A 115,343-nucleotide genomic window follows, 5' to 3' on the forward strand; every position below is an offset into this window, starting at 1 on the left:
TGCTGCCCGAGATCCTTCCCAGTCGTCATGAACGCCACGCCCACCCCGGCGCGCGAGTCGAACTCGCCGCGCTTCCTGCTGTTCCTGATCTGCCTGTTTGCGTCCGCCGGTCAACTCGCCATCGACATTTACGTGCCCGCGCTGCCCGACATGGCACGTTCGTTCGCGACCACGCCGCAGGCGATCCAGTCGAGCGTGTCCGGCTACATGGCGGCCTATGCGCTCGGCCAGCTGATCTTCGGGCCGATCGCCGACGCGTACGGCCGCAAGCGCGTGCTCGCGTTCGGGCTCGTGATCTACACGATCGGCTGCCTGCTGTCGCTCGGCGCGCCGAATCTCGAGACGTTCATCCTGGCGCGCTGCCTGCAGGGCTTCGGGATCGCGACCACCAACCTGCTGGCGAAGGCGATCATCACCGATTCGTTCTCGGGCCAGGCGCTGATGCATGCGTTCACGTACATGTCGATCGCGTGGGGGCTCGCACCGATCATCGCGCCGGTGATCGGCGCGCACCTGCAGGAATGGTTCGGCTGGCGCGCGTGCCTCGTGTTCCTGCTGGTGTATTCGCTGGCGATGTGGGCACTGCTGTGGCACTACCGCGAAACCTTGCCCAAGCCGGTGCATCTCGAGCCGCGCACGCTGATGACGAACGCGGGCAAGGTGCTGGCGAGCCCGGTGTTCCAGAGCTGCTTCCTCGCACAGGGGCTGTGCTACAGCATCCTGCTCGTGTTCAACATCGTCGGGCCGTTCATGGTGCAGACCACGTTGCAAAAGCCGCCGACCTTCTTCGGCTATCTCGCGCTCGGGATCGGGCTGATGTACTTCCTCGGCGGCCTGTCGAACCGAATTCACGGGCGCGGGCTGCCGAGCGCCGAGCAACGGCTGCGCATCGGCGCGCGCGTGATGGCCGGCGCATCGGTCGCGATGCTGGTGCTCGCGCTGACCGTCGGCCTGCGCGTGTGGACGCTCGCGACGCCGGTGCTCGTGATGGGCTTCTGCGCGGGCGCGATGTATCCGACGCTGATGGCCAAGGGCAATTCGCTGTTTCCGCATATCGCCGGGCTGACGAGCGCGATCCTCGGCTGCGCGCTGCTGCTCGTGTCGTCCGCGATGATGGGCCTCGCCGGTTTCGTGTCGATCCACGTGCTGACGCCGCTTGCGGTGTTCTTCGTCGCGCTGTCGTTCATCGTCGTGTGGATGGTGACGAAGCTGCTGCGCTACCTGTCGCAGCAGCAGGCCGCGCCGGTCGCGTGCCGGAGCGGGGAGGCCGCGCAAGCGCTGCCTGCCGACCGATGAATCGAATCCTGCTGAACCGCGTCGCCCGATCCGACGCCGCCGACCTGATCGCCGCCAACCGCGCGAGCCGGAGTCATCATCTGCCGTGGGTCGACTCGTTCGTCGACCAGGCGGGATTCGACCAATGGTTCAACCGCTGCCTGACGGGGCCGAACGTCGGCCTCGTCGCGCGCGATCGGGCTTCCGGCGTGGTGGTCGGTGTCGTGAACCTCAACGAGATCGTCGGCGGCGTGTTTCAGAGCGCGTATCTCGGGTACTACGGGATGGCCGATTTCAGCCGCAAGGGGCTGATGACGGATGCGCTGCGCGCGGCGATCGCCGTCGCATTCGGCGAGCTGGGACTGCATCGGCTCGAAGCGAACATCCAGCCCGGCAACCACGCGTCGATCGCGCTGGTGCGGCGGCTCGGCTTTACGAAAGAAGGCTTTTCGCCGCGCTATCTGCGTATCGGCGGCGAATGGCGCGACCACGAACGGTGGGCGCTGCTGGCCGACAACGAGAGCGCGGCGGACGCGTGAAGCCCGATGCCGCTCCCGCTCCCGCGTCAGGCCGCTTACAGCGGATGCGCGGCGCCGGCCTGTGTCAGTAACGACACGGCGGCAGGATCCGGCTGCCCGTTCGAATCGATTGCGCCGGCCTTCGCCAGCGCGACGAGGTCGCTGTCGACGCCCGGTTGCCCGACCACGAACGATGTGGTCAGGAACGCCGGCGCCGCGAGCGTGACCGCATAGCGCTGCTGCAGGTTCGACACCACGGCCGATTGCGCGGCCTGGACCGCGTTCGGATCGTTCATCACCTGCTGATCGTGCAGGCTGCCCTGGAAATTGCCGATCAGCCCGGCCGTGTTCGTGCCGAGCTGCGCCGCGAGATAGACCAGCATCAGCTCGGTCTCGGGCGTCGTGTTGAAGGTGCCGCCCGCATAGGCAAGCGAATGCAGGCTCGTGCCGCCCGACGCCACGGTGATGACGCACGGCAGCGTCGCGTTGACCGTCACGCGGTAGTTGCCGCCGCCGTCCGTCAGCGTCGTCGCCGAGCCGGCCGCGCAACTGACCGTTACCTGCGCGCTCGCGAGCGCGTTGCCCGTCGCGGCCGTACCCGACAGCGCGACGGTCTGCGTGTTGTTGTTGAAGCAGGCATCGACGCCGAAGCAGGCATCGCCGTTGCACGCCTGGAGGGCTGCGAGCGTTGCAACGCACAAGGCGCCCAGCGCGGGGCGGGTGAAGCGTTCGTGGCGAATGTTCATGGTCGCGTGCAGTCGGGAGAATGGGGCAACCGGCGAGCGTCGGGAATACGGCGCTGTTCTCATTCTATGTCCCGAATCGGCGCGCTGCTTGGCTGTTCGAATGGTTGGCGGCTTGACCCGCCCAGTCGGGCGATCGGGTGGCAAGCGATCCGGCAGCGTGGGCAGGCAGCGCTCCAAACAACCGCCTGGGCACTCGACTCCTACGCCCAGCCGCCGAACGCGAACACGGCCGGCCAATAAGGCCGGCTCGCCGGCTCACGGCTTGCGCGCGGCCGCTTTCGCGAATGCGCCGCGCACCTCGAAGCTGATCGTATCCGCGACGTTGCCGCGCGCATCGACGAGTTCCAGCCGGTGCCGGCCCGGCCACGGCAGCCACGCGATACGGTCGGCATGCCCGATCACCTTGTCGTCGAGCCGCCACGCGAACTTCGTCGCGCGTCCGGCCGAGCGCTCGAACCAGATCCGCTGATTCTTCGGCGGAATGTCGGGGTCGATCGCGAAGATCGTGCCGTCGGTCGGCGCGCCGATCGTCAGCGGCGCGCGCGCACCGTCCTTGCCCGGCGTGACGGGTGCCGCGAGCTTGATCGTGTCGACCGCCGTCCCGGCGAGGAACCACTCGTTGCGTGCCGGCTCGATGTCGCGCTCGAACGCGATGCGGCGCGTCTCGACGCCGGCCGGCGCGCGCGGCGCGTGGCTCGGCAGGTCGCGGTGGAGGTAGCCGACGACAGCCGACCACACGGGCGACGCGCCCGTGACGCCAGACACGTCCCACATCGGCGAGCCGTCCGCATTGCCGACCCACACGCCGACCGTATAGCGCGACGTGTAGCCGACCGTCCAGTTGTCGCGCATGTCCTTGCTCGTACCGGTCTTGACCGCCGAGAAGAAGCGCGTCGCGAGCGGGTTGTCGAAGCCGAACGTGCGGACGCGCGCGTTGTTGTCCGACAGGATATCGGTGACGACGAAGCTGGCCGCCTCGCTGAATACGCGCGTGCCGCCGTCCACCCGTACGGGGGCCGATGCGCCGGACGCCGGTGCCGGTGCGGGCAGGTCGACCACCTGGCGCGCGACGCCGCCGTTCGCAAGCGCGCGATACGCATTGGTCAGGGACAGCAGCGTGACGTCCGCACTGCCGAGCGCGAGGCTGAAGCCGTAGTAGTCGCCTTCCTGCGCGAGCGGCAGGCCGAGCGCGGTCAGCGTGCGCGCGAAGCGGTGCGGCGTGACGAGCACGAGCGTGCGCACGGCCGGCACGTTCAGCGAGCCGCCGAGCGCGCTGCGCACGCTCACCCAGCCCTTGAAATCCTTGTCGTAGTTCTGCGGAATGTAGAGGCCGCCGCCGGCGGCGAGGTTGATCGGCGCATCGTCGAGCAGCGACGCGGCCGTCAGCCGCTTTTCGTCGAGCGCCTGCGCGTAGAGGAACGGCTTGAGCGTCGAGCCGGCCTGGCGCGGCGCGAGCACGGCATCGACGTCGCGCGCGCTCGACAGCGCACCCGACGACCCGACCCATGCGCGGATCTCGCCGGTCGCGTTGTCGATCACGACCACCGCGCCGTCCTGCACGTTGCGCCGGTGCGCGGGCGCGTTGAGCTCGGTCAGCGCGCGCACCAGCGTGTCGCGCGCGAAGCGCTGCAGCGGCGCATCGAGCGTCGTGCGCACCTGCGCGCCGGCCGCCGGCTTGACTTCGGCCGCGATGCGACGCGCGAAGTGCGGGGCGAGGGCGGCGCCGTCGTCGCGCACCGCGTTGGCCGGGCGCGCGACGACGAGCTGCACGTAGCCGTCGAGTGATGCGCACGCCTGCTCGGCATGCATGTCGCGCAGGATCCGGCACGCACGCTCGGCGATCTTCGCGGGCGCCGCGTTGGGCGCGCGCACGAGCGCGGCCGCGATCGCGGCTTCGCGCGCGTCGAGGCCCGACGGCGCCTTGCCGAACAGCACCTGCGACAGCGCACCGAGCCCCACGGTCTCGCCGCGGAACGGCACCAGGTTCAGGTACGCCTCGAGGATCCGGTCCTTGCGCCAGCCGCGTTCGAGCAGCAGCGCATTCATCGCCTGCGTGGCCTTCTGCGGCAGCGAGCGCTGGCCCGAGCGGCGCGGCGAATCGCTGAGCAGCCCGGCGAGCTGCATCGTGACGGTCGACGCGCCGCGCGTGCGCTCGTTCCACAGATTGCCCCAAGCGGCGCCGGCGATCCCGCGCCAGTCGACGCCGCTGTGTTCGTAGAAGCGCTTGTCCTCGGACACGACGATCGCCTCGCGAAACGCGGGCGAGACATCCGCGAGCGACACCCAGTCGCCACGCCGTTCGGTGAGGTCGACGCGCGTGCGCTGCAGCGGCGTGCCGTCGCGCGCGAGCAGCACCCAGTCGGAACTGCGCCAGTTGCGGCGCACGTCGTCGTAGCCGGGCAGCGCATGCGCGACCAGCGGCGCCGCCAGCACGACGGCGACGAATACGCGGCCGGCGAAACGCGCCGGCCGCGGCCATGCCAGATCGATCATCACGTTCTCGTTACTTGCCCGCGTCGGCTGCCTTCACGGTCATCGGCGGGTTCGGCCACAGGCCGTACACGGACGGTGCGTACAGCGCCTCGACGCGCGTCGGCGGCAGCCCGAACGTGCCGACGTTGTTCAGCCGTACCGTGTACTCGACCGAGAATTTGCCCTTCGGCAGATAGTCGTAGTACGCACGGTAGCCGTCGAAATCGCGCTCGATGAACGCCGGCCACGCGCCGTCCAGCGTTTTCTCGCCCTGCGTCGCCGCTTCCGAATCGCGGCCGAGCCCCGAGCCGAGGATCGTCGCGCCGGCCGGGATCGGATCGTTGACGACAACCCACGTCATGTCGCTTTGCGCATCGATATCGAGATGTACGCGTACGACGTCGCCGCGCGTCAGCACACCCTTGACGGCCGGCGACACGGGCGTGACGGTCTTCGTGATCCGGTAGCCGGCCGCGAACGGCGAGCGCAGCGGCACGGCCGCGAGGCTCTCGACCGTCGCCCACGGGCGCCCCGTGCCGTCCTGCGTGACGGACAGCGTGGCCGGCCCCTGCGACGCGCGCGGCCACGGCAGCATCACGCTGCGCGCGGCGGCGGCGCGGGTCGCGGGCGTGGCCGACGCGGACGTATCGGCGGGTGCGGCGGGTGCGGCGGGTGCCGCTTGCGACCACGAGATCGAGCGCTCGTCGCCGCCCAGCGCGACCTTCGTCGCGCCGGCGACCGGCGTGCTCTCGTAGGTACGCGAGAAGCGCTCGACCGCGAGCAGCCCGAGTGCATTCGACGTCGTCGTCTGCCATGCGCCCTGGCGCTGCAGCGCGAGCAGGCCGGCCGTGACGCGCGGCATCTCGTCCTTCCATGCCGGGTCGCCCGCGAATTCCAGCGCGAGACGGGCCGCATTGGTCTCGTTGCTGGTCATCAGCCACCACAGGTCGTCGTCGCGCGCGGTCGAGAACACGAGCTGCGTGCCCTGGTACGTGAGGCGCGCACGCAGGATCTGCTCGACCTGCGCGCGTTTCTCGTCGCGTTGCGGGATGTCCTTCACGCGCGTCAGGATCGCGTGATAGTCGATCACGGCCGACGTCGGCCACTGGTTCGGCGCGATCTCGATCGAGCCGAGCATGCGGCCTTGCGCGGCACCGTAGCGCGACAGCGCCTCGATCGCGGCGAGCTTGCGCAGGTCGCGATCCTGGCGCGGCGCCCACGCGTTGCGCTCGATGCGGCCGTCGACGAAGCGCGCGAGCCCGGCCTCGAGCTGCGTGCGTACATCCTCCGGCAGCGCGAAACGCGGATCGAGGCGGCTGGCTTCGTCGGACACCACGAGCAGATATGACGACAGCGTCGGGCTGCCGTGGTGCGAATCGTCCGACGACGGCGGGAAGTAGCTCGCGAGCCCGTCACCGTCGAGGTAGACGGGCATGCGGGCGACCAGCGCCTGCCATTGCGCCGGGTCGCGCAGGCCGATCGCGCGCGACGTCTGCTGTTCGAGGCAGCGGTACGGATAGCGCTCGAACCAGCGCCGCACGCCGGGCAGGCCGTCGGCGAGCTTCGACTGCAGCGACACGGCGATGCCGCCGCGCGGTGAACCTTGCGCGTTGTTCACGGCGCCGGCCGGGGCCGACACGGGCACCGTCAGCGTGCCGTCGACCTGCGCGAGCGTCGCCTGCTGCACCGTTACGGGCAGCGCGGGCACGACCTTCTGCGCGACCGCCAGCGCGTCGGACGCGCGCTTGCCGCCTTGCTCGGTCGCCTCGATGCGCCAGTTCAGCGCACCGGCCGCGTCGAGCGCCTGCTCGGGCACGGTGATCGTCCACGCGACCTCGGTCGCCGTATTGGCGGCGAGCGACACGGTCTGCGGCGCGACCTCGAGGCCCGTCACGCGCGGCGTCACGACGACCTGCATCGCGCGATCGGTCGTGTTGCGCAGCGTGACCTGCGCGCGGAACGCGTCGCCTTCGCGCACGAGCGGCGGCAGGCCGGAGATCAGCTGCAGATCCTGCGTGCTGCGGATCGACGTGCTGCCCGTGCCGAAGCGGTCGGGGCCGACCGCCGCGATCGCGACGATCCTAAAGCGCGTGAGCGCGTCGTTCAGCGGGACTTCGACCGTCGCGCTGCCGTTCGCGTCGAGCGTCACGCGCGGGTTCCACAGCAGCAGCGTGTCGAACAGCTCGCGCGTCGGCGCGCTGCCGCCCCCGCCGCCGGCCGGCACGGCCTTGCGGCCGAAGTGGCGGCGGCCGACGATCTCCATCTGCGCGGTGGCCGTCTCGACGCCGTACGCGCGCCGGCGCAGCATCGCGTCGAGCAGGTCCCAGCTGTTGTTCGGCATCAGTTCGAGCAGCGCCTCGTCGACGGCCGCGACGGCGATCTGCGTGCCGGCCGGCGCGGGCTGGCCGTTCGGCAGCGTGACCTTCACGTGCGCCTGCGCCTTGCTGCGTACCGTGTAGCGCGTCGCGTCGGTCGTCACGGTCACGCCGAGACGGTGGACGCCCGTGCCGACCTTGATTTCGCCGAGGCCGTAGCGGAACGCGGGCTTCGACAGGTCGACGAACGCGGTCGGCGCTTCATAGTGACGGCCTTCGCGCCAGAACGCGCGCGCCCATTCGACCGGCGCTTTCCAGCCCCACGTGAAGAACGAGTACCACGGCACCTCGCGAATCCGGCCGCGCAGCGCGAGCACCGACACGTAGACGTTCGGCCCCCACGATTCGCCGACCTTCAGGTCGACGGTCGGGTTCTTGCCGTTCAGCTCGACGATGTGCGTTTCCATCACGCCGCCGCGTTCGACCGCGACGAGCGCCGTTGCATAGCGGAACGGCATCCGCACCTGGAAGCGGGCCGTTTCGCCCGGTTCATACGACGTTTTCTCGGGGATCACGTCGATCCGGTCGGTGTTGTCGCCGCCGAACCAGAGCTCGTCCTCGCGCGTGACCCACACCGACGTCGATGCATTCGACGTGCGGCCGTCGCCGTCCTTCGCGACCGCGATCAGCTGCACGTTGCCGGCCTGTTCGAGCGTCGCGTCGCAGGCCATGCGGCCCTTGTCGTCGGTCTTGCCCGAGCACAGCACGCCGAGGTCGCGCGTGTCGCTCTTGTTGTCGTATGCATAGAAACCGCCGACCATCCGCTTGCGCGACGACGTCGTGATGTGCGCGACGCCCTTGATCTCGATCGGCACCGAGGCGCGCGGCTTGCCTTGCAAATCGACCGCCAGCGCCTGCACCGGCACGCGCTGGCCGACCGACACCCAGCGGCCGGCCTTGATGCCGGCGACCACCGCGGCCGGCCACAGGATCGTGTCGCCGCGGATCGTCTGCACTTCGCCGTTCGGGTCCGCGAACGTCGCTTCGAGCGCGATGCGCTTCGGCGCATCGACGTCCGGCAGGCCCTTGAGCGTGACCGAGCCGGCGCCGTTGCGGTCGAGCGTCAGCGGCAGCTTGTCGGCGATCAGCTTCGTCGCATCGGGGTCGTGGTTCGAAGACGACGATGCGTTGTCGCCGTCCTGCGAATCGTCGTCGGCGTTGCCGTCGCTCGCGTCGGGACGATACGGCGTGAAGCTGAAATCCTCGAAGCGATCGGCGAACGGCGGCGATGCCCACTTCATCAGCGCCGACACCTGCACGGGCAGGTTCGATGCGCCGCCGCCCGACACGTAGTCGATCTGCACCGCGAGCGGCGCTTCCTTCACGGCGACGAGCGGGCTCGTCTGCGCGTCGCGCGCGCCGATCGAGCCTTTCAGCACCGGCAGGCGGAACGCCTCGACGCGGAAGCTGCCGCTGTAGTAGGTGGCGGTCGGTGCATCTTCCGGGCCGCCTTCGAGCTCGACGCTGTATTCGCCGAGCTTCGCGGCGGCCGGCAGCGTGAACTGCGTGTCCGCGCTATGGTCGGCCGCCCACGTGAGCGGCAGCTTGTATGTCTGGCCGGTGCCGAGATGGCGGATCGTCACGCGCGTCGGGTATTGCGACGGGAACGCGAGGCTCTGCAGCGTTTCGGCGCGGATGAAATGCTTCATCGACACGGTTTCGCCGGCGCGCAGCAGCGTGCGGTCGAACACCGTATGCGCACGCACGGTCGGCGCGCTGTCGGTATCGGTCGGCACGTTGAAGCGCCACGATTCGATCCCGCGGTTCCAGCCCGAGCTGACGAACGCCATGTCGGGGCCCGTCTTCGGATCGTCGACGCGGGCCGACACGAAGTAGTCGTCGTAGCGCTGCTCCGACGAACTGCACGCGCGCTTCGGCTCGAACGGCCCGTCGATCTTCAGCAGGCCCTGCGCGTCGGTCTTGCCGGCCGCGATTTCATCGCCGTTGCAGTCCGACACGCGGATCTGCGCGTTCGGCACCGGCTTGCCCTTGTCGAGCGTCGTGACCCACACGAGATTGTTCTCGCGGCCCTGTTTCAGGTGCACGCCGAGGTTCGTGACGAGCACGGTGGTGCGCACGTACATGCTCGACGGCTTCGCGAGCAGCGAGCGGCCGAGCGCGGGTGACGCGAGTTCGAGCACGTAGAAGCCGGGTTTGTCGATCGGCACGCCGACCACCTCGAACGGGCGCAGCGTCTTCGGGTCGGCCGGCGGCAGCGTCATCGTTTGCGCGCCGGGCTCGCCCTTGAGCAGCGACAGCGAGCGCACGTCGATGCGGCGGTTCTTCGGCGCGGGCTGCTTTTCGCCGGCCTCGAGCGGCACGTAGACGGGGTGCTGGCCCTTGCGGTCGAGCAGGCCGGGAATCTGGCTGTCGATCGAGCCGGCCGTCATCGACCAGTTGTCGAAGCGGTCGACGGTGCGCATCCACTGGCGGATCGCCGTGTCGTTCTCGACCTTCAGGTTCGCGAATTGCGCGCCGCCTGCGTTGAGGCCCGCGATATGCAGGTCGGCTTCGACGTTGCGCAGCGTGACGGGCACGAGCGCGGGCGTATCGGGTTCGGCGAAGCGCTCGACGATCCCGAAGGTGCCCGACGAGAATTTCGCGAGCGGCGGCATCGGCGCGGTGCGCGTGGCCAGCGGGAATAGGTCGGCATTGGACAGCGAGCGGTCGGTGATGTCGCGCAGGCCCGACGGCAGTTCGATCGTCAGGCCGGCCTGCGCGGGCAGCGGCGGGTTGAACGTGACGGTCGTCACTTCCTCGCTGTGGTCGTCGGCCGCGAAGGTCGGGTTCAACGTGCCGTCGGGGCCGCGCAGCTTGATCGCTTCGGCGTTCTTGCGCGAGATCGGCGCGTTGAACGACAGCGTGAGCGGGCGCAGCGGCGTGCAGGGCGCCTTCGCGTTCTCGCGTTCGCACGAGAAACTCGCGGCGAACGGCGCGCGCACGGTGAAATCGAAGCGTCGCTCGGTCTCGTTGGCGATGCCGCTCGGGCTCGCGACGCCCTTGCCGTACACGAGCTGCATCTTCGCGCTCGCCGGCAGCGCCTGCGAGCACGACAGCGTCAGCACGCGCGCCGCCTCCTTCTTCAACCCGAAATGATCGAGCAGTGCGTTGCGTGCATCGTCGTCGGCCGCCGTGACGGGAATGCGGTTGCCGATGCCGGCCGCTTCGCACCAGACGTTCGCGAGTGCCGAACGCGGCTCGGCCGGGCCGTTCAGCTTCATGACGAAGACCTGGCGTTCCTCGATCTCGCGCGAGCCGGGGCGCACCGACACCGGGAACGGGCCGCCCGTCTGGAACGTGAAGCGGCGCGGGCCGCTCGCCGCATTGCCGGCGACCGAGCGCAGCGAATCGTTGAGCGCAACCGAGCAGCGCACGCCGGGCGGCAGGTCGTTTTCGAAATCGTAAACCCAGGTTTTGTCGTCGAGCCAGTGACCCTGGCCGCGCGCGGCCGTCGAGTCGTTGCAGGTCACGCGTGCGGGATTCGGCGCAGAGGCCGAGCCGAACGCGACCATCGGTTCGTCGAACTTGACGACGCTCTGCCGGACTTCGGTGACGGTGCCTTGCGGCGATACGCTCACCGTGCGAGCCGCGCCCGCATGCAGCGACAGCGCCGCGGCGGCGCCGAGCACCGCGACGGCGCCGATGCGCCAGAGCAGCCGGGTGGTGTGGTTGGTTCGATTTGCTTTGTTGTGTTTGTCGCGCTGCTTCATCGCTCGATTGCCCTCGGAGGGAAGCTTTCTGTTTGATTGCACGCGATTCTAACCGACCGTCAGGCACGCGCATCGCGGTGCGCAGAGTGTCGCCCGCACGCGACACGGGGGCCGGTGCCGCAGATTTGTCGCGCCGACGACACAAAAATGCAGCGAAATGTCGATTGTCTCGGATTGCGGAACATTTAATGGACTATAAAAAGATTGTTCGATCCGATTTGTGCGCGTACATTTCAGGTCCGCGCCAATGTTTGAGAAATATCAAGCGTGGTTTTCCCGAATCCGGTGTTCGAGAGAAGGAAACATGCACAACGACAACACTCCCCACTCGCGTCGCGAAAGCGACGCAACCACAAGCGGCATCACGCGGCGTCAATGGCTGCAGGGCGCACTGGCGCTGACGGCGGCGGGCCTCACGGGCTCGCTGGCGTTGCGGGCCCTGGCCGACGACCCCGGCACTGCGCCGCTCGATACGTTCATGACGCTCTCCGAAGCAGTGACCGGCAAGAAGGGGCTGAGCCGCGTGCTCGGCGAACGCTTCCTGCAGGCCTTGCAGAAGGGCTCGTTCAAGACGGCCGACAGCCTGCCGCAACTCGCCGGCGCACTCGCGTCCGGTTCGCTGAATCCCGATCAGGAAGCGCTCGCGCTGAAGATTCTTGAAGCGTGGTATCTCGGCATCGTCGACAACGTCGTGATTACCTACGAAGAAGCACTAATGTTCAGCGTCGTATCCGATACGCTCGTGATTCCCTCGTATTGCCCCAACAAACCCGGCTTCTGGGCCGAAAAACCGATCGAGAGGCAAGCCTGATGGCCGATACCGATACGCAAAAAGCCGACATCGTCGTCGTCGGATCGGGTGTCGCAGGCGCGATCGTCGCCCACCAGCTCGCGATGGCGGGCAAGTCCGTGATCCTGCTGGAAGCCGGCCCGCGCATGCCGCGCGGGGAAATCGTCGAGCGCTTTCGCAACCAGGTCGACAAGACCGATTTCATGGCGCCGTACCCGTCGAGCGCATGGGCGCCGCATCCGGAATACGGCCCGCCGAACGACTACCTGATCCTGAAGGGCGAGCACAAGTTCAACTCGCAGTACATCCGCGCGGTGGGCGGCACGACGTGGCACTGGGCCGCGTCGGCGTGGCGCTTCATCCCGAACGACTTCAAGATGAAGACGGTGTACGGCGTCGGCCGCGACTGGCCGATCCAGTACGACGACCTCGAGCATTACTACCAGCGCGCGGAGGAAGAACTTGGCGTGTGGGGCCCGGGCCCCGAGGAAGACCTGTACTCGCCGCGCAAGCAGGCGTACCCGATGCCGCCGCTGCCGCTGTCGTTCAACGAGCAGACCATCAAGAGCGCGCTCAACGGCTACGATCCGAAGTTCCACGTGGTGACCGAACCCGTCGCGCGCAACAGCCGCCCGTACGACGGCCGGCCGACCTGTTGCGGGAACAACAATTGCATGCCGATCTGCCCGATCGGCGCGATGTACAACGGCATCGTCCACGTCGAGAAGGCCGAGCAGGCCGGCGCGAAGCTGATCGACAGCGCGGTCGTCTACAAGCTCGAGACCGGGCCGGACAAGCGCATCGTCGCCGCGATCTACAAGGACAAGACCGGCGCGGACCATCGCGTCGAGGGCAAGTACTTCGTGATCGCCGCGAACGGTATCGAGACGCCGAAGATCCTGCTGATGTCCGCGAACCGCGATTTCCCGAACGGCGTCGCGAACAGTTCCGACATGGTCGGCCGCAACCTGATGGACCATCCGGGCACCGGCGTGTCGTTCTACGCTAACGAGAAGCTGTGGCCGGGCCGCGGCCCGCAGGAGATGACGTCGCTGATCGGCTTCCGTGACGGCCCGTTCCGTGCGACCGAAGCCGCGAAGAAGATCCACCTGTCGAACATGTCGCGCATCAACCAGGAGACGCAGAAGATCTTCAAGGCCGGCAAGCTGATGAAGCCCGCGGAGCTCGACGCGCAGATCCGCGACCGTTCGGCGCGCTACGTGCAGTTCGACTGCTTCCACGAAATCCTGCCGCAGCCCGAGAACCGCATCGTGCCGAGCAAGACGGCCACCGACGCGGTCGGCATCCCGCGGCCCGAGATCACGTATGCGATCGACGATTACGTGAAGCGCGGCGCCGTGCACACACGCGAGGTCTACGCGACGGCCGCGAAGGTGCTCGGCGGCACCGAAGTCGTCTTCAATGATGAATTCGCGCCGAACAACCACATCACGGGCGCGACGATCATGGGCGCGGATGCACGCGACTCGGTCGTCGACAAGGACTGCCGCACGTTCGACCATCCGAACCTGTTCATCTCGAGCAGCTCGACGATGCCGACCGTCGGTACGGTGAACGTGACGCTGACGATCGCGGCGCTGGCGCTGCGGATGTCGGACACGCTGAAGAAGGAAGTCTGACCGTGCGGAAATCTACTCTCACCTTCCTCCTCGCTGGCTGCCTCGCGCTGCCGGGGCTCGTCCGTGCGGCCGATTCGGCCGATCCGGCGCAGGTCAAGCGCGGCGAATACCTCGCGGTGGCCGGCGACTGCATGGCCTGCCACACCGCGAAGGGCGGCAAGCCGTTCGCGGGCGGCCTCGGGATGCCGGTGCCGATGCTCGGCAAGATCTACACGAGCAACATCACGCCCGACCCGGACACCGGCATCGGCAACTGGACGTTCGACGACTTCGAGCGCGCGGTGCGTCACGGCGTCTCGAAGAACGGCGACAACCTGTACCCGGCGATGCCGTACGTGTCGTACGCGAAGATCAACGACGACGACGTGCAGGCGCTGTACGCGTACTTCATGCACGGCGTCGAACCGGTCAAGCAGGCGCCGCCGAAGAACGAGATCCCCGCGCTGCTGAGCATGCGCTGGCCGCTGAAGATCTGGAACTGGCTGTTCCTGAAGGACGGCGTGTACCAGCCGAAGCCCGCGCAGAGCGCCGAGTGGAACCGTGGTGCGTATCTGGTGCAGGGCCTCGCGCACTGCAGCACGTGCCATACGCCGCGCGGCATTGCAATGCAGGAGAAGTCGCTCGATGAAACCGGCGGCAGCTTCCTGTCGGGTTCGGTGCTCGCGGGCTGGGACGGCTACAACATCACGTCCGACCCGAACGCGGGGATCGGCGGCTGGACGCAGCAGCAGCTCGTCCAGTACCTGCGCACCGGCAGCGTGCCGGGCCTCGCGCAGGCGGCCGGCCCGATGGCCGAGGCGGTCGAGCACAGCTTCTCGAAGATGACCGAAGCCGACATCGGCGCGATCTCGACGTACATCCGTACGGTGCCGGCCGTGGCCAGCGGCGACGCGAAGCAGTCGCGCTCGTCCTGGGGCAAGCCGGCCGAGGACGGCCTGAAGCTGCGTGGTGTCGCGCTCGCGTCGTCGGGTATCGATCCGGCGCGGCTGTACCTCGGCAACTGCGCGACGTGTCACCAGATGCAGGGCAAGGGCACGCCGGACGGCTATTATCCGCCGCTGTTCCACAACTCGACGGTCGGCGCATCGAATCCGACCAACCTCGTGCAGGTGATCCTGAACGGCGTGCAGCGCAAGGCCGGCAGCGAGGACGTCGGGATGCCGGCGTTCCGCCACGAGCTGTCGGATGCGCAGATCGCCGCGCTGACGAACTACCTGACCGGGCAGTTCGGCAATCCGGCCGCGAAGGTGACCGAGCAGGACGTCGCGAAGCTGCGTTGATGCAGCGCGCGACGCAGCACGGCGACGACAGACAAGAGGAGGCGCACAGCACATCGGGCGGGCCCGATGCCGGTTGTTGCAGAGCGGGGCGGGCGGCGCAGGCGGCCGCCCGTCCTGGTTCGTTGGCAATCCGGTGCGCGCAGGCCGCGCATCGCTTTCGTTGATCGAGACCATGACACCGAATCAACCGTTTCTCGCGTCCCAGCGCGATGTGCTGCTGCTGCTGTCCCGGATCCTGCTCGTGATCCTGTTCGTGATGTTCGGCTGGAAGAAGATTGTCGACTTCTCCGGTACGATCGCGTTCATGGGCTCGGAGGGTGCGCCCGCGCCGATCATCTCGGCGGCGATCTCCGTCGTGATGGAGCTGTTCGTCGGCATCGCGATCCTCGTCGGCTTCCAGACGCGCCCGCTCGCGCTGCTGCTTGCGCTGTATACGATCGGCACCGGCATCATCGGCCACCATTACTGGACGATGACGGGCGGCGAGCAGATCAACAACATGATTCATTTCTACAAGAACATCGCGATCGCGGGTGGCCTGCTTGCACTGTGCGCAGCGGGCCCCGGTCGATATTCGATCGATCGCGGATAGGCGGACCCTGGGCGCGCGCATGGGGCGCGCGCGGGAAGGTCGAGACTCCGAGGGGGCATCATTTTGCGACTTAAACATTTCGCATGGCTGATTGCGGCTGCCACACCGGCGGCCGCCTTTGCACAGACGAGCGTGACGCTGTACGGCCGGATCGACGGCGGCATCGAATACCTGAACCACATCGCGACGCCGAACGGCAGCAAGTCGCGCTGGAGCGCGGAAGGCGGCGACTGGGGCACCAGCATGTTCGGCCTGAAGGGCTTCGAGGATCTCGGCGGCGGCCTGTCGACGGTCTTCAACCTGGAAACCGCATTCCAGGTGATGAACGGCACGACGGGCGGCGGGCGCATGTGGTCGCGGCGCGCGTACGTCGGGCTGAAGAGCGACACGTGGGGCCAGCTGCAGGCCGGCCGCAACCTGTTCATCGACAGCGACGGCGTGTGGGAATTCGACCCGTTCGTCCAGCAGGCGTTTTCGTCGGCGTCGCTCGTGCGCGGCCGCAACTGGCAGCAGAGCAGCAACAACATCGAATATCACAGCCCGGTGATCGGCGGCTTCGACGTGCAGGCGCAATATGCGTTCGGCAACCAGTCGCGCGGCTTCAACTACGGGGCGGCAGACGATTTCGGCCGCTCGGACGGGATCATGATCTCGTACCACTCGCCGGTGCTCGACTTGCGCGGCATCTACGACGAACTGCGTGACAACAACGGCAAGTTCAGCAACATCTTCACGGCGTCGCGCGAGTACTTCGTCGGTGCGAACGTGAAGGTGTCGAAGTTCAAGATCCAGGGCGCGTATACGCACTATCAGGCGCCGGACAGCCCGGCCGGTGTTGCCGATCGGGCGGATCACTACTGGCTCGGTGCGACTTATGCGGCTACGCCGCAGTGGGCCGTGACGGGCGGCGGCTATTACGTGAAGGTGGGCGACGGCGGCAGCGATGCGTCGCACGATCCGTCGGGCCACGCGATGATGTACGTGCTCGGCACCACGTACAACCTGTCGAAGCGTACGTTCCTGTATGGAACGGTCGCGTATGTGCGCAACGGCGGGAATTCGAACTTCTCGCTGCTCGCGACGCCGCGGGATGCGACGTCGGGAACGAGCCCGCTTGCGGGTGAATCGCAGACGGGTGCTTATGTGGGGATGATGCATACGTTCTGAGCGCGGGCAGCGCCAGATACGCAAAAGGCACGGGTGATGGAGCCCGTGCCTTTTTCATTTGCGACCTGCGGCAACTTCGGCCGCATCGGCCGCCATTCAATCCAGCGCCTTCCCGGCTTTCTCGTCCATGCAGCGAATCGCGAGCAGCGTCATCGCGCCACACGCGATCGCATACCAAGCCGGCGCATTCGGATTCCCGGTTGCCGCGATCAGCCACGTGACGAAGAACTGCGCGAAGCCGCCGAAGATCGCGACGCCGACGCTATACACCAGCGCACCGCCCGTCGCACGCACGGCCCGCGGAAACAACTCACCGAGCATTGCCCCCGTCGCACCGATGTTGATCGCATGCACGATCGACAGCGCGGCGATGATCGACAGCAGCGACGTGGCGCCCGGCCAGCGGTTCAGCGCGATGAACGCCGGGTAGATCGCGGCCATCAGCACGATGCGCGTCCACCAGACGATCCGGTTGCGCCCGTACACATCGGACAGGTGGCCGCCGATCGGCGTTACGAGCATCAGGATCGCGCCGGCGACGCAGCCGGTCGTCATCGACAGCCACGTCGGCAGGTGCAGCACCTGCACGCCGTAGATCGCCATGTAGAACACGATGATGTAGTGGATCGACGTGCCGCCGATCGTCACGCCGAGGCCCGCGAACACGGCCTTGCCGTGATGGCGCAGCACGTCGGCGAGCGGCAGCGATGCAACTGGTTCGTCGTGCGCTGCGGCGGGCGAGGGCGCAGCCGCCGGGACTTCCTCGACGGTGCGGCGCAGCCAGTAGCCGAGCGGCACGAACAGCGTGCCGATGATGAACGGCACGCGCCAGCCCCAGCTTTCGAGCTGCGCGGCGGTCAGTGTCGACGTCAGCGCGACGCCGGTGAGCGCGCCCGCGAGCGCGGCAAGCCCCTGGCTCGAGAACTGGAACGACGCATAGAAGCCGCGACGATGTTGCGGCGCCTGTTCGAGCAGCAGCGTCGTCGACGCGCCGACTTCGCCGCCCGACGCGAACCCCTGCAGCAGCCGCGCGAGCACGAGCAGCAGCGGCGCGGCGATGCCGATCTGCGCGAAGGTCGGCGCGACCGCGATCGTCGCGGTGCCGAGCGCCATCAGCAGCAGCGTGAGGATCATCGCTTTCTTGCGGCCAGCGCGGTCGGCATACATGCCGATCACGAGCCCGCCGAGGGGGCGCGTGACGAAACCGACGCCGAAGCTTGCGACCGCGAGCATCAGCTGCCCGAACGACGAATGCACGGGAAAGAACAGCTTGCCGATCAGGATCGCGAAGAAGCTGTAGACCGTGAAGTCGTAGAACTCGAGCGCGTTGCCGACGGCGGCTGCCGCGATCAGCCGGCGTTTCTTCGCGGCGGCGCGGGCATCGACCGGCGTGCCGGCGAACGGAAGGGCGGACGTTTCCATGGGGTTCCCCCGGTTAAGCGCGAAACTGTGTGGTGAAAGGCCGTCAGGCCGCGAGCCAGGCTTCGGCGACGCGAACCCAGTAGCTCGCGCCGATCGCGAGGATGTCGTCGTTGAAGTCGTAGCCGGGGTTGTGCACCATGCAGCCGCCCTTGCTGCCGATCCCGTTGCCGATGAACGCGTAGCAGCCGGGACGCGCCTCGAGCATGAACGCGAAATCCTCGCTGCCCATCAGCGGCGCGGCGTCGGTTTCGACGCGCTCGGCGCCGAGCATCTGCTGCGCGATCTCGGCCGCGAACGCGGTCGGTTCCGCGTGATTGACGAGCACCGGGTAGCCGTAGTCGTAGTCGACTTCCGCGGTGATGCCGAAGCTTTCGGCCTGGCCTTTCGCGAGGGCTTCGATGCGGCGCGCGAGCAGCGCGCGCACGTCGGCGTTCAGCACGCGCACCGACAGCTTCATCACGACGGTTTCGGGAATGATGTTGAAGGTCTCGCCGGCCTGCACGCTGCCGACCGTAATCACGGCCGCATGCTGCGCATCGACCTCGCGTGCGACGATCGTCTGCAGCGCGACCATGATGCTGCCCGCGGCCGACATCGGATCGCGCGCGAAATGCGGCATCGCGCCGTGGCCGCCGACGCCGCGCAGCGTGATCGTCACGCGGTCGGCCGATGCCATCGCGGCGCCGGTGCGGAATGCCATGTCGCCGGCCGCGCGGCCCGGCATGTTGTGGATCGCGAAGATCGCGTCGCACGGGAAGCGGTCGAACAGGCCGTCGTCCATCATCGCCTTCGCGCCGCCGAAGTTTTCCTCGGCAGGCTGGAAGATCAGGTTCAGCGTGCCTGAGAACTGGCGCGTGGCCGAGAGGTGGCGCGCCGCGCACAGCAGCATCGCCGTGTGGCCGTCGTGGCCGCATGCATGCATCTTGTTCGCATGGCGGCTCGCGTACGGCAGACCCGTGGCTTCCGCGAGCGGCAGCGCGTCCATGTCGGCGCGCAGCCCGACCGTGCGCGTGCCTTGCCCTTCGCGCAGTACGCCGACAACGCCCGTCTTGCCGATCCCGCGATGCACGTCGTAGCCCCAGCCGGTGAGCAGCTGGGCGACGAGATTGCTCGTGAGCGTCTCCTCGAACGCGAGCTCGGGATGAGCGTGAATGCGGCGGCGCACCTCGACCAGTTCGGGGGCGATCGCGGCGATGCCGGGGATGACGGGGTTCACGGCTTGCAGCATGGGGTCTCCTGTGGGGCAGGTGGAGCGTTTGACGTGCATATGACGAGCAAGCATATAAATTTCTTTCGGGTACCAGAAGCTGCTAAATTGCTTTGGTGCACACCGTCGGTTGCCGCTCGGGAATACCCTGAGCCACTGTGCCGCGCGACGCACAGGGTTTCCACGGATCACGCATTGCCGCCATGAAATACCATCAGCTGAAAGCGTTCGTCACCGTTGCCGAAGAAGGCAGCATCCGCGCGGCCGCGCGGCGTCTGAACGTGTCACCGGCGGCGTTGACGAAGGCCGTCAAGGAACTCGAGATCGCACTCGGCGTGTCGCTCGTCGTGCGTACCGCACGCGGCGTGCAGCTCACCGCGTTCGGCCAGCAGCTGCAGGTGCGCGCGCGGCTGATCGTCGCCGAAATGCAGCGTGCCCGCGACGACATCGAGCAGGCGCAGGGCGCGATGACGGGCTCCGTCGCGGCCGCCATCACGCCGGCGGCCGCGGTGACGATCCTGCCCGACGCGTTCCGCGCGTTCCGGCGCCGCTTCCCGGTGGCGCGCGTCAATCTGGTCGAAGGGTTTCCGGGCGTCGCGCTGCCGCGCCTGCACGACGGTTCGCTCGATTTCGCGGTCGCCGTCGTCGTGCCCGAGCTGCTGGCGGCCGAGTTCGATCATGCGGAGCTCTACGCGAGCCGTTCGCTGATCGTCGCGCGCAAGGGGCATCCGCTCGCGTCGGCTACGTCGCTCGCCGATCTCGTCGACGCCGACTGGCTGATGAATCCGTCGCCGGAAAGCTCCACGCAGGTACTGTTCAATTCGTTCGTCGCGTATGGGCTGCCGGTGCCGGCGCGCGTCGTCGAATGCCCGAGCTTCGGGCTCGCGCACAGCCTGATGACGGGTTGCGACCTGATCGCATCGATGCCCGAGCAATTGCTGCAGGGCGAGTGGGCGCGCGACCAGCTCGCGGTGCTGCCGATCCGCGAGCGCCTGCCGGGCGTCTCGGTGCAGGTCGTCACGCGCCGCGACAGCCCGCTGACGCCGGCCGCGGCAATGCTGCTCGACTGCCTGCGCGATTCCGCGCGGCGCAAGGGACTGCGGTGAACCGGCGCCCGACGAAAATCATGTAGTCATCCTGACGATGATCGTGCCGACACGCGGCGAGCGGTACGCCATTCCGGCGCATGCCGCGCGAGCCGGTATGATATCGGCCGGCCCGCCGCTGCGGCCGGCCGCCAACCACTCTCGCCATCCGGCATCCAGCAATCAGAGGCATCACATGACCAGTGCAACCCAATTCGACAACGTATCGGTCGTCAAGCGCGCGAACGTCTATTTCGACGGCAAGTGCGTGTCGCATACCGTGCTCTTCCCGGACGGCACGCGCAAGACGCTCGGCGTGATCCTGCCGTGCGCGCTCAACTTCGGCACGGACGCGCCCGAATTGATGGAAGTGCAGGCCGGCAAGTGCCGCGTGAAGCTCGACGGCAGCAGCGAATGGCAGACCTATGGCGCCGGCGAATCGTTCTCGGTGCCGGGCAAGAGCCGCTTCGACATCGAAGTGCTCGAGACACTCGATTACGTCTGCAGCTACCTGTAAGCGCAGGCGGCAGAAAAAGAAAAGCCCCGCCGAAGCGGGGCTTGTCGCAAGCGGATGGCGCAAGGCCATCCGGAGCGCCTGTTCTCGTTACAGGCAGGCGTTGATGTCGCCGGCCGACGATGCATCGCCGCCGCGGAAACCGACCCAGGTCTTCGCGTTGCCGGCGTTGGCCGGGCGCACCACGGCGGCAGCGCCGTTCGGCGGCTGCTGGCCCGGCGCGTAGACGGCCATTGCGAGGCCATTCGCCAGTTCGTACTGCGACGTCACTTGTTGCTGCGACTTGTCGGCCCACGTCTTGGCGATGCACTGCGCCACTTGGTCGGCGGGCTTTTGGCTTTGTCCCACGTTCTGCAGGGCAGAATCGGCTGCATGAGCAGAAAATGCCACGGTCAATGCGATGAGCGGTAAGTATTTCGCGTTCACGTTATCTCCCTCGAGTCGTGATTGATTAAGTGGGATGCGCAGCAGTACTGCGTGCTAATGAGATCGCATCGGGCAAGCACGGTTCCGGTGATTCCGAAACAAGTTGTTAACGCGCTTGCCAAATGGCGGCTCCGGTGCTGTGCGGCGTTGCTGCGATGCGGCATGCGTCGTGTGCGGCTCGACGTCATGCGTTGCACGGTCAGCGCGCTGCCCGGTCGTGTGGTGTCATGACGGTCACGGCACACGGCATGTGTGTGCATGCCGTGCCGCGACTCTTTATCTGATGGCGAAGTGGAATGGCTGATTGATGGCCCCGTCGCATGGGCACCATGATGACAAACTTTCGCCAGACAAAATGTTAACCAACTTTAAACCCGGAACACGGCGGAATACGATGCGGCGCACGAGGGTGCGCCGCATCGTGCAGCGAGGCGAGGCGCGATGAGGAGGCGGTGCGCAGCCGGTGTGCCCGAGTACGCGGTTGGCGTCAGCCGGCCTTGCGGGTGCCGGCGTCGCGCAGGTTGACCGGGACGATCGGGCGAAAGCGCTCGCGCTTCTGTTCGTCGTCGAAGTGCTGGAGCGCGGGCTTGATCAGGTCGCTGCGCGACACGAGGCCCGTGACGCGCAGCGATTGCTCGTCGTCGACGACCGGCAGGCGTTCGAGGCCCAGCATCGCGAGGCGCGATGCGACGACGCGGCATGTTTCGTGCGCGAGCGCGACGGCCGGGGCGCGGCCTGTGAACGCGCCCGCGATCGGCGTATCGGCGCCGGCCTGTGCGCGCTGCGCGTCGAGCGTCGCACGATCGACCAGGCCGAGCAGGCGGCCGTGCTGCACGACCGGGTAGGCGCGATGCGTCTGCTTCGCGCCGAAGTATTGCGACGCGACGATATCGAGCGTCGCTGCGCCGTCGATCGCGACGAGCCGGTCGGCCGGCGTCATCACTTCACCGATGTCATGGCGCTCGAGCGGATCGACGCCGTATTCGCGATAGATGTGATAGCCGCGACGCGCGATCTTTTCCGTCATGATCGAGCGCTTCATCACGATGGTCGCGAAGCCGTGCGCGACGAGCGTCGCTGCGAGCAGCGGCAGCAGCGCGTTCGCATCATGCGTGAGGCCGAACGCGAACACGATCGCGGTGAGCGGGGCGCCGAGCGTCGCGCCGAGCGTCGCGGCCATGCACACGAGCGGCCACAGCGCCGGATCGCCGCCCGGCAGCAGCGGCGACAGCACGGTGCCGAGGCCGGCGCCGAGCATCAGCAGCGGGGCGAGCACACCGCCCGACGTGCCCGAGCCGAGTGCGATCACCCACATCACGGCCTTCACGATCAGCAGCGCGAGCGCGATCTTCAACGCGATATGCTGATGCAGCAGGTCGCCGATCACGTCGTAGCCGACGCCGAGCGCGCGCGGTTCGAGCCAGCCGCCGATGCCGATCACGACCGCGCCGAGCGCAGGCCACCACATCCAGTGCACCGGCAGCTTCGCGAAGGTGTCCTCGACGCGGTACAGCGCCGCCGACAGGCCGCATGCGAGCATGCCCGACAGCAGCCCCGCGACGATGCACGACAGCAGCGCGACCGGCGACGGCGCGGCCGTCGTCAGCGGAAACAGCGGATCGACGCCGAAGAACAGCGCACGTGCGAACCCGGCTACCGCACACGCCAGCGCGACCGGCAGGAAACTGCGCGGCCGCCATTCGAACAGCAGCAGCTCGACCGCGAGCAGCACCGCGGCGACGGGCGTGCCGAACACGGCCGTCATGCCGGCGGCTGCACCGGCGACGAGCAGCGTCTTGCGCTCGGCGGCGGTCACGTGCACGCATTGCGCGATCAGCGAGCCGAGTGCGCCGCCCGTCATGATGATCGGGCCTTCGGCGCCGAACGGGCCGCCGCTGCCGATCACGACGCCGGACGACAGCGGCTTGAGGATCGCGACCTTCGGCGACATGCGGCTCTTGCCGAACAGGATCGCCTCGATCGCTTCGGGAATGCCGTGGCCGCGGATCTTCTCCGAACCGAAGCGCGCCATCAACCCGACGATCAGCCCGCCGACCACCGGGATCACGATCACCCATGCGCCGAGCGTGTTGTTCGCCGGGGAGCGGTCGGCGAACGAGAACTGCTGGAAGAAGAACAGGTTCGTGAACAGGTGGATCAGGCTCAACAGCACGAACGCGGCAAGCGTGCTGAGCAGGCCGATTCCGGCGGCAAGCAACGCGATCCTGGGCAGGCGTGCGTTGGTCGAGAAATCGCGTTTGTGTGGTGCGTTCATCGGCGTGGAAAGAGCAAGGGTCAGTAATCGATCTGGGGAACCTGGAACGTGCCCTTGAGCGACTTCAGCTCGGCGCGGTGCATGGCCGCGAGGCGGGCGAGCAGCGTCTCGCCGGCGGGTTCGAGGTGGACTTCGACCTGCCGGCGGTCGGCTTCGCTCGTCTTGCGCTTCACGAGCCCGAGCGCCTCGCAGCGCGTCACCAGCGCGACGACGCCGTGATGCTGCGCCTGCAGGCGTTCCGCGAGCTCGCCGACGGTTGCCCATTCGCGATGCGGATAGCCCTTGATGTGCAGCAGCAGCAGGTATTGCAGCGGCGTCACGCCTTCGCTTTGCGCGGCGCGTTCGGAGAAGCGCTCGAAGCGGCGCATCTGGTAGCGGAACTCGGACAGTTGCTGGAAATCGCTTTTGGCCAGCGCGCGTCGGGTATCGTTCATCGAGGGCGGTCGTACGGTCAGTTTCGGTGGCGTCAAATATATCACAATATGATATAAAAGGCCGGGCGATGGCGGAATGAATGCATTCCACGTTGCGTCAGCCGTTACGGGACATGGCGAGTGCTACGCGGCCTCTAGCATTCGGGTCTGCTGATAAAGGCCCGTCACGAGATCCGTCTGCGTGATGATCCCGACGAGCCGGTGCGACGCATCGACGACCGGAATGTGGTGATGGCCAGAATGCGTGAACAGCGGCACGAGTGCGGTGATCGGCATCGTTTCCGGCACGCATGCGACGTCGCGCGTCATCACGGTGGCGACGCTCGCGGGCTGGCCGCCGAGCGATTGCGGCAGCCGCGCGGACAGGCGCTGCCACAGCGGGGCCGGACGACGCAGCTGGCGCGTGAGATCGGCGCGCGTGACGATGCCGGTCAGCCGGCCTTCGCCATCGACCACCGGCAGCGCCTTCACGCGGTGGCGGTCGAGCAGCGTCAGCGCGGCCGTCACCGATGTCGACGGCGCGACCTCGATCGCATCGTTCGTCATCAGGTCGGCGCACGTGAGCTGGCCGAACGTGCGCGTATAGGCCTGCATCTCGGTTTCGCGCAGCAGCGTTTCGAGATCGTCCGGATCGACGTCGAGCCATTCGCTGCGACGCTTCAGCACCACGTCGAGATCGCCGCGCGTGAAGCCGCCACGTGCCGATGCGGCGCCGCCCGCCTGCGGTTTCGCGTCGGGTCGCACGCCGCCGTGCGGATAGCGGTGTCCGGTCAGCGCGTGATACACGAGAGCGGCCGACAGCAGGATTCCCGATTGCAGTGCGATCGGCTCCAGCACGAAACCGAAGCCGAGCGAGTGGATGGCCGGGCCGCCGACCACGGCCGTGAGCGCGACGGCGCCCGACGGCGGGTGCACGCAGCGCAGCGCGAACATGCCGCCGATCGCACACGCGATCGCGACCGCGGCGGCCGTGACCGGATCAGCGATCCATTGCGCGCAGGCCACGCCGACCGTCGCCGCGACGAGGTTGCCGCCGATGATCGACCAAGGCTGCGCGAGCGGGCTCGCCGGCACCGCGAACAGCAGCACGGCCGATGCACCCATCGGCGCGACGAGCAGCGGCACGAGGCCCGGCACGCCGGGCAGCAGCCGCATCGTGACGCCGACCGTCGCGATCCCGACGAGCGCCCCCGTGCACGAACGCAGGCGCTCGCGCCAGCCAAGCGACATCGGATGGGGAAGGAAGCTGCGCAACCATTGCTGCAGCGTGCGGCGCGACGGAGAGGAGCCTGACGACATGGACGGGTACGCGGTAAATAGGACGGCGCGGGGCCGCGCGGCGACAAGGGCGCAATTATATCGCGTTGTGATACAAATTGCCGTGCTGCATCAAGCCGTTGCGTGCGCACGGCGCGCGAGTCTTGCGAAAGCCTTTCATTCGATGAAAGCTTTGGGGCCACGCAACCGCGCACATTCGTCGGCAGCGGCGTACAATTCGGGCCACCGAATCCCCCGTCATGCCAGAACCACGTACGCGATGCCCGCTCTCCCGCCTTTTCCCCGGCCCGGTGATCGACTCGACGTGGTTCGCGGCCGTGTTCCGTTTCCCACTTGACGCGAGCGCCGCCGACGCCTCCCCATCGACTCCCCCCAAGCCAATTCAATGGACATGCTCGAAAACATGCGCCTGTTCGTGCGCGTTGTCGAAGCCGGCAGTTTTACTGCGGTCGCGAAGGAAATCGACGCGACCACCGCGCAGGTGTCGCGCGCGGTCTCGAACCTCGAAGCGCACGTACAGACGCGCCTGCTGCATCGCACGACGCGCCACCTCGGCCTGACCGAAAGCGGCGAACGCTATTTCGAGCGCGCGAAATCGATCCTCGCGGAACTCGACTATGCGAACGCGGAGGCGCGCAACGCGCTGCTGCGGCCGAGCGGCAAGATGCGCATCCATGCGATGACGGGGCTCGGGCAGAGTCATGTCGTGTCGTCGATCGTCCGCTACCAGGAGGACAACCCCGACGTGTCGGTCGAGCTGACGCTCGCGCAGCGGATGCCGAATCTCGTCGAGGAGGGCTACGACGTGTCGATCGTGACGGCGTCGCAACTGCCCGATTCGGGCTATGTCGCGCAGACCTGCGGCACGAGCTGCAGCGTGCTTGTCGCGTCGCGCGAATACCTGGCGCGGCACGGCACGCCGCAGACGCCCGGCGAATTGCCGAACCACGTGTGCCTGCGTCTCGACACGCCGGCCTCGCCGGCCAGCGAATGGCGGCTCGAGCGCAGCGACGGCGAGGAAGCCGTCTACGAGCTGCAGCCGGCGCCGTTCCAGGTCAACGTGCCGGACGCGCTGTGCGTCGCGGTGCGCGCCGGGCGCGGGATCGCGTGCGTCGCGCTGTATACGGTGCTCGACGACATCCGCGCGGAGCGGCTGATCCGCGTGCTGCCGGAGTACCGGCTGCAGACGGTGAGCGTGTATGCCGTCTACGCGACGCGCCGCTATCTCGACGCGAAGATCCGTACGTTCCTCGAGCACCTGCGCACGACGCTCACGCCCGCGCTGGAGAACGACCTGCGCGAACTCGACCGGCTGACGACCGAACACGCGCCGGGCGGCCGCAAGCGCGCGTGACGGCGTACGTGCGTGCCGCTGCGCCGCTCAGGCCGCCGGCGTGATGCGGATCCGCTCGAAGCGGCCCGCGAGCCATGCGTATGCGGCGATGCCGATCAGCCCATGCGCGGCGACGAACCACAACGCGCCGGCGAACGAACCGGTGCTGGCGACGAAGTAGCCGATCACGAGCGGCGTGACGATCCCGGCGATGTTGCCGAGGCCGTTGAACACGCCGCCGCTCAGCCCGACCATGCCTTCGGGCGCCGTATCGGCGAGCACGGCCCAGCCGACCGCCGCGAGCCCCTTGCCGAAGAACGCGATCGTCATCAGCGCGATCACGGCCGCGTTCGACGCCGCGCCGTTCGCGAGCACGAGCAGCGTCGCCATCGCCATCCCCGCGACGAACGGCGTCTTGCGCGCCTTCGACGGATGCATGCCGCGCCGGATCAGCCAGTCCGACAGCACGCCGCCGAGCACGCCGCCCGTGAACCCGCAGATTGCCGGCAGCGCCGCAACCCAGCCGGCTTCCATGATCGTCATCCCGCGCCCCTTGATCAGGTAGATCGGAAACCACGTGATGAAGAAGTACGTGAGCGCCGTGATGCAGTACTGACCGATATAGATCGCCCACAGGTTCCGGTGGCGGAACAGTTGCGATGCGTCGTGCCACGAAACACGCGGCCGTTGGCGCACGCGGTTCGCCTCGAGATCGACGAGCGCACCGTGTGCGCGCAGGTAGTCGCGCTCGGCATCGGTCACGCGCGGGTGCCCGTGCGGCTCGCGATACCACGCGAACCACAGCGCGGCGAGCGCGATGCCGAGCAGCCCCATCCACAGGAACACATGCTCCCAGCCGAGTGCGTGGGTGAGCCAGGCCATGGCCGGCGTGAACAGCACGACGGCCATGTACTGCGCGGAATTGAACAGGGCCGACGCCGTGCCGCGTTCGGCGGTCGGGAACCAGCAGGCGACGATCCGCGAATTGGCCGGGAACGCCGGCGATTCGACGAGGCCGAGCATGAAGCGCATCACGAACAGCGCGAGCGTCGCGGCCGCACCCTGAACGGCGAGCCAGCCGACCGTGCCCTGCAGCATCGTGAAGACCGACCACAGCAGCAGGCTCAGGCCGTACACGCGCCGTGCGCCGAAGCGATCGAGCAGCCAGCCGCCCGGGATCTGGCCGATCGCGTAGGCCCACGCGAACGCCGAAAAGACGACGCCGAGCTGCACGGGCGTCAGGCCGAGATCGTGCGCGACGCCGGTGCCGGCGATCGACATCGTCGCGCGGTCCGCATAGTTGATGACGGTGACCGCGAAAATCAGCGCGAGGACCGCATAGCGGACGCGGCCGATCGTGCGCGAGGCCGCGGGCGACGCGGCGAGGGCGGCGCCGCTGGATCGATTGGACATGCGTGTCTCCTGGCCTCCGTCGGGCGGAGGCATCCGGTGTTGTAACGAGGCGGCCGTGCGGCCGCGCGGCGTTCAGCGCGTGACGCTGGTCGGCGGGCGCTGGCCCGCGAAGCACGCGGCGAGGTTGGCGAGCACGATCCGGCCCATTTCCTCGCGCGTTTCATGCGTGGCGCTCGCGCGGTGCGGCTGCACGACGACGCGGTCGAGTTCGAGCAGCGCGGCCGGCACGTGCGGTTCGTTCGCGAACACGTCGAGGCCGGCGCCGGCGATCGTGCCGTCGGCGAGCGCACGGACGAGCGCGGTTTCGTCAACCAGCTTGCCGCGCGCGACATTGATCAGGAATCCTTTGGGGCCGAGTGCGGCGAGCACGTCGGCCGTCACGAGCACGTTGCCGTGGTCGGCCGATGCCGCGATCACGAGCACGTCGCTGTCGCGCGCGAGCGCGGCGAGGTCCGGAACGTAGCGATAGCCGCTGTCGCGATGCTCGCGCGGGCCGAAGTAGCTGACGGGCATCCGGAACGCCTGCGCGCGCTGCGCGATCGCGCGCCCGACGCGGCCGAGCCCGACGATGCCGAGCCGCTTGCCGGTGACCTGCGTCGCGAGCGGCTGGGCCGTTTTGCCCCAGCGGCCGGCACGGACGATCCGCTCGCCGGCGCCGAGGTCGCGCAGCGTCATCAGGATCAGCCCCAGCGCCATGTCGGCGACGTCGTCGGTCAGCACGTCGGGCGTCGTCGTCACGTGGATGCCGCGTGCGCGGGCGCGGTCGAGATCGACCGCGTCGGTGCCGATGCCGCTGATCGCGATGATCTCGAGCGCGCTCAGCCGGTCCATCAGCGCGGCGGACAGGCCGTTCGCGCCGCCGGTCACGACGCCGCGAATGCGCGACGCCACGCGGTCGAGCAGCGCGTCCGGGTCTTCGGCCGCATGCAGCCGATGCACCGCGTAACGGGCGGACAGTTCGGCGTCGATGGTGGCGGGGAGCGGCTGGGTCAGCAGGATGTCGATGGTCATGAAGGTCTCGGTCGTCGTGCGCGGCGCGGGCCGCGCATCGGGTGGAACCGAGTATAGAAATCGCATCGATATCGGTCTAACATCAAAAGACTATCGATTGATTCAAGAATTGGATGATTGAACTGCACCAGCTTCGCTGCTTCGTCGCGGTGGCCGAGGAACTGCATTTCGGCCGTGCGGCGAAACGGCTCTTCATGACCCAGCCGCCGCTGAGCCGGCAGATCCAGCTGCTCGAGCACGCACTCGGCATCGCGCTGCTCGAGCGCAGCAGCCGGCAGGTCAGCCTGACCGCGGCCGGCGAGCGCTTCCTGCGCGACGCGCGGCACATCCTCGAATTCTCCGCCCGGGCCGAGCAGGCCGCGCAGCGCGTCGCGCATGGCGGGGCCGGCCGCATCACGCTCGGTTTCACGGCCGTGAGCGCGTACCGGATGATTCCGGTGCTGCTCGCGCACGCGGCGCATGCGCTGCCGGATGTCGACGTCGAATTGCGCGAGATGGTGTCGACCGTGCAGATCGATGCGCTCGCATCGCGGATGCTCGACGCCGGTTTCGTGCGGCAGCGCGCCGCGCGCCAGCCGCTCGAATACCGGCTCGTGCAGCGCGAACCGATGCTCGTCGCGGTGGCGCAAGGCGCGCCGCTTGCCGCCTACGAGCAGATCGGCCCCGACGAACTCGACCGGCAGCCGTTCATCGCGTATTCGCCGAACGAGGGGAAGTACTTCCACGACATGATCTCGGGGATGTTCGCGGGCGCCGGACGGCTGCCGAACTACCTGCACTACGTCGGGCAGACGCATACGATCCTCGGCCTCGTGCGTGCGGGGCTCGGCGCGGCGCTGGTGCCGGCGTCGGCGCGCGAGCTTCATGTCGACGGCGTGGTGTTCCGGCCGCTGGCGGGCGTCAATGTCGCAGCCGAGCTGTATCTCGCGTGGCGCGCGGACAACGACAATCCGGCGCTGCCGGTGTTCAACGCGATGGTCGAGCGGTTTCTCGCGCAGGAACAGGGCGGCGGCGCAACGTAGCGGCGTCGCGCGGTCGCATCGTGTCACAAGCTTTCAATCCGGAAGCTTGCGGCGCCGCGATGACAAGCAATCCTGAGCGAGCGGTGCATGTGCCGATGACAGGAATCCTTGCAATTTCGAAAGCATGCCGTCATGCGCGTGCTTCGCGGCGGGCGGCACGAACGCCAGGGGCGCTGTCAGCCCGACGAAGGGCTCCATGCCGACCGCTTGACGCTGCATGCCGGTCGGCGCAGGATACGTCCGTGCATTTGGAGCGGGACGCGCCGGCCGCGCGGTTCCTGCACCCGCGACACGCAAAAGAACAACGATGAGCCTTTACGCCCTCGTACCGGAATACCGGCGCCGCATCCATCCGCGCGCCGCAACGACGCTTCGACCGACGCCCGTCGCGTCACGTATCCGTCATCCCGTTCGTACCTGCGCGCCGGTACGCTTTCCCGTCCGCGCGCTGGCCGCGACGATGAACGGCGCCGGTCCGGCCCGCCGCATCGCACCGCCGCCCGCTACCCCCGATCACCGCATCCCGAACGGCGCCTACACCGGCGTCTCGTGACGCCCGCACGCGTCCGTCCTGGTATTGCGCCGCCGGCTTTCCTGATTGCCGGGCGGCACCGGAGTCCGAAGCATTTCGATTGCATCTGAAAAAGCAAACGTACGCAGTCCGGTTCGAGGTTCAAGGAGAAAAACTCATGTCGCAGCTTTCAAATGAAGCAAACGGCAGTTCGGGGAGTGGCAAGGTCAAGCTGATCAAGTGGGCGATCATCGTCGCCGGCGTCGCGATCGCGGCACCGGCCGCGCTGTTCATCCTGAAGGGGGTGATCGCGCTGGTCGCGGCGGGCGTGATCGGTCTCGGCGCGATCTATCTGGCGCCGGTCGTCGCGATGAAGCTCGCGAACCAGAAGGTGAAGATGATCGTCGAGGAAGCGCAGTCGAATCCGATCGAGACGCTGATCAACCAGCTCGCGGAAAAGCGCCAGGACGCGCAGAAGTTCGCGGACAGCATCACCGCGTTCCGTACCGAGGTGAAGAACTTCGAGAGCAAGACGGAGCTGTTCGAGAAGCAGTACCCGGACGACGCGCCGCGCTTCCGGGCGCAGCTCGACACGATGAAGCAGCTGCTCGCGTTCCGCGAGGGCCGCTACAAGCAGGTGCAGGTCGAACTGAAGAATTTCGCGTCGGCGATCGACCGCGCGAAGGCGATGTGGGACATGTCGCAGGCGGCACAGCAGATGAACAAGCTCGCGGGCCGGCAGGCGTCCGATACGTTCGAGCAGATCAAGACCGACGTGGCCGTCGATTCGGTGATGCGCTCGGTCAACAAGGCGTTCTCCGAGATGGAGACGTCGCTGATGGATAACCCCGAGGTCAAGCAGGCGCAACAGCAGGCGGTGTTGAACGGTGGCCGCGCGCCCGGGCTCGATGCGGCGAACCCCGCCCAGTTGCCGTCCAAACAACAATAACTTCCCGCAGGCCCTCAACCATGAAAAAACTTCTTGGCGCAATTGCGTTCCTGGTCGTGCTCGTCGGCGTATGGATCGTGCATCAGGGCGGCCTGTCGACGCTGATTCCCGCGCATGACGCGGCGCCGTCGTCGATGTCCGCGCAAAATGTCGACACCGGCCAACCCGCGCAGACGCCGCCGTCGGCCAACGTGCTGCCGGCCGGCTTCACGCCGCAGGCCAGCACGCTGAAATCGATTGCGGAAAACGGCATCGTCCGGATCTCGGTGCAGAATCCGAGCGAGCCGTTCTTCGGCGAGGACAAGGGCGCACCGCACGGCTTCAACGTCGAATTCGCGCGGCTGCTGTTCGCGGATCCGTCGTTCTCGCACGGCGGCAAGCCGGTCGTCGTCGATACGCATCACGAGGTCGATACGTACCCCGGTGTGCCGAAGCAGCTGCTCGATACGGATGCGAAGGGGAACCACGTGGTCGACGTCGCGATGGACGGGCTGACGTTCCCGGACAACTCGCCGGCCGGCATCGTCTATTCGGTGCCGTACGTCGACGATTTCGGCTATTCGCTGATCGTGCGGCAGGGCTCGGCGATCCGCTCGACCGACGATCTCGCCGGCAAGACGGTCGGCATCCTGAAGGGCGACCCCGACGTGCGCGCGTTCGTCACGCGCCAGTATCCGAACGTGCACTTCGTCGAGGTCGACGATTCCGATCCGGCGTTCATCGCGAAGAGCGTCGACGGCCGGACGGTCGACGCGTTCATCTACGACTATCCGTTTGCGGTCAGCTCGATCAAAAACACCGACCTGAAATTCGCGGTGACCAAGCTCGACGGCTCGAACATCGCGTACAAGATCGGCGTGCGCGCCGACGACCAGGACCTGCTGATCTACCTGAACGCCGCGATCGCGAAGCTCAGGCAGTCGCCGCAGTATCTCGAGCTGCTGCGCAAGTACTTCGTCAGCGACCAGGCGATGACGACCGCGGCCGCATCGGGCGAGCTCACGTACGTGGTGAAGGCGGGCGACACGCTGAACCTGATCGCGGCGAGCAAGCTCGGCAGCGGCCAGCGCTATCGCGAGATCCAGCGCCGCAACAACCTCGCGAACCCGAACCTGATCCTGGCCGGCCAGCATCTCGTGATTCCGGCCCGGTAGCCGCGGCGTGGCGTGAATGAAGGAAGGCGAAGGGGCGTGAAAGACGTCACGCGGCCCGGCGGTGTTGATCCGCCGGGCCGCGTGCATTCGGACGTCAGTGGGTGATGGACAGGAACAGGTACGCGGCGAACAGCGCGAGGTGCACGACGCCGTGCAGCACCGTCGTCCGCCCCTGGCTGAGGGTGAGCGTGCTGACCAGCAGCGTGAGCGCGAGCAGGACCGTTTCCATCGCGCCGATGCCGAGCGTGAGCGGCTGGCCGACCCAGATGAATACGGCCGCGACGGTCGGGATCGTGAGCCCGATGCTCGCGAGCGCCGAACCGAGCGCGAGGTTCATGCTGGTCTGCAGACGGTTCGCACGCGCGGCGGTGACGGCCGCGAGCCCTTCCGGCAACAGCACGAGCGCGGCGATCACGATGCCGACCGCGGCTTCGGGCGCACCGAGCTTCAGCACCGCATGCTCGACGGCCGGCGACAGCAGCTTCGCGAGCAGCACGACCGCGACGAGGCTCGCGAACAGCAGGATCATGCTGATCACGGCGGTGCGGTTGCTCGGCGCCGCCGCGTGCACCGCCTCGTTTGCACTGTCGTGCTCGGCGAGGAAGTAGTCGCGATGTCGCACGGTCTGCACGAACACGAACGCGCCGTACAGCACGAGCGATGCGACGCCGGCGAACGCGAGCTGCGATTTCGAGAAGAACGGGCCCGGCGCGGCGCTCAGGTAGTTCGGCATCACGAGCGACAGCACCGACAGCGACGCGAGTACCGCGAGCGCCTTGCTGGCGCCGCGTCCCTGGAAGTCCTGTTCGCCGTGCTTCCACGCACCGACCAGCAGGCAGATGCCGACGATGCCGTTGCAGATGATCATCACCGCGGCGAACACGGTGTCGCGCGCGAGGCCCGATTTCTCGGGGCCCGCGCCGAGCATCACCGACACGATCAGCGCGACCTCGATGACGGTCACGGCGACCGCGAGCACGAGCGTGCCGAACGGTTCGCCGACGCGGTGCGCGACGACTTCCGCATGGTGGACGGCGGCGAACACAGCGCCGGCGAGCGCGGCGGCGAACACCGCGATGACGAGGCCTTCGGCCGGCACGACGCGCGACAGCGCGAGTACCAGCCAGGCGGCAAGCGGGGCCCAGAGGGTCCAGCGCGGGAGCTGGTTGGACGAGTGCGGCATGGAGGGTTTCCTTATGCGAGTGGCGGCGCGCGACGCGCCGTCACGGGTTGACGAAGCCCGGCCGTACTATCCGCCGAACGAGGACGATGAAACAGAAGGGTGGCAGCACGCAACGGCGCTGCCCTGGATTCGCTGCCGTGAGGCGGCGAGGGGCGCGGGCGGGCCGAAGCCCGTCGCTGGATGAAACGGTGGTTCGATGCGGCTGCCCGCCGACGGCGAGGCGGTACACGTGACGACGCGCGGGCCGGAGGGCCGGTCCCGACCCCGAAAGGGCGGCCAGCGATGGACGGCGGTGGCGACGTGACACGCGGTTTCCCCCTGAAATCCGGCGGTTTGTCGAATTTTATCAGGCGTTCGGGGGTCACTATCTCATATTCGAACGCTTACGTTGACCTTTCGGTTGATAAAAAGTGCCCCGATCTTTCAGTTTTTTTACCTTTGCAGTCTCCGAAACAGTTTCTTGCACGACGAATTCGGGCACGCCCTGACATAAATCTACCGACCGGTCGGTTTATAATCGCTCGCACCTCCACTTCATGACGGATCGCAAGCGATGGCTGTTTCCTCTGCACAATCGGTGAACTCGGGCGCGCTGGCGCCGTCGGCCGTCGTCGGCGTGATAGGCGCCGGCGCGATGGGCGCGGGCATTGCGCAGGTCGCGGCCGCGGCCGGGCACACGGTGCTGCTGTACGACCTGAGCGAAGCAGCCTGCGACAAGGCGCTGGCCGGCATCCGCGCACAGTTCGCGCGACTCGCGGAGAAAGGCCGGCTCGAACCGGCACAGGCCGACGCGGCCGGCAACCGGATCCGCGCGGTGCGTGCGTTGGCCGACTTCGCGGGCGCCGCGCTGGTCGTCGAGGCCGCAGCCGAGCGGCTCGACGTGAAGCGCGAGATCTTCGCGACGCTCGAAGGCCACGTCGACGACGCGTGCATGCTCGCGACCAACACGTCGTCGATCTCGATCACGTCGATCGCGGCCGGGCTGCGCGTGCCGCAGCGGGTCGCCGGGCTGCATTTCTTCAACCCGGCGCCGCTGATGGCGCTCGTCGAAGTGGTCAGCGGGCTGGCGACCGCACCCGAGGTCGCGCAAGTGCTCCATGCGACCGCCGCCGCATGGGGCAAGCAGCCCGTGATGGCGAAATCGACGCCCGGTTTCATCGTGAACCGCGTCGCGCGGCCGTACTACGCGGAGGCGCTGCGCGTGCTGAACGAGCAGGGCGGCACGCCGGCCTCGATCGACGCGGTGATGCGCGAAGCCGGCGGCTTCCGGATGGGGCCGTTCGAGCTGATGGACCTGATCGGCCACGACGTGAACTTCGCGGTCACCGAATCGGTGTTTCGCGCGTACTTCAACGATCCGCGCTACACGCCGTCGCTGATCCAGCAGGAACTCGTGAACGCGGGCTTCCTCGGGCGCAAGTCGGGGCGCGGCTTCTATTCGTATGCGGACGGCGCGACGCCGCCCGCGCCCGATCTCGAACCGCCGCGTGATGCGCCGGCTGACGTCGTGCTGTACGCGCAGGATGGCCCGGCCGCGGCGTTGCAGGCGCGCTTCGCCGAACGCATCGCGGGTGCCCGGCAGGCCGGCGCGCAGGCGGACGACCTGCTCGCGACGGCCGGCCGCGCGTCGATCGCGCTGACCGACGGCCGCACGGCCACCGTCCGCGCCGCGCAGGCTGGCGTGGCCGATCTCGTGCTCGTCGATCTTGCGCGCGATTTCGCGCAGGCCGGGCTCGTGGCGCTGACGCGTGCGCTCCAGTGCAGCGACGCGGCCTATGCGGATGCGGTCGGCCTGTTCCAGCAGGCGGGCTTGCGCGTCGTCGGCGTCGGCGACGTGCCGGGGATGGTCGCGATGCGCACCGTCGCGATGCTTGCGAACGAGGCGGCCGACACGGTGAACCAGGGCGTGTGCTCGCCCGCCGATCTCGATCTCGCGATGGAGAAGGGCGTGAACTACCCGTGCGGCCCGCTCGCGTGGGCCGATGCGATCGGCATCGGCCGCGTGCATCGCGTGCTGTCTAACCTCGCGGCGAGCTACGGCGAGGACCGCTATCGCGTGTCGCCGCGGCTCGCCGCGCTGCATGCGGCCGGCCGCGCGTTCCGGTCGTAGCCGCCGGCCCCGTGACTTCGAACACGATAACGACATCACTCCATTGGAGGAGCACCCCGATGACTCACCCGACGCATCCTGCCGCCGCCCTCGAGCCGATCGAGACCGCCAGCCGCGACGAACTGCAGGCGCTGCAGCTCGAGCGCCTCAAGTGGTCGCTGCGCCACGCGTACGACAACGTCCCGCACTATCGCCGCACGTTCGACGCGGCCGGCGTGCATCCTGACGACCTGAAGTCGCTCGCCGATCTCGCGAAATTCCCGTTCTCGACGAAGAGCGACCTGCGCGACAACTATCCGTTCGGGCTCTTCGCGGTGCCGCGCGAGCAGGTCGTGCGCGTCCATGCGTCGAGCGGTACGACCGGCAAGCCGACCGTGGTCGGCTACACCGCGCGCGACATCGATACGTGGGCGAACGTGACCGCGCGCTCGATCCGTGCGGCCGGCGGCCGCCCCGGCGACACGCTGCACAATGCGTTCGGCTATGGGCTGTTCACGGGCGGCCTCGGGATTCACTACGGCGCGGAGCGGCTCGGCTGCATGGTCGTGCCGATGTCGGGCGGCCAGACCGAGAAGCAGGTGCAGCTGATCCGCGATTTCGAGCCGAAGATCATCCTCGTCACGCCGTCGTACATGCTCAACCTGATCGACGAGATGGTGCGGCAGGGGATGGACCCGGCCGAGTCGTCGCTGAAGATCGGCATCTTCGGCGCCGAGCCGTGGACGCAGGCGCTGCGCGAGGAAGTGGAAACGCGCGTGGGCATCGACGCGCTCGACATCTACGGGCTGTCGGAAGTGATGGGCCCGGGCGTCGCGTGCGAATGCGTCGAGACGAAGGACGGCGCGGTGATCTGGGAAGACCATTTCTACCCGGAGATCATCGATCCCGTGACGGGCGAAGTGCTGCCCGACGGCAGCCAGGGCGAGCTGGTGTTCACGTCGCTGACGAAGGAAGCGATGCCGGTGATCCGCTACCGCACGCGCGACCTCACCGCGCTGCTGCCGCCGACCGCGCGCGCGATGCGCCGGCTCGCGAAGATTACCGGCCGCTCCGACGACATGCTGATCGTGCGCGGCGTGAACGTGTTCCCGAGCCAGATCGAGGAGATCGTCGTCGCGCTGCCGCAGCTGTCGGGCCAGTTCCAGATCACGCTGTCGCGCGACGGTCACATGGACCGCCTCGACCTCGCGGTCGAGCTGCGCTCCGAGGTGGCCGTGTCCGTCACCGACGGCGATCGCGCGGCGCTTGCGCGCGAGTTGCAGCACCGGATCAAGACGATGGTCGGCGTGTCGTCCGGCGTGACGGTGCTGGCGGCCGGCGGGATTCCCGCGACCGCGACCGGCAAGGCGCGGCGCGTGATCGACCGCCGCCAGGCTGCGTGATTCCGATAGTGGCCGTTCTACCCGAGGAAACCTGTTCGATGGATGGATTGAAGACCCTGGCCGTCGCGGTCGATGCGCGCGGCATCGCGACCGTCGCGCTGCAGCGCGGCGACGTGCTCAACGCGTTCGACGAGACGATGATCGCCGAGCTGACCGACGCGTTCACGGCGCTCGGCCGGCGCGACGACGTGCGTGCGATCGTGCTGCGCTCGGACGGTCGTGCGTTCTGCGCGGGCGCCGACCTGCAATGGATGCAGCGCGCGAGCGCGAACGACGCGGCGGCGAACCTGCGCGACGCCGAGCGCTTCGCCGCGATGATGCGCGCGATCCGGCAGTGCCCGAAACCGACGGTGGCACGCGTGCAGGGCCATGCGTTCGGCGGCGGCGTCGGCCTGTGCGCGGCCTGCGACATCGTGATCGCGAGCGACCATGCGCGCTTTTCGGTCAGCGAGGCACGCTTCGGGATCCTGCCGGCCGTGATCGGGCCGTATCTGGTCGAGGCGGTCGGCCAGCGCCAGGCACGCCGACTTGCGCTGACCGCGACGCAACTCGGCGCCGCCGAGGCCGTGGCGATCGGCTTGATCCACCAGGCCGTGCCGCTCGATGCGCTCGACGCAACGCTCGACCGGACGCTTGCCGAACTGGGCCGCAACGGCCCGAACGCGCTGACGGAGACCAAGCGCTTCTTCGACGCGATCGGCGAGTATCCGCCGTCGGAAGAGCGTGCGGCATTCACCGCGCAGACGATCTCCCGCGTGCGGGCGATGGCGGAAGCAAAGGAGGGCTTCGCCGCGTTCTTCGCGAAGCGGCCGCCGGCCTGGGAGGCGCCCGCCGAGTAAGGCGGCGCGACCACGATCGGCGGCAAAACGGGCCCGGCCGCAAATTGCGTCTCGGGCCCGGGCGCTTGCTCTACAATGCGTGACCCCCGGCGCGCTGCCGGCCCAGCCCCGACCGATGCTTCGCCCGATGATCGTCAACCGCCTTATCTCCGAGATCCTGTTCGGCTTCACCGGCCTGATCGGCATCATCAATCCGATCGGCATCGCGTTCCTGTTTCTCGAACGGACCGAGGCGTTGACCGAGCACGAGCGCGACTTGCTCGCGCGGAAGGTCGCATTCAACTCGTTCGTCGTGCTGCTGGTCGCGTTCTTCGCCGGCACGCCGGTACTGCATTTCTTCGGGATCTCGATGGAAGCACTGCGGATCGGCGGCGGCTTCGCGGTTGCCGTGGCGGGCTGGCAGATGCTGAACGAGCCCGACGGCCCCGGCGGCGGCGATACGCCGGTCAAGCCGATCGACGCGAACGCGATCATGACGCGGGCGTTCTTCCCGCTGACCGTGCCGCTGACGGTCGGCCCCGGCTCGATCGCCACCGCGATCGCGCTGAACGCGAACCGCACGCACAAGCTGTCGGAGTTCATGCTGTCGAGCATCGTGTCGATCGCCGTCTCCGTGCTCGTCGCGGTCGTGATCTGGCAGGTCTACAGCCGCTCCGCGCTGCTCGCGCGCTATCTCGGCAGCGAAGGGACCAAGGTCGCGAAGCGCGTGTCGGCGTTCCTGCTGCTGTGCATCGGCGTGCAGATCATGCTGACCGGCTTCTCCGCGTTCCTGCAGCCGATCGCCGACCAGGCGAAGTAACCGGCGCCTTCCGGTTCATCCTTCGAGGTTTATTCTTTCACGCAGCCTGCACGCAGCGCGCGGTCATACGCGTTCGCGGCATGCGGGATACCATGCGACGTCTGGCGGATGTGCGGCGCGCATCCGGCCGCAATCCCAACTTGAGTGGCGAGGCATGCAATGGAATACGTGAAATTCGGGTCGACCGGGCTGGACGTGTCGAAGCTGGTGCTGGGTTGCATGACGTTCGGCGAGCCGTTGCGCGGCACGCATCCGTGGACGCTGCCGGAAGCGGAGAGCCGCCCGATCATCCAGCGGGCGGTCGAAGCCGGCATCAATTTCTTCGATACCGCGAACATGTATTCGGACGGCACGTCGGAGGAGATCGTCGGCCGCGCGCTGCGCGATTTCACGAAGCGCGACGATGTCGTGATCGCGACCAAGGTTTTCTACCGGATGCGCCCGGGGCCGAACGGCGCCGGCCTGTCGCGCAAGGCGATCATGACCGACATCGACCAGAGCCTGAAGCGGCTCGGCACCGATTACGTCGACCTCTACCAGATCCACCGCTGGGACTACGGCACGCCGATCGAGGAGACGCTTGAGGCGCTGCACGACGTCGTGAAGGCCGGCAAGGCGCGCTATATCGGCGCGTCGTCGATGTTCGCGTGGCAGTTCGCGAAGGCACTGCACATTTCAAGGCAGAACGGCTGGACCCGCTTCGTCAGCATGCAGAACCACCTGAACCTGCTGTATCGGGAAGAAGAGCGTGAAATGCTGCCGCTGTGCGCGGACGAAGGCATCGCGGTGATTCCGTGGAGCCCGCTCGCACGCGGCCGCCTGACGCGCAACTGGGACGAATCGTCGGAACGGCAGCAGAAGGACGACGTCGCCAAGCAGCTGTACGACGCGACGATCGACGCGGACAAGGCAGTCGTCGAGGCCGTGGCGGCGATCGCCGCCGCGCGCAACGTGCCGCGGGCGCAGGTCGCGCTGGCGTGGGTGGCGCAAAAGCACGGCGTGACCGCGCCGATCGTCGGCATTTCGAAGCCGCAGCAGCTGGACGACGCACTCGGTGCGCTCGCGCTGAAGCTGACCGACGACGAGATCGCGACGCTCGAACGCCCGTACGTGCCGCACGCGGTTGCCGGGTTCAACTGAGCGGCATCGCAGGCGCCGCCGCGCACCGCGTTCAGTGTGCGGCAGCGAGCATCGGATAGGTGAACAGGCCGAAGTGGACGACGTTCAGCCCGGCATGCGCGATGGCGGACGCAAGCAGTCCGCCGCGCCGCCAGGCGAGCCCGTAGCCGGCGCCGGCCACCGTGCCCAGCACGATCCATTGCCAGCCGCCGGCCGCGTGCGCGGCGCCGAACAGCACCGCGCCGGCCGCGAGCGCGACCCACGGGCCCCATGAGAACGCGCGGAGCACGCGCGTCAGCCCGCCTTGCACATAGCCGCGGAACAGTGCTTCCTCGGCAAGCGTCACGAGCAGCAGGTTGTTCACGAGCCACAGCCAGCCCGACGCCGGCCACTTGGGCGCCCAGCCGACCATCCCGAACGCCAGCGCGCCGGCCAGGCACGCGGCCGCCGTCGCGACGGCCGCCACCGCGCCGGTGCGCAGCGCGCGCGACAGCGCGACGTCGGGCGCGACCCATGGCAGCACCCACAGCAGCCACAGGCCGACCAGCGGCTTGTCGAGATTCAGGTACATCGTGAACGGCACGGCGTCCGGCGTGAAGCGCGTCGGGCCGATCACGAGCGGGTTGTGGAATCCGGGGACCAGATGCAGGCTCAGTGCGACCGCCAGCGCGGCAAACACGGCGTGCGCGGCGATCCGCACCGCGAGCGGGCGCGCGGGCCACACGCCCCACGCGGCTGCGGCCAGCAGCGCGAGCGGTGCCAGTGCGACTGCCCCGAGCTTGCCGAACGCCAGCGCGACGGCATAGCCGAACCCGGCCAGGATGATGCTCAGGCCGTGCAGCGGGCGATGCCACGCGAATGCGGCGGCCGCGAACAGGGCCAGCCAGATCGTGGCACACGGAAGGAGCGAAAGGGACATGACGGGACAGGCTTGGCTCGGACGGGACGCCGCGCATCATACAGCACGCCGGGACTGCCGCCGGGCCGATGGCGACGGGGCGTTGGCGGGCAGGCCGGGCGTCAGCGGCCTGCGGTCTCGGTGACGCCGTTGCGGCCCGGAATGTCGACGCTGTTGCGCACGCGCATTCGCCGCCGGTACCAGAACGTCCAGGCCAGCAGGCAGCCGAACACGGTGTAGCCGACGATCGGCGACACGACCAGCACGCGCTCGACCGGCCAGGTCATCACCATCCAGCAGCGCAGCAGCATTTCCAGCGTCATGAAGCCGCCCCACACGAACGTCATCCGGCGCAGCATCTGCCGCAGCCCCGGCTGCACGGCCCAGACCGCTTCGAAGTGCGCGGCGCCGCCGTCCATCTCGCGGGCCACGGTCGCGCGGGCGAGATAGAAGATCAGCGGGCGCTCGCGGAACAGCGACAGCAGGAACACGACGCCGATCGTGCCCGACGCCAGCGATTCGCGCATCAGCAATGTACGCGGGCTGCCGCCGAGCGCCATGCCGATGATCGACAGCGCGATGCCGAGCAGCACGATGGCCGCCACCGCGTCGACGCGGCGCGAGCGGACGAATTCGACGATCGACCAGATGATCGGCGGAACCGCCGACGCGTACAGCGCGCCGGTATCGCCGAACTGCGGCTGCGCGACCCGGTAGGCCACCCACGGCAGCACGAGGTTGACGAAAAGTTCGAGTATCAGTCCGGCTCGCGGTTTCACGGTGCGCAATTCCACGCAGGTTGGGGCGAACGTGCGAAGGACGTGGTGGCCTCCGGTCGCCCCGAAAAGGGTTCGGTCCAGTATATCCAAGAATCGCGCGCAGCAGCGGTGGCACGCTTCGTCACGCGTTGGCGGCTGCCGGCAGCGCGATCGTGACCGTGGTGCCTTGCGCCTCCGTCCTGTCGACACCGGTCGAAACGTGCCCGATCGGGAGAAACCCTGATCGCGCGTCAGGCCGGTGGTGCGTCGTGCTTGATTGTTTGGATTGCGAAAATTATTTGACGGCGTGTCCGGGCGGCGCACAGGATGCGGATCGCGTCGGATGACGGCAGGGAGGAAATCGCGCGGGAGGTACCCGAATACGTCGCCCGGGAAGCGGGCGACGCTCGACAGCGAAATGGCGATACGCGCGCTGTCAGGAAACGGCAGGCTGAACGATGATCTTCACGTTCCGGTCCTTGTGGTTGACCAGTTCCTCGAACCCGTGCGCGACGATGTCGCCGAGCGCGATGCGTCCGGTGATGAGCGGCTGCACGTCGATGCGGCCGTCTGCGATGAAGCGGATCACGTCCGCGAATTCGCCGTTGTAGGCGAGCGAGCCGATCACTTCCTTCTCGGTCGACACGATGTCGAAGAAGTTGAACGGCGTCGGCTCCTCGAAGATGCCGACCATCACCGACTTGCCGGCCTTGCGGATCACGTCGATCGCGAGCTTCGCAGTGGCCGTGTGCCCGATGCATTCGAACGACACGTCGGCGCCATAACCGCCCGTCAGCGCCTTGACTTCCGCGATCGCGTCGGACGTCTTCGGATCGATGACGACGCTCGCGCCGACTTCCAGCGCCTTCTGCTTGCGCGCAGCCGACATCTCCAGCGCGATCACGCGCCCGGCGCCCGCGGCCTTCGCACACATGATCGTGCACAGGCCGATCGTGCCGGCGCCGACCACGACGACGGTCTGCCCGACGATGTTGCCGGCCTTCTTCACCGCATGCAGCCCGACCGCGAGCGGCTCGATCAGTGCGCCGGCCTCGGTCGGGAAGTTGTCGGGCAGCTTGTACAGCAGCTCGGCCGGCACGTTGACGAATTCGGCGAACGCGCCGTTGTTCATCAGCCCGGTGAACGCGAGGTTCTCGCAGATGTTGTACAGCCCGTGCCGGCAATACCAGCAGGTACCGCAATGCTGGCACGCGTCGGCCGTCACGCGGTCGCCGACAGCAAAGCCGGATACGCCCGCGCCGAGTTCGGCGATCTCGCCGCTGAACTCGTGCCCGAGGATGCATTGACCCTTCAGGCCCGTCAGCGGATGCGGCGCATCGACCGGGATGAATACGGGTCCGGCGACGTATTCGTGCAGGTCGGAGCCGCAGATGCCGCACCAGTGCACGCGAATCGTGACCCAGCCAGCCGGCGGGCGCTCCGGAACGGGAACCTCTTCGACGCGGATGTCGTGGCGGCCGCGCCAGACGGCGGCTTTCATGCTGCGGGCGGTGATCGGTGCCGGTGTATTCACGTTGCTGTCTCCGTCAGGTTGTCGTCGGGCGCATGGCGTGGCTGCCGGAGCGCCCGTCGCGCGATTGCGCGCTCGACCGGTATGCAGGAACGGGGCCAGCGTGAAGCGGTGCCGGTTACGGTGATCCAGCGTGTGAGAAAGCGTGCGGCGCAGCATGCGTTCTTGCGCTGTCCGAAAATGAACTGGCGAGAAAGCCGCGCGGAATTTGCTGCATGTGCGAAAAAGAGGATCGCGTGAGACGCCGGGACGTTCGTCTCAACGCAATGAGACGAATCGTGAGACGAACGGCGGCGGGCGGCGGCCGGTGCGGTTCGATGCGTGTCAGGCGACGACTTCGTCCACCGCGACCGGCGCGAGCCGCATGAATCCGGCGGCACGGTACAGCGGCTGACCGGCTTCGGTCGACACGAGCCACACGCGCTGTGCGCCGCGTTGCCGCGCGTGCGCGACGATGGCCGCCAGCAGTTGCATCGCGAGGCCGCGGCGCCGGTACGCGTCCGCAGTCCCGACGCGGTCGACGACGATATCGCGCGGCGACGCGAAGCCGTAGCGCGCGGTGGCGGCAATCTGCCCGTCGAGGCGGTGCGCGAACAGGAACGCGGCCGGATTCGGCTGGAACGGCGGGAAGGCGTCGCTGGCGTTGAACGCGTCGATGTCGTTCGGCGTGTGGCAGGCGAGCGCGCGTGCGAGCGCATCGTCGCCGGACAGCGCGTCGATCTCGGCGGCCATGAAGGTCTCGTCCGACAGCCGGCGCGTCCTGCCGTGCAGCACAGGCGGCAGCGGCACGGCACCGTAACGCGTGATCCATGCGCCGACGGCGAACGGGCCGTCGCCGGACGCGGGCGCGCCCTCGATCATGAAATGCTCGAAAGGCCGGCCCATGCCGCCGTCGAACTGCACGACCTGGCCGTCCGGACTGTCGTGCAGCGGTGCATCGCGCCGGTTGCGCGCAGCGCAGTACCCGGCGATGAATGCATGTACGGCCGCCTTGCGGCGGGGGAACGCCGACCAGGCTTCGTCGAGCGCGAACAGGGTGGCGGGAGCGGGGGAGGCGGTCGGCATGCGTCGGTGTACAGCTTCGTCGGGGCGAAACCGACAGCTTAGATCAGGATGCCGCCGCTGTCGCACCGACCGATTGCCGCGATCGCCGAAACGCATCGTTGCACACGTTACCCCTTTACTTAAAGTGAACTTCAATTTGTATCATGTGCGCCAGTCCGATTGCGGCCGCGTGAGGCATCCCGTTGCACGTGGCCGCTGCAACGGAGGTGGAGATGAGCGAAGCGCCTGTCGCGGCAGATGCCGCCACGCTGCCGTCGCGCAGTTGCCGGGCCGTCGGTTGCAATCTGCGCGGCCGGTGCAGGACGGTTCAGTGCGGCGACGCCCGCGCCGTTCGCGGTCGCGCTGGGCTTCGCGTTCTCGGCGATGGCCGGGATGCTGCCCGCGACGATCCTGGCCTGCGCGCCGGGCTCCGCGCCTTCGCCGTCGCCGGCACCGCTCGGCATCGGCTGGGTCGTGCAGGGCAACTGTCTCGGCCAGGTGATCGGCCCGTGACGATCGGCGCGATCGTCGGTGCGTTCGGCTGGTCGGGCGGCATCGGGCTGATGCTCGCGGCCGCCGTGGCCGGCGCCGCGATCGGCCTGTCGCTGCTGCGCGAACCGATGGCCGGCGCTGAGTGCGCCGGTGCCGCTCAACCTGCACGGAATTCCGTCAAGCATGCTCAACATCATGGAAAGCCCGATCTGCGAAGAAGACGTGTCGTGCAATGCGCGTGCCCGTGGCGCGCACGATGCGATGTCGCTGCGCGATGGCATTGTCGCGCATCCGCTCGTGACGATCGGCCGCGCGCCGGTACCGGATCGCGCCGCGGCGGCGGCCTCGCCGTTGCGTCCGCAACTGTTCGTCACGGTGCTCGAGGCCGGCGACGACGGCCTGCTGATTCGATGGGTCGAGAGCGGCCGTTGCCACTACGGCGAGCAACGCTGGCGCTTGCGCGTCGCGTTGCAGCCGGGCCGCTGCGCGTTGTCGGGGCGGCCGATCGAGCCGGGCGAGCCGGTGTTCCGGCCGGTGCGGCGGCCCGTGCCGGCCAATGGCGACGAGATGATCTGCCCGGCGTCGGTGCCGGGTGCGGCTGCGGCTGCCATTGCAGGCACGGCGCGGGACGGCGTGCCGGAGCACGACGACGCGCGCGATCCGGCCGACGTGCTCGACTGAGCGGAACGCCGGCCGGCCGCGGATCGGCTTACTTCTTCAGATCGTGCCGGTACTGGATGAACCCCGCATTGTTCGCGAGCTTGTCGTAAAGCGCACGTGCGGTCGTGTTGGTTTCATGCGTGAGCCAGTACACGCGGCTCGCGCCGGCTTCGCGGGCCCGTTCGTACACGGCCTCGATCAGCGCGCCGCCCGCACCTTGTCCGCGCGCGTCGGGCGCCGTGTACAGGTCCTGCAGGTAGCAGTACGGCCCGTCGGTCCAGCACGAGCGGTGGTAGATCGCATGCACGATTCCGACCAGCGTGCCCGACACGTCGAATGCGCCCAGCACGAACATCGGTTCGGCCGGATCCATCAGGCGCGCCCACGTCGTCGCGAACACCGCGTCGCTCAGCGCGGTGTCGTAGAACTTCTGGTAACCCTGCCACAGCGGGCGCCATGCGGCTTCGTCGGCGGCGACGAGCTGGCGCACCGTGACGCGCGTGGCGTCGTTCACGCGGGCCGCCGCGTCGCGCGCGCCGGCCTGCGCGTGGCGGATCGCGACGAGCGACCGGCGCTGGCTGCCCTCGGCGTCGAAGTTCTCCGGTGCGAGCCACGCTTCGAACGCGGCGCGCACGTCCGGCCATTCGCCGTCGATGATCGAGAACCACGCGGTGTCGCGATTGCGGCCGCGGTAGATGATCGCCTGCCGGAACGTGCCTTCGTAACGGAAGCCCAGCCGCGCGGCCGCCTTGCGCGACGGTTCATTGAGGTCGTCGCACTTCCATTCGTAGCGCCGGTAGCCGAGTGTGTCGAACGCGTACTTCATCAGCAGGAACTGCGCTTCGGTCGAGATCGGCGTGCGCTTGAGCAGCGGCGAGAACGTGACGGAGCCGACTTCGATCACGCCGTTGACCGGATCGATCCGCATCAGCGCGAGCGTGCCGACCGCGCGGCCCGTCGCGCGATCGATCACCGTGTAGTGCAGCGGGTCGGGGCTCGCCTGCGCGGTGCGTGCGTAGTCGCGGTAGCTCGATTCGTCGGTGTACGGGCCGTGCGCGAGATAGGTCCAGTCCCTGCCGTCGGGCGCTTGCGAGTAGGCCGCGTACAGGTCGGCTGCATGGCGCTCGGCGTCGAGCGGTTCGAGCCGGCAGTAGCGGCCTTCGATCGCGATGCGCTCCGGGCGCGGGCGCGCGGACCAGTCGGGAACGGGGTGGCCGATGGATTGCTGGAAGGCGTTGGTGAGCGTGGACAAGGTCGATCTCGCTTCGGTTGGCGGCCGGCGACATGCCGGCATGCAGACGATCGTAGTCCTGGCGAGGTACCATGAGAAGCGCCAGAGATTGGCAAATTTATGGTGCCACGATCGGGTGCCGTCACCTGTGCGCCGTTCCGACACTTTCACGCTGCGATGTTCCGATGACGACTGCCATTTCTTCCGGCGACGCGCCGTTGCTGCCGCTCGATGCTCCGCTGGCGCGTGCGCCGGGCGCCCCTTCGTTGCAGCGGCAATTGCTGCGCCGCGTGCGTGACGCGATTCTCGGCGGTGCGATGCCGGCCGGCACGCGGCTGCCCGGCACGCGCGCGCTGGCCGAGACGCTCGGCGTGTCGCGCAACACGACGGCCGCCGTCTACGAACAGCTCGTCGCCGAAGGCTTCCTGCAGTCCGACCGTCGCGGCACGCGCGTGGTCGGGCTGTCGCGGCCGGCGCCGCCGCGCCGGCGAGCGGCGCCGCCGGCCGTCGCGCAGCGGCTCGGCCGGATTCGCCCGAGCCTCGTCGGGGCCGGCGAGTCGGAGGGGTTCCGGCCGGGCGTGCCGGCGCTGTCGCATTTCCCGGTGGATGCGTGGCGGCACGCGATCGACCGCGCGCTGCGCCGCGCCGGCCGCGACCTGCTGGCGTATGGCGACCCGCTCGGCGAGCGCGCGCTGCGTGAATCGATCGCGCGCCATCTGGCCGTGACGCGCGGCGTGCGCTGCGATCCCGAGCAGATCGTGATCACGGAGGGCGCGCAGGGCGCGATCGCGCTGTGCGCGCAGTTGCTGACGAACCCGGGCGATACGGTGTGGGTCGAGGAGCCCGGCTATCGCGGCGCACGCACCGCGATGCAGGCAGCCGATCTCGAGGTCGTGCCGATGCCGGTCGACGCGGAGGGGCTGCGCGCGGAAGAGGACGACTGGCGCGAGCGGACGCCGCGCCTCGTCTACACGACGCCGTCGAACCAGTTTCCGACCGGCGCCGTGCTGTCGATCTCGCGCCGGCTCGCGCTGATCGATGCGGCGCGCCGGCATCGCGCGTGGATCATCGAGGACGACTACGACAGCGAATTCCGTCACACCGGCGAGCCGATCGGCGCGATGCACGGGCTCGCGCCCGATTCGCCCGTCGTCTATCTCGGTTCGTTCAGCAAGACGATGTTTCCGGCGTTGCGAATCGGCTTTCTCGTGCTGCCCGAGGCGCTGCTGGCCGCCGTGCGGCCGGCGCTGCCGGAGATGCTGCGCGGCGGGACGCGCCATGTGCAGCTCGCGCTGGCCGATTTCATCGAGATGGGCGAGTACGGCCGGCATCTCGGGCGAATGCGCCGGTTGTATCGCGACCGGCGGCGTGCGCTGCTCGCCGCGCTCGACAGCAGCCTGAGCGTGCCGCACCAGGTCGAGGGCGGGCCGTGCGGGCTGCATCTCGCGTTGCGGATGCCGGCACGCTATCGCGATCGTTCGATCGTGGAAGCGGCACGCGCGCACGGCATCGGACCGTTTCCGCTGTCGGGTTTTTCGATCGATGCGGCGCGGGCGGGCAACGGGCTCGTGCTCGGTTTCGGCAACACGTCGGCCGATGCGTTCGAGCCGATGTTGCTGATGCTGTCGGCGATTGCGGGGCGGGTGGGCGAGGGGTGATGCGCGGGCGGCAGGGCGCGCGAGTCGCTTCACCCGCCGCCGTCGATTTCCGCTACCGTATCGCTGCCGATTTCACTTCTCTTCTCGATCGAATGTGCATAAATTTTACAGATTCATTGCGCTCGCCGGCATTGCATGTGCGTTGCTGGCGACCACCGCCCACGCGCAAGCGGCCCATGGCGGATTCATCTGCGATACCGACAAGCATCACATCGTGATCGATCATGCCGCGAACGGAACGCTGGACTACCGGGCCTGGAACAAACCGCATCCGGTTGATCGCAAGCCGGACGTCGAGGTGCATGGCGGCACGGAAGAAACGGCGGGCACCGACCCGTGCGTCAGTACCGACTGGACGTTCAAGCGCGGCAATATCGAGTACATGGTGTCGGACAGCGTCGCCTGCACCGAAGGAAAGCCGCCGCGCAACGCTTACGGGATGGTCGTCGTCTCGATCAACAAGGAGTTTGCGTCGCGCTACTGGTGCGTGAGGTAGGCGGTCGCCGCGGTCGGGAATTCGCCGGGTTCCCGCGGGAATTCGCGTGTTGCTGCGCTGCCACCTTGCTCGGGCACGTTCCGTACCGCGGTGAGTCGATACGCATAGGCGGACGGGGCGGATGAGGGAAAGTACGGGTACGAGCGACGGTGAAGATGCGCCGCGGTGTGCTGGTTCGACGTCGGTGTGCAGTAAACTCGGGATCAACAAACGAAGCGGCTTCGGTTGGTTGAGAGACCGTTGATCCAGACAAGAATCCGATTCTTGGGTCATAGCGCATGGAAGACCTGCTGCCTTTCTACGAAAGAGAGCTGACGCTGTTGCGCCAGAGGGCGCGTAAATTTGCCGCCGATTATCCGAAGGTTGCGAGTCGCCTGTTGCTGGCCGGAGGCGCAGATAAGGATGGCGGCGACCATTCCGTCGAGCGCATGTTCGAGGCGTTCGCATTCATTGCTGCGCGCGCTACCCGACGTATCGAGGACAACTATCCCGAATTTGCCGAGGGGCTGATCGAGACGATGTATCCGCATTACCTGCGGCCGTTTCCTTCATGCTCTATTGTGCGTTTCGACATCGATGCCAGTCGGGCGTCGCGGATGTCGTCAGCGACCGTCATTCGTCGGGGGACGCAGTTGTACAGCCGGCCGGTGCGCGGTACGAAGATCATGTTTCGGACCGCATACGATGTTGCGTTGTCACCGTTACAGTTGATCGACGCGCGCTTCGAGGCGGTTGCACAGGCTCCGCGGGCGCTTCGTTTGCCGCCACAGACTGCGTCGCAGATCTCGTTGACGTTCACCATTCAATCGGCGCATGCGTCGCTCGACGCGTTGAATCTCGATTCGATTCGCGTGTATGCGCAGGGCGATCCCTTGCTTTCCGCATCGTTGCGGGATGCATTGTCGATGCATGCATTACGGGCATACGTGGAGCAGGATCACTGCGGGAAATGGGTGGCGCTCGAGCAGGTGCCGTTCTCGCTTGCCGGACTGCGGCGCGAGGACGGCTTGATTCCGTTTCCGGAGCAATCGAACCCGGCCTATCTGTTTCTCACCGAGTATTTTGCCTATCCCGAGAAGTTCGGCTTCTTCGATTGCGATTTGCGGCAAATCGGGCGGATCGGCGGCCGGCACTTCACGCTGCACATCCTGCTCAAGGACGTGACGGCGGATTCACCCGCCGCTCGCGCACTGGCGAATCTCGGCGCGGATAACATCCTGCTCGGATGCACCCCGGTCGTCAATTTGTTCAATACGGCGGGCAAGCTCTCCGGCGCATTCGACGGGACCTCCGGCACGGATCCTTGTCCGCTCGTGGTCGACGAGCAGAACATCCATGGCTACCAGGTGTATTCGGTCGATGCGGTCGAGCAGACACGGGAAACGCCGCGAGGCGCGGCGGTTACTCGGTTCGAGTCGCTTCATGCGTTGAATCACGCGGCTCGGTCGGAGGCGCGGCATGCAACGTACTGGTGTGCCGGTCGCGATGCGCTGGCTGCGCAGGTTGGCCCGGGAAACGAGTTTGTGCTGCGCTTCGTCAATGGTGCGCTCGAACCTGTACCACCTCCACCCGGCCTCGATTTCAAGCTGACATGCAGTAATCGCGACCTGGCGGAGCAGCTGGAGCATGGTGCAGCGACCGGCGACCTGATGATGGAGGGCGGGACACTCGCGCGGCGCATCGTGCTGTTGCAGGCACCGACGAAGCCTCAAGGCGTCAGGCGCGATCACGGAGCGTTGTGGCGCCTCATTTCGCAACTGGCCTTCAGTCCCGTCGCTTTGATGGCTGGCGCCCAGCCGTTGCGCGATTTGCTGTCTCTCCACAATCCGATGAAGGTGGCTGCCGCAATGCATCAGATCGACGGCGTGGTCGATCTGCATCAACAAGCGGCGACCGCGTGGCTGCCCGTCGGACCGAGCGCCGGTGTCGTGCGCGGCATCGAGTTGCGCCTGACGATCGACGAATCACATTTCGCCGGCACGGGCATCTATGCGTTTGCGCGGATGCTCGACGATTTCCTGAGCTTGCACGTCAGCACGAACGGTTTTACGCAACTCGTGCTGTTGTCGAGCGAAGGGGGCGGGCGTGAACTCCTGAGATGTCCGCGGCGGCCAGGCACCGACTTCCTGCTCTGACGGCGAGTAACGCCGGAGATACGGGCGCCGTGTCAGACGCCGACGGCCTGGGCTTGGTGTTCGTCTACCGGCGCCGGCCCGACGAGCGCGGCACCGCGGGCAATCGGATCGCTGCTGGAGATGACGATCACGGGCTGCTTTTCGCGGAGGTGATGAGCGCCGGCGACGGCGATCGCACCGAGCACCAGTACCGCGCCACTCTCGCCGTTGGCGAGCCCGAGCATGGATGGTGCGGCGGCGGGTGCTGCCGAAGGTGAGGCCGCACGCCATTTTTCGAGTGCGCCGACGAGTTCCGTGCGCCAACTGCTGCGCTGGTCGGTATCGGAGACAATCTGACAGATGGACGTTTCGTGTCGGGAAGGGCCGGGCCGGGCGAGTGCTTGTTCAATCAACTGATACAGGATGTCGTCCTGCTGCGCGTCCGAATGATCGACGGGGGCGTTGCGGTCTGCCACCGCGGCGCGATAGAGATGGGGAGCCGGCTGCGCATAAGCTTCGGTCCGATGAGCGAGCAGCAATGCACACGCACCTTCACCTGGTACGCAACCATCGAGATGCTTCTGCCCATAGAGCCTGTCGGTGCTGTCGAGCATGCGTATCGTGCCCGGATCGAGCAGTGATTCGCAAGCCAGGACAATATGCCGAAGCGCGGAAGGGTGCAGGTTGATCTCCCGATTCAGCGCGTCGATTGCCGTCAGGGCATCGGCCGCGGTCGCAACGGGGACGATTCGTGCAGGTTCGACGCCGGGGCGCCAGCGGCTGCGGGCAACATGGGCATCGAGCCATGCGCCGAGTTGCGGTGCGTCGGCCTGCCACCGCGCGGGAAGGAGCAAGTGCAGCTTGAAAGGCGGTGCGCCGGATGCGCGATGGTCGTTCGCCAGCGCGGCGGCTGCGTGCCGCTGCATCAGGTCGTCCATGGCATCCGCGGCGAGCAGCAGTGCGCGGCGTTGTTCATCGCTCCAGTCGGCGGTGGTCGCGGGTGGCAACAGGCTGTCGTCGAAGCGTTGCGCCGAGATCGATGCAACGGTGCCGGCAAATACCCCGGATCCATCGGCGCGCTTCAGTTCGGCATGCAATCGGGTTGTCGCTCCTTCCAGGGCCGTGTCGAGCACCGTGTCCGTATCGTCGCCCGCCGGCAACCGGACGCTGCTGTCCAGCAAGGCCATCGGGGAATCGGGCTGCATATCCCCGTTCGTCGACGGTGCCGACGCGGTGGACGCAACCGCCACGGGATTCGGCTGGCGCAGCAGGCGGATCTTGCCGAAAAGCCAGGCGGTTCCTCCGATCAGCGCGACGGGCAGCGCCAGGCCATACAGGACAAGATCGGTCCCGGTCGGGACGTGGTAGGTCGCTCGCCAGCAGGCGGCGACAACCAGCCAGACCACGGCGAATGTTGCGACGACGCCAATTGCAATCCGCGCGACCGGAAATGCTTTCTGCGGCGTGGCTGCCATGCTTACTCGCCGCCCGTGGTTGACTGACCGGCAATCAGAACGGCCCCGCATGCGGTCTTGTACCCGTCGCGTGCGGCACCGCTTCCGTCGATGATTGCAGTGTCATCTCCTTCCACGATGAAGTTCGGGCCGTGAATGGGGCAGGTGACCTTGTCGTTTCTCCGGGCGATGCCTTTGCCCTTGATATCGGCAATGGTGGAGGCGCTGGTCACGGTGCCGCCGTGACTGTGTTTGTCACCGAGAACGATGAACGGGCGTGTCATGAATTCCTCCTGATATGGTCAAGCCACGATTTGGGAAATTATTACCTGCTTTGTGGGTGAATTGGCGTAGTTCGGCTTCAAATTTACCGAATTCAGTCGTCCCGTTTAAATCAGGCGAGCTGGCGGATTGTCGATTTTGTTTAATTCGCATATGGAAGCCGACGGGAGAGTTCAACATGCACTTTTCGCATGGTAAGCTACCTAATAATATTCAGTAAATGGGGACTAATCACTGTGCAGATGCGGCGGTGACGATTATCAGACTCCAATGCTGGGTATCCGGGATGATCTGGTGACCTATAGCGACAGGGGCGCGTCTTTTGCATCCTCGGCTATCGCAATTCGAAAACAGATAAGGCTTGATGCCCGAGAGAGCGGGGATTGCATGGACGTCTCTTCACAATTGTCTTCGTTGGCGGACTTATTCAACGCCGCTAATCGTCTCTATTCCCTTGAAGGTCAAGGGCCGCTATCGGGGCTTCAGGTCGAGTGTTGGTCGGGCCGGGAACGCCTGTCCGAAAACTACCGGTGGGACGTCTACGGACTGTCCCGTAATCCCGGTTTGAATCTCGACGAAATGCTGGGCCAGCGCGTGACAATCCACTGTGCGCTGACGAACGGATCGTCCGCCGTGCGCAGCGGACTGGTTGTCGAAGCCCGATGTCTCGGCTACGACGGGATGGTGGCGCGTTACGCGCTGCAACTCGCGCCGTGGCTCGCGGTTCTGGATCACGGTCGGACCCAGCGCACGTTCGTGAAGCAGAGTCTCGCCGATATTCTCGGAACGATATTCGGCGAATACGAGCAAATTGCCCGCTGGCGTTTTACTGCCGACGCGGGCAAGCGTGTGGAAGCAATGGGATTGCTCGATTACAAGATCCAGTACCGGACGCAGACGCACCTCGGGTTCGTCCGGCATTTGCTGGCAGACGCCGGGTTGGGCTTTTGTTTTGTCGAGGACGACGATGCGCCGGCAGGCCACACGCTCGTGATTTTCGATGACAGCACGCAGCTTCCCGATGACGAAACATCGACGCGCCTCGGCGGAATTACACAGCGCTTGAGCGACGGCGACGCGGCCGCCGCCGACCAGATTTTGGGTATCGGCCAGTCTTTGTCGCTGACGGCGGACCGGCTGACGCTGATCAGCAGCGACTATCGCAGCAATCAGGCGACGACTGCGTCCGCGAACCTGGGTAATTCGGGCGGTGCGCGGGAACTCTACGACGACGTCGGACCCGAGGCATTCGAGAGCTTGCAGCAGGCGGAAGACGTGGCGCGTCGGCAGGCCGAGGCGATCGTTTCGCGGGCTCGCTTCTGGATGGGCTGCAGCACGCTGCGAACGGCACGCTGCGGCAACGTGTTCAGGATCGCGAATCCATCGTGGCGGCCAAGGCGCGACAACGCATCGGCGCCCGATGAGTTTCTGCTGGTGGCAATCGAGCATGCCGGCGTGAACAATCTGCCGAAAAATGCGATGGCGCTTGTCGAGCGTGGCCTTGGCATGCCGCCGCCCGCGAGTTCCGATGCGCGGATTGCGGCACAGGCTGCCGCCGGCGGCTATGCGAATCGTTTTGACGCCGTGCCGCGTCGGCAGGCGTGGCGACCGACGCTCGAGGACGGGAGCGGGCAGCGACTCAATCCGGTGCCGACCGCGTTGGGTGCTCAGACCGCGCTGGTAGTCGGCCCACAAGGCGAGCGCGAGTCAGGCGCCTTCGGGCCGGTACATACCGACGTCCAGGGGCGGCTTCGGGTTCGCTTCCACTGGCAGGCCGACGGCGACCAGGGCACCTATCCGACTCGCGGCATGCAGCGGCTGGCGAGCGACGGACATGGTCTGCAGCTGACACAGCGAATCGGCCAGGAAGTCCTCGTGCAGTTTCAGCACGGGCTCGTGCATCGTCCGATCGTGCTGGGCGGCCTGTTCAACGGCCGTGGCGAGGGCGGCGAAGCACCCACGCCGGGCGGCGAGCCGGCGCAGCCGGTGGATCCCGCCGTGTATCGACAGGCGTCGGATCGTACCGCAAGCGCGCAAGGTAATCTTGCCGGCGGCCACAGCCCGAGCTGGCACGGTGCCGGCGGCGGCAGCGATGGCCACAATCATGCCGGTGCATTGTCCGGTTTCAAGTCGCAGGGGTTCGACGGGCAGGGAGGCAACCGGCTCGTTGCAGACGACAGCGACGCGATGGGCCGCCTTCAGATGGCGACGACGCATGCGGCGACCGAATTGAACCTCGGCCATCTGCGTCATCAGGCCGACAACTATCTGGGCAGTTTCCGCGGACAAGGCGTCGAGTTGCGTACGGATGCGTATGGCGCGGTGCGCGGGACGCGCGGGGTGCTCGTTTCGAGCTATGCGACGACGCCCGATCAGCCGGCGGGCGACGTGTCGGCGTTGCAATCGCTGCTGGCGCAGCAAGCGACGCTTGCCCGTCTGTTCGACCAGGCGGCTGAAACGCATCGTACCGTGCCGTTTGCGGTTCAGCGTGGCGTGCAAAAGACGGGGCAATCGATGCTCGACGATCGTTCGGCACCCATCGACGCACTCACGAAGACATTCTCGACGACGGTCGGCGCCAAAGGCTTCGACCAGGCGGCGAGCGATGCCCGGCAGCACGGTTCAGGCCAATCGTTGCCTCACACGGGCGATGCGGTCATCGGGATGGCGGCTCAGGGTGGCCAGGGGATCTTCGCCGGCCAGGCGCTGCATTGGGCCGCGGGGGAGACGCTGACCGTCGGCAGCGGACAGGACATCAACATGGCGGTAAACCAGGTCGTGCGAATGCACAGCGGGCAGGGGATTGGCTGGCTCGCGGCCGCACGCGAAGCGTCGGGGGCGGGACTGAGCGTGATTTCCGGCACGGCCGGTCTCGATCTTCAGGCGCAGCACGACCAGATGACGCTGCATGCGCAGAAGGATCTGAAAGTGGTGTCGGCCAATGCGAACGTCGAACTGGCCGCCAGCAAGACCGTTCATCTCGCGGTGAGCGGCGGGGCACATCTGACGATCGAGGGAGGCAACATCGTGTTCGGTTGTCCGGGATCGCTTACCGTGCACGCTGCGAAGCACGGATTTGTCGGTCCCGATCAGCTGGATGCGCAACTGCCGCAGTTTCCCGAGAAGGTCTGCGTCGAATGCTTGCTGCACGCGATGCAATCGGGCAGCGCACTTGCCGGCAAGGCGATCTGAGCAAATCGATGAGTATCGGTGACTGGATCGATTCGTATCCGACGGAGACGCTGTCGCAGGTGCGACAGGTACTCGACGCGTCCGCGGCGTCGACGCGCTGGCATGCGTTGCTGGACATGAGTTTCGTGCCGTCGTTGCGCGAGCGCTTGTCTGCGCCGTCTTCCGGGTGTCCGATCGTCGCCCTGTACGAGGGGGTGTATGACGGCGAAGGGCTGATGGCGATTTCGCCTTGCCTGATGTCGTTGCCCGATGCCGCGGAAACGCGGGCCGCCGTATGCGCCGACCTGTTGCGCCATACCGCTGGGCATCCGATGTTGAGCCTGCTGCGCACGACGGTCGATACCGATGCACTCGTGTCGCATCTGCGCAGGCAAATGGAGGCGAGTGCCGATGACGGGGAAGCGTTCCTCGTGCGACTTGCCGATACGCGTTGCGTGCCGACCTGGGTCGAGGTGTTGACGTTGCCGCAGCGCCGACGCTTCCTGGGCGGGATCGATGCGTGGTGGATGTTCGATCGTGCTGGATCGTTGATGGCGCTGGACATCGAAACCGCCGGGATGGCCGGGCGGGATGCTGTCGACACGGATTCCGCGCCGTACCGGCTCGACGCGGATCAAGTCGCGGCGCTCAGGCAAGCGGCGAAGATCGATACGTTGCTCTTCCATGTCCGGCAGCGCCCGGATACGTTCGGGCAACTGCAAGCGACACCGTCCCAGGCATACGCATGCGTGCGTGATGCGTGGGAGAAGCAGGACCTGGCGGCACAAACGCCGCGAGTGGCACTGGACGCACTCAAGGCGGCCGGGTGGCTGGTACCGGCAACGATATCCGCGTGAACGCGACGCGGATCGTTCCGGAAAGATCCACGATGTGGTGTCGTGCATGGCTGAATGGGACCCCGACAAGAGAATCGAGTCATGAATTTGAGAGCTGGATCAGTGACGGCCGTTGTTCGTCTGGCAGTTTTTCTGGCCGTCTTCGTGACGGGAGCCGGGTGCTCTCGTGCAACGGATCACGCAGTGCCGCAAGCCGGTACGGCGGCGAGCGAGGTCGCGGGGCCCGGCGACGACGATGCCGGGCTCGGGTTGAAGCTGAATGCGCTGAACTACACGGACGTGCCGATCGGTACCTTCTATGTCGACGGGACCTGGGGCGGGAATGTGGCCGCCCGTATCGGCAGCGCCGGTGGCGGCATCACATGCTGCGTATCCGTTCCCCAGAAATGGCACCCGGGATTGACCGTCAAGGTCGAGTGGCGCAACGACGAGATGTACAAGCGCGACCCGAATGCAGTGGCAAGCCGGATCGTGCCGATCGAGCAGTATGGTTCCTTCTCGGACGGCTATCTGTGGATCGTGTTTTTTCCGGGAGATAGGATCAAGGCCTACGCGTCTCCGTGGCTGCCCGGCGCGCCGGCGTTTCCGGAAGGATTGCAGGCGCCGAACAAGGCTTGTCCGGGGCACTTTACGGTGTTGAACAGCAGCCGTGATTGTCCGACGCCGGATAAGAGGATTGCGGGGATTGCGCCATGAGTGTTCGTTTTGCGGCCGCCGAGCGGCCCGATGTCAGCGTCGTGACGCCCGAGGAGCAGGATGCGATTCTCCGCAGGCTTCATGACGACGACGGCATGAGCTGCTGCAAGACGCTGCACATCGGCATTTTCTTCGATGGCACGCGCAACAATGCCGAGAGGGATCGGTCCGGGCACAAGCACAGCAACGTCGCGCGGCTCCGCGATGCGTTCCAGCAGGATGATTATCACAAGGCGATCTACGTCGCGGGCGTCGGCACGCCTTTCGTCGCCGAGGTCGGCGACCATGGCGTAGGGCTGCAGGCCGCGGCGGGCGCCGCCGCCGGATGGGCGGGGGAAGGCCGCATCAACTGGGCGTTGCTGCAGATCCATAACGTCGTGCACGAATGTGCGTTCAAGGTCGGCCTGAGCGCGGCGCTCGGCGTGAAGGACAAGGACCTCGTGAAGTCCATGAGCGTCGACATGAATTTCAAGGGCATCGATTCCGGCGGCGCGATACCCAAGCCAGGCAGTCTCGGCGATATCAAGGCTCGCTCGAGCACGGGTGTCGGTGCGCTCAAGCTGATGGCCGCCGAGCAGAACGGTATCAACGAACTGACGTGGGAGCACGACTCGATCTGGGCCCAGCTCAAGAGCGAAGTCGATTCGTCGAAGTGGGCCGCCGCGATGCAGGCCTGGGATACGATGCGCCGCAAGGTGCTGAACGATCGGCTGGCGCAACTCAAGCAGCGCGTCGGCGACAAGCTCGTGAAAGGCAAGCCTGCACTGCGGAATATCCGGTTTTACGTGTTCGGATTCTCCCGGGGTTCTGCGGAGGCACGTACCTTTTCCAACTGGCTGCCGGACGCGCTTGATAATTTCAAGCTCTGCGGCGTGCCGGTTTCATACGAATTTCTCGGTATTTTCGACACCGTGGCCTCCGTGGGTATCGCGCAGGGCGCGGCACCCACGCTGTTCGACGGGCATGGCGGCTGGGGGCGCGGGCAGTTGATGGCGGTGCCGCCGTATATCCGCCGCTGCGTTCACATGGTGGCGGCGCACGAGCCGCGTGGTTCGTTTCCGCTGGACCTGATCGATCGTTCTGCTGACGGTCGCATGGAAATCGTGTATCCGGGCGTGCACTCCGACGTCGGCGGTGGTTACGCGCCTGCGGAACAGGGGCGCGGGCGCGACGATTCCGACAAGCTGTCCCAGGTTCCGTTGCTCGACATGTACCGCGAAGCACGTAAAGCCGGTGTACCGCTCGACGTCAAGGGGCCGGGTGTTTCCGCGGAAGCGGCGGATGCCTTCAAGATCTCCGGCGGCCTGAAGCAGGCGTTCGCGGCATACGTGAACGCGACCGCCGGCTGCTACCACGATCCGTCCCATGGCACGCCGGGCCTGATGCGTGCCCACTACGGGTACTACTTGCGATGGCGGAAGCTGCGGCTCAAGAACATGCGGGCCCAGCCAGGCTTCAAGGCGGCCCAGGCCGGCTATCCGCAGGATGCGACGGACCTCGACAGCGCGAATCAGGAATTGCAGATGGAGTGGGACGATCTGCTGCAGAACGAGAAGGATGGCGGTCCCAGCCTTCGTTACTACTTCGGCAAGTATGGCGAGAACTGGCTGCATGACAATCCCAAGGGCGCGGCTGTCGCATCCGCGGCACTCATGCCGATCATCGTGATCCTGGGTGCGATCCCGGGCGGGACTGCGCTGACAGCCGAGGTCAGCAAGCGGGCGATGCAGGTCGCTCAGGCGCAATTGCAGGACAAGTGGGACCAGTGGCGGCAGGTGCGCGACGACTGGAACTCGACCGTGCCGCTCGCGGACGCGATCAGCGCGCTGTACGACAACTACATGCACGATTCGCGTGCCTGGTTCAAGCCGATGGGCGACGACGACGACGTCTGGAACTACAAGCAGATCCAGGCGCTGAAAGCCAAGCAGGCCGGCTACGAGCGCGCACATGACGTCTGGAAGACGCAGGTCGAATCCGGCTTGCCCGGCGCATTGCCGGGCTTGCGGACGATGAACCCGAATACGCTGGCGCTGGGGCCGGGAATCGGCATGAACCCCGGGCCGGAACCGCAGTCGCCGCTTACCGCGCAGGAAAGCGACGTGCTGAAGCGATACGACGCGGCGATGCAGGCGGCGCAGAAGGCGCGCGCGGAGAAGAGCGCCGCGGCGCCTTCCGACAGCGCCGTGCTGACCGATCCGAAGGTGACGAACGGACTGCAGCAGCAGGCCGGCGGTCGCGAACCCTATTGCATATGGGGTTATCTGCGCTGGCGAACCGTCTTTGAGGACGGCAAGCGCTGGGAGCCGCCGCACGTCGAGACCCCGCAGGAGCAATGGGAAGGCGATCTGAAGCTGAACGAATTCCGCGCGTCCAAGTTCGCGTGGCCCGGATGATCGGGGCTCGACGCGATTGAACAGGAGAACGCTGCCGCTCGCCCGGCTGTCACGGGCCGCATCGATGTTCGCGACCGTGTCGTGGAGCAAGGCGCCAATGAGACGCAAGCAGAACCGGACATTGTCATGAATCTAGCCGCCGCATTGACGGGATACGACCAGACGACCCGTCACATCCAGATCGACACCGCGATGCCGGGCAAGTTCGCGGTCGAACGCTTTCATGGTCGGGAGGGCGTCAACGAATCGTTCCGGTTCGAGATCGACCTGCTGTCGAGCGAACCGTTTCTCGACCTGACGCCGCTGATCGGCAGCGCGGCTCGCCTGCGTCTGGCGACGGGTAGCGGCGAGCGATGCTGGAACGGCTACGTGACGCATGCGGCGTACGCAGACAGCGATGGCGGAATGACACGCTACCGGCTGACGCTGGAGTCATGGCTGGCATTCCTGCATTTGCGCCGAAATTGCCTGTATTTCATGGATCTCGATACGGAAGGCATTTGCGAGCGTGTGTTCGGCGACTACGTCGAAGCGCGTCGTCGTTATGACGTCACGGGGAACTCGCGGACGTTCACGCTGCGCGGGCAGTATCGGGAGACCGATCATGAATTCGCGTTGCGGTTATTGTCGGAAGCCGGCCTGTCGTTCCGGTTCGAGCACGCGCAGGATGCGGGGAAAACGCCCACCGGCGACCACACGCTCGTCGTCTTCGATTCGCATGCCGCGCCGCGCGCGGGTGGCACCGTTCCGTACAATCTCCAGGACGTCGGCGATCCGGACGGCGTGATGACTTATTTCACCGAGCGCCATCAGATGGTGCCGGACCGGGTGGTGGTGTCGAGTTGGAAGGCGGAGCAACTTGTGGCCGTTTCCGGTCGTGCGCAAAGCCAGGCCGACGCGGACACGCCGGTCCTGCCGGCCCGCGAGGTATATGACGGCCAGCGCGCAGGGCGGTTCGACAGTTCGGACCAGGCCGACCGCTATGCGGCCCAGCGTCTCGATGCCCTTCGGCTACCCAAGGTGCTTCACCGAGGTGCCGGTTCGATTCGAACGCTCGAAGCCGGCAGCGTGTACACCCTCGACGGTTACCTCGACGAACCTGTCCGGTTCGTTCCGCTCCGCATCGACCATGAGGCGGTCAACAACCTGGGTGCGGAGATCGCGCAATTGCTCGGCCAGGGGCAACTGGAAAACGGACTGTATCGCAACCGCTTCGTCGCCGTCCCGCCCGATACCCCGATCGTGCCCGCCCATCGGGCCAGGCCGGTCGTGCATGGCGTGCAAACGGCGATCGTGGTCGGCGAGCCCGACAGTGCGGTGAGCAGCACGCGCGATCACCAGGTTCGTGTGCAATTTCCGTGGATGCGCGGGACGGCGCCGCTTCCCGGCGGATTGACGGATACCGCGAGCCGGTCGAATCCCGCCGGACATGCGCCGGGCGATCATCGGTCCGGTGTGCTGGCGCGCATCGCCGAGCAGACGGCGGGTCCGAATTTCGGGCACAGCTTCACGCCGCGCGTGGGAGCAGAAGTCGTGATCGGTTTCGATTCCGGAAATATCGACATGCCGGTGGTCCTGGGGCAGGTCTACGGAGGGCGCGTGCAGCCGCCGTTTGCGGCCGGCGAGGGCAGCAACGCGAATCACGGCGGCACGTTGTCCGGGGTGCAGACCCGCACGCTGGACGGGCAGCCCGGCACGCGCTGGGTGATGGACGATGCAGCCGGGCAGCTTCGCCACGAGGTCGGCAATGCCGTCGCGAGCAGCGGGCTGGCGCAAGGCTATCTGATTGCGCAGGACGGCGCGTCGCGCGGCATGTATCGCGGCGAAGGATTCGAACTTGCGACGGCCGGCTGGAACGTCGTGCGCGCGGGCGAAGGCGTGCTGCTGTCGAGCACGGCTCGCGCTGAAGCGACGTCGACGCAAATGGACGTGGCCGAAAGCGTGGGGCAACTGAAGCAGGCCGTCCTGACCGCCCGGAGTCTCCACGGAGCCGCCGTCGACGCAAAGGCCGAAGGCCTCGGCGCAAACGACGCGCAGGCGGATTTCCTCAAGGCGATCGACCCGCAGCAGGACGGAAAGTACACCGGTCCGGTCAACGGACAAGCGTCGACCAAGGCGAGCGGAACGCAGCGCGAGGGCGGCGACCCGGTCGAGCGCTTCGCGGTGCCGGCGATCGTGATGGAGTCTCCTGAAAACGTGGCGCTGGTGACACCGAAGACCGCGATTTCATACGCGGCCGAGCATGTGCATCTTACGGCGCAAGGCGATGCGCATTACGCGGCGCGGGCCACGATCGCCGGCGTGTCGGGCGAGTCACTGAGCCTGTACGGCGCGCAGGGCGGGGTGAAGATCATCGCGAATCACGGGCCGGTGAGCGTCGAGGCGCATACGGGCGCGATGGAGATACTGGCCGACCAGTCGGTGCGGATCACGTCGACGGACAGTCGCGTCGAGGTGCTGGCGAAGGATGCGATCGTCCTCCAGCAAGGGCCGAGCCGCATCACGCTGAAGGGTGGTGACATCACGATCGAGACACCGGGCCAGTTCACCGTCAAGGCCGGATCGCATCCCTTTCCGGGGCCGCTGGCTGCCACGCCGGCACTACCCGGATTGCCTGATTCCCGTACGCCGATGTTCGACGAGGCATTCGTGCTCAAGGACGAGCAAACCGGAGAGCCGATTGCAGGGCGCGCTTACCGCATCGTCCGTGCGAACGGTGCGGTCGAGCATGGTGTAACCGATGCAACCGGACACACGCATCTGGTGAGCTCGGCCGACGCCGAGCCGCTGTCCATCGAGATCGATCACTGAGAGAACGTATGCCGGATACTCCCGTTAAATCGTCGTCCGTCACGAGTCCGGTCTCGCGCAAGCAGCGCAAGACGGTGCTGGTTTCCGGGCGCGTGGTCGAGGCGCAGTTGCTGGAGATCAGCTGGCAGGGCGGCGTAACCGTCACGCGCAAGCAGTCCGCAGTCGCGGCGCCTCACTGGACGAGTGAGGCGAGTGTCGTCGAGATCGAGAAGCCCGACGAGTTCTGCCATGCAAACGGCTCGCAGCGTCCGGGCGCCTATCTCGTCAAGTCGAAGGCGGGCGCGAACAACAAGGTCGGCATCAAGTTGCGCGTCACCAAGACGAAACCGGATGCGCCCGCCACGATGAAGCTGACCGGGACGTTGCATGGGCTGACGATCGAAGGTGATTGTCCGACAGCGCTCGGCGAACATCAGGTGACGGCGACCGTCACGAACTTGCCGGACACGCTTGCCTACTATCACGGCGATGCATCGTGGAAACTGAGCGATGCCGCGACCGGCCTCAGTGCCGCCGTGACACCGGCGACGCGGCTCGAGGTGTTCGTGCTGCTCGATCGGCCAGGCATGCCGTTCGGTGCCGGCGTGTGGGCCGAAGCGCTGCGCTTTCTGTTCAAGCGCGCATCGGTTGCCGGTGCGGCGACGGCCAAGGCCGCGATCGCGAAGGTCACGGACTACTGTCACCACGGCCACGGGTTGCGCTACGACACGATTTCCGGCGCTGCGCATTTCGGCGGTGATTACGCAATGGCCGGCGGCAAGTTCGAATTGATGAGCTACATGCAGAAGCGTCCGCTCACGCCGAGCGGGACCTCGTCACATGCCGGCGCGACCGACGACGGGAAAACCGTGAACTGCTATGACCAGGCCTCGGCCGTGTTCAGTCTTGCGGCCGCGCTGGGTATCAAACCCGGCATCTATTTTCAGAATCCGTTCGGCTTCATCAACTCGACGAATCTCGTCGGCATCGGCGCGTGCAACAACCCGTTCTTTTCGTCGAACGGGTCGACGCCGACCGTCGCAGGCGATTCGCCGGCGCGGACCAGCTTCGGCAACCACGCTTTCGCGCATCTGAGCCACAAGGTCGAGGACGCATGCGCCGGCCCGCACCACGACGAAGAGGTGCGCGCCTACCTGACCGTATCGATCGACGCGGTGGCGTCGACCCGTCAATTCAATCGGGCGTCCAACCTTCAGCCGCCTCTCGCGCCGAGCGAATACATCGAGCAGATCATGATGACGACCAGGGAGTTTCCCGGGGTAGGAACGGTGATATGAACAAGTGTGTCGTCGGGTTGTTGTTATGTTCCATTTTTACCGGTGCAAGCCATGCGCAATCGCCGGAATCGAGAAAGGTCATGACTCCGGAAGAAAGAGCAGCAGCCATTCAAAGGGCCTTCAGTCCGACCGCCCGCGTCGATGCATTCAAGGCGCGTATCGATTTCGACCGGAAGTTCGCCACCGACGATGGCCGGATGGTGGTCGCGTACGACTGGACCAGGCTGGCAACGGAGCGCCTCCCCGGCTTGACGGAACTGAAGATCGACAATCACATTCCGCGCGTCAACGACTCCGGTCCGCTCAAGGATGTCCGGGTGGATATCTTCAATGGTCATTTCGACGGCGCACACGTATCGATCACGATTGCGCAGGCGAAGGATCGCTTCAAGGCCGCGGACTATTTCCTCAACGAGACGACTTCGCCGACGATTGCGCAAGTGCCGTTCGAGACGGATCCTGCGTCGCTCGGAAGCGTGTCGGTCCGGAGCACCATCGCCGGCCCAGGGCGCGGCTTCGTGTGGATCTACAAGAACCTGTGTTTCGTCGTGACGGGCGCACCGGCCGATCCGGTCGGCAATCTTGCCCGGCGCCTGCAGACGCTGGCGGAAGGCCATACGGTCAATTCGAAGTGATGGCGAGCATCGCTCGCGATATTCAACGGAAAAGACCATGTCCATCAATACAGGCGCACTGAGTTCGCTGCTGCGAGGCTGGTCGCAGCACAGCCGCTTTCTGTGGATGCGCACGTCGTTCGGAACCGATGCGTTGATCGCGGAAAGCCTGCATGGCTGGGAGGCGGTTGGCGGCGGCGGGTTTCGTTTCGAGCTGACCGCCTTGTCCGAGAACGCCCGGCTGGCGATCGGCAAGCTGATCGGCGGCCCGATTCTGATCGAGTGGCAGGCCGCGGAGGGGAGTGAGACCCGGCGCCCGGTTCATGGGCACGTGGTTGCCGCCGAACTGGTCGGCAGCAACGGCGGTCTCGCCCGCTATCGCTTCACGATCGAGCCGTGGTTTGCGCTGCTGCGCCAGCGCGTCGACAGCTACAATTATCAGCACGCCAGTGTGCTCGATATCACCGAGCAGGTCTTCGGCTACTACACGCACGGAGCCATCGCGCCCGCGTGGCGCTGGTCGCTGGCGGACCAGTCGAAATATCGCAAGCGCAGCCTGACCGCGCAAGCCGGCGAGTCGGATTTCGATTTTCTGCAACGCCTGTGGGCGGAAGAAGGCATCTTCTACTGGTTCGAACACAAGGGCGATGCGAACGCTGCAAACTTCGGTGAGCACACGCTGGTACTGGCGGATTCGAATCAGCAGTTCAAGCCGGACGATCCCGTCGTCATCGGGTTCCATCAGGCGAGCGACGGGAATCCGGCGGGGAACATCCAGGATTTCATGGCGGCGCGCCGCTGGCGTATCGGGCAAGTGACTCGCGCGAGCTGGGATTACCGCACCTTGTCCACCCGACCGTCGGAGGCGCGGGCGACAGGCGCAGTCATGCCGGGTATCGATCGCGACGTCGCCGGCCCGTACGCGTATCAGACCGCCGCGGTCGGCGACTACCGGGCGCAGCAGCAGCTGGATGCGCAACGCGTGAGCACGTCGCGCAGCGAAGGGCGCGGCACGCGCCGCGACATGCGGCCGGGGCTGCGGTTCGCGATGCGCGACCATCCGGTGCTGAAAGCCTCGCAAGCGTTCGTTTGCCTGCGTGTCGAGCACGACGTGCAGGCGAACGTGGATGCCGATGTGCACGGTGCAATCGAGCGCAAGCTCGGCAAGCCGTCGTCGGCCGGGATCGATGCATCCGATGTCGTCGAAGGATTGACGCCGGACGACCTGTCCGGCACCGGCACGCATCCCGGCAATGCGGTGTCGCGAAACGACACCGGCCGCGTGTACGGAAATGCGTTCGTTGCACTGCCGGTCGAACAGTCCTACCGTTCGCACGAGGATGGCGTGGACGGCGCACGCTCGCATCCGGAAACGGTGATGCAGGGCGCGCAGACGGCGATCGTCGTTGGTGCGGATGCGCCGGTTCATACCGACCGCGACCACCGCGTCCGTATTCAGCATCATGCGCAGCGCGGTCAGAATTCGGCCAGCCGCGAAGACCATCCTCGCGATTCCAATGCGCCCGCCGATCAAGGTGCAGGCACCTGGACGCGGATGATGACCCCGATCGGGGGCGACAACTGGGGCGGTGTCGCCGTTCCGCGCGTGGGCCAGGAGGTGTGGGTCGACTGGCTGGAGGGGCAGCCCGATCGTCCGGTGGCGGTGGCGTCGCTGTATAACGGGCGCGGCAATGACAACGGGCAGCACAATGCGCGCGCCGGGGGCCCCAGCGGCAGCACCGGCAATGCAGCTGCGTGGTTCGCGGGCAACGGCCATGCGGCAACGCTGACCGGATTCAAAACCCAGGAGCTGAGTCAGAGCCAGCAGGGCACCGGCGGCTATCGTCATTTCATGATGGACGATACGGCAGGTCAGTCGAGTGTGCATCTCTACACGACCGACAGCCGCAGCGGGTTGATGCTCGGCCACCTCAAATCGATGAATGACAACGTTCGCCAGGCCGATCGCGGTTACGGCGCGGAGTTGAATACCGAAGCATCGGGTGCGGTGCGGGGTGGCGCCGGCGTACTGGTGAGCGCCGCAGCCGGCGTGAACCAGATGGATGCGTCCAGTGCGGCCCAGGTGCTCGGCGACAGTCACGACCTGCTCGACGGTCTCGCGGAGGCGGCGCGTGCGCAAGGCGCCGAACCGGGCGCGTCGCAATCTTCCGCTTCGCAAGCGGATGCGTCGTCATCCGGACGAACGGATGCAGGCGCTTCGTCGTCCACGCTGGCGGCGGTCACGGGGTTGAGCGACGGCAAGCAGGCGATCAGTGCCGCACGAGCGGGATCCTCGTCCAGTCAGGCGACCGGAGGGGGCGACGGCAGCGCGACCGCGTGGAGCCGCCCGCATCTGGTCGCGTATGGCCAGGATGGCGTGGTGGCTGTATCGGCCAGGAGCCACGTCTGGTTGTCGGGGACCGAGACGGTGCTGGCCGCCGGGCAGGATTTGCAGTGGACGGCGCAGAACAAGACGGGCGTCGTCGCGAACCAGGGAATCCTGCTGTACACGGACGGCAAGAAAGGCGACGGGCGGCCCGTTGCCGTTTCCGGCATCGCGCTGCATGCGGCGTGCGGTTCGGTTGGCCTGCAGGCCCAGCGCGGCGGGAATCTCGGAGCCGTTGCCCAGCAAGCCGTCAGTGTGGCCAGTGCGACGGCAAGCGTGACCGCGCAGGCGTCCCGGAAGGTATTGCTCACGGCGGCGAAAGCCTATCTGAAGATGGAGGGCGGCGGCATCGAGATCGGCGTGCCGGGCACCGTGAAGTTTCATGCAGCGAATCACGTGCTGACCGGCCCGCGCAGTTCGGACATGAGTCCGCAGATCGCGCAAAGTCAGGTGAAGGCCTGTCCGACGAAGGACGGCGATGCGGCAGGTCGCGGTGCCGCCACGTTGTGACGGAGAGATGGGCGTGAGTACATCGATCGAACTGACGACGTCGCGGATACAGGCTGCGCTGCGCAAGGAAGATTCGCTGCGCGGGTATCTGCTCGTCGATCCGTATCTGCGGGAGCCGCTGGCCGAGCACCTGCCGATGCCGGGGGAACGCGAAGTCGTGCCGATCCCGGTGGCCAGCGAGTCGCTTCTCGATCATCAGCATCCCCGGCTGATCTGTTTCGATCATGACGATGTCGAGTTGATCGAGGCGTCGGTGCAGGCCGCGTGCGACGAACAAAGCGATTCGCATGACGAAGTGGTGCGCGGGTTCACGGTGGGCGGCTGGCTGGTTTCGACACTGCCACCGGAAATCGTCGCGGTGCACCTGGCGCGGGTGATGGTTTCACCACGCCCGCGCGTTGGCCGGAAATACGTGCGGTGGGCCGATCGACGCGTACTCGAATGGATGTGGCCGGCGCTGAATGATCTGCAGCGAAGCGACTTGTTCGGCCCGATCACGGCATGGCACGTGCTCGACCGAAATGCTGAACTCGTCGAGCGGATTCCACCGGCGGCTTTCGACCCATATGCGTCGCGATCGCGCGCCACGTTCTTCGCGCTCGACGACGCGCAATGGAGCCGTGTGGACAGAAGCGCGATGGTGCAGGACCTCCTCAGAGGCTGGTGCGTGTTCGAGCGCGAATTGCCCGACGATTACCTGAACCAGGCGGACGCGGCGGTGGCCGACGCGCAGGCGCTCGGCTTGACGCAGGTAGCCGACATCGTGCTGTTGGGCGCCTATGTGCTGCAGATTCATCCGGCACTGTGCAAGCACGCGCGTGTGATCGAGCTGGTGAAGTCGACATTGAGCGATCGGGCAAGCTTGAGCGAGCGGCTCGGCGCGGTCGGAGATGACGTGTGGGACGCGATGCGTCTCGAACTGGAGCAGAAGACGTCGCACGACACATCCATCGCGATGGCTCGCCGCTAGCAAAGGAAATCGAATCATGTCAGATGGCAAATATGCGCAGAACGCGAATGCCGCCGCCGCCGGCGCGCCGCACTGTTCCGCAGGCGGGTGCCCGTCATGCGTGAAGGCCGGGTTGCCGGTTTTGCTGGTCAGGCCGGCGCTGGCCGAGAAAAAGTATGCCGATGCGAAGAAAGGCGCGATCGCGAAGCTGAAGCCGGGGGTGGCCGACGTCGGGTTGAGTTACTTCGGCTACACGATGCGAACCTTGCGCGGCGGCTATGTCTACGCGTATTACGAGCGACCGCACACCCCCGAGCTGAAGGAGCAGAAGGGATGGCAGGCATTCCAGGTCGACGACGGCGGCTACATGACGCCTTATTCGCTCAGCGAACTGCCATTGCCTGGCAACGCACCGGTGTTCGCATGCCAGCGCACTGCCGGTTATGCGGCTGCCATGCTGTTCGTCATCCCTAATGCGTCCGAGACGCAGCGTGTGTGGATCGGCTTCAGCGATACGCCGTGGAGCGAGAAGGTTCGGGATGCATACGGGAATCCCAAGAACGAAGCGCTGCGTCGACAGCGCATGGTGTGCATCGATGCGCCGTATGCGAAATGCGATCGTTCGGCCCCGCTGACGGAGGCCGAAATGGGAAAGATCGTCGACGAGTACAACGCGAACTATCCGGTGGCGTCGGCTGCGTTGTACGGCGATGACAATGTGTTTCCGTTGAGGAAGCCGGCGCGCATGGATCCGAAGGGAGGGCGTCGCGAAACGGCGAAGGACATATACGACCAGGCTGTCGAGATCGTCAAGAAGAGCCAGACGTTCGACATCGGCAAGGCGATGATCGTCAGCGTACCTGACGCGATCGGTGTGACGTACGAGGCGGCGAACTTCCGCATTACCGTGCCGAAGAAGGCCAAGACGATGATGACGGGCAACGGCTACTGGAAGCTGCAGTCGGCGCTGTGCATCAAGGGGCTGGTCGAGACGATGCAGCAGCAATACAGCCATATCGGCAATCTGTCCGGGATGCAGGGTGACCCGAACACGTATATGGCCAGGGATCAGTTCGACGCGATGAAGGCGAGCGGTAATCTCCCGCCGGGCGCGACCTTCATGCCGCAAACCATTTCCGCATCGGGGATGTTCGCCGGCACCTATACGAACCCGTCGATGGGCATTGTCGCGATACCGGAGGACGAGCTGCCGGCGGAGCAGATCAAGAAGAAGCTGGGTGACAAATATCAGACATTCCTGGACCAGTACCAGTCTGCGTGCAACGACGACAGCCGGTTGCTTGCGACGATCGAGCCGGATTACGGCGCGTGGTTGCAAAGCGCGGCGCGCAAGCTGGTGACCGAACACGATTGCGACGAGACGACGCGGCAGGACGGTGTCTACTACGCGGTACTGGTGGGCAGGGCGTGCCATGGCGGCCACATGACCGATGTCGGGCTGAAGTGGTACGCGGATTTCATGAAGGACAATCCGGACGACAAGAACAACCTGATGATCCGTGCGATGCTCGGCAACCAGCAGGATTTCTTCACGTGGTTCAAGGACAAGGATCAGCGATCCAAGACGATCGATGAAGCCAAGGCGCTTTTCGACGTGATCGAGGATCTCGAGAGCAAGCACAAGGGCGGAGAACTGGTCGGGGCCCTGGCGCGCAACCTGCCGTATTTGCGGGCGCTGGCATCGGTCTGGAGTTACAGCACGGTGTCGTTACTGAGTACTTCCTGTCTTGCGTTGAGTCGTCTCAAGAATCCGCCATCCCCCCAACTCATCAGGAAAGTCGAGTTCGCGATAGCAAGAATCGGCATCACCAGTGCCAGCAAGAATGGCATTCGCGCCAGGCGGGTCAAGGCGTCGTACAGGCAGGCGAAGTTTTACTGGCGCGAAGTCGCCGACGCGAAAAACAGTGCCGCCGGTGGCGGCAAATCGACGTCGAAGGTCGGCGACACGCGCACTGTCAGTGTTTCAAGAAGCGGCGGTGGTGCGTTTGACGTGTCGGGCAAAGGCGGGACCGTAGAGATATTCGTCTTCGAACAGGTCAGCGTTACGGCGACGACGACCGTCGTTGCGCAGTTGCCGGCCGACATGGGCGAACTCAGGAAGTTTGCCCGCAAGGTCGGCGAATTGCTGCGCGAGGGCGGTGCGGTGCTGTCTGCGGCGGGCGGGATGCTGCAGGTCCTGAGCCTGATGGATGCGGTCGATAAATACAAGTACGGAAATGAAGACGAGCGGTTGGAGGGTATTCTCGGCATCGGGTCGGCATCGATGGGTTGCGCTGCCGCGTTGCTGGAAATCTGGAGCGCCGGTGCGAAGAAATGGGAGGCGGTTGGCGCTGCGTTGCGCACGAAGATCCTTGTAGGCGCAGCCGCCACGATTGCTGCTGGTTTTGATACTGCGACGGCGATTATGAAACTCGCGTCGAGATATGGGCGGGACAATCCGGGCGCCTTGTCGGCCTATGCGGTTCAGACAATGTTTTTTGGCGTTGCGACTGTGGCGAGCGGGCTGGGTTTCTTCGAAGCCATCGGCGCTATCTCTATCACGGGCGGTTACGGACTTTCCTGGACCGGGTGGGGGCTTGTACTGGTTGCTGTTGGTATGGCTGCAGGTTACTTGGCCCAGCTTCTGCAGAATCGGCCCGCGGAAGAATGGGCGGCACGCACAATCTGGGGACGTGCCAGCGACAAGTGGGGGAGCCCCGCTCGCGAGCAGGAAGAATCGAACAAGCTGTTGCTGGGGATCAGCGTCGACTTCAGCTACAAGGACGGCTTTTGGGATCTGGCCGTCCGAAGCATGGGGACAGGCATGATGGGAGGACTGCCCATGCCAGCTGGCAACAACAGCAATCCGATGGAGTATCGGGAGGTATATTTGCGCCTGCGCATCCCCGTGGGATTGCGGGCGCAACTGGACTGGGTTGCACGCATCTACGGCAAGAGCAAGAAAGGCGGGGCGACGCTGTTGCTGGAGCGCACCGGCGGTTCCGCGCGGCCTTCAGGGCTAGCGGCAGGTGGCGCTTCGGCGCTCGCGAAACTGAACGCCGAGGTGAAAGATCAGGATCAAGACATTCGGCTGTCGCTCGATCTGAGTGTCATTGAATTCAGCGGGGCATATGCCGAAGTGGCCGTGGAGACGAAGGATGGAGACGAGGTCCTGAACGAACGGCTGCCGAACTAGAGGATGAGCATCGATATGAAAAGCAACAAGAGCGACTACCGGGTGCTTTTGCCGGAGTGGAAGCAAGCGGAGCCGTATTTCAAGTTTTCCGGGAGACTGGCGAGAACCCGACAGGGCACCACGCCACCGTGGCGGGTGGCAAGCGATGACAAGCGGCGGCCGGTTCACGAGATGGCCAGCACCTGCGATTCTCTTCTGAACATTTACTTGAATGCGATTGAGGTTGGCACGCCAATGGGCGCTGGCGGAAAAGCGGTGTTTCTGATACTTGGTGTGCTGATTGGGCTGCTCGGTGCGGGGGGCATTGGCTACGGGGCGTTGCTGACCTTGCAGGAGGTTCCTGTCCTTGGTGTCGTTATGTGTTTCGTCACCTTGCTGTTCCTTTTGTTTGCAGTGTTCTCCCTCCGGATGGCGCTCTTTTCTCCGCGGGATCTCCCTGTCCTGTTCAATCGGAAGGATCGCAGCGTGAGCTTCATTCCTTACGTAACGCCGTCGTTCTGGCGAATCTGGGAGAAAGGCGGAGCAGGGGCAGTGCGCACGCGCGCGTGGGACGACGTAAAGGTCCGATCCTACAAGTGGACGCAATTTACGGGGGCGGCGGCGCGGGAATCCTATTTCCTGTCGCTGTTGTGGGGCGAGGTCGGAAACCCGCAGTCTTGCGCGGAGATCGTCAATATCGGCTACACCGGATGGTGGGAAGACGCGATGCTTTGGCGGTTGTACGAGCATATCCGGCGCTACATGGAGGAGGACGGCCCTCCGATCCCGCGTGGAGAAGCATTGCGCCAGACGGGTACCGGCAAGCTGCCCATCTTCCCGGCAGAGATCATTGCCGCAGCGGGTGGTGCGCCGATCAAGGTGGAGGAAGCGGCGAACCTTTGATCGGCTATCTCGATAGCGAAGGCTTGCTGTTCTCACGGCTCGAGCGGGCGGCTGGAAGTGATGACGCTCATGTTCGGCTCGATCATCACGTCGTCGGCGATATCGAAATTGCCGAGATAGTAGAACGTACGGTTCCGGTACATCGAAATGAAAAGCGACAAGAGCGACTACCGAGTGCTATTGCCGGAATGGAAGCAAGCAGATCCGTATTTCAACAAGTTCCCCGGGAGACTGGCGAGAACCCGGCAGGGCATCACGCCACCGTGGCGGGTAGCGAGCGATGACAAGCGGCAGCCTGTCCACGAGATGTCCAGCACCTGCGATTCTCTTCTGAACATCTACCCGAATGCGATCGAGGTTGGCACGCCGATGGGCGCCGGCGGGAAAACGGTGTATCTGATGCTTGGCGTGCTGATCGGGCTGTTCGGTACAGGGTGCATCGGCTATCTGGCAGTTCTGGCCTTGCTGGAAATTCCGGTCTTCGGCGTCTTCATGTCCGTTGCGACCGTGCCGTTCTTTTTGTTTGCGGTGTTCTGCCTTCGCGCAGCGCTCTTTTCTCCCCGGGATCTTCCCGTTCTCTTCAACCGGAAAGATCGCAGCGTGAGCTTCATTCCTTATGTGCAGCCACCATTCTGGCGATTCTGGGAGAAAGGCGGCGCAGGTGCAGTGCGCACGCGCGCATGGCACGACGTGAAGGTCCGGTCCTACAAGTGGACGCAACTCACCGGGGCTGCGGCCCGGGAGTCCTACTTTCTGTCGCTGCTCTGGGGCGAGGTCGGTAATCCGCGCTCATGCGCGGAGATCGTCAATATTGGCTACACCGGATGGTGGGAAGACGCGATGCTGTGGCGACTGTACGAACATATCCGGCGTTACATGGAGGAGGGCGGCCCTCCGATACAGCGCGGAGAAACACTGCGCCAGAGAGGTACCGGCAAACTGCCCATCTTCCCGGCGGAGATCATTGCCGCAGCGGGCGGTGCGCCGATCAAGGTGGAGGAAGCCGCCGACCTTTGACGCGATACCGTCTCCCGGCGCTCGGAATCGGCAGGTTCATCGTTGTCCAAGGGCCGGTTTTTCGTACAGCGACCAGACCTGCCCACCCGATCCGGACTCCCGTGCCCGTCCCGCCCGGACAAAAGCAGGGATACGTCGTACACACATGACTTCGCGTCGTGAGCGGCACCGCCAGGTCGGACAAAACGCCGGTTCGGTCCGCTACCTTGCCGACGCCCCGTCCAGCATGGGTCCACCGCGCTTGCGTCCGTTGAAGCCGTTCCGCACGTCGAGCCCGCGTACGTAACCGGTGCAGAGGCTCTTTGCCTCCCGATGATCGTCGGCGTCCAGATGAAGCGAAGGCCTGGCACGCGCGCGGACGTTACGCCAACCGACACAAACCGCCTGCCGACGCACACGACAATCGGGCTTGTGCGGATTGACGTACTGCGTACCTTGTTCGGAACGAACGCCATCGCGGCTCCGCGCCTGCCGCACCCCCACCATACGGGTTTCGATTCGTATGTTCCGACCGGCGCGTGGGCTATAAATGGTTGGGTGTACCGGTCCTTGTCGGGTGCCTGCGCGTCTCGCGCAGGATGGCGTCGCGACTGCCGGGGGAGGTGCGCCGTGGTTCGCCAGACGCTTGCTCGCGCCGTGCTTCGCACCGCGTTGATCGGGGGCGTGTTTGCCGGAGGTTTGCCGCCGCCGGCCTCCATTGCCGCCACCCTCGCGCCGCCTGCCGCGCCACGCGCCCTGAAGCAACGGCCGCCCGCCGCGCCTTATGCGATGCCGGTCGATTTTCCGGCCATCGTCGAGCGTTACGGACCCGCGGTCGTGACGATCATGACCGCGCTCAACCAGCAAACCGGCGGGCCGTCCTTCGCGATCCTCGATACCGACGATCCGCTCGCCGTGTTCTTCCGGCGCGGCGGCCCGACGCCCGTGCAGGGCGCGCAGGTGCCGACACCCGACCCGGTGCTGCGCGCGGTGTCGGGCAGCGGCTCGGGCTTCATCGTCAGTGCCGACGGCCTGATCCTGACCTCCGCGCACGTGGTCGACGAGGCGACCGACGTGACGGTGCGGCTCACCGACCGGCGCGAATTCAAGGCGACGGTGCTGGCCGTCGATCCGCAAAGCGACGTCGCCGTGTTGCGTGTCAATACAACGAAGCTGCCGTTCGTGCGCCTTGGCGATTCGGCGAAGGTGCGGGCGGGCGAACCGGTGATGACGATCGGCGCGCCGGACGGGGCCGGCAACACGGTCACGGCCGGCATCGTCAGCGCGACGTCGCACCAGTTGCCGGACGGCAGCGCATTCCCGTTCTTCGAAACCGACATCGCGCCGAATCCCGACAACTCCGGCGGCCCCGTGTTCAACCGCGCGGGCGACGTGATCGGCATCGCGGTGCAGGTCTACACGGGCAACGATCGCTACGCGAGCATGACGTTCGCGATCCCGATCGCATTTGCCGCAAAGGTGCGCGCGCAGTTGCAGGCGCAACAACAGGCCCAGATGCAGGTGCAACAGGTTCAGGTGTCCGCTCCCGGTGCGCCGGCCGGCAACGCGCTCGGCCTCGACGTGCAGGACGTCGGCGTCGGGCTGGCCGCGGCATTCGGGCTGCCGCGTCCGGCAGGCGCGCTCGTCAACGGCGTCGCGCCGGGCTCGCCGGCCGCCGCGGCCGGCCTGAAACCCGGCGACGTGATCGTGAAACTCGGCGACAAGGCGATCGGCCGCTCGGCCGAGCTGAACGACCTGGCCGCCGCGCTGGCGCCCGGCGAAAAGGCGTCGCTGCGCGTGATCCGCAACCGCGCACCGGTGATGCTGACGATCGCGGGTGCCGACGAGACGGCCGGGAACGCACCGGCCACGGTAGCGGGCATGGCCGCGCCGAAGGCCGCGGCACGACCGGGCCCGGGGGCGGGCGACCATGGTGACCGCCTGGGACTGACGATGCACGCGCTGAGCGACGACGAGCGCCGTTCGACGGGGCTCGCGGTCGGGATGATGGTGGACGCGGTGCACGGGCCGGCCGCGAGCGCGGGCATCCAGCCGGGCGACGTCGTCCTGGAGTTGAACGACACGCTGCTCGAGACGCCGGAAGACGTGCCGATGCTCGAAGCGAGCGGCGGCAACGTGATCGCGGTGCTGATCCAGCGCAACAACGCACGGAAGTTCGTGTCGGTGCGCGCGCGTTAGGGCGTTGACGCGGCGGGTGTCGCCCGCCTAACATCGTCCGATCTCGTCGGCAGTCAGCCCGGCATTCAGGAGCCATTCGGCATGAAGACGGCTTGCTTCATCGTAGTAGTCCACAGGCGCAGGGTCCGGTAGCGGCACCGCGCCGGCACCCATGCGCCCCCGACTCGGTCGGGGGTTTTTTTGCATTGCGCACGGCGCTGCGGCACGTGCGCGGAGGGCATCCGCTTGCAATCGAACCTGCCGATCGAATCCGCTCCGGCGTCGCCGCGACATGTGACGCTGATCCTGCTGTGCGCGCTCTCGGTACTGCCGCTGAGCCTGTTCCTGCCGGCGTTGCCGGCGATCGCACGCGACCTGCATGCCGACTACGGGCTCGTCGCGCTGTCGCTCGGCGGTTACGCGGCGGTGGCCGCGTCGCTCGAGTTCGTGATGGGGCCGCTGTCGGACCGGTTCGGGCGGCGGCCGATCATGCTGACGAGTGTCGGCGTGTTCGCGCTCGGTTCGCTCGGCTGCGCGACGGCGACCGATATCCGCGTGTTTCTCGCGTGCCGGATGATGCAGGCGGCGATCACATCGGTCTATCCGGTGTCGATGGCGACGATCCGCGATACCGGCGGCGGCGCGCGTGCGGCGAGCCGGATCGGCTATGCGGCGATGGCGGCCGCGTTCGCGCCGATGCTCGGCCCGACGCTCGGCGGCGCACTCGACCAGACGGTCGGCTGGCGGGCGAGCTTCTGGCTGCTCGGCGCGGCCGGCATCGCGCTGTTCGGCTGGTGTGCATTCGACCTCGTCGAAACCCATGCGAACCGGTCGTCGAGCTTCCGGCAGCAGCTTCGCGCGTATCCGGCGCTGCTCCGCGCACGCCGTTTCTGGGCCTATGCGCTTTGCATGGCGTTTTCGACGGGCGCGTTCTACGCGTTCCTGGCCGGCGCGCCGCTTGCCGCGAAAACGCTGTTCGGCATTGCGCCGGCGGAGGTCGGCTTTTACATGGGGACGATCACGGCCGGTTTCGTCGTCGGCAGCTTTCTGGCCGCACGTGTCGCGCGCCGCTACGCACTCGCCACGACGATCCTGTGCGGGCGGGTCGTCGCGTGTGCGGGGCCGTTGATCGCGCTCGGGCTCGTGTCCGGCGGCGCGACGCATGCGCTCGCATGGTTCGGGCCGTGCGTGCTGGTCGGCATCGGCAACGGGCTGACCAATCCCGGCGCGCATGCCGGCGCGGTGTCGGTGCGCCCGGAACTGGCGGGCAGCGCGTCGGGGCTGGCCGGCGCGATGACGATCGCGGGCGGCGCCGCGCTGTCGTCGCTGACGGGCGCGGTGCTGACCGCCGGCAACGCCGGTTATGCGCCGCTCGCGATGATGCTGCTGTCGGCGGCGATCGCGCTGGCGGCGGCCGTCTGCGTGCGGGTCCTCGATGCGCGGGACGCCGTGCGGTGACTGCGGGTGCGGCCCGGTACCGTGGCGCGGCCGATTGGCGGACAATCCGTCGAATACCGGGACACGATGCACCATCCGCGAGCCGTATTCCCCGACGGGCGCGAAGGGTGACTGGGCGAGGATGCGATGAGCGACTTTTCGGATTTCCAGCGGGACATTGCCGATGCCGCGAGGGCGACCTTCAAGGCACTGCGGGCGTTGCACCCGGACGAGCATTTCTATGCGTTCGCGCTTTATACGGACAGCGGCGCGATGACGGTGGTGCCGGCCGCCAATACGGTCGAAGGGCTGCGCCGGATGCGCGCGCAACAGGCGCTTCCGGACGACGATCCGTGGTTCGTGTGGGGCGTTTCCGAATGGGCGTACGAGGCGGCGGAGGCTTCGCCGTTCAACGCGATCTGCGGCAGGCTGGCCGACGAAGTGCTGAGTCCGCAGTTCGTGCGGTCGCGATTCACCGAATTTTCCCGGCAACTGCACACCGACATGATCGAGGCATTGCGGCTGCTCGATCGCGACGGTGTGTTCGGCACGGGCGACGAGCGGGCGGCCATCACGCTGTTCGTATCGATCAGCGACGACGATGCCGCCGAGGCGCTGGAAAACGCATCGGCGAAAGCGCTGAATCCGCCGGCCGTCGCCGACGCATTCCTGCGCCGCTACGGCTGACCGCCATCGGGATACCGCACGGCGGCCCGCGCGGGCGGCCGCCGTGCGTGCTTCGTTACGGCTTCGCGCCCACGACGAATTCGAACGTCGCGACGCCGTCGACGCCGCCCGTCACGCGGTCGCCCGGCTGCAGCGCGCCGACGCCGGCCGGCGTGCCGGTGAAGATCAGGTCGCCGGCCTTCAGTTCGACCGAGCGCGACACGTACGCGATGACGTCGGGCACGGCCCAGATCATGTCGGCCAGATCGCCTTGCTGGCGCGTGTCGCCGTTGACTGCGAGCCAGATGCGGCCCGTGGCCGGGTGCCCGGTGGCCGACGCCGCGCGCAGTGCGGTCACGGGGCCCGACGCGTCGAAACCCTTCGCCCAGTCCCACGGACGGCTCAGCTTCTTCGCCTCGGCCTGCAGGTCGCGGCGCGTGAGGTCGACGCCGACGCCGTAGCCCCACACGTGCGACAGCGCGTCGGCCGGGTCGATCGACCGGCCGTCCTTGCCGATGGCGACCACCAGCTCGATTTCATGATGGAGGTCGTTCGTCAGCGGCGGATAGGCGACGGTGCCGCTGGCCGGGACGATCGCGTCGCCTGGCTTCGTGAAGAAGAACGGCGGTTCGCGGTCGGGATCGGCGCCCATTTCGCGGGCGTGGTCGGCGTAGTTGCGGCCGACGCAGAATACGCGGCGCACCGGAAAGCGCGCGGACGACTGTTCGACTTCGACGGAAGGACGCTCTGCGGCGTCGATGACATAGGCGGACATCGGATGGCCTCGTTCGGTAGGAAGACGGATGCCGGCGCCCGTGCGGCGCGCGGGCCGGCATGCGTGCAACGATACCCGACGCGCATGCGGCCGGATGCGACGCAACTGCGTTTTACCGGGACAAAACTACGCGTCGGCGGCCGGCGGCGCGTCGTTGCTGTCCGGCAGCGCGGCGTTCGCGTCGCGGTACGCCTTCGGCGACACGCCGACGCGCGCCCGGAAGCGCCGCGCGAAATACCCTTCGTCGCGGAAGCCGACCGAGCGCGCGATGTCGGCGATGCGCCGGCTGGTATGGGCCAGCAGCGACTGCGCGAGCGCGATCCGGCGCTCGGTCACGAGATCGGTGAACGTACTGCCGGTTTCCTTGCGGACCAGGTGCGCGAGGTAGTTCGGCGACAGGAACGCGGCCTCGGCCGTTGCGGCGAGCGTCAGGTCCTCGCGGGTCAGGTTCGCGCGAACGTGCCGCAGCACGCGCGCGAGCGCATCGCGCCGGCCCGCACGCTGGGCGCCGCGCTGGGCGAGCTTGTCGAGCGCGCCCGCGTACTGCGTGCAGACGAGCCCGATCAGCTGCAGCAGGTAGCCGCGCAGCAACGTGGTCGAACCGAACGTGCGCACGCGATCGGTGTCGAGCATGCACAGCGCGAGGCGGCGTGCTTCGTCGTAGGTGTCGCCGGTCAGGATGAAGTCGAGATGTTCCTGGAAACGGAACGGCGTCAGCTCGGGGAAGCGGTGCGCGGGCACGTCCTCGAGGTCGAGCGGATCGACGTCGAGATCGGCGCGCAGGAACGCCTGGCTGAAGTTGATCACGATGAAATGCGCGCCTTCCGGATGCGGGATCAGGTGCTCGCGGTGCGGCAGCACGAACGCGAGCGCACCGCGCGGAAACGGACGCGTGACGCCGCCGATCCGCTGCTCGGTGTCGCCGCCGAGGTTGAACTGGATCTGGAAATATGCGTGCCGGTGCGGCTCGGTAATCGCCTGGCGCGACGCCTGGTCGCGGATGTAGAAGTCGAGCCGGTCGCTGCGTTCGGGCATCCCGTACAGGCGCGGCGGGGCGGTGGAGGGCATGAAGGATTCTGCTGTTCGTGACGCGGTGGAGCCGCGATGGTACAGCGAACCGGGCGCGGCCGGAACGTGCGGGCGCGCTGCGGCGCGGCATTCAGGCGTCCGGATGGAACCCGAGATAGCGGGCGTGCGGCCCCGTGCCGTTGCCGGCGAGCACGCTCGATGCGCCGACCGACACGAGCGTTTCCACCGTGGGCGCGCGGTTCGACACCAGCTTCCATTCGGTTGCCTCGACGGCTTCAGCCGGCGACGGGGCGCACAGGTCGGTCAGTGCGGCGAGCAAGGTGGCGGCGGCCGGCGCATGGACCATGAATCCTTCATTGGCGACGGCCGCCGTGTCGATGCCGAGCACCGCGCACAGCCGCGCGCGCAACGGCGTCTCGGCCTCGCTCGCCGCGCGCGAGCGTGCGATGTGCTCGCGCGTCGCCGCGTCGACGAGCGTGCCGCCACGGATGAGCGGCGCGTGCTGCCAGGCGTCGGGCGGGCATTGCTTGCCGCCGGGCATCAGCGCCACGAACGGATTGACCTCGGCCGGATAGATCCGGCACACGAGCGGGCGTTCGTCGTAGATCCCGCACCGCAGGTCGTCGCGCAGGTTCGGGCACGGGCCCGCATGGGACGCGGTGAGCATGGCCGTGATGCGGACGGGCAGCGAACCGCTCGTCGCGGCGGTCGACCGCGCGCGCTTGTACGCAGCGAACGCGTCGCCCGGCTCGGGTTCGACGGGCCACGGCATCGCGTCGCACAGCAATTCCACGTGGCCGTCGCGCCGCAGCCACGCGATCGCCTCGTCGAGCGTCAGCGGAATGCGCAGGTCGCGGCAGCATGCGCCGCATCCGGTGCAGGCAAAGTCGACGTCGAGGTCGGTCGAGGTGGTATTCATGAGGGTATCGCGGGGACATCGGGCGGCACGCGACGCATCGCGATGGCGCCGGTGATTGCGTTCATCGGTCGAGCAGCGGTGCCACCCGGCGGCGGAGTTCGGGCACGACGTCGGCGTCGAACCACGGATGGTGCTTGAACCACGCCTGGTTGCGCGGCGACGGGTGCGGCAGCGGCAGCACGCCGGGGCCGTAGTCGGGCCACGCATGCACGGTGTCGGTCAGCGTTGCCTTGCGTGTGTCGCGCAGGAAATGCCGCTGCGCGTACTGGCCGATCAGCAGCGTCAGGCGGATCGACGGCAGCTCGGCCACCAGCCGGTCGAGCCACAGTGGCGCGCATTCGGGGCGCGGCGGGTTATCGCCGCTCGCGCCGCGGCCGGGGTAGCAGAAGCCCATCGGCACGATCGCGAAGCGCGTTTCGTCGTAGAAGGTGTCGGCATCGACGTCGAGCCAGCCGCGCAGCCGCTTGCCGCTCGCGTCGTCCCACGGGATGCCGCTCGCATGGACGCGCGCGCCCGGCGCCTGCCCGACGATCAGGATGCGTGCGTCGCGATGGGCGCGCACGACGGGGCGCGGGCCGAGCGGCAGGTCGGCTTCGCAGGCACGGCACGCACGGATTTCGGTGAGCAGCACGTCGAGCGGCGCGCGCGTTCGTTTCGGCATCGATTCGGATCGGGGACGGAAGGGTCGTGCAACGTCGCCCGGACGGCGCCCGCCGGAGCCGCCGGGTGGCCCGGATCGGCGTGGCGCGGCCGTGGAGCGCGCGCCCGCGGCCTCATGCGGCACGCGTTACGCGTGCGACAGGCCCGCTGCGCCGCCTTCGGCGACCGCAGCATCATACAACGCGGTTTGCGCGATTGCCGCGGCGATCGCCGCGTCGTCATGCGGATCGTCGAGCATGCCCCAGCGCCGGTATTGGGACAGGAACCAGCGTCCTTCGCGCGGATCGGGCCGGTTCACGGCGCCGCCGCCGTGGAAACGGATCGGCAGCGGCGGCGCGGCGAACGGCCCCGCGCCGTAGTCGCCGAGCAGGCGCGGCGCGATCAGCCGGGCCGGCACGCCGAGCGCATCGGGCGACGCGAGCCAGTCGGCCGCCTCGCGGCGATGCGCGGCGCTGTCGAGCCACGCACACGCGTCGACGAGCGTACGGATCAGCGCGCGCGCGGTGGCCGGATACAGCGCGACGAAGTCGCGCCGGGCGGCCAGCACCTTCTCCGGATGATCGGGCCAGATCTCGCTCGTGACCGCGACGGTCCGGCCCGCGCCGCACGCTTCGGCTACTGCGTGCCACGGTTCGCCGGAACAGAAGCCGTCGAGCTCGCCACCGGCGAGCGCGGCGACCATCTCGGGCGGCGGGATCACGACGCTGCGCACGTCGCGCAGCGGATCGATGCCGTGTGACGCGAGCCACGCGTTCAGCCACATCGCGTGCGTGCCGGTCGGGAAGGTTTGGGCGAGCAGCGGCTTGCGGCCGAGCGTCGCGAACGCGTCGCGCACGCTGCCGGTTGTGCGAACCGCGTCGGCGAGACCGCGCGACAACGTGATCGCCTGGCCGTTGCGGTTCAGCACCATCAGCGCGGCCATGTCGGCCTGCGGGCCGCCGATGCCGAGCTGCAGCCCGCAGACGAGCCCGTACAGCGCATGCGCCGCATCGAGCTCGCCGCTGAGCAGCTTGTCGCGCACGGCTGCCCACGACGGCTGGCGACTCAATTCGAGCGTGAGGCCGTGCCGCGCGCCGAGGTTCAGGCGCTGCGCGACGATCAGCGGGGCCGCGTCGCTCAGCGCGACGAACCCGAGGCGAAGATGCGCGCGTTCCGGCGCGGCGGGAGGTGAGCTATTCATGGCGGTCATGACTGGGGTGACGCGTCGAGCAGTTGTCGCGCGACGTCGACGATGCGCAGGCCCTGATCCATCGCACGCTTGCGCAGTGCCGCATACGCATCGTGCTCGGACAGCTTGCGCTGGTCCATCAGCGCGCGTTTCGCGCGGTCGATCAGTTTGCGTTCCGCGAGTTCGCGCTCGACGTCGGCGAGCCGGCGGCGCAGCGCATCGTCGTGCGAGAAGCGCGCGAGCGCGACTTCGAGAATCGGGGCGAGACGCTCGGCCGACAGCCCTTCGACGAGATACGCGCTGACGCCTGCGCCGACCGCCGCACGGATCAGTTCCTGGTCGGCGTCGTGGCTGAACATCAGCACGGGGCGCGGCGCGGTCGCGTGCATCACCGCGAGCTGTTCGAGGGTATCGCGCGACGGCGAATCGGTATCGATGATCACGACGTCGGGACGCTGCTCCTCGACGGCCGCGGGCAGCCGCGCGGGCGTCGCGACGTCGTTCAGCATCTCGTAGCCGAGGCGCGCGAGTGCGTCGCCGAGCTCGCCGATCGGCTTGTCGGTGTCGGTGACGAGCAGCACGCGCAGGCGGGTGGTCGGGGCAGGCGAACTCATGAGGCGGGCAACAGGGGCGGTGACGCTTCGGCGCAACGCGCGAACGATGCAGGCAAGCCGCATGCGCGGCCGGCGGTGACGGGAAGGGGGAACGGCCGAAGCCGCGCGACGCCGTGCATGTCAGGCGGCCCGCGAAAATGCGGTGTCGGCCGCGGCGTCTGCGCACTGCGCGGCTGCTGCGCCGATTGCGCCGCCGACGAGGATCACGGCCGGGCTGCCGAGCCGCGCAGCCTCGATGCCGTGTGCGAGCGTGCCGAGCGTTCCGGTCCAGCGGCGTTCGTCGGGCGTACCGGCCCATTGCACGGCGGCTGCCGGCGTCGACGACGGCAGCGCGGCGAGCAGGCCGGCCGCGATGCTGTCGACGCGGCTCATGCCCATGTAGATCGCGAGCGTGGTGCCGGTCGACGCGAGTCTTGCCCAGTCGGGTTCGCCGTGATCCTGGCGGTGCGCGGTGACGAACGTGACGCCCTGGCAGTGCTCGCGGTGCGTGAGCGAGATGCCGAGGCATGCGGCGGCCGCGAATCCCGACGAGATGCCGTTGACGATCTCGACCGGAATCGCGGCGGCGCGCAGCGTCGCGAGCTCTTCGCCGGCACGGCCGAACAGCAGCGCATCGCCGCCTTTTACGCGCACCACGTGCGCGCCGCGCAGCGCGTAGCGGCGCATCAGCTTTTCGATGAATGCCTGCGGCGTGGAGCGGCAGCCGCCGCGCTTGCCGACGCGGATCACGCGCGCTTGCGGCGCGAGTTCGACGATGCCGGGCGCGACGAGGTCGTCGAGCAGCAGCACGTCGGCCGCGGCCAGTGCCTTCACGGCCTTCAGCGTGAGGAGATCGGGATCGCCGGGGCCGGCGCCCAGCAGCGTGACTTTGCCAGTCGTCATGTCGTGTTCCATTGCCGCATGCGTCGTGCGGCGGCCGATAACGGATGGTCTGCGCGGCGGCGGGCGGTCGAGACGCACCGGTGTCCTGCCGTGCCGCGCACGGGAGGACGCCGTTGTCCTGACGGGCCCGCCGTGAAGGGCGGGCAGGGTTTGCGGGGACTGCCCACCGGCGCCGTTGCCGGTGTGATGCGTCGATCGAGCAATATCCGGGCCAACCGGCGCGCGGCGCCGGCGCGTGCAGCGCGCGACGAGCCGTATGACGGATGGGGGCGCGCGTGCAGGCTAGCAGGCAGCCGCCGCGCGCGGCGGCCGTCATGCCGCATCGGCGTGCCTCGTGCGCCGCCGGCGCGCACCGCGATGTCGCACGGCGACAGTGCTGCAGCGCACCACATCTGTGCCTCGCTGCCTCAAAGCGCGTCGTGCGTCGCGTGTCGCGGCACATCGCCTGTCGACCGGCAAGCCTTGCAGCGCGGGGCCGAAGGCCCGATCGGCGGCGACATGGCACGGCGCTTGCGTTAGCCGATTCGGGCGGATCAATGGCGATTCGTCCGCAGTACCGATTACCGACGCGCCCGGCAACGGGCTTCATGGGCAACGGCGTCCTACGCATCGGGTCTCGACGAGACCGGGTGCGCAGGACGCCGTTTTTCGTTTGGCGGATGACATGACCGACAAAGCTACCCGTATCGATCTCTTCAGCTTCCGCACCGCGCCGATGCGCGCGTTCCACATGACGTGGATGGCGTTCTTCGTGTGTTTCTTCGCGTGGTTTGCGTGCGCGCCGCTGATGCCGCTCATTGCACGCGAATTTCATCTGACGGCGGCTCAGGTCGCCAACATCAACATCGCCGCGGTGGCCGCGACGATCGCCGTGCGGCTGCTCGTCGGCCCGCTGTGCGACCGCTTCGGCCCGCGCCGCGTGTATGTCGGCCTGTTGCTGCTCGGCGCGATCCCCGTGTTCGCCGTGTCGTTCACGCACGACTATCTGTCGTTCCTGATCTGCCGGCTCGGCATCGGCGCGATCGGCGCAGGCTTCGTGATCACGCAATACCACACGTCGGTGATGTTCGCGCCGAACGTCGTCGGTACTGCGAACGCGACGACGGCCGGCTGGGGCAACGCCGGGGCCGGCGCGACGCAGGCGCTGATGCCGCTGCTGGTCGCCGCCGGCCTGATGCTCGGCTTCGGCGAGGATTCGTCGTGGCGCATGGCGCTGGTCGTGCCGGGCATCGCGATGCTCGCGATGGCGTGGGCGTACTGGCGCTTCACGCAGGACTGCCCGCAAGGCGATTTCGTCGCGCTGCGCAAGCAGGGCGTGACAGTCGACAGCGGCAAGAAGGGCGGCTGGGCGAGCTTCTTCGCCGCATGCGGCAACTATCGCGTGTGGATGCTGTTCGTCACGTACGGCGCGTGCTTCGGCGTCGAGGTGTTCATCCACAACATCGCCGCGCTGTACTACGTCAATCACTTCAGCCTGTCGCTGAAGGACGCCGGTTTCGCGGTCGGCCTGTTCGGGCTGCTCGCGCTGTTCGCCCGTGCGCTCGGCGGCTGGCTGTCCGACAAGATCGCCGCACGCCGCAGCCTCGACGTGCGTGCGGCGCTGCTGTGCGCGCTGATCGTCGGCGAAGGGCTCGGGCTGATCTGGTTCTCGCATGCGCAAAGCATTGGCGTCGCGCTCGTCGCGATGCTGGTCTTCGGCCTGTTCACGCACATGGCCTGCGGCGCGACCTATGCGCTGGTGCCGTTCATCGACCGCAAGGCGCTCGGCGGCGTCGCGGGGATCGTCGGCGCGGGCGGCAACGTCGGCGCGGTGGCCGCGGCCTTCCTGCTGAAGGGCGTCGGCGACGTGCAGCAGACGCTGAGCCTGCTCGGCCTTGCCGTCACCGCGACCGCGCTGTGCGCGATGGCCGTGCGCTTCAGCGAAGAACACAAGGCACGCGAAGCCGAGCTGCGCGATCGTGCGCTGGCCGCCGCCAACGCCGCGAACTGATCGATCGAAGGAAGCGTCATCATGAAACTCATCGTCATCGGCCACGGCATGGTCGGCCACAAGTTCCTCGAATGCGTCGCGGCGGAAGCCGGCACGGCGGGCGCGCTGCAGGTCACCGTGCTCGGCGAGGAGCCGCGGCCGGCCTACGATCGCGTGCACCTGTCGGAATTCTTCGCGGGCAAGTCGGCGGACGACCTGTCGCTCGTCGAACCGGGCTTCTTCGAGCGCTATCCGCGGTTCGACCTGCGCCTGAACGCGCAGGTCGCGTCGATCGACCGCGCCGCGCATACGGTCACGCTCGCGTCGGGCGAAACGCTCGCGTACGACAAGCTGGTGCTCGCCACGGGCTCGCGCCCGTTCGTGCCGCCGGTGCCGGGGCGCGATCGCGCGGGCTGCTTCGTGTACCGGACGATCGAGGACCTCGAGGCGATGCAGGCGTGCGGCGCGCACGCGAAGCGCGGCGTCGTGATCGGCGGCGGGCTGCTCGGCCTCGAATGCGCGAAGGCGCTGCGCGACATGGGGCTCGACACGCACGTCGTCGAATTCGCGCCGAGGCTGATGGCCGTGCAGGTCGACGACGGCGGCGGCCGGATGCTGCGCGCGAAGATCGAGGCGCTCGGCGTGACCGTGCATACGGGCAAGAACACGCTGGAAATCGTCGATGGCGACGAAGGCACGCACCGGATGGCGTTCGCCGACGGCACGCATCTCGACACCGACATGATCGTGTTCTCGGCCGGCATCCGCGCCCGCGACGAACTGGCGCGCGCCTGCGGGCTCGACATCGGCCCGCGCGGCGGCGTCGCGATCGACGACGCCTGCCGCACGAGCGATGCCGACATCTACGCGATCGGCGAATGCGCGGCGTGGAACGGCATGGTGTACGGCCTCGTCGCCCCCGGCTACGACATGGCGCGCGTGGTCGCGAAGCAGCTCGCTGGCGACGCGCACGATGCGGCCGCTGCCGCGTTCGCGGGCGCCGACATGAGCACGAAGCTGAAGCTGATGGGCGTCGACGTCGCGAGCATCGGCGACGCGCACGGCACGACGGCCGGCAGCCGCACCTACCAGTACGCGGACGAGCGCCGCCAGGTCTACAAGAAGCTCGTGGTGTCCGACTGCGGCAAGTTCCTGCACGGCGCGGTGATGGTCGGCGATGCAGCCGAATACGGCACGCTGCTGCAGATGATGCTCAACCGCATCGAGCTGCCCGAGTCGCCGGAATTCCTGATCCTGCCGTCGTCGGACGGCGCGGCGAAGCCGGCGATCGGCGTCGATGCGTTGCCCGCGGCCGCCCAGATCTGCTCGTGCAACAACGTGTCGAAGTCGCAGATCTGCACGGCCGTCGCCGACGGCGCGACGAGCCTCGGCGCGCTGAAGACGTGCACGGGCGCCGGCACGTCGTGCGGCGGCTGCGTGCCGCTCGTCACGCAGATCATGAAGGCCGAGATGAAGAAGCAGGGTCTGTCGGTCAACAACCATCTGTGCGAACACTTCGCGTATTCGCGCCAGGCGCTGTTCCACCTGATTCGCGTCGAGCGCATCACGACGTTCGACGAACTGCTGGCGAAGCACGGCCGCGGGCTCGGCTGCGACGTGTGCAAGCCGGCCGTCGCGGGCATCCTCGCGTCGTGCTTCAACGAATTCGTGCTGAAGCGGGAACACGCAAGCCTGCAGGATTCGAACGACTACTACCTCGCGAACATCCAGCGCGACGGCACGTACTCGGTCGTGCCGCGCATGCCGGGCGGCGAGGTCACGCCGGAAGGGCTGATCGCCGTGGGGCAGGTTGCGAAGAAATACGGCCTGTACACGAAGATCACGGGCGGTCAGCGCGTCGACCTGTTCGGCGCGCGTGTCGAGCAGCTGCCGTCGATCTGGGAAGAGCTGATCGAGGCCGGCTTCGAATCGGGTCATGCCTACGGCAAGGCGCTGCGCACCGTGAAGTCGTGTGTCGGGTCGACCTGGTGCCGCTACGGCGTCGACGATTCGGTCGGCCTCGCGATCGACCTCGAAAACCGCTACAAGGGGCTGCGCGCGCCGCACAAGATCAAGTTCGGCGTATCCGGCTGCACGCGCGAGTGCGCGGAAGCGCAGGGCAAGGACGTCGGCATCATCGCGACCGAAAAAGGCTGGAACCTGTACGTGTGCGGCAACGGCGGGATGAAGCCGCGCCACGCGGAACTGCTCGCGTCCGATCTCGACCGCCCGACGCTGATCCGCACCATCGACCGCTTCCTGATGTTCTACGTGCGCACGGCCGACCGGCTGCAGCGCACCAGCGTGTGGCGCGACAACCTCGAAGGCGGCCTCGACTACCTGATCGACGTCGTCGTGCACGACAAGCTCGCGATCGCGGCCGAACTCGAAGCCGACATGCAGCACGTGGTCGACACCTACGAGTGCGAATGGAAGAAGGCCGTGACCGATCCCGACACGCGCAAGCGCTTCCGTCACTTCGTGAACAGCGACGCGCCGGATACGACCATCGAATTCGTCGAGACGCGCGGACAGATTCGTCCCGCGACGCCCGGCGAACGCACGGGCGGCAAGCCCGTGTCGATTCCCGTTGTCGCCGAAAGTGCCACCGTTTGACCGTGACCGACGCCAGCGTCTATTCCAAGGAGCCCATCATGAACGATCGTCTTCCGCTGTCCTGGACCCGCGTGTGCCCGCTCGACGACATCGTGCCGAACACCGGCGTGTGCGCACTCGTCAACGGCGAGCAGGTCGCGGTGTTTCACGTCGCGCATCCCGACGGCGGCGTGTTCGCGATCGACAACGTCGATCCCGTGTCGCAAGCGGCCGTGATGTCGCGCGGGCTGATCGGCAGCCTCGGCGAGCGCGTCGTCGTCGCGTCGCCGCTGTACAAGCAGCACTTCGACCTGCGCACCGGCGAATGCCTGGAAGCGCCCGAGCAGTCGGTGAGCGCGTATCCGTCGCGGATCGAGGACGGCTTCGTGTGGGTCGCGGCCTGAACGCGCCGGAGCACGCATGACCGCCACTTCCGTCAAGAGCGTGTGCCCGTACTGCGGCGTCGGCTGCGGGATGGTGCTGCACGTCGAGGACGGCGAAGTCGTCAAGGTGTCCGGCGACGCCGACCATCCGACCAACTTCGGGCGGCTGTGCACGAAGGGTTCGTCGGCGCACGTCGCGCTGCGCCGCTCGGGGCGGCTCGACCGCGCGTTCGTGCGCCGCGCGCGCGAGGACGACCTCGTGCCGCTGCCGGCGCGCGACGCGATCGCCGAAACCGCGCGCCGCCTGCGCGCGATACTCGATGCGCACGGCCCCGACGCGCTGTCGTTCTACGTATCGGGCCAGATGTCGATCGAGGCGCAGTACCTCGTCAACAAGCTCGCGAAGGGCTTCGTCGGCACCCACAACATCGAGTCGAACTCGCGGCTCTGCATGGCGAGCGCGAGCACCGGCTACAAGCAGTCGCTCGGCGCGGACGGCCCGCCCGGGTCGTACCAGGACTTCGATCGCGCGAACCTGTTCTTCGTGACCGGCGCGAACATGGCCGATTGCCATCCGATCCTGTTCCTGCGGATGATGGATCGCGTGAAGGCCGGTGCGAAGCTGATCGTCGTCGATCCGCGCCGCACCGGCACCGCCGACAAGGCCGACCTGTTCCTGCAGATCCGGCCGGGCACCGATCTCGCGCTGGCCAACGGCCTGCTGCACCTGCTGCATGCGAACGGCCGCACCGATGCCGCGTTCATCGACGCGTACACGGAAGGCTGGGACGCGATGCCCGCGTTTCTCGCCGACTACACGCCCGAGCGCGTCGCGGCGATCACGGGGCTCGCGGAAGCCGACCTGCGCACGGCTGCGCAATGGATCGGCGACGCGCAGGAATGGATGAGCTGCTGGACGATGGGGCTCAACCAGAGCACGCACGGCGTGTGGAACACCAACGCGATCTGCAACCTGCATCTCGCGACGGGCAAGATCTGCCGCCCCGGCAGCGGCCCGTTCTCGCTGACCGGCCAGCCGAACGCGATGGGCGGGCGCGAGATGGGCTACATGGGGCCGGGCCTGCCGGGCCAGCGCTCGGTGCTGTCCGACGACGATCGCCGCTACGTCGAGCATCTTTGGCGCGTGCCTTCCGGCACGCTGCGCAAGGAGACGGGGCAGGGCACGGTCGACCTGTTCTCGCGGATGGCGGCCGGCGACATCAAGGCGTGCTGGATCGTCTGCACGAACCCGGTCGCGACCGTGCCGAATCGGCAGAATGTGATCGCCGGGCTGCAGGCCGCGGAACTCGTGATCGCGCAGGACGCGTTCCTCGACACCGAGACCAACCGCTACGCGGACATCCTGCTGCCCGGCGCGCTGTGGGCCGAGGGCGACGGCGTGATGGTCAACTCCGAGCGCAACATGACGCTGATGCGTGCGGCGGTCGCGCCGCCCGGCGACGCACTGCCCGACTGGCGCATCGTCGCGGAAGTCGCGCGTGCGATGGGCTTCGGCGATGCGTTCGACTATGCGTCGGCGGCCGACGTGTTCGACGAGATCGTGCGTTTCTCGAATCCGGCGACCGGCTACGACCTGCGCGGTGCGAGCCACGCGGCGCTGCGCGACGGCCCGGTGCAATGGCCGGTCGCGCCGGGCACCGCGCGCGAGCGGCACCCGATCCGCTACCTGAACGACGGCGTGAGCCAGACGCTGCGCGCGGCCGCCGACGGCAACGAGGCACCGCGCGTCGCGTTCCCGACGCCGTCGGGCAAGGCGCGCTTCTTCGCCCGGCCGCACGTCGATCCGGCCGAGCTGCCCGACGGCACGTTCCCGATCGTGCTGAACACCGGCCGGCTGCAGCATCAATGGCACACGATGACGAAGACGGGCAAGGTCGCGATGCTGAACAAGCTGAACCCGCGCCCGTTCGTCGAGTTGCATCCCGACGATGCAAGCGCGCTCGGCATCGCCGCGAAAGACAGCGTCGAAATCCGCTCGGTGCGCGGCCGCGCGGTATTGCCGGCCGTCGTGACCGAACGCGTGCAGCGCGGCAACTGCTTCGCGCCGATGCACTGGAACGACGTGTACGGCGACGACCTGTGCATCAACGCGGTGACGAACGACGCGATCGATCCGGAATCTCAGCAACCCGAACTGAAATACTGCGCGGTCGCGTTGCGACGCGTCGACACGGATGCGTTCGCGTCCGCCGGCGACGACACGGCGCAACCCGATGCAGGCGAGGACGATGCACCGCCCGCGCCTGCGATCTCGCCGATCGCGGCTTCACAGGAATTCGACATGGCAGACATCGACACTTTCGCGGCCGCACTCGGCGTCGCCGATCTCGCGCCGCCGCCGCTGACCGACACCGAGCGGCTGTACGTGGCCGGCCTCGTCAGCGGGCTGAAGGCGAGCGTCGGCCGTCGCGAAGGCGGCGTGCCCGTGCTGCCGGCCGGCGCACCGTTGACGCCGCCCGTGCGGTTCTGGCTCGACGGGATGCTTGCGGGGCTGTTCAGCCGCTCGCTGCCTGCCGGTGCGCAGATCGCCGCGACGCCTGCACTGCCGGCCGACGCCGCTGCCGCCGGCGGCGTGCGCATCGTGCGCGCGCGCCCGAAGGTCGTGCTGCTGTGGGCGTCGCAGACCGGCAACATCGAATCGCTGACCGAGGATTACGCAACGCAATTGATGAACGCGGGCTTCGAGATCCGCACCGCATGCATGTCCGACTATCCGGTCGCGTCGCTTGCCGGTGCGCAATACGTGCTGCTGATGACGAGCACGTTCGGCGACGGCGATGCGCCCGACAACGGCACCGAATTCTGGGACGCGCTGCAGGCCGGCAGCGCTGCGCGCCTCGACGGCGTGCATTTCGCAGTGCTCGCGTTCGGCGACCGCAACTACGACCAGTTCTGCGGCCACGGCCGCCGGCTCGATGCGCGGCTCGCGGAACTCGGCGCGGCACGCCTGTGCGCGCGCGTCGATTGCGACGTCGAATTCCAGCGCGATGCCGACCAGTGGCTCGAGCGCGTCGTCGCGCGGATCAAGGAGGCCGATGCCGCGCTGCACGCGGTGCCGTCCGGCGGGATGAGCGCGTCGGGGCTGCTGCCGACGAAGGCGCATCCGGCGCCGTCGAAGCTCGTCGCGAACCTGCGGCTGAACCGGCCAGGCGCCGCGAAGGATACGCGCTACGTGTCGTTGTCGACCGAAGGGGCGAACCTCGAATACGAAACCGGCGACGCGCTCGGCGTGTGGCCGACCAACTGCCCGGAACTGGTCGACGAACTGTTGTCGGTCACCGCGCTGAAGGCCGATGCATCCGTGTCGGTGCCGGGCGTTGGCGACATCCGGCTCGGCGAAGCGCTCGCGCACCACTTCGACATCACGCGCCCGCATCCGGACACGCTGGCCTTCATCGCGTCGCGCAGCACGAACGGCGCGCTGAAGTCGCTGCTCGGCGAAGATCGCAAGGCCGACCTCAAGCAATGGTTGTGGGGGCAACAGCTTGCGGATGTGCTGCACGAATACCCGGTCGATCTGTCGGGTACGGAACTGGTCGGCATGCTCAAGCGCATGCAGCCGCGTCTCTATTCGATCGCGTCGAGCCCGAGCGCGCACGCGGGCGAGATCCACCTGACCGTGTCGGCCGTGCGCTATCACAACGGCCGGCGCGCACGCAAAGGCGTCGCGTCGACGTTCCTCGCCGATCGCGCGGACGACGGCCGCGTGCCGGTGTTCGTGCAGAAATCCGCGCATTTCCGTCCGCCGGTGAACGGCGACGTGCCGATCGTGATGGTCGGCCCCGGCACCGGCGTCGCGCCGTTCCGCGGCTTCCTGCACGAGCGGCAGGCGCGCGGCGCACGCGGGCGCAACTGGCTGTTCTTCGGCGAGCAGCACGCGCAGACCGACTTCTACTACGGCGACGAGCTGGGCGCGATGCACGACAGCGGCTTCCTCACGCGGCTCGACCTCGCGTTCTCGCGCGACCAGGCCGACAAGATCTACGTGCAGGACCGGATGCGCGAGCAGGGCGCCGAGCTGTTCGCATGGCTGGAGGACGGCGCGCACTTCTACGTGTGCGGCGATGCCGCGCGGATGGCCAAGGACGTCGACATGGCGCTGAAGGCGATCGTCGCCCGGCACGGCGGCATGTCGGACGAGGCCGCGAACGACTACGTCGCGCGGCTTTCGAAGGCGCGGCGCTACATGCGCGACGTGTATTGATCTCCGGCGACGCGCGCCGGGCGGGTTACGCCTGATCGTCCGGTTGCGGGCGGCCGAACCACTGCCGGCTCGAGCGCGACAGCAACAGCAAGGTCGCCAGCACGAAAAGACAGTAGACGGTGCTCAGGAAATCGGACGGTCGGTGGGCGGCCGCGAATGCCATCATGGCCAGCGTGGCGACGACCAGCCCGATCATCGTGATGCGCGCCCAGTTCTTCCGGCGCGCGATCTGCACGACGAGCAGCGCGAGGACGACGGCGAGCGCGATGAACATCGTCGCGAGCATCTGGACGAGCCTGGTGCCGAACGCGTCGCGCGAGAAGCGGCCGAGCAGGGCTGGGACGATCTCCGACTCGAACACGGCGACCCGGTACGCGAAGATGCACCACGCGCCCGTCAGCAGCGTGACGGCTATCCGGACCGTTTCCGGCGCATCGCCGCTGAAAATCGGCATCTTCTTCAGCGAAGTCATTTTCATTCTGGCGTTGTCCTTCGCGGCGGCGGGCATGCCGCTTGCACTCGGCTGGCGGCGTAGCGGCCGCAGGCGGGAATCGATCGTCGCAGCGTAGCACAGGCGCGGGCGCCGGCCGGTTCGTTTCGCAGCCGGCGCGCGCCGTTTCTTCAAGCGGGCGCGAGCAGGGTGCGGAGCTGTTCTCTTCCCCGGAGGACGGCGCGCATTTTCCACGTATGCGGCGGACGGTTGTCCGCCGCTTCGCCGGCCGGTTACTGCTGCCGCTCCCACGCACGCGCCTGCTCGGCGCGCACGAACGCTTCCGACGAGGCCGGCAGCAGGTTGCGGAACGCGCCGCCGTCGCGGTCGATCACGTCGACCATCTTCGCGATCATTTCCTCCGGATCGTGCTGTTCGAGCGGGAACGTCAGCCGCTCGGGCGTCACGGTATGGACGGACGGGTCGTGCCAACGCCGTGCCGTTTCCATCATCCGGTCGTTGAAGCCCGTGCGGTACGGGCCCGGGTTCACGACCGCGACCTTGATCCCGTGCGGCGCCAGTTCCGCGTGCATCGCCTCGGCCACCGATTCGACCGCGTGCTTCGACGCGCAGTACGCGCCGGTGAACGGCCCCGTGATCAACCCGGCGATCGACGACACGAACACGATCTTGCCGTGCTTGCGCGCGAGCATCCCGCGTGCGATCTGCTGCGTGAGTTCGAGCGGCCCGAACACGTTCACGTCGAACAACTCGCGGACGATCTCGACCGGCAGGTCGACGAGCGCGCCGGCTTCGCCGACGCCCGCGTTGTTCACGAGCACGTCGATGTCGAGTTCGGCGGCGCGGGCGCGATCGTAGGCCGACGTGACGTCGAGCTTCACCGCGCGCAACGCGGTGCCGCGCTGCGCGGCGGCGTCCGTCAGTGCGTCGATCTCGACGACGGTGCGTACGCCGGCCGTCACGTCGTGGCCGCGCTCGGCGAGGCGCAGCGCGACTTCGCGGCCGAAGCCCGTGCCCGCGCCGGTGATGAGGATGCGTTTCCGTGTCATCTGCTTACCTTGTGGAGTGAAGGGTTGCCTGAAAAAGGTCGCGGCAGTGCTGCGCGATCGCGGTGTCTTCGTCGACGCTGCCGCCCGAGATGCCGATCGCGCCGACGCAGCGCCCGTCGCCGTCGACGAGCGGCTCGCCGCCGCCGAACGTGACGAGCCCGCCGTGACTGTGTTCGATGCCGCGCAGCGGACCGTCGCCCGACATCGCGCCGAGCGCGCCGGTCGACGCGCGAAAGCGGACGGCCGTCAGCGCCTTGCGCTGCGCGAGATCGATCGCGCCGAGAAAACAGTCGTCGGTGCGCACGAACGCGAGCAGGTTCGCGCCGGCATCGACGACGGCGATCGCGACGCCGGCCACCTGCAGCGATGCGGCATGCGCGAGCGCCGCGTCGATCGTGCTGTGGGCGACGGCGAGCGGCACGGGGCATGCAGCGGTGAGCGGGTTCATGTGAGGCTCCGAGGGGACGACAGCGCCAGTGTAGGCAGTTGCGGTATATGGGAGAATCCGCATTCCGCTCGAAGCAGTTTCAAGTTTTTTTAATGATGGACGGACGATGAGCAGACGCGATCCAATGGCCGGGCTGCACGTGTTCATGACCGTCGCGACGGCCGGCAACTTCACGCGCGCCGCCGCCGCGCTCGGCCTGACGCCGGCGGCCGTCAGCCTGGCGATCGGGCAACTCGAGGGCGAACTCAACGTGAAGCTGTTCAACCGCAGCACGCGCGGCGTGAGCCTCACGGAAGCCGGCCAGCGCTACTGGCGGCAGACCGAACCCGCGTACCGGCAGGTCAGGCAGGCACGCGACGAACTGAAGGATGCGCGCAGCGAGCCGAACGGGCTGCTGCGCGTGACCGCGCTGCCGCTCGCGCGCTTGCTCGTGATCGCGCCGGTGCTCGCCACGTTCCGCGAGCGCTATCCGAAAGTCCGGCTCGAAATTCGCTACGAGAACGAGCTCGTCGACATCGCAAAGGATGGCTTCGACGCGGGGATTCGCCTGGCCGACCGATTGCAGCCGGGCATGATCGGCGTTCGGATCGCGCCTGCGCTGACGTGTGCGCTGGTCGCGTCTCCGGCCTATCTTGCGCGGCACGGCACGCCCGAGTCGATCGCCGCGCTCGCGCGGCATGCGTGCATCCGTTTCCGGTTTTCGGAGAGCGGACGCCTGCACAAATGGCTGCTGCACGACGGGCGACGCGACGTCGATCTCGATCCGGACGGCGTGTTCGTGACGAACGACGACGATGCGGTGATCGACGCGGCGCGCGCCGGTGTCGGCATCGCGTTCGCGTTCGTACGCGAGCGGATCGAGCAGGACCTGCGCGACGGCACGCTCGTCGAGGTGCTGCCCGGTGCGTGCCGGACGCTGCCGCCGATGTGGCTTTACTACGTGAATCGCAAACACGTGCCGGCCAAGCTGCGCGCGTTCATCGACGTGCTGCGCGAGCGCGACGGCGCGGACGCGCCGTAATCGCATCGGCCGGCTGCAGCGATGGCGCTGGCGGTGCATGATGGCGGCTCCAGCCACGAAGCCATGGAGTCGCGTCATGACGGCATCCCCGCATTTCCCGATTCGAACCCTTGTGATTGCCGCGGCGCTGGCCGGCGCCGCGATCTGCAGCGCACCAGCCATCGGCCAGACCCAGACGTCGACCTTGCCGGCCGGCTCGGCGGCTGCGACGCCAGACAACGCAATATTGCTGACGGTTTTCCTGAAACACGACCAGTCGCGCCCGCTTGCCGAGCTGAATGCGCAACTCGCGAAGCAGGGGTTCTACAAGGCGTTTCCGCCGCCGGGCGTCGAAGTGGTGAGCTGGACCGTGACGATGGGGATCGGGCAGATCGTCGTGCTGCGGCTGCCGGCGTCGCGGCTGCGCGAAGTCAATCGCGTGCTCGAGGATACGGCGTGGGGGGCTTACAGAACGGAGTTCTATCCGACGTACGACTACAAGGCGATCGCGTTGGGAGAGCGTGAGCGGGGGAAGTGAGGCGAGCCGAGTGTCTCTGCACTGATGAAGTGCGCGGGCGGGCGCCCCGGATCAACCCGTCCCCATTCCCGAAACACCCCGCGCCAACCCGTGTTCATCCTCGCACGCCGGGCGTCGTCCGGCAGATTTCTCCCAAATGCATCGCAAGTCATTCATCTGATGAAAAAACCGCCGCGGTTCCCGGTATGATGCGCACCTTGCGTTCGTTGGACGCTGTTTCTTTATGCGTTTTTGATGTGCGAGAAACCACAAATCGGCACAAAGCCGACGTGAAAGATTCTGTAATATAAATTCCGTATACTTGAAAGTTCTGATCCAGGCGCTGCCAGCCTTGCCTTTCGGCCGGCCGCCCACGCAGAACAACCAGATTCGTCGCCGCCTGGCTCTCTTGCGCCGCGACACGCTATGCACCACCACTGAACAACTTATGTCTTCCCGCCACTCAGGTTCGCCCGGCCGTGCCGCGGCGGTGATCGCCCGTGCCCGGGCGTTGATCCGCAACGAGCGCGTGCTGTCGCCGCTGCTCGCGCTCGGTATCGGCCTGCTGCTGATCGTGGTCTTCCAGCATCTGTCGGAATCCGTCGACTACCGGTCGGTGATCCGCGAGTTGCGTCACATGTCCGTCGGCGAGTGGGGCGCATCGCTGGCCGCGACGGCCCTCAGCTATCTCGCACTCGTCGCCCGTGACGCGGTCGGGCTGCGCTATGTCGCCGCGAAGGTGCCGCGCGTCGCGTTGTGGATCGGCGCGATCGCCGGTTCCGCGCTCGGCAACGCAACCGGCTTCGGCGCGCTGACGGGCGGCGCGGTTCGCGCCCGCGTGTACGGCGTGTCGGGCGTCACGCCCGCACAGATCGGCCGGATGACGGTGTTCACGAGCGGTACGCTGGCGCTGGCGATGGTGCTGATGACGGCGGTCGGCATGGTCTGCGTGCCCGAGGCGCTCGCCGCGATGCTGCACGTCGCGCCCGGCGTGCTCACGTGGGGCGGCGCCGCGCTGCTCGTGGTATTGGCCGCGATGGTCGTGATGTGCGGCAACACCGCGCGCCCGGTCGTCACGCGCTTCAAGTGGCTGTCGTTCGACGTGCCCGCGCGGCGCGATCTCGTCGCGCAGGTCGTCTACGCGGTGCTCGACGTCGTCGCCGCGGGCCTGACGCTGTGGGTGCTGCTGCCGGCCGCACCGGTCGGCTTTCCGACCTTCATCACCGTCTACGCGGCCGCGCTGCTGCTCGGGATGATCGGCCATACGCCGGGCGGGATCGGCGTGTTCGAAGCCGCGATGGTGTTCACGCTCGGCCGCGAAGTGCCCGCGCACGCGATGGTCGCCGCGCTGATCGCCTATCGCGCGATCTATTTCGGCGTGCCGCTCGTGCTGTCGGCCGGCCTGCTGGCCGGCTTCGAGGGCCGCGCGCTGCGGCGCCGGCTCGTCACGCGGCAGGCCGTGCGCGTGTCGCAGCTCGCACCGGTGTTCCTGAGCCTCGTGACGTTCGCGGTCGGCGGGATGCTGGTGATCTCGAGCGCGACGCCCGCGTTCTGGCACCGGATCGCGATCCTGCGCCATATCGTGCCGTTGTGGGTGCTCGAAGGCTCGCAGGTGATCTGCAGCGTGCTCGGCGTCGCGCTGCTGTTCGTCGCGCGCGGGCTGCTGCGGCGGCTCGACGGCGCGTGGTGGATGACCTTCGCGTTGACGCTCGCGAGCCTCGCGCTGTCGCTCGCGAAGGGCCTCGCGTTCGTCGAGGCCGGCGTGCTCGGCACGCTGCTCGTGCTGCTGCTCGTCAGCCGCCGCCGTTTCAACCGCCATTCGTCGCTGCTCGCGGAGCGCTTCACGGTGAGCTGGTTCGTGTCGGTAACGATGGTGCTGATACTGGCCGTATGGGTGCTGTTCTTCGCGTTCCGCGATGTGCCGTACACGCGCGAACTGTGGTCGCATTTCTCGTTCGATGCGCGCGCGCCGCGGGCGCTGCGCGCGACGCTCGCATCCGGCGTGTTCGTCGCACTGTTCGCGCTGTGGCAATTGCTGCGTCCGGCGCCCGGCCGCTTCGTGAAGCCCGTGCCGCAGGACCTGTTCGACGCCGAACGGATCATTCGCGCGCAGGAGTGCAGCGATGCGGGCCTCGCGCTGATGGGCGACAAGTCGTTCCTGTTCTCGGAATCGCGCCAGGCGTTCCTGATGTACGCGAAGAACGGCCGCACGTGGGCCGCACTGCATGACCCGGTCGGGCCGCGCGAGGAGTGGCCGGCGCTGATCAGCAAGTTCATCGCGCTCGCGCACGCGCACAGCGGCCGCGCGGCGTTCTACCAGGTGCGGGCGAATGCGCTGCCGCTGTATCTCGACGCGGGCCTCACGCTGATGAAGCTCGGCGAGGAAGCGCATATCGCGCTCGACCAGTTCGACCTGAAGGGTTCGAACCGGTCGCACCTGCGCTACGCGCTGCGCCGCGGCGACAAGGACGCGCTGACGGTCGAGGTGATCGCGCCGGGCGACGTGCCGGCCGCGCTGCCGGCGCTGCGCGACATCTCGGACGGCTGGCTCGACAGCCGCGATGCACGGGAGAAGAGCTTCTCGGTGGCCGCGTTCCACGACGGCTATCTCGCGACGCAGTCGGTGATGCTCGTGCGCCAGGCCGACAAGCCGATCGCGTTCGTCACGTTCATGACGACCGACCTCAATACCGAGGCGACGGTCGGCGTGATGCGCCATCTGCCGGACGCGTCGCCGTACGCGATGGAGTATCTGTTTACGCAGCTCGCGCTGCATCTGAAGGAAGCGGGTTTCCGCAAGCTGAGCCTGGGTATCGCGCCGTTCTCGGGGATGGGGGCGGCGAAGATGCCGTCGCCGTTGCACCGGATCGGGCTGATGGTCTGGCGCTTCGGCGGCCGCTTCTACAACTTCCGCGGCTTGCGCGCATTCAAGAGCAAGTTCGAACCGCACTGGGAGCCGCGTTACCTCGCAGCCTCGGGCACGGTCGGCGTGTTCGTCACGCTCGCGGATCTGTCATTGCTGGCTGGAGGTCGGCGCTCATGAGTTTGAAGAAGGGAATCGCGCGGGCGGCAGCCGCCTGCGCGGGAATGATGCTGGCCGGCGCCGCGTGCGCCACGCAGCCGGCCGCCGTGAAAGCCGAAACCGTGTCGGGCGGCCGCTATGGGCCCGTCACCGTGACCCGGCCGAGCGGGCCGCTGCGCGGATTCGTCGTGCTGTTCTCGCGCGAGGCCGGCTGGAATGCCGCCGATCAGCAGGCGGCCGATGCGCTGGCGAAAGCCGGGGCGATGACGGTCGGCGTCGATTCCGAGCGTTACGCGATGAATCTCGCGGCGAAGCAGGAGACCTGCCACCACCTCGACGGCGACGCCGAGGCGGTCAGCCACCAGCTCGAACGTCTCGCGCAGTCGTCGCGCTACTTCACGCCGATCGTCGCGGGCGTGGGCCAGGGCGGTGCGATCGCGAAGCAGATCCTGTCGATGGCGCCGGAGAACACGATCGCCGGCGTCGTATCGGTCGGCCCGGCCGCGAAGCTCGATCCGCGCTTCAAGCCGTGCCCGCCCGATCCGACGATCGTGCGCCGCGCGATGCCGGGCTTCGTCGAAACGGCGGCCGCGGGCGACAACACGAAGCTCGTGCCGCTCGTGACGGCGCACCTGCGTGACACCAGCAGCAATGCCGAACTCGACGTGTCGGACCTGCCGCTCGTCGAGCTGCCGGCCAAGGGCGGCAGCGACCGGCTGGCGATCGTGATCTCGGGCGACGGCGGCTGGCGCGATCTCGACAAGACGATCGCCGAGGCGCTGCAGCGCGACGGCGTGTCGGTGGTCGGCATCGACAGCCTGCGCTATTTCTGGAGCGAGAAGCCGCCTGCGCAGGTGAGCCACGATCTCGCACGCGTGATGCGCACGTACACGGCGCGCTGGCATGCGAGCCGCGTGGCGCTGGTCGGCTACTCGTTCGGCGCGGACGTGATGCCGTTCGCGTACAACCGGCTGCCGGCCGACCTGCGTGACAAGGTCGTGGTGATGTCGCTGCTCGGCTTCGCGCCGGCCGCCGATTTCCAGATCCGCGTGACGGGCTGGCTCGGCATGCCGGCGAGCGAGAATGCGCTGAAGGTCGCGCCTGAAATCGCGAAGGTGCCGCCGCCGCTCGTGCAGTGCTTCTATGGCGCGGAAGAGAAGGACACGATGTGCCCGGCGCTCGCGAACACGGGCGCCGACGTGATCAAGACGCAGGGCGATCACCACTTCGGCCGCGACTACATCGCGCTCGAGAAGAAGATCCTCGGCGCGTTCGGCAAGCCGGTGGCGGCACGCTGAACGCCGGCGCCCGCGTCAGCGGCGGGCACCGGCCGGATTGCTTCCGGTGCTTCGTACGGGCGGCCAGCGTGCCGCCCGTTTCATTTTCCGGCCGGCGCTGCCGCGTTCTGCGGCGGCGTGACCGTTCTCGCATCGCGTTGATAGAAACCCGGAAACCGGTCGAGTTGTCGCCGTGCGGCCACGATGTCGGTATCGTCGCCGAGCACGGCGCTCGAGAACCCCGTGCGTTCCATCAGCAGCAACTGGTCGACCAGCACTTCGCCGGTCGCGCGCAGGTCACCCGTGAAACCGTAGCGCTTGCGCAGCAGGTACGCCTGGCTGTACGCGCGGCCGTCGGTGAACGACGGAAACTGCAGGTCGATGCGCGCGGCACGAGCGATCCGAGACGCGAGCGGCGGCAATTCTTCGTCGTTGCCGATCATCAGCGTCGTGTCGTCGTGCAGCGGCGTGTCGCCGGCGTGTTCGGCCGGCGTCAGCAGGCGGATGCGTGCGTGTGCGTTGGACGTTTCCTGGTTCATGCGTGCTCCGCCGAGTGGCGCGCGTCGTTCGCGGCGGCCTTGAAGGGTTCCGCGCCGATGCGGCGCACCGTGTCGATGAATCGTTCGCTGCGGCCGTTCGTATCGATCCGCGCGTCGAGGTATGCATTGACGATCGCGTCGACGACATCGACGATCTCGTCAGCCGCGAATGACGGGCCGATGACCTTGCCCGGCCGCGCGGGGCCGCTCGCGGCCGAGCCGTCCGACCCGCCGAGCGTGACCTGGTACCACTCCGCGCCGTCCTTGTCGACGCCGAGGATGCCGAGGTGGCCGCTGTGATGATGCCCGCACGAATTGATGCAGCCGCTGATGTGCAGGTCGATGTCGCCGATGTCGTGCAGCAGGTCGAGATCCTGGAAACGCTCGGTGATCGCGTCGGCGATCGGGATCGAGCGCGCGTTCGCGAGCGCGCAGAAATCGCCGCCCGGGCACGCGATCATGTCAGTCAGCAGCCCGACGTTCGCGCTCGCGAGCCCGATCGCACGGGCGTTCTCCCACAGCAGGAACAGGTCGTCGACGTGCACCCACGGCAGCACGACGTTCTGCGTGTGCGTGACGCGCGCCTCGCCGGCCGAGAAGCGGTCGGCGAGATCGGCGAGCGCGTCGAGCTGGTCCGGCGATGCGTCGCCGGGGGCCTGCAGGCGGCGCTTGAACGACAGCGTGACGATGCGCAGCGCCGGATCGCGATGTTCGGCGACGTTGCGCGCGAGCCAGCGTGTGAATGCCGGATGGCGGGCCGCCTGCGCGGACACGCGCGCATCCGCATCGGACATGTCGAGCGTGCGCGGCTTGAGCCGTGGCGGGACGAACGACGCGGCGATGCGGTCGAACTCAGCCTGCGGGATCGTGTGCGGGCCGCCGTCGAGGTCGACGATCTGGCGGAACTCTTCCTCGACGTCGTCGATATAGCGCTGCCCCTCGGTCTTCACGAGGATCTTGATGCGCGCCTTGTACTTGTTGTCGCGGCGCCCGTAGCGGTTGTACACGCGGACGATCGCCTCGATGTAGTTCATCGCGTGCTGCCACGGCAGGAACGCGCGCAGCAGCGTAGCGATCATCGGCGTGCGGCCCATCCCGCCGCCGACACTGACGCGAAAGCCGAGTTCGCCTGCGTCGTTGCGCACGAGCCGCAACCCGACGTCGTGCCAGTCGGTCGCCGCGCGGTCTTCGGTGGCACCGGTGATCGCGATCTTGAACTTGCGCGGCAGGAACGCGAATTCGGGGTGCAGCGTCGTCCACTGGCGCATCACTTCGGCGAACGGGCGCGGATCGGCGATTTCGTCCGGCGCGACGCCCGCGCGCTCGTCGCACGAAATATTGCGGATGCAGTTGCCGCTCGTCTGGATGCCGTGCATGTCGACGGTCGCGAGCAGGTCCATCACGTCGGCCGCTTTCGCGAGCGGAATCCAGTTGAACTGCACGTTGGTGCGCGTCGTGAAGTGCGCGCTGCGGGTCGGCAGGCGCAATGTGCCGAGCAGCGCCTGTGCGTCGCGCGCGGCGCGGTAGGTGGCGTCGTCGGGCACGTCGTAGTCGCGCGCGATCCGCGCGAGCACGCGAAGCTGCGCGCTCGACAGTTCGCCGTACGGCACGGCGACGCGCAGCATCGGCGCGTGGCGCTGCACATACCAGCCGTTCTGCAGCCGCAGCGGCCGGAACGCGTCTTCGCTGAGCGTGCCGTGCTGCCAGCGCTCGAGCTGGTCGCGGAACTGGGCGGCGCGGCTGTGCACGAGCGCCCGGTCGAAATCGGTATATCGGTACATGACGTGATACGCGAGAGGAGCCGTGGCGCGGAGCGCGCGGCTCGGGACAGACGTTGCGACGGGTGTCAGGCAACCGGAGACAGCGTAGGGAACGCGGTGCGGCGGGACAAGCAGCAGATGGGGACGAAAAGGGCGCAGCAGATGGCCGGCGTGACGCCGACGTGGGCCGGGCATGCGTGCGGGCATGCCCGGGGCGGGCGTTTATACGGCGGCGTCGATGACGAGCGCCGGATCGAGCGTGCGGATGCGCTGGTCGATGAAGTAACCGCCGCCTTCCTGGTAGCGCAGGAACAGGCGCCCGCACGAGCGGCAGCGGTTGACGGTGCAGCGGTTGTACGGGAAATGGCGCAGTGCGATCGGTGCGTCGTCCGACGCGTAGTGCGTGCCGGCCGGGTGATGTTCGGCGTAGGTCGGCTCCGTCTCGTCGGGCGGCGCGAGCGTGGCGACTTCGGTCAGTTGCGCGTCCTGCAGCGACAGTGGCAGGGTCGTCCATCCGGCGAGCGGCGTTTTCGTGCAGATGCACGACTGCGTGATGTGCGCGGCTTCAGCAGTCAGTTTCAACAGCGCGTCGTGATCGAGGTAGGGCAGTTGACTCATGGGCAATCGTGAAGGGCGGCGGGATCAGCACTGTAACCCGCGTGCGGATTGCGCGCATCACCGTGACGCAGGCGGTGCGCGCCGGGTGAGATTCAACCGCCCTTGCGGACCGACGGCTGCGCGACCAGCTCGCCGAGCACGCGGATCGCGCGCTCGATGTCGCGGCTCCACGGATGGCCGAAGTTCACGCGCACGCAGCGCTCGAAGCCGTGCGCTGCCGAAAACAGCGGCCCTGGCGCGAAGCTGATCCCGCGTGCGATCGCCTGGCGATGCAGTTCCATCGCGTCGATCGCGTCGGGAAACGCGAGCCACAGGAAGTAGCCGCCGTCGGGCCGCACCCATTCGACGCCGGGCGGCAGCCAGCGCCGCAGCGCGTCGTCCATCCGGTCGAGCTGCGCGTGCAACGCGCCGCGCAGCTTGCGCAGATGGCGGTCGTAGCCGCCGTGCTCGAGATAGTTCGCGATGCCGGCCTGGGCGGGAATGCTCGCCGACAGCGTCGTCATCAGCTTGAGCCGCTGCACCTTCTCGGCGAAGCGGCCGGCGGCGGCCCAGCCGATCCGGTAGCCGGGCGCAAGCGTCTTGGAGAACGAACTGCAGTGCATCACGAGGCCGTGTCGATCGAACGCACGTGCGGGCAGCGGATAGTCGGGGCCGAAATGCAGCTCGCCGTACACGTCGTCCTCGATCAGCGGCACCTCGCGCGCCGCGAGCAGCTCGACGAGCGCACGTTTCTTGTCGGCGGACAGCGTGACGCCGGTCGGATTCTGGAAATTGGTCATGAACCAGCACGCGCGGATGTCGTGCCGGTCGAGTGCGTTTGCAAGCGCATCGAGATCGAGGCCCGTGCGCGGATCGACGGGAATCTCGACCGCGCGCAGGTCGAGCCGTTCGATTGCCTGCAGTGCGGCATAGAAGCCGGGCGCTTCGACCGCGACGACGTCGCCGGGCCGCGTGACGGCCATCAGGCACAGGTTCAGCGCTTCGAGCGCGCCGTTCGTGACGACGATCTCGTCGATCGGCTGCGAGATGCCGGTGGCGAGATAGCGTCGCGCGATCTGCTGGCGCAGCGCCTCGTTGCCGGGCGGCAGGTCGACGACCGTGCTCCACGGGCTCACGAGCCGCGTAGCCTGCGCGAGCGACTTCGCCAGCCGCGGCAGCGGAAACAGTTGAGGCGCGGGAAATGCGGAGCCGAGCGGCACGATGCCGGGCTGCGTGGCGGCATCGAGAACGGAGAACACGAGGCTGCTGATGTCGACCTTGCGCGTGGCGCCGGCGCGGCTCGCGCGGCGCTTTGCGGCGGGCCCCGGCTCCGGCTCCGGCCTGGCGCCCGGCGCGACGTAGTAGCCCGAGCGTTCGCGTGCGCGGATCAACCCCCACTGTTCGAGCAGGTAATACGCGCGAAACACCGTGGACTGGCTCACGCCGTGTTGCGCGATGATCTGCCGCAGCGACGGCAGGCGCGTGCCGACCGCGAGGTTGCCGTTGCGGATTTCTTCGGCGATCGTGTGGGCGAGGGTTTCGTAGCGTTTCATCGGCGTGGGCGGAGCGCGCCGTCTCCACGCGCGGGCCGGAGCGGCGCCGCGCGGGCGAGGCGCGGGACATTGTCCGACGGGCGGCCCGAAAAGGAAAGCGCGGGGGCCGGCGGCCGCGCGTTCCCGAAGCGTCAGGCCGCGTTCGGCGCCGCATTCCGCCCGTTCGCACCGCCACGCAGCGGCGGCAGCGGCTCGACCTTGCCGACGATGAACAGGTACGACAGCGCGCCCACCACGCACAGTGCACCGGCCACCGCGAGCGGCACCGCGAACGAGCCTTTCGTGATCGACAGCATCACGCCCGTGAAGGTCGTGATGAAGATCCCCGCGAGATTGCCCGCGAAGTTCTGGATGCCGCCGATCGACGCGACGTGCGCGGGCGTCGGCGCGATTTCGCCGACGAGCGTCCACACGTTGGCGCCCGCGAACGACAGGCTCGCATACGCGAGTGCGAACAGCGCGAGGCACGCCCATACGTTTTCGACGAACGCCGACAGCGCGATCGACGACGACAGCAGCATCCCGAGCACGAGGCAGGTCTTGCGCGCAGCGGTGGCGCTCCAGCCGCGGCGGAACAGGCTGTCCGACACGTAGCCGCCGAGCCAGCCGCCGGGAATCGCGAGCAGCGCGGGCAGCATGCCCCACGTGCCGAGCGACGCGAGCGAGAAGCCGCGCGACTGCAGCAGGTAGCTCGGGAACCACGTGATGAAGAAGTAGATCGCGAAGTTCAGGCAGAACAGGCCGATCATCATTCCCCACACGGTGCGGTAGCGGAACAGGTCGAGCCACGACACCTTCGGGCCATCGGTTGCGGCCGCAACGGCCGGTGCGCCGCGTTGCGCGAGCAGCGCATCGACGGCATCGGGTGCGATCGCGCGGTAGCGTTCCGGGTCGCGATAGACGAACCACCACGCGAGTGCCCACACGATGCCGATGCCGCCCGTGATCACGAACGACCCGCGCCAGCCGACGATCGAGATCAGCCACGCGACGAGCGGCAGCGACAGCGCGGAGCCGACGCGCGAGCCGCTGTCGAAGATGCTGCTCGCGAGCCCGCGTTCGCTGCGCGGAAACCAGTTGAACGCGACCTTCGCGAACGACGGGATCGCGGCTGCTTCGCCGACGCCGAGCATCAGCCGCACGCCGACGAGTTGCGCGAGGCCGCGCGCGGCGCCCGTCGCGACGGTGAACACCGACCACCAGCCGACGGCCAGCGCGAGGCTCACGCGCACGCCGACCTTGTCGATGAACCAGCCGGCCGGCAATTGCAGGAACGCATAGGTCCAGAAGAACGCGCTCAGCACGAGCCCCATGCCGACCGCGTCGAGGCCGAGGTCGGCGCGGATGCTGGGCGCCGCGATCGCGAGGTTCGCGCGGTCGATGAAGTTGATGACGTTGGCCAGGAAGCACATCAGGATCATGGCCCATCGGATGCGTGGCATGCGGTGTCTCCGTGCGGAATGTCGTGACGGGCGGCCGGCGATCCGCAGCGCCGGCCGCCTCGATGGGCGGATCAGCGTGACGCGTGCGCGGTGGTGTCGAACTTCGCGAGTGCTTCCCACAGGCCGTTCAGGTAGACCGCGCCGAGCGCGCGGTCGTACAGGCCGTAGCCGGGCTTGCCCGTTTCGCCCCAGATCATGCGGCCGTGGTCGGGGCGCACGTAGCCGGTGAAGCCGGTGTCGTGGTACGCCTTCACGATCGCGGCGATGTCGAGCGAGCCGCAGCTCGACAGGTGCGCGGTTTCCTCGAAATCGCCGTTCGCGTCGACCTTCACGTTGCGGATGTGCGCGAAGTGGATGCGGCCCATCGCGCCGAACTCGCGTACCAGTGCTTCGACGTCGTTCTGCGGACCCGCGCCGAGCGAGCCCGAACACAGCGTCAGCCCGTTCGCGGGCGTATCGACGATGCGCAGGATCCGCGCGAGATCGTCGCGGTTCTTCACGATGCGCGGCAGCCCGAAGATCGGGCGCGGCGGGTCGTCCGGGTGGATCGCCATCTTCACGCCGGCTTCCTCGGCGACGGGGATGATCGCCTTCAGGAAGTACTCGAGGTTGGCCCACAGCGCGGCTTCGTCGACGTCGCGATAGTCGGCGAGCAGCGCCTGCAGCTGTTCGGGCCGGTAGCTCGAATCCCAGCCGGGCAGTGCGATGCCGTCGTTCGGATCGATCCGGTCGACCGCGTCGGTGCTGAACGCCAGGCAGGTCGAGCCATCGTCGAGCGTCTTCGACAGCTCGGTGCGCGTCCAGTCGAACACGGGCATGAAGTTGTAGCAGACGACGCGGATGCCGGCCGCGCCGAGATGGCGGATCGTCTGCCGGTAATGGTCGATCAGGCGGTCGCGGTCCGGCTTGCCGAGCTTGATGTCCTCGTGCACGGGCACCGATTCGACGACTTCGAACTGCAGGCCGGCGCGCTCGATCGTCGCCTTCAGCGCATCGATCTTGTGCACGGGCCAGACTTCGCCCACCGGTTCGTCGTAGATCGCGGACACGATATGCGTGACGCCCGGGATCTGGCGGATGTATTGCAGCGAGACCGGATCGGACTCGCCGTACCAACGGAAAGACATCTTCACTGGAGCGGCTCCTGGCTGGCGGTTCATGCGCGGACGACCGGGCGGCAGCGTGCCGGCCCGTCGTCGGTGTTCGGATTATGATTGGTATGCCAGTTGTGCGGGATAGTGGTTTACCAGTTGACCGGTTCCCGTGCAGGAGACATGACGCGTCGGTGACTGCCCGTCAGGATTGGCCGACAGGACGAATCGGAGATGGGCCGAAATTGGTGTACCATTTTGGCGATCCGGTGCCGCGAAGGCACCAGCCAGCCCGTTGCGAGCCTTTCGATGACCGATCTTTCCAGCCTGCCCGCCAGCCGCGACACCGACGCCGCGGACCGCTCCTATATCGGCCTGGCGCGGCAGATTCACGCGATGGTGGCCGCCGGCGCGTTCGAGGCCGGCGCGCGACTGCCGTCGGAGCGCAGCCTGGCCGACCAGTTCGGCGTCAGCCGCACGCAGGTGCGCGAGGCGATCATCGCGCTCGAGGTGCAGGGGATCGTCGAAGTGCGGATCGGCTCGGGCATCTACGTGTCGGCGGCCGATGCCGCGCGGCCGGTCACGTTCGAGGTACCGCGCGGCCCGGGGCCGATCGAGACGCTGCGCGCGCGCGGGCTGATCGAGGCGGAAGTCGCGGCGCTCGCGGCGACCGAACGCAAGGACGCCGATCTCGACCGCCTGTTCTTCTCGCTGACGACGATGCGCGAGCAGATGGACGACAAGGCCGCGTACGACGCGGCCGATCGCCAGTTTCATCTGCGGATTGCCGAGTCGACCGGCAACACGGTGCTGCTGCACATGGTCACGGCGATGTGGGACTGCGCGCGCAGCGATCCGCTGTGGGACAAGATCGAGGAGCATTTCCACTCGACCGCGCTGCGCGAGGCGTCGCAGGAGGATCACCAGCGAATCTTCGCGGCGATCATGGCGCGTGACGCAACCGGCGCGCGCGACGCGATGCGTGCGCACCTGTCGCGCGTGATCGCCGAGTTCACGCAGGCCTGGCGCTGACGTTCGTTGTCGCGGCCCGAAGCGGGCCGGTGCAACTTGCCGCATTCATCCGCCGGTGCCGGCGACCCTGCATGCCGCGTGCGGCTTCTTCCGATTGCGCGACCGTACGATTTATGGTCTCGTTGCGGGATATCGCATCGACTCGAAAAAGGACAGTCGAATGCAGCCGGGCGATTCATACGGGGTCCGATTGATCAGGGGAATCGGTGCGCGCATGCGTGCCCGCGGAGCCGTGCGCAGGCAGCTCGTCATACTGACAATCGGCTTGCTGGCGCCCGTCCTGCCGGCTTTCGCCGCCTCTCCCGAAACCGTCAACGACAACGTGCTGCGCGTGCTCGCATGGCCCGGCTATGCCGACGGCGACGTCGTCAGCGCGTTCGAGACGCAGTTCCACGCGCACGTCGAAGTGACGTTCGTCGATTCCGACGAAGCGTTGTGGTCGCGCATGCACAGCGCGTCGCCGCCGGCGTACGACGTGCTGGCCGCGAACACGGCCGAGATCCAGCGCTATGCACACGAACGGCTGCTTGCGCCGATCGACCTCTCGCGCATCCCGAACCGGCGGCGGCAGTTGCCGAACTTCCAGCAGCTCGCGGCGATCGGCGGGCTCATGCAGGACGGCGCGACCTACGCGATCCCGTTCACGTATTCGTCGATGGGGCTGATCTACGACCGCAAGCAGGTACCGGCGGCGCCGCGCTCGATGCGCGAGCTGTGGAATCCGCGCTATCGCGGCAAGGTGCTCGACTTCAACAGCGCGCAGCACAATTTCTCGTTCACCGCGCTCGCGCTCGGCTATTCCGATCCGTTTCGGCTGTCGTCCGCGCAGACGCTCGCAGTCGCGCGCAAGCTGATCGACCTGCGCCGCAACCTGCTGACGTACTACACGCTTCCCGAAGAGGCGACCGCGCTGTTCGTCCAGCATCGCGCGGCGCTGATGTTCGGCAACTACGGCACGCAGCAGGTCGAGCTGCTGCGGCGTGCGGGCGCGGACGTCGGCTACGTGATCCCGGAAGAAGGCGCGCTCGCGTGGCTCGACTGTTGGGCCGTCACGCGCGGCGCGCAACGCCCCGAGCTTGCATTCGCATGGATCAACTACATGCTCGAACCGGCGATCGGCGCGCTGCTGACCGAGCGCCAGGGGCTCGCGAATACGCTCGAGCCGCGCTCGGGCCTCGACACCGGGCACCAGCATCTCGTGTGGCTCCAGCCGGTCGAGGACATCGCGCGCCGCGAATCGTTGTGGAGCCGCATCGTGTCGGGCGACCGGCCGGAGCGGTTCGGAAAATGATCCGGCTCGGGCTCACGTCGAAGCTGTCCGTGCTGTTCGCCTGCATCGGCGTGATCGCGTCCGGCACGACCGGCTACTACGCGTATCGCGCCAACCGCGCGATGCTCGTGCAGGAAGCGCAGCATAGCCTGCTGATGTCGACGCAACTGCTCGGGCAGCGCTTCACGACCGTGCTGTCGGACGTTGCCGACGATGCGCTCGTGCTCGCGCAGTTGCCGTCGTCCGCGTTCGTGGCCGGCGGCGACAATCCGGACATCGCGCGACGCACGCGACTCGAGCAGGTCTATCACAGCTTCATGAGAAATCATCCGGAATACCTGCAGATCCGGCTGATCGCGAGCGGGCATTTCGGGATCGAACGCATTCGTGTCTATCGCGATGCGCGCGGCATCGTCGTGCTGCCCGAAAGCGCATTCCAGGAGAAAGGGCAGTTTTCCTACGTATTCGATACGCTCGCGACGGCGCCCGGCCATATCTACCTGTCGCCGATCGTGATCAACCACGAGACGGGGTCGCACGCGGCCGAAGGGCTGCCGATCCTGCGCGTGGGCACGCCCGTCGTCGACACGTCGGGCCGCACGGTCGGCGCGCTCGTCGTCGACGTCGAGCTGTCGCGCGTGTTCGACCGGCTCGAGCGCGACCTGCCGGAAGACTATGCGATCTATCTCGCGAACGAATGGGGCGACTTCCTCGTGCATCCCGATCCTGCGCAGACGTTCGGTTTCGATCGCGGCCGGCGCGTGCTGATGCAGGATCGCTTCACCGCCACGCGCGCGTTGTTCGACAACGCGCGAGCGAACGTGACGCTCAATGGTCTCGCGCAGCCCGACGAGGCGCCGGGCCAGATGTTCGCGTTCGCGCGCACGCCGTTCGGGCACGACGAGGGCAACCGCTTCGTCGTGCTCGGCATGGCGCGTCCGCTCGCGGACGTGCTCGCGCCGGCCGGCGTGCTCGGCGAGCGGATCGTTCGGATGGTGCTCGTGTCGAGCCTGCTGGCGGTGATTCTCGCGATCCTGTTCGCGCGTGCGATCACGCGGCCGTTGCAGACGCTGGCGCGTGCCGCGACGCACGTGTTCGACGATTCGACCGTCGAGCGGCTGCCGATCGCGCGCGCCGACGAGATCGGCGTGCTCGCGCGCTGTTTCGACAGCATGCGGGTCGAGATCCGCACGCAGGTCGCGATGCTGCGTGCGAAGCAGCAGGAGCTCACGCATCTCGCCGGCCACGACCCGCTGACCGCGTTGCCGAACCGGCTGCTGTTCATGGAGCATCTCGATGCGGCGATCCGGCATGCGGCGGCGGTGCGCGAAGGGCTGGCCGTGATGTTCGTCGATCTCGACCGCTTCAAGCAGATCAACGACCAGCACGGGCACTCGGCCGGCGACCGCACGCTCGTCGCGGTCGCGAAGCGGCTGAGCCATGTGCTGCGCAGCGGCGACATGGTCGCGCGGCTCGGCGGCGATGAATTCGTCGTGCTGATCGTGGACGTGCGTTCGCCGGCGGTGATCGGCGACGTCGCGTCGCGCATCCAGATCGTGATGGCCGAGGAGCTGGAGTTCGGCGAGCGGCGTATGGCGGTCGGCGCCAGCATCGGCGTCAGCGAATTTCCGGCCGACGGCGCGTCGGCCGAGGAACTGCTCGTCAAGGCCGATGCGGCGATGTACGCGGCGAAGGCGTCCGCGCAGTGTGCATGCGTGCGTTATCAGGATCTGGTCCGCGGCGGTGTCGCGACGGATGAAGGCGACCGGGTCGCATCGGGCGGCAGCCGCTGACGATCCGCCGGCAACGCATGCGCTACAAACGCGACGAGCCCGTCATGGACGGGCTCGCTGCATGGCCGGACCGCGCGCGAGGTGCGCGGAGCGGCAGGCTTAGTGGCCGAAGTAGACCGAGTCGTGTGCGCTTTGCGGCTTCACGACCGGGGCGCCGCCTTCGACGGTTGCGGCCGGTTGTGCACCGTAGCCGGTGTTGTCGGCACCGCGCACGCGGGCTTGGGCGGCCTGGATGTCGGCCGGGTAGTACGGGCTCGACAGGCCGGGCTTGTAGCCGGCGTTTTCAAGCTGGACGAGTTCGTTGCGCACCTGGGCGCGGGTCACGGTGCTTTGGGCGAATGCGCCGAACGAGGCGGACAGGGCAACAGCGGCAACGACTGCGGAAACGAGCGATTTCATGATGACCTCCGATGTTTGTTGGCTTTCCGCGTTCGACACCATGTCGTCAGCGGTTGATTACATCGTAGGCGCCGGTCGACTTAGGGTAAACGTGAGTTTCAGCGAAAGATCGTTGCTGTAGAGGCAATAATTCCGCCGCAAATGTCTTCCGTCCCCATTCTGTATTGCCGGATTTGCAACGGAACGGTGGTGGGCGCGCCGCGCGGATGGCGCGCACGGGCGGGCTCCCGACGGTAGCGGGAAGCGGGGACGGAAGCGGGCGGGTGGCGGGGAAGCCGGATCAGACGTCGTCGTCGATTTCCTTGCGCTCCCGGCGTTCCTCGTTGCCGCGGCGCGCGCGCAGGCGCTGCCGCGACAGCACGGCGATCACCTGCTGGGTCGGCGCGCCGGACGGCAGTTCGTTGCGGATGCGATCGGGCACCATCGGCAGGCCCGCACGCTGCCGGCGCAGCGCCTTGGCGATTGCCCGGCGGCATTCATCCCCGTGGCAATCCCATTCATCGCGGATTCTCTGGCAATAACGGCATTGTTCCATCAGGACAGTCTAACCGGTCTTCGGGAACGAGGCAGGGCGCCGGGCGGAAGGTCATGCACCGGGCCCGGCGAGCGCCTCCGCATGAGACTGGAAGCGGCGGTGTTCTTTCGGCGGAACGAGCGAGCCGCCGGTTGCCCAGATGACGTGCGTGGACGCGCCCATGTCGATCGCGTGGCGCCGCAGGTAGTCGCTGCCGGCCGGTGACCGCGCCAGCCAGCCCGGCCCGCCGACGGCGGCTGCGGCCGACGGCTCCAGTTCTATCCCCATCGCGCGTCGAACCGCGAGCAATTGCGCGTAGAGCTGCGCGTCGCTGACCGTGAAGACGCCCGACAACTGCGACGCCATCAACGGGCTGACCAGGTGCGACGCCTGCGCAACGGCCAAGCCATCGGCCTCGGTTCGGTTGTCGAGCCCGATGTCGTAGACGGACACTGGCCGGCCTGCGCCGGCGGCGAGCTGGACGAGCATGCACGGCGCCGCGACGGGTTCGGCGAAAAAGCAATGCACGTGTTCGCCGAACAGCGCCTTGAGGCCATACGTGATGCCGCCCGGTGCGCCTCCGACCCCGCACGGGAGATGGACGAAGAGCGGATGCGCGGCATCCACGCGGCGGCCCGATCCGGCAAGCTGCGCGGCGAGATGCCGGGCACTCGCCGCGTAGCCGAGGAACAGCATCAGCGAGCCTTCGTCGTCGACGAAGTGGCAGCGCGGTTGACCGCGCGATTGCGCCCGCCCGGCTGCGACGGCCTGCGCGTAATCGCCGTCATGCTCGACCACGCGGACGCCGCGTTTTCGCAGGCGCGCCTTCTTCCACGGTTTCGCATCGGTCGACATGTGGACGACCGACTCGAACCCCAGCGCGGCGGCCATCACGCCGATGCTCAAGCCGAGATTGCCGGTGCTGCCCACGACAACGGTATGCGTGGCGAACAGCGCGCGTGCGGCCGCCGACGCGAGGATCCGCCGGTCGCCCGTGGGGGCGAGCAGCCCGTGTTCGATCGCGATCGACTCGGCGAGCGCGAGCACTTCATGAAAGCCGCCGCGCGCCTTGATCGAACCGGCGACCGGCAATGCGTCGTCGCGCTTGATGAACCAGGCGCCGTGCGCGTCGTCCGCGTGCGGCAACGCGCGCCGCAACGCGTCCGCCGGCATCAGCGGCGATTCGATTTTTCCCGCGGTGGCCGCGAGTTCCGGAAACAGCTCGGCCATCAGCGGCTCGCAGCGCGCCAGCCGCGCTTCGGCCGCCGCGATGGCGTCGAACGAAGGCGCACCGTGCGGCAACGGGCTGCCGGCAGCGGGGTTCAGCCACAGCAGCGGGTGGCGGGATTGCAGTCTGGCTAATAGATCGACAGGTTGAAGCGGAGCGGTCACGGATCGGCCTTGGGTTCGTTGAGCGAAATTCGGAGCTGAAATGCTACGATTCCGCGCAACTGCGCAAAAGCGCCGATTTCTAATCAATGCATTAGCTGGACTTATACAAATGCGACTGGACGGATCGATCCTCGGTGCGCTGCTCTGTTTTGAAACGGCCGGCCGGCTGTTGAGCTTCACGAAGACGGCGCAGGCGTTCAACCTGACGCAAAGCGCCGTGAGCCAGCAGATCCGGAATCTGGAGGACCGGCTGGGTTATCCGCTGTTCGTGCGTCAGGCGCGCGGGTTGAGGCTGACGGAGAAGGGCGCGACCCTGCTCGCGACGATGTCGAGCGCATTCGGCGAGATCCATCGCACGCTCCAGACGCTTGGCATGTCGGATGCGCCGCTGCAAGTCAGTTGCCTGCCGTCGTTTGCGTTGCAGTGGCTGATGCCGCGCCTGACCGAATTTCACCGGCAGCAGCCCGACGTGTCGGTGCGTGTGCAGGCCGAATTCCAGGTGCTGGACCGTCATGCGATGGAGACCGGCGACATCGACGTGGCCGTGCGCTACGACCCGGTGCAATACGGCCGGCTGCATGCGGAAGCCGTTCTCGACGAAACCCTGTTTCCGGTCGCCACGCCGGCGTATCTGGCCCGGCATCCTGCGTTCGCCGGCGGGGAATCTCCGGACGGCGTCGTGTTGCTGCACGACGCCGCGCCGTGGGCCGGCGCGCCCGAGTTCGTCGAGTGGCGTACGTGGCTGGAGGCCGTCCGGCCAGCGTGGATCGCGCATCTGGACGGCCCTCAGTTCAACTTTTCCAGCCTGGCGATCACGGCCGCGTTGAACCATCAAGGCGTCGCGATGGGGCGCGCTGCGCTCGTGCATGACGAGATTGCGAGCGGGCGGCTGGTCGATGTGTTCGGCGTGCACGTGCGTGCGCCGGCGCGCTACGTGCTGCTGTCACGCAACCCGGACGATCCTCGAACCGCCGCCTTTTCGGGCTGGCTCAAGGCCGAGTGCGTGCGCTTCGGCGAAGCCTGGGCGCGCGTGATGTCGAACACGGCGCGATCTGCGTGATCGTTGTTGCCGGACGGCTGGATCGGAGTGCGAAGCAACAGGGTCGAAGCACGGCCGCAAACTACAGTTTCCCATCCATCGCCATACGGATGGCTTGCGCGCGGACGGAGCCGGTCGCCTCACCTGAGCGACCAGATGCCCCAGATCGCGATCAACAGGCCAAGGCCGAGCCCGCAGCCCAGCAACACATAGGTTTCCATTTCGTGCCTCTGAAAACGTGGCAGCGCCGATGTCGGCATCAGTGCGC

88 protein-coding genes and 2 pseudogenes are annotated in these 115,343 nt (G+C 67.4%); 51 read left to right on the top strand and 39 right to left on the bottom strand.

The window, feature by feature from the left end:
* Positions 1–27: 27 nt before the first annotated feature.
* A complete protein-coding gene (locus tag DIE03_RS02080; RefSeq protein WP_124446980.1) occupies positions 28–1,296 on the top strand; it encodes a multidrug effflux MFS transporter in 1,269 nt (422 codons plus the stop codon).
* Positions 1,293–1,814 (top strand): GNAT family N-acetyltransferase, encoded by a 522-nt coding sequence (locus tag DIE03_RS02085; RefSeq protein WP_124446982.1) that lies wholly within the window; start codon positions 1,293–1,295, stop codon positions 1,812–1,814. The genes DIE03_RS02080 and DIE03_RS02085 overlap by 4 nt, the downstream gene beginning before the upstream one ends.
* A gap of 35 nt (positions 1,815–1,849) precedes the next feature.
* Here DIE03_RS02085 and DIE03_RS02090 read toward each other — a convergent pair whose 3' ends face one another.
* The 3 genes from DIE03_RS02090 to DIE03_RS02100 form a co-directional block, all read right to left on the bottom strand.
* The gene (locus tag DIE03_RS02090; RefSeq protein ID WP_124446984.1) at positions 1,850–2,539 is read right to left on the bottom strand and encodes a hypothetical protein; all 690 of its coding nucleotides are present in this window, start codon (positions 2,537–2,539) and stop codon (positions 1,850–1,852) included.
* A gap of 255 nt (positions 2,540–2,794) precedes the next feature.
* Complete coding sequence (gene pbpC / locus DIE03_RS02095; RefSeq protein ID WP_124446986.1) at positions 2,795–5,032, bottom strand: penicillin-binding protein 1C; 2,238 nt, start codon at positions 5,030–5,032, stop codon at positions 2,795–2,797.
* Positions 5,033–5,042: 10 nt separating this feature from the next.
* A complete protein-coding gene (locus DIE03_RS02100; RefSeq protein WP_124446988.1) occupies positions 5,043–11,096 on the bottom strand; it encodes an alpha-2-macroglobulin in 6,054 nt (2,017 codons plus the stop codon).
* Positions 11,097–11,400: 304 nt separating this feature from the next.
* Between DIE03_RS02100 and DIE03_RS02110 the strand changes: the two genes are divergently transcribed.
* The 5 genes from DIE03_RS02110 (at position 11,401) to DIE03_RS02130 (ending at position 16,565) form a co-directional block, all read left to right on the top strand.
* A complete protein-coding gene (locus DIE03_RS02110; protein WP_124446990.1) occupies positions 11,401–11,907 on the top strand; it encodes a sugar dehydrogenase complex small subunit in 507 nt (168 codons plus the stop codon).
* Positions 11,907–13,526, top strand: a complete 1,620-nt coding sequence (locus tag DIE03_RS02115; RefSeq protein ID WP_124446992.1) for a GMC family oxidoreductase — start codon at positions 11,907–11,909, stop codon at positions 13,524–13,526. Before DIE03_RS02110 ends, DIE03_RS02115 begins: the two co-directional genes overlap by 1 nt.
* A gap of 2 nt (positions 13,527–13,528) precedes the next feature.
* A complete protein-coding gene (locus DIE03_RS02120; protein WP_124446994.1) occupies positions 13,529–14,806 on the top strand; it encodes a cytochrome c in 1,278 nt (425 codons plus the stop codon).
* A 172-nt stretch (positions 14,807–14,978) separates the two neighbouring features.
* Positions 14,979–15,398, top strand: a complete 420-nt coding sequence (locus DIE03_RS02125; protein ID WP_124446996.1) for a DoxX family protein — start codon at positions 14,979–14,981, stop codon at positions 15,396–15,398.
* Positions 15,399–15,461: 63 nt separating this feature from the next.
* Positions 15,462–16,565: a porin gene (locus DIE03_RS02130; protein ID WP_124446998.1), complete on the top strand. Its 1,104-nt coding sequence runs from the start codon at positions 15,462–15,464 to the stop codon at positions 16,563–16,565.
* 96 nt (positions 16,566–16,661) lie between these two features.
* On the opposite strand, the gene DIE03_RS02135 is transcribed toward DIE03_RS02130, so the two are convergent.
* Positions 16,662–17,987, bottom strand: a complete 1,326-nt coding sequence (locus tag DIE03_RS02135; protein ID WP_124447000.1) for an MFS transporter — start codon at positions 17,985–17,987, stop codon at positions 16,662–16,664.
* Between the two features lie 43 nt (positions 17,988–18,030).
* Entirely contained in the window at positions 18,031–19,215 is a 1,185-nt protein-coding gene (locus tag DIE03_RS02140; protein WP_124447002.1) for a M20 aminoacylase family protein, read from the bottom strand.
* 182 nt (positions 19,216–19,397) lie between these two features.
* Here DIE03_RS02140 and DIE03_RS02145 point away from each other — a divergent pair, with 182 nt between their 5' ends.
* Entirely contained in the window at positions 19,398–20,300 is a 903-nt protein-coding gene (locus tag DIE03_RS02145) for a LysR substrate-binding domain-containing protein (protein WP_124447004.1), read from the top strand.
* Positions 20,301–20,475: 175 nt separating this feature from the next.
* Positions 20,476–20,796 carry a pyrimidine/purine nucleoside phosphorylase gene (locus DIE03_RS02150; RefSeq protein ID WP_006478890.1) on the top strand — a complete coding sequence of 107 codons (321 nt, stop codon included), beginning with the start codon at positions 20,476–20,478 and terminating at the stop codon, positions 20,794–20,796.
* Between the two features lie 87 nt (positions 20,797–20,883).
* On the opposite strand, the gene DIE03_RS02155 is transcribed toward DIE03_RS02150, so the two are convergent.
* The 4 genes from DIE03_RS02155 to DIE03_RS02170 all read right to left on the bottom strand — a co-directional run bounded on the left by DIE03_RS02155 (position 20,884) and on the right by DIE03_RS02170 (position 25,227).
* Positions 20,884–21,219, bottom strand: coding sequence for a hypothetical protein (locus DIE03_RS02155; RefSeq protein ID WP_059240325.1), 336 nt, complete (start codon positions 21,217–21,219; stop codon positions 20,884–20,886).
* 487 nt (positions 21,220–21,706) lie between these two features.
* Entirely contained in the window at positions 21,707–23,494 is a 1,788-nt protein-coding gene (locus DIE03_RS02160) for a chloride channel protein (RefSeq protein WP_124447006.1), read from the bottom strand.
* Positions 23,495–23,514: 20 nt separating this feature from the next.
* Positions 23,515–23,928 carry a MarR family winged helix-turn-helix transcriptional regulator gene (locus DIE03_RS02165; RefSeq protein ID WP_124447008.1) on the bottom strand — a complete coding sequence of 138 codons (414 nt, stop codon included), beginning with the start codon at positions 23,926–23,928 and terminating at the stop codon, positions 23,515–23,517.
* Between the two features lie 123 nt (positions 23,929–24,051).
* Complete coding sequence (locus DIE03_RS02170; protein WP_124447010.1) at positions 24,052–25,227, bottom strand: HPP family protein; 1,176 nt, start codon at positions 25,225–25,227, stop codon at positions 24,052–24,054.
* A 364-nt stretch (positions 25,228–25,591) separates the two neighbouring features.
* Here DIE03_RS02170 and DIE03_RS02175 point away from each other — a divergent pair, with 364 nt between their 5' ends.
* Positions 25,592–26,560 carry a LysR family transcriptional regulator gene (locus tag DIE03_RS02175; RefSeq protein WP_124447012.1) on the top strand — a complete coding sequence of 323 codons (969 nt, stop codon included), beginning with the start codon at positions 25,592–25,594 and terminating at the stop codon, positions 26,558–26,560.
* 27 nt (positions 26,561–26,587) lie between these two features.
* On the opposite strand, the gene DIE03_RS02180 is transcribed toward DIE03_RS02175, so the two are convergent.
* Together DIE03_RS02180 and DIE03_RS02185 are read right to left on the bottom strand one after the other, a co-directional pair.
* Entirely contained in the window at positions 26,588–27,952 is a 1,365-nt protein-coding gene (locus DIE03_RS02180; protein WP_124447014.1) for an MFS transporter, read from the bottom strand.
* 72 nt (positions 27,953–28,024) lie between these two features.
* Entirely contained in the window at positions 28,025–28,963 is a 939-nt protein-coding gene (locus DIE03_RS02185; protein WP_124447016.1) for a 2-hydroxyacid dehydrogenase, read from the bottom strand.
* A 113-nt stretch (positions 28,964–29,076) separates the two neighbouring features.
* Between DIE03_RS02185 and DIE03_RS02190 the strand changes: the two genes are divergently transcribed.
* The 4 genes from DIE03_RS02190 (at position 29,077) to DIE03_RS02205 (ending at position 32,599) form a co-directional block, all read left to right on the top strand.
* Entirely contained in the window at positions 29,077–29,985 is a 909-nt protein-coding gene (locus tag DIE03_RS02190; RefSeq protein ID WP_124447018.1) for a LysR substrate-binding domain-containing protein, read from the top strand.
* 307 nt (positions 29,986–30,292) lie between these two features.
* Positions 30,293–30,538: a hypothetical protein gene (locus DIE03_RS02195; protein ID WP_124447020.1), complete on the top strand. Its 246-nt coding sequence runs from the start codon at positions 30,293–30,295 to the stop codon at positions 30,536–30,538.
* Positions 30,539–30,674: 136 nt separating this feature from the next.
* Entirely contained in the window at positions 30,675–31,445 is a 771-nt protein-coding gene (locus DIE03_RS02200) for a hypothetical protein (RefSeq protein WP_124447022.1), read from the top strand.
* Positions 31,446–31,465: 20 nt separating this feature from the next.
* Positions 31,466–32,599: a transporter substrate-binding domain-containing protein gene (locus DIE03_RS02205; RefSeq protein WP_124447023.1), complete on the top strand. Its 1,134-nt coding sequence runs from the start codon at positions 31,466–31,468 to the stop codon at positions 32,597–32,599.
* 94 nt (positions 32,600–32,693) lie between these two features.
* Here DIE03_RS02205 and DIE03_RS02210 read toward each other — a convergent pair whose 3' ends face one another.
* Positions 32,694–33,782 (bottom strand): calcium:proton antiporter, encoded by a 1,089-nt coding sequence (locus DIE03_RS02210; RefSeq protein WP_124447024.1) that lies wholly within the window; start codon positions 33,780–33,782, stop codon positions 32,694–32,696.
* Between the two features lie 553 nt (positions 33,783–34,335).
* On the opposite strand from DIE03_RS02210, the gene DIE03_RS02215 reads away from it, so the two are divergent.
* The 5 genes from DIE03_RS02215 to DIE03_RS02235 all read left to right on the top strand — a co-directional run bounded on the left by DIE03_RS02215 (position 34,336) and on the right by DIE03_RS02235 (position 40,052).
* Positions 34,336–35,892: a 3-hydroxyacyl-CoA dehydrogenase gene (locus tag DIE03_RS02215; RefSeq protein WP_124447026.1), complete on the top strand. Its 1,557-nt coding sequence runs from the start codon at positions 34,336–34,338 to the stop codon at positions 35,890–35,892.
* 59 nt (positions 35,893–35,951) lie between these two features.
* The gene (gene paaK, locus DIE03_RS02220) at positions 35,952–37,274 is read left to right on the top strand and encodes a phenylacetate--CoA ligase PaaK (RefSeq protein WP_124447028.1); all 1,323 of its coding nucleotides are present in this window, start codon (positions 35,952–35,954) and stop codon (positions 37,272–37,274) included.
* Between the two features lie 38 nt (positions 37,275–37,312).
* Positions 37,313–38,113: an enoyl-CoA hydratase-related protein gene (locus DIE03_RS02225; protein WP_124447031.1), complete on the top strand. Its 801-nt coding sequence runs from the start codon at positions 37,313–37,315 to the stop codon at positions 38,111–38,113.
* A 127-nt stretch (positions 38,114–38,240) separates the two neighbouring features.
* A complete protein-coding gene (locus DIE03_RS02230; protein WP_059240354.1) occupies positions 38,241–38,912 on the top strand; it encodes a MarC family protein in 672 nt (223 codons plus the stop codon).
* A 159-nt stretch (positions 38,913–39,071) separates the two neighbouring features.
* Positions 39,072–40,052 (top strand): aldo/keto reductase, encoded by a 981-nt coding sequence (locus DIE03_RS02235; RefSeq protein ID WP_124447033.1) that lies wholly within the window; start codon positions 39,072–39,074, stop codon positions 40,050–40,052.
* Between the two features lie 31 nt (positions 40,053–40,083).
* Here the strand turns inward: DIE03_RS02235 and DIE03_RS02240 are convergent, their stop codons facing one another.
* The 4 genes from DIE03_RS02240 to DIE03_RS02260 form a co-directional block, all read right to left on the bottom strand.
* A complete protein-coding gene (locus DIE03_RS02240) occupies positions 40,084–40,950 on the bottom strand; it encodes a CPBP family intramembrane glutamic endopeptidase (RefSeq protein WP_124447035.1) in 867 nt (288 codons plus the stop codon).
* Between the two features lie 101 nt (positions 40,951–41,051).
* Positions 41,052–41,708, bottom strand: coding sequence for a VC0807 family protein (locus DIE03_RS02245; protein WP_124447037.1), 657 nt, complete (start codon positions 41,706–41,708; stop codon positions 41,052–41,054).
* 415 nt (positions 41,709–42,123) lie between these two features.
* Positions 42,124–43,188: a 2,3-butanediol dehydrogenase gene (locus tag DIE03_RS02250; RefSeq protein ID WP_124447039.1), complete on the bottom strand. Its 1,065-nt coding sequence runs from the start codon at positions 43,186–43,188 to the stop codon at positions 42,124–42,126.
* Between the two features lie 354 nt (positions 43,189–43,542).
* Positions 43,543–44,283, bottom strand: a complete 741-nt coding sequence (locus DIE03_RS02260; protein ID WP_124447043.1) for a GNAT family N-acetyltransferase — start codon at positions 44,281–44,283, stop codon at positions 43,543–43,545.
* Positions 44,284–44,544: 261 nt separating this feature from the next.
* Between DIE03_RS02260 and DIE03_RS02265 the strand changes: the two are divergent.
* Positions 44,545–44,885, top strand: a pseudogene (locus DIE03_RS02265) (MFS transporter); the annotation flags it as partial.
* Between the two features lie 52 nt (positions 44,886–44,937).
* Positions 44,938–45,435, top strand: a complete 498-nt coding sequence (locus DIE03_RS02270; RefSeq protein WP_124447045.1) for a DUF3331 domain-containing protein — start codon at positions 44,938–44,940, stop codon at positions 45,433–45,435.
* Between the two features lie 28 nt (positions 45,436–45,463).
* Here the strand turns inward: DIE03_RS02270 and DIE03_RS02275 are convergent, their stop codons facing one another.
* Positions 45,464–46,666: a GNAT family N-acetyltransferase gene (locus tag DIE03_RS02275; RefSeq protein WP_124447047.1), complete on the bottom strand. Its 1,203-nt coding sequence runs from the start codon at positions 46,664–46,666 to the stop codon at positions 45,464–45,466.
* Between the two features lie 164 nt (positions 46,667–46,830).
* Between DIE03_RS02275 and DIE03_RS02280 the strand changes: the two genes are divergently transcribed.
* The 3 genes from DIE03_RS02280 (at position 46,831) to tssF (ending at position 50,934) form a co-directional block, all read left to right on the top strand.
* On the top strand, positions 46,831–48,303 hold the full coding sequence (locus DIE03_RS02280; protein ID WP_124447049.1) for a PLP-dependent aminotransferase family protein: 1,473 nt from the start codon (positions 46,831–46,833) through the stop codon (positions 48,301–48,303).
* A gap of 142 nt (positions 48,304–48,445) precedes the next feature.
* The gene (locus DIE03_RS02285) at positions 48,446–48,799 is read left to right on the top strand and encodes a hypothetical protein (RefSeq protein WP_260434776.1); all 354 of its coding nucleotides are present in this window, start codon (positions 48,446–48,448) and stop codon (positions 48,797–48,799) included.
* Positions 48,800–49,077: 278 nt separating this feature from the next.
* Positions 49,078–50,934 (top strand): type VI secretion system baseplate subunit TssF, encoded by a 1,857-nt coding sequence (tssF, locus tag DIE03_RS02290; RefSeq protein WP_124447051.1) that lies wholly within the window; start codon positions 49,078–49,080, stop codon positions 50,932–50,934.
* Positions 50,935–50,966: 32 nt separating this feature from the next.
* Here tssF and DIE03_RS02295 read toward each other — a convergent pair whose 3' ends face one another.
* Both DIE03_RS02295 and DIE03_RS02300 read right to left on the bottom strand, forming a co-directional pair.
* On the bottom strand, positions 50,967–52,388 hold the full coding sequence (locus DIE03_RS02295) for a hypothetical protein (RefSeq protein WP_124447053.1): 1,422 nt from the start codon (positions 52,386–52,388) through the stop codon (positions 50,967–50,969).
* Positions 52,389–52,390: 2 nt separating this feature from the next.
* Positions 52,391–52,651 carry a PAAR domain-containing protein gene (locus DIE03_RS02300; protein WP_124447055.1) on the bottom strand — a complete coding sequence of 87 codons (261 nt, stop codon included), beginning with the start codon at positions 52,649–52,651 and terminating at the stop codon, positions 52,391–52,393.
* A 385-nt stretch (positions 52,652–53,036) separates the two neighbouring features.
* On the opposite strand from DIE03_RS02300, the gene DIE03_RS02305 reads away from it, so the two are divergent.
* The 11 genes and pseudogenes from DIE03_RS02305 to DIE03_RS38620 all read left to right on the top strand — a co-directional run bounded on the left by DIE03_RS02305 (position 53,037) and on the right by DIE03_RS38620 (position 72,394).
* Positions 53,037–55,841, top strand: coding sequence for a type VI secretion system Vgr family protein (locus DIE03_RS02305; protein ID WP_124447057.1), 2,805 nt, complete (start codon positions 53,037–53,039; stop codon positions 55,839–55,841).
* Between the two features lie 8 nt (positions 55,842–55,849).
* Complete coding sequence (locus DIE03_RS02310) at positions 55,850–56,677, top strand: DUF4123 domain-containing protein (protein WP_260434777.1); 828 nt, start codon at positions 55,850–55,852, stop codon at positions 56,675–56,677.
* An 81-nt stretch (positions 56,678–56,758) separates the two neighbouring features.
* Positions 56,759–57,373: a DUF3304 domain-containing protein gene (locus tag DIE03_RS02315; RefSeq protein ID WP_124447061.1), complete on the top strand. Its 615-nt coding sequence runs from the start codon at positions 56,759–56,761 to the stop codon at positions 57,371–57,373.
* Positions 57,370–59,769 carry a DUF2235 domain-containing protein gene (locus DIE03_RS02320; protein WP_124447063.1) on the top strand — a complete coding sequence of 800 codons (2,400 nt, stop codon included), beginning with the start codon at positions 57,370–57,372 and terminating at the stop codon, positions 59,767–59,769. Before DIE03_RS02315 ends, DIE03_RS02320 begins: the two co-directional genes overlap by 4 nt.
* A 126-nt stretch (positions 59,770–59,895) precedes the next feature.
* Positions 59,896–62,568, top strand: a pseudogene (locus DIE03_RS02325) (type VI secretion system Vgr family protein); the annotation flags it as partial.
* A gap of 20 nt (positions 62,569–62,588) precedes the next feature.
* Positions 62,589–63,857: a hypothetical protein gene (locus tag DIE03_RS02330; protein WP_124447065.1), complete on the top strand. Its 1,269-nt coding sequence runs from the start codon at positions 62,589–62,591 to the stop codon at positions 63,855–63,857.
* Positions 63,854–64,492 carry a hypothetical protein gene (locus tag DIE03_RS02335; protein ID WP_124447067.1) on the top strand — a complete coding sequence of 213 codons (639 nt, stop codon included), beginning with the start codon at positions 63,854–63,856 and terminating at the stop codon, positions 64,490–64,492. Before DIE03_RS02330 ends, DIE03_RS02335 begins: the two co-directional genes overlap by 4 nt.
* 37 nt (positions 64,493–64,529) lie before the next feature.
* Positions 64,530–67,367, top strand: coding sequence for a type VI secretion system Vgr family protein (locus tag DIE03_RS02340; RefSeq protein ID WP_124447282.1), 2,838 nt, complete (start codon positions 64,530–64,532; stop codon positions 67,365–67,367).
* A gap of 13 nt (positions 67,368–67,380) precedes the next feature.
* Positions 67,381–68,337, top strand: coding sequence for a DUF4123 domain-containing protein (locus DIE03_RS02345; protein ID WP_124447069.1), 957 nt, complete (start codon positions 67,381–67,383; stop codon positions 68,335–68,337).
* Between the two features lie 16 nt (positions 68,338–68,353).
* Positions 68,354–71,512, top strand: a complete 3,159-nt coding sequence (locus DIE03_RS02350; RefSeq protein ID WP_124447071.1) for a T6SS effector BTH_I2691 family protein — start codon at positions 68,354–68,356, stop codon at positions 71,510–71,512.
* 3 nt (positions 71,513–71,515) lie between these two features.
* Positions 71,516–72,394 (top strand): DUF6708 domain-containing protein, encoded by an 879-nt coding sequence (locus tag DIE03_RS38620; protein ID WP_260434778.1) that lies wholly within the window; start codon positions 71,516–71,518, stop codon positions 72,392–72,394.
* Positions 72,395–72,426: 32 nt separating this feature from the next.
* On the opposite strand, the gene DIE03_RS38625 is transcribed toward DIE03_RS38620, so the two are convergent.
* On the bottom strand, positions 72,427–72,555 hold the full coding sequence (locus tag DIE03_RS38625; RefSeq protein WP_260434779.1) for a hypothetical protein: 129 nt from the start codon (positions 72,553–72,555) through the stop codon (positions 72,427–72,429).
* Here DIE03_RS38625 and DIE03_RS38630 point away from each other — a divergent pair.
* The 4 genes from DIE03_RS38630 (at position 72,542) to DIE03_RS02375 (ending at position 77,692) form a co-directional block, all read left to right on the top strand.
* A complete protein-coding gene (locus tag DIE03_RS38630) occupies positions 72,542–73,411 on the top strand; it encodes a hypothetical protein (protein WP_260434780.1) in 870 nt (289 codons plus the stop codon). The genes DIE03_RS38625 and DIE03_RS38630 overlap by 14 nt on opposite strands.
* 609 nt (positions 73,412–74,020) lie before the next feature.
* Positions 74,021–75,589, top strand: coding sequence for a trypsin-like peptidase domain-containing protein (locus tag DIE03_RS02365; RefSeq protein ID WP_124447073.1), 1,569 nt, complete (start codon positions 74,021–74,023; stop codon positions 75,587–75,589).
* A gap of 225 nt (positions 75,590–75,814) precedes the next feature.
* Positions 75,815–77,026 carry a multidrug effflux MFS transporter gene (locus DIE03_RS02370; protein WP_124447075.1) on the top strand — a complete coding sequence of 404 codons (1,212 nt, stop codon included), beginning with the start codon at positions 75,815–75,817 and terminating at the stop codon, positions 77,024–77,026.
* 126 nt (positions 77,027–77,152) lie between these two features.
* The gene (locus DIE03_RS02375; protein ID WP_124447077.1) at positions 77,153–77,692 is read left to right on the top strand and encodes a DUF4303 domain-containing protein; all 540 of its coding nucleotides are present in this window, start codon (positions 77,153–77,155) and stop codon (positions 77,690–77,692) included.
* A gap of 55 nt (positions 77,693–77,747) precedes the next feature.
* On the opposite strand, the gene DIE03_RS02380 is transcribed toward DIE03_RS02375, so the two are convergent.
* From DIE03_RS02380 to cobA, 7 genes are all read right to left on the bottom strand, one after another.
* Positions 77,748–78,446 (bottom strand): fumarylacetoacetate hydrolase family protein, encoded by a 699-nt coding sequence (locus DIE03_RS02380; RefSeq protein ID WP_124447079.1) that lies wholly within the window; start codon positions 78,444–78,446, stop codon positions 77,748–77,750.
* 126 nt (positions 78,447–78,572) lie between these two features.
* Complete coding sequence (locus DIE03_RS02385) at positions 78,573–79,514, bottom strand: helix-turn-helix transcriptional regulator (RefSeq protein ID WP_124447081.1); 942 nt, start codon at positions 79,512–79,514, stop codon at positions 78,573–78,575.
* Positions 79,515–79,605: 91 nt separating this feature from the next.
* Positions 79,606–80,394, bottom strand: a complete 789-nt coding sequence (locus DIE03_RS02390; protein WP_124447083.1) for a YkgJ family cysteine cluster protein — start codon at positions 80,392–80,394, stop codon at positions 79,606–79,608.
* Positions 80,395–80,455: 61 nt separating this feature from the next.
* Complete coding sequence (locus DIE03_RS02395) at positions 80,456–81,055, bottom strand: uracil-DNA glycosylase family protein (RefSeq protein WP_124447085.1); 600 nt, start codon at positions 81,053–81,055, stop codon at positions 80,456–80,458.
* Between the two features lie 126 nt (positions 81,056–81,181).
* A complete protein-coding gene (locus tag DIE03_RS02400) occupies positions 81,182–82,234 on the bottom strand; it encodes a CmpA/NrtA family ABC transporter substrate-binding protein (protein ID WP_124447087.1) in 1,053 nt (350 codons plus the stop codon).
* A 5-nt stretch (positions 82,235–82,239) separates the two neighbouring features.
* Complete coding sequence (locus tag DIE03_RS02405; RefSeq protein ID WP_124447089.1) at positions 82,240–82,836, bottom strand: ANTAR domain-containing response regulator; 597 nt, start codon at positions 82,834–82,836, stop codon at positions 82,240–82,242.
* A 120-nt stretch (positions 82,837–82,956) separates the two neighbouring features.
* Entirely contained in the window at positions 82,957–83,718 is a 762-nt protein-coding gene (gene cobA, locus DIE03_RS02410; protein WP_124447091.1) for a uroporphyrinogen-III C-methyltransferase, read from the bottom strand.
* Positions 83,719–84,382: 664 nt separating this feature from the next.
* Between cobA and DIE03_RS02420 the strand changes: the two genes are divergently transcribed.
* The 4 genes from DIE03_RS02420 to DIE03_RS02435 are packed head-to-tail and all read left to right on the top strand — an operon-like array spanning position 84,383 to position 92,890.
* On the top strand, positions 84,383–85,708 hold the full coding sequence (locus DIE03_RS02420; RefSeq protein ID WP_124447093.1) for an MFS transporter: 1,326 nt from the start codon (positions 84,383–84,385) through the stop codon (positions 85,706–85,708).
* A 21-nt stretch (positions 85,709–85,729) separates the two neighbouring features.
* Positions 85,730–88,303, top strand: coding sequence for a nitrite reductase large subunit NirB (gene nirB / locus DIE03_RS02425; RefSeq protein WP_124447095.1), 2,574 nt, complete (start codon positions 85,730–85,732; stop codon positions 88,301–88,303).
* Positions 88,304–88,341: 38 nt separating this feature from the next.
* A complete protein-coding gene (gene nirD, locus DIE03_RS02430) occupies positions 88,342–88,686 on the top strand; it encodes a nitrite reductase small subunit NirD (RefSeq protein ID WP_124447097.1) in 345 nt (114 codons plus the stop codon).
* 16 nt (positions 88,687–88,702) lie between these two features.
* Positions 88,703–92,890 carry a bifunctional nitrate reductase/sulfite reductase flavoprotein subunit alpha gene (locus DIE03_RS02435; protein WP_124447099.1) on the top strand — a complete coding sequence of 1,396 codons (4,188 nt, stop codon included), beginning with the start codon at positions 88,703–88,705 and terminating at the stop codon, positions 92,888–92,890.
* Between the two features lie 25 nt (positions 92,891–92,915).
* On the opposite strand, the gene DIE03_RS02440 is transcribed toward DIE03_RS02435, so the two are convergent.
* From DIE03_RS02440 to DIE03_RS02450, 3 genes are all read right to left on the bottom strand, one after another.
* Positions 92,916–93,368 (bottom strand): hypothetical protein, encoded by a 453-nt coding sequence (locus DIE03_RS02440; protein WP_124447101.1) that lies wholly within the window; start codon positions 93,366–93,368, stop codon positions 92,916–92,918.
* 245 nt (positions 93,369–93,613) lie between these two features.
* A complete protein-coding gene (locus DIE03_RS02445) occupies positions 93,614–94,390 on the bottom strand; it encodes an SDR family oxidoreductase (protein WP_124447103.1) in 777 nt (258 codons plus the stop codon).
* 4 nt (positions 94,391–94,394) lie between these two features.
* Positions 94,395–94,838, bottom strand: a complete 444-nt coding sequence (locus tag DIE03_RS02450) for a heme-binding protein (RefSeq protein WP_124447105.1) — start codon at positions 94,836–94,838, stop codon at positions 94,395–94,397.
* Positions 94,839–94,944: 106 nt separating this feature from the next.
* On the opposite strand from DIE03_RS02450, the gene DIE03_RS02455 reads away from it, so the two are divergent.
* The 4 genes from DIE03_RS02455 to DIE03_RS02475 all read left to right on the top strand — a co-directional run bounded on the left by DIE03_RS02455 (position 94,945) and on the right by DIE03_RS02475 (position 100,675).
* Positions 94,945–95,859 carry a LysR family transcriptional regulator gene (locus DIE03_RS02455; protein WP_124447107.1) on the top strand — a complete coding sequence of 305 codons (915 nt, stop codon included), beginning with the start codon at positions 94,945–94,947 and terminating at the stop codon, positions 95,857–95,859.
* A gap of 76 nt (positions 95,860–95,935) precedes the next feature.
* Entirely contained in the window at positions 95,936–96,376 is a 441-nt protein-coding gene (locus tag DIE03_RS02460; RefSeq protein ID WP_124447108.1) for a hypothetical protein, read from the top strand.
* A 427-nt stretch (positions 96,377–96,803) separates the two neighbouring features.
* The gene (gene mprF, locus DIE03_RS02470; RefSeq protein WP_124447110.1) at positions 96,804–99,398 is read left to right on the top strand and encodes a bifunctional lysylphosphatidylglycerol flippase/synthetase MprF; all 2,595 of its coding nucleotides are present in this window, start codon (positions 96,804–96,806) and stop codon (positions 99,396–99,398) included.
* Positions 99,395–100,675: a virulence factor family protein gene (locus tag DIE03_RS02475; protein WP_124447112.1), complete on the top strand. Its 1,281-nt coding sequence runs from the start codon at positions 99,395–99,397 to the stop codon at positions 100,673–100,675. The genes mprF and DIE03_RS02475 overlap by 4 nt, the downstream gene beginning before the upstream one ends.
* Positions 100,676–100,755: 80 nt before the next feature.
* Here DIE03_RS02475 and DIE03_RS02480 read toward each other — a convergent pair whose 3' ends face one another.
* The 6 genes from DIE03_RS02480 to uxuA form a co-directional block, all read right to left on the bottom strand.
* Positions 100,756–101,193, bottom strand: a complete 438-nt coding sequence (locus DIE03_RS02480; protein WP_124447114.1) for a DUF934 domain-containing protein — start codon at positions 101,191–101,193, stop codon at positions 100,756–100,758.
* Complete coding sequence (locus DIE03_RS02485; protein ID WP_124447116.1) at positions 101,190–102,974, bottom strand: nitrite/sulfite reductase; 1,785 nt, start codon at positions 102,972–102,974, stop codon at positions 101,190–101,192. Before DIE03_RS02485 ends, DIE03_RS02480 begins: the two co-directional genes overlap by 4 nt.
* A gap of 201 nt (positions 102,975–103,175) precedes the next feature.
* Positions 103,176–103,571: a hypothetical protein gene (locus DIE03_RS02490; protein WP_124447118.1), complete on the bottom strand. Its 396-nt coding sequence runs from the start codon at positions 103,569–103,571 to the stop codon at positions 103,176–103,178.
* A 92-nt stretch (positions 103,572–103,663) separates the two neighbouring features.
* Entirely contained in the window at positions 103,664–105,103 is a 1,440-nt protein-coding gene (locus DIE03_RS02495) for a PLP-dependent aminotransferase family protein (RefSeq protein ID WP_124447120.1), read from the bottom strand.
* Between the two features lie 131 nt (positions 105,104–105,234).
* Entirely contained in the window at positions 105,235–106,545 is a 1,311-nt protein-coding gene (locus tag DIE03_RS02500) for an MFS transporter (protein ID WP_124447122.1), read from the bottom strand.
* Between the two features lie 71 nt (positions 106,546–106,616).
* Positions 106,617–107,678, bottom strand: a complete 1,062-nt coding sequence (uxuA, locus tag DIE03_RS02505) for a mannonate dehydratase (protein ID WP_185658080.1) — start codon at positions 107,676–107,678, stop codon at positions 106,617–106,619.
* A 267-nt stretch (positions 107,679–107,945) separates the two neighbouring features.
* On the opposite strand from uxuA, the gene DIE03_RS02510 reads away from it, so the two are divergent.
* The 3 genes from DIE03_RS02510 to DIE03_RS02520 all read left to right on the top strand — a co-directional run bounded on the left by DIE03_RS02510 (position 107,946) and on the right by DIE03_RS02520 (position 111,731).
* A complete protein-coding gene (locus tag DIE03_RS02510; RefSeq protein WP_124447126.1) occupies positions 107,946–108,668 on the top strand; it encodes a FadR/GntR family transcriptional regulator in 723 nt (240 codons plus the stop codon).
* 160 nt (positions 108,669–108,828) lie between these two features.
* On the top strand, positions 108,829–109,959 hold the full coding sequence (locus DIE03_RS02515; protein WP_124447128.1) for an extracellular solute-binding protein: 1,131 nt from the start codon (positions 108,829–108,831) through the stop codon (positions 109,957–109,959).
* Complete coding sequence (locus DIE03_RS02520) at positions 109,956–111,731, top strand: GGDEF domain-containing protein (protein WP_124447130.1); 1,776 nt, start codon at positions 109,956–109,958, stop codon at positions 111,729–111,731. Before DIE03_RS02515 ends, DIE03_RS02520 begins: the two co-directional genes overlap by 4 nt.
* Positions 111,732–111,830: 99 nt before the next feature.
* Here the strand turns inward: DIE03_RS02520 and DIE03_RS02525 are convergent, their stop codons facing one another.
* The 3 genes from DIE03_RS02525 to DIE03_RS02535 all read right to left on the bottom strand — a co-directional run bounded on the left by DIE03_RS02525 (position 111,831) and on the right by DIE03_RS02535 (position 114,036).
* The gene (locus tag DIE03_RS02525; RefSeq protein ID WP_124447132.1) at positions 111,831–112,130 is read right to left on the bottom strand and encodes a DUF4148 domain-containing protein; all 300 of its coding nucleotides are present in this window, start codon (positions 112,128–112,130) and stop codon (positions 111,831–111,833) included.
* Between the two features lie 280 nt (positions 112,131–112,410).
* A complete protein-coding gene (locus DIE03_RS02530; protein WP_027791787.1) occupies positions 112,411–112,665 on the bottom strand; it encodes a hypothetical protein in 255 nt (84 codons plus the stop codon).
* Between the two features lie 51 nt (positions 112,666–112,716).
* Positions 112,717–114,036 (bottom strand): D-serine ammonia-lyase, encoded by a 1,320-nt coding sequence (locus tag DIE03_RS02535; RefSeq protein WP_124447291.1) that lies wholly within the window; start codon positions 114,034–114,036, stop codon positions 112,717–112,719.
* A 103-nt stretch (positions 114,037–114,139) separates the two neighbouring features.
* Between DIE03_RS02535 and DIE03_RS02540 the strand changes: the two genes are divergently transcribed.
* Positions 114,140–115,096: a LysR substrate-binding domain-containing protein gene (locus DIE03_RS02540; RefSeq protein WP_185658089.1), complete on the top strand. Its 957-nt coding sequence runs from the start codon at positions 114,140–114,142 to the stop codon at positions 115,094–115,096.
* Positions 115,097–115,343 lie beyond the last annotated feature (247 nt).

Source organism: Burkholderia sp. Bp8992, assembly GCF_003853705.1.
GTDB lineage: Bacteria > Pseudomonadota > Gammaproteobacteria > Burkholderiales > Burkholderiaceae > Burkholderia.

Coding starts and splice junctions, on each gene's coding strand:
- DIE03_RS02460 (WP_124447108.1), top strand. CDS start 95,936: ATGACGGCATCCCCGCATTTCCCGATTCGAACCCTTGTGATTGCCGCG.
- DIE03_RS02530 (WP_027791787.1), bottom strand. CDS start 112,665: ATGGAACAATGCCGTTATTGCCAGAGAATCCGCGATGAATGGGATTGC.
- DIE03_RS02205 (WP_124447023.1), top strand. CDS start 31,466: ATGAAAAAACTTCTTGGCGCAATTGCGTTCCTGGTCGTGCTCGTCGGC.
- DIE03_RS02335 (WP_124447067.1), top strand. CDS start 63,854: ATGAACAAGTGTGTCGTCGGGTTGTTGTTATGTTCCATTTTTACCGGT.
- DIE03_RS02320 (WP_124447063.1), top strand. CDS start 57,370: ATGAGTGTTCGTTTTGCGGCCGCCGAGCGGCCCGATGTCAGCGTCGTG.
- paaK (WP_124447028.1), top strand. CDS start 35,952: ATGACTCACCCGACGCATCCTGCCGCCGCCCTCGAGCCGATCGAGACC.
- DIE03_RS38630 (WP_260434780.1), top strand. CDS start 72,542: ATGAAAAGCGACAAGAGCGACTACCGAGTGCTATTGCCGGAATGGAAG.
- DIE03_RS02435 (WP_124447099.1), top strand. CDS start 88,703: ATGACCGCCACTTCCGTCAAGAGCGTGTGCCCGTACTGCGGCGTCGGC.
- DIE03_RS02210 (WP_124447024.1), bottom strand. CDS start 33,782: ATGCCGCACTCGTCCAACCAGCTCCCGCGCTGGACCCTCTGGGCCCCG.
- DIE03_RS02400 (WP_124447087.1), bottom strand. CDS start 82,234: ATGAATAGCTCACCTCCCGCCGCGCCGGAACGCGCGCATCTTCGCCTC.
- DIE03_RS02340 (WP_124447282.1), top strand. CDS start 64,530: ATGTCCATCAATACAGGCGCACTGAGTTCGCTGCTGCGAGGCTGGTCG.
- DIE03_RS02510 (WP_124447126.1), top strand. CDS start 107,946: ATGACCGATCTTTCCAGCCTGCCCGCCAGCCGCGACACCGACGCCGCG.
- DIE03_RS02260 (WP_124447043.1), bottom strand. CDS start 44,283: ATGCCGACCGCCTCCCCCGCTCCCGCCACCCTGTTCGCGCTCGACGAA.
- DIE03_RS02140 (WP_124447002.1), bottom strand. CDS start 19,215: ATGCTGCAAGCCGTGAACCCCGTCATCCCCGGCATCGCCGCGATCGCC.
- DIE03_RS02330 (WP_124447065.1), top strand. CDS start 62,589: ATGCCGGATACTCCCGTTAAATCGTCGTCCGTCACGAGTCCGGTCTCG.
- DIE03_RS02480 (WP_124447114.1), bottom strand. CDS start 101,193: ATGAACCAGGAAACGTCCAACGCACACGCACGCATCCGCCTGCTGACG.
- DIE03_RS02115 (WP_124446992.1), top strand. CDS start 11,907: ATGGCCGATACCGATACGCAAAAAGCCGACATCGTCGTCGTCGGATCG.
- DIE03_RS02160 (WP_124447006.1), bottom strand. CDS start 23,494: ATGAACGCACCACACAAACGCGATTTCTCGACCAACGCACGCCTGCCC.
- DIE03_RS02080 (WP_124446980.1), top strand. CDS start 28: ATGAACGCCACGCCCACCCCGGCGCGCGAGTCGAACTCGCCGCGCTTC.
- DIE03_RS02500 (WP_124447122.1), bottom strand. CDS start 106,545: ATGCCACGCATCCGATGGGCCATGATCCTGATGTGCTTCCTGGCCAAC.
- DIE03_RS02195 (WP_124447020.1), top strand. CDS start 30,293: ATGAGCCTTTACGCCCTCGTACCGGAATACCGGCGCCGCATCCATCCG.
- DIE03_RS02230 (WP_059240354.1), top strand. CDS start 38,241: ATGATCGTCAACCGCCTTATCTCCGAGATCCTGTTCGGCTTCACCGGC.
- DIE03_RS02135 (WP_124447000.1), bottom strand. CDS start 17,987: ATGGAAACGTCCGCCCTTCCGTTCGCCGGCACGCCGGTCGATGCCCGC.
- mprF (WP_124447110.1), top strand. CDS start 96,804: ATGTCTTCCCGCCACTCAGGTTCGCCCGGCCGTGCCGCGGCGGTGATC.
- DIE03_RS02215 (WP_124447026.1), top strand. CDS start 34,336: ATGGCTGTTTCCTCTGCACAATCGGTGAACTCGGGCGCGCTGGCGCCG.
- DIE03_RS02305 (WP_124447057.1), top strand. CDS start 53,037: ATGGACGTCTCTTCACAATTGTCTTCGTTGGCGGACTTATTCAACGCC.
- DIE03_RS02495 (WP_124447120.1), bottom strand. CDS start 105,103: ATGAAACGCTACGAAACCCTCGCCCACACGATCGCCGAAGAAATCCGC.
- DIE03_RS02475 (WP_124447112.1), top strand. CDS start 99,395: ATGAGTTTGAAGAAGGGAATCGCGCGGGCGGCAGCCGCCTGCGCGGGA.
- DIE03_RS02520 (WP_124447130.1), top strand. CDS start 109,956: ATGATCCGGCTCGGGCTCACGTCGAAGCTGTCCGTGCTGTTCGCCTGC.
- DIE03_RS02085 (WP_124446982.1), top strand. CDS start 1,293: ATGAATCGAATCCTGCTGAACCGCGTCGCCCGATCCGACGCCGCCGAC.
- DIE03_RS02485 (WP_124447116.1), bottom strand. CDS start 102,974: ATGTACCGATATACCGATTTCGACCGGGCGCTCGTGCACAGCCGCGCC.
- DIE03_RS02180 (WP_124447014.1), bottom strand. CDS start 27,952: ATGTCCAATCGATCCAGCGGCGCCGCCCTCGCCGCGTCGCCCGCGGCC.
- DIE03_RS02445 (WP_124447103.1), bottom strand. CDS start 94,390: ATGACACGGAAACGCATCCTCATCACCGGCGCGGGCACGGGCTTCGGC.
- DIE03_RS02280 (WP_124447049.1), top strand. CDS start 46,831: ATGACGACTGCCATTTCTTCCGGCGACGCGCCGTTGCTGCCGCTCGAT.
- DIE03_RS02270 (WP_124447045.1), top strand. CDS start 44,938: ATGCTCAACATCATGGAAAGCCCGATCTGCGAAGAAGACGTGTCGTGC.
- DIE03_RS02250 (WP_124447039.1), bottom strand. CDS start 43,188: ATGAAAGCCGCCGTCTGGCGCGGCCGCCACGACATCCGCGTCGAAGAG.
- DIE03_RS02110 (WP_124446990.1), top strand. CDS start 11,401: ATGCACAACGACAACACTCCCCACTCGCGTCGCGAAAGCGACGCAACC.
- DIE03_RS02375 (WP_124447077.1), top strand. CDS start 77,153: ATGAGCGACTTTTCGGATTTCCAGCGGGACATTGCCGATGCCGCGAGG.
- DIE03_RS02395 (WP_124447085.1), bottom strand. CDS start 81,055: ATGCCGAAACGAACGCGCGCGCCGCTCGACGTGCTGCTCACCGAAATC.
- DIE03_RS02515 (WP_124447128.1), top strand. CDS start 108,829: ATGCAGCCGGGCGATTCATACGGGGTCCGATTGATCAGGGGAATCGGT.
- DIE03_RS02455 (WP_124447107.1), top strand. CDS start 94,945: ATGAGCAGACGCGATCCAATGGCCGGGCTGCACGTGTTCATGACCGTC.
- cobA (WP_124447091.1), bottom strand. CDS start 83,718: ATGACGACTGGCAAAGTCACGCTGCTGGGCGCCGGCCCCGGCGATCCC.
- DIE03_RS02380 (WP_124447079.1), bottom strand. CDS start 78,446: ATGTCCGCCTATGTCATCGACGCCGCAGAGCGTCCTTCCGTCGAAGTC.
- DIE03_RS02165 (WP_124447008.1), bottom strand. CDS start 23,928: ATGAACGATACCCGACGCGCGCTGGCCAAAAGCGATTTCCAGCAACTG.
- DIE03_RS02490 (WP_124447118.1), bottom strand. CDS start 103,571: ATGAGTCAACTGCCCTACCTCGATCACGACGCGCTGTTGAAACTGACT.
- DIE03_RS02090 (WP_124446984.1), bottom strand. CDS start 2,539: ATGAACATTCGCCACGAACGCTTCACCCGCCCCGCGCTGGGCGCCTTG.
- DIE03_RS02185 (WP_124447016.1), bottom strand. CDS start 28,963: ATGACCATCGACATCCTGCTGACCCAGCCGCTCCCCGCCACCATCGAC.
- DIE03_RS02125 (WP_124446996.1), top strand. CDS start 14,979: ATGACACCGAATCAACCGTTTCTCGCGTCCCAGCGCGATGTGCTGCTG.
- DIE03_RS02225 (WP_124447031.1), top strand. CDS start 37,313: ATGGATGGATTGAAGACCCTGGCCGTCGCGGTCGATGCGCGCGGCATC.
- DIE03_RS02170 (WP_124447010.1), bottom strand. CDS start 25,227: ATGTCGTCAGGCTCCTCTCCGTCGCGCCGCACGCTGCAGCAATGGTTG.
- nirB (WP_124447095.1), top strand. CDS start 85,730: ATGAAACTCATCGTCATCGGCCACGGCATGGTCGGCCACAAGTTCCTC.
- DIE03_RS02145 (WP_124447004.1), top strand. CDS start 19,398: ATGAAATACCATCAGCTGAAAGCGTTCGTCACCGTTGCCGAAGAAGGC.
- DIE03_RS02450 (WP_124447105.1), bottom strand. CDS start 94,838: ATGAACCCGCTCACCGCTGCATGCCCCGTGCCGCTCGCCGTCGCCCAC.
- DIE03_RS02405 (WP_124447089.1), bottom strand. CDS start 82,836: ATGAGTTCGCCTGCCCCGACCACCCGCCTGCGCGTGCTGCTCGTCACC.
- pbpC (WP_124446986.1), bottom strand. CDS start 5,032: ATGATCGATCTGGCATGGCCGCGGCCGGCGCGTTTCGCCGGCCGCGTA.
- DIE03_RS02350 (WP_124447071.1), top strand. CDS start 68,354: ATGTCAGATGGCAAATATGCGCAGAACGCGAATGCCGCCGCCGCCGGC.
- DIE03_RS38620 (WP_260434778.1), top strand. CDS start 71,516: ATGAGCATCGATATGAAAAGCAACAAGAGCGACTACCGGGTGCTTTTG.
- DIE03_RS02300 (WP_124447055.1), bottom strand. CDS start 52,651: ATGACACGCCCGTTCATCGTTCTCGGTGACAAACACAGTCACGGCGGC.
- DIE03_RS02235 (WP_124447033.1), top strand. CDS start 39,072: ATGGAATACGTGAAATTCGGGTCGACCGGGCTGGACGTGTCGAAGCTG.
- DIE03_RS02240 (WP_124447035.1), bottom strand. CDS start 40,950: ATGTCCCTTTCGCTCCTTCCGTGTGCCACGATCTGGCTGGCCCTGTTC.
- DIE03_RS02390 (WP_124447083.1), bottom strand. CDS start 80,394: ATGAATACCACCTCGACCGACCTCGACGTCGACTTTGCCTGCACCGGA.
- DIE03_RS02420 (WP_124447093.1), top strand. CDS start 84,383: ATGACCGACAAAGCTACCCGTATCGATCTCTTCAGCTTCCGCACCGCG.
- tssF (WP_124447051.1), top strand. CDS start 49,078: ATGGAAGACCTGCTGCCTTTCTACGAAAGAGAGCTGACGCTGTTGCGC.
- DIE03_RS02200 (WP_124447022.1), top strand. CDS start 30,675: ATGTCGCAGCTTTCAAATGAAGCAAACGGCAGTTCGGGGAGTGGCAAG.
- DIE03_RS02295 (WP_124447053.1), bottom strand. CDS start 52,388: ATGGCAGCCACGCCGCAGAAAGCATTTCCGGTCGCGCGGATTGCAATT.
- DIE03_RS02190 (WP_124447018.1), top strand. CDS start 29,077: ATGATTGAACTGCACCAGCTTCGCTGCTTCGTCGCGGTGGCCGAGGAA.
- DIE03_RS02100 (WP_124446988.1), bottom strand. CDS start 11,096: ATGAAGCAGCGCGACAAACACAACAAAGCAAATCGAACCAACCACACC.
- DIE03_RS02150 (WP_006478890.1), top strand. CDS start 20,476: ATGACCAGTGCAACCCAATTCGACAACGTATCGGTCGTCAAGCGCGCG.
- DIE03_RS02315 (WP_124447061.1), top strand. CDS start 56,759: ATGAATTTGAGAGCTGGATCAGTGACGGCCGTTGTTCGTCTGGCAGTT.
- DIE03_RS02385 (WP_124447081.1), bottom strand. CDS start 79,514: ATGCCCTCCACCGCCCCGCCGCGCCTGTACGGGATGCCCGAACGCAGC.
- nirD (WP_124447097.1), top strand. CDS start 88,342: ATGAACGATCGTCTTCCGCTGTCCTGGACCCGCGTGTGCCCGCTCGAC.
- DIE03_RS02175 (WP_124447012.1), top strand. CDS start 25,592: ATGGACATGCTCGAAAACATGCGCCTGTTCGTGCGCGTTGTCGAAGCC.
- DIE03_RS02310 (WP_260434777.1), top strand. CDS start 55,850: ATGAGTATCGGTGACTGGATCGATTCGTATCCGACGGAGACGCTGTCG.
- DIE03_RS02525 (WP_124447132.1), bottom strand. CDS start 112,130: ATGAAATCGCTCGTTTCCGCAGTCGTTGCCGCTGTTGCCCTGTCCGCC.
- DIE03_RS02440 (WP_124447101.1), bottom strand. CDS start 93,368: ATGAAAATGACTTCGCTGAAGAAGATGCCGATTTTCAGCGGCGATGCG.